Origin of the sequence: Bacillus sp. FSL M8-0071, from assembly GCF_037975455.1 — a bacterium.
In the GTDB taxonomy this organism is placed as follows: domain Bacteria; phylum Bacillota; class Bacilli; order Bacillales; family Bacillaceae; genus Bacillus; species Bacillus subtilis.
Genome location: NZ_CP150256.1, coordinates 2,204,013 through 2,318,963, shown reverse-complemented (window position 1 = coordinate 2,318,963; position 114,951 = coordinate 2,204,013). Strand labels below are relative to the sequence as shown.

Below are 114,951 nucleotides of genomic sequence, written 5' to 3'. Positions count from 1 at the left end.
TTGTTTCATACTGTCTGAAGCTTGATCAAGCGGTTTTTCAGTTAAGAGCCCTTTGGCAACAGGACCTCTGGCGACTACGCTGATTTGATGTTCCTCTAAAAGCGGGAGCCATTCCTCAGGGCGTCTGTCAAACAGGCTGAATTGCATCATAATGCTGACGATGTTTGATTTTTTCACATATTCTTTAATCACATTCGGGCGGATGGAAGAAATGCCGTAGTAGCGGATGACACCTTCTTGTTTTAATTCCTCAAACGCTTCGATCGTTTCATCAATGTTGTCCTCTATCGTGCCGCCGTGAAGCTGATAAAGGTCGATATAATCTGTTTTCAGCCGTGTAAGGCTCTTTTTTACAGCCTCTTTTATGTAAGCTTTTGAAGGGTCCCAATACCAGCCCTCGCTTCCGTCATCCCAACGGTTTCCCGCTTTTGTTGCCAGTATAATATCCTGGCGTCTGTTTTGGATCGCATCACCGACAATTTCTTCGTTGCGTCCCCGGTCATACAAATCCGCTGTGTCCAAATAGTTGATGCCAAGCTCGATCGCTTCATCCAAAATGGACAATGCTTTGTTTTTTTCAGTTCCAAGAGACATACAGCCGAGTCCGACTTCACTAATGTCTAAATCAGATGTACCCAATTTGCGCTTTCTCATGTGCACACTCCTTTTTTAGGCTTTGTATTGACCGTAATATAAAGGAGCTAAAGTTTCAACTTTTATGGCTTTGAGATCCAATCTTTCACATATTGAAATGTGCGTCCATACTCTTTTAACTTCGCCCGAATTTCCCATGCTTTTCCGACTAAGACAACACCTTTTGGCATGCGGTGCACTTTCACGAAGAAGCCCCCTTTTGCTCTAGTATGATAAAATGTATGGGGCATCATATAGAGACAGAACGGGAGATGAAGAAATGAAATCATTAGAAGAAAAAACAATTGCCAAAGAACAGATCTTTTCGGGTAAAGTCATTGATCTTTATGTCGAGGATGTAGAGCTGCCAAACGGCAAAGCCAGTAAACGTGAAATTGTGAAACACCCTGGAGCTGTAGCGGTACTAGCCGTCACAGATGAAGGGAAAATCATCATGGTCAAACAATTCCGTAAGCCGCTTGAGCGGACGATCGTTGAAATTCCGGCCGGTAAGCTTGAAAAAGGTGAGGAGCCGGAGTATACGGCACTTCGGGAACTTGAAGAGGAAACCGGTTATACAGCAAAAAAACTGACAAAAATAACTGCGTTTTATACATCACCCGGATTTGCAGATGAAATTGTTCACGTTTTTCTTGCTGAGGAGCTTTCTGTGCTTGAAGAAAAACGGGAGCTTGATGAGGACGAGTTTGTTGAAGTGATGGAGGTGACGCTTGAAGATGCGCTAAAGCTAATTGAATCGCGTGAAGTATACGATGCTAAAACAGCCTACGCCATTCAGTATCTTCAGCTGAAAGAAGCGCTCCAAGCACAAAAATGAAAAAGATTTACGCGGATTTGCACATTCATATCGGCCGGACCTTTACAGGAAGGGCTGTCAAAATAACAGGCGCCAAAACATTAACACTGGACAGAATTTTGGTTGAGGCCAGTGAACATAAAGGAATTGAACTCCTCGGCATTATCGACTGTCATTCTCCGGAAGTCATTCTAGAGCTTGAGGAAGGCATTTCATCTGGAAAATATCGCGAGCTTGACGGGGGAGGAATCCGTTATCGCAGCACGACTCTTTTATTGGGGAGCGAGCTGGAGATTTATGATGAAGCCTGCAGCGGACCGATCCATGTGCTCGTATTTATGCCGACGCTGGCTGCTATGAAACAGTTTTCAAACTGGCTGTCAGCCCGGCTGAAAAATATTCATTTAAGCTCGCAGCGGATTTATGAAACGGGCTTAAACCTGCAAAAAAAAGTGCAGGATATGGGCGGCCTGTTTATCCCCGCTCATATCTTTACGCCGCATAAAAGCTTATATGGAAAAGGGGTTAAATCAAGCTTAACTGAGGTTTTTGATCCATCTATGATAGACGCGGTGGAGCTTGGATTAAGCTGTGATACAGACATGGCATCACACGTATCGCAATTGAATCCGTATCCTTTTTTAACAAATTCTGATGCGCATTCGTTGGGGAAAATCGGCAGAGAATATAATGAACTATATGTGCAGTCAGCTGATTTTACTGAATTTGCTCTTGCATTAAAGGGACAAGATGACAGGAAAATTATCGCAAATTACGGCTTGGACCCGTTATTGGGGAAATATTATCAGACCGCTTGCGAAGCGTGCGGAGAGCCTGCTGTAAGCGGGGAAACAGCGTGCGCGAATTGCGGAAATGCCAGATTTACCAAAGGAGTCAGCGAAAGATTGCGTGAATTGAGTGATCAGCTTGAAGTTCGCGTCCCGCGTCCGCGATATGTACATCAGATCCCGCTGCAATTTGTTCCGGGTGTAGGCCCGAAAACGCTGGACAAACTAAAAAAAGCCTTCGGAACAGAAATGGCTGTTCTTCATGAGGCTGCAGAAGAAGATTTGGCTCGCGTTGTCCCGCCGAAAACCGCGGCGCTTATCGTAAAAGCGAGATCCGGAAAACTGGAATTGAAAGCCGGAGGAGGAGGAACCTACGGTAAAATTAAACCGTGAGCTAAAGATTAACTCAGTTCCTCCTGTACTTTTCTTTTTGTGCGTATAAAGGTAATCAGCTGGATGATTTCATCTTCACTCAGCGGCTGGCCATCAACAGAAATGGTAAAGTCAAGGCTGCTCCACGTGGCCAATTCTATGGCCTGAGGAGCAGTCTGCTTTTGTTTCTCGCGGCCTAAAAGTTCATCGCAGGTTGTGTCAAAGAGGTCAGCCAGCATGGCAAGCGCTTCAAGTGAAGGCCGTCGGTAGCCTGACTCGTAGCCGGCATATGTGCTTTTTGCGATACCGAGAAGGTCAGCTGTATATTGAAGCGACCAATTTTTCTTTTTTCTCAATTCAGTTAAACGATCTAGATTCATGAACTTCCGCTCCTTTTTCACCTTGAGCTGATTATATCATATAGGTATTAGGAAGTGTACGCGAATTGAATAATAATGTCTTGCGTATTTTATTTTCCGTGTCTATAATTGCATTAAAAGTATGCGAAAAGCGAATACCTTCTCGCAACCCATCTTTAGATACAGTGAAGAGGTGCATGGTATGAAAAAATTATTGATGTTGACAACTGGGGGAACGATTGCTTCAGTTGAAGGGGAAAATGGGCTGGCTCCCGGAGTCAAGGCTGATGAATTATTAAGTTACGTATCAAAACTTGATAACGATTACACAATGGAAACTCAGTCGCTTATGAATATAGACAGCACCAATATGCAGCCTGAATACTGGGTGGAAATAGCGGAAGCCGTTAAGGAAAATTATGATGCCTATGACGGGTTTGTTATTACTCACGGTACAGATACAATGGCCTATACATCTGCAGCACTATCGTATATGCTGCAGCATGCCAAAAAGCCGATTGTCATCACCGGCTCGCAGATTCCGATCACGTTCCAAAAAACCGATGCCAAAAAAAATATTACTGATGCCATTCGATTTGCCTGTGAAGGCGTGGGCGGCGTTTATGTTGTATTTGACGGCAGAGTCATTCAGGGAACGCGTGCGATCAAATTAAGAACGAAAAGCTACGACGCATTTGAAAGCATCAATTACCCATATATCGCTTTTATCAATGAAGACGGGATTGAATACAACAAACAAGTAACGGAACCTGAGAACGACACCTTCACAGTTGACACTTCACTATGCACAGATGTATGTCTGCTGAAGCTGCATCCAGGCTTAAAGCCCGAAATGTTTGATGCCCTGAAAAGCATGTACAAAGGAATTGTCATTGAGAGTTATGGCAGCGGAGGGGTGCCGTTTGAAGGCAGGGACATTTTGTCAAAAGTGAATGAGCTGATCGAAAGCGGCATTGTCGTCGTCATTACGACTCAATGTCTTGAAGAAGGCGAAGACATGAGCATTTACGAGGTTGGCCGCAGAGTCAACCAAGACTTAATTATCCGATCAAGAAATATGAACACAGAAGCAATTGTGCCAAAATTGATGTGGGCGCTAGGTCAGTCTTCGGATCTTCCTGTCGTCAAGAGAATTATGGAAACGCCGATAGCTGATGACGTTGTCCTGTAAAATGTAAAAACGATAACCAGCAAAGAGAAAGAAGGTTAAAGATTATGTTAAACGGCCAAAAAGAATATCGCGTGGAAAAAGACTTCCTTGGGGAAAAACAAATTGAGGCAGATGTTTATTACGGAATTCAGACGCTCCGTGCTTCTGAAAATTTCCCGATCACAGGATACAAAATCCATGAGGAAATGATTAACGCACTGGCGATTGTGAAAAAAGCTGCGGCTCTTGCCAACATGGACGTGAAACGGCTGTATGAAGGAATTGGCCAAGCTATCGTACAAGCCGCTGACGAGATTCTGGAAGGCAAGTGGCACGATCAGTTTATCGTCGATCCGATTCAGGGCGGTGCCGGAACTTCTATGAACATGAACGCGAATGAGGTTATCGGAAACCGGGCGCTTGAAATCATGGGACATAAAAAGGGAGATTATATCCATTTAAGTCCAAACACACATGTGAACATGTCACAGTCTACGAACGATGTGTTCCCGACTGCTATTCATATTTCCACATTGAAGCTCTTAGAAAAACTGCTGAAAACAATGGAAGATATGCATAGTGTGTTCAAGCAAAAAGCACAGGAGTTTGACTCTGTTATTAAAATGGGCCGGACACACCTTCAAGATGCGGTTCCGATCCGTCTTGGCCAGGAATTCGAAGCTTACAGCCGTGTTCTCGAGCGTGATATCAAACGAATCAAGCAATCGCGCCAGCACCTATATGAAGTCAACATGGGCGCAACTGCTGTTGGTACAGGGCTGAACGCTGATCCTGAATATATCAAACAGGTAGTAAAGCACCTTGCTGATATTAGCGGGCTTCCTCTTGTCGGCGCTGATCATCTTGTTGATGCGACACAAAATACAGATGCCTATACAGAGGTATCAGCTTCATTAAAAGTCTGCATGATGAACATGTCGAAGATCGCAAACGACCTGCGCTTAATGGCGTCGGGACCGCGCGCCGGACTTGCGGAAATTTCTCTGCCTGCACGTCAGCCGGGTTCATCTATTATGCCGGGGAAAGTCAATCCGGTTATGGCGGAGCTGATCAACCAAATTGCGTTCCAGGTTATCGGAAACGACAATACAATCTGCCTTGCTTCAGAAGCCGGCCAGCTTGAGTTGAACGTCATGGAGCCCGTGCTTGTCTTTAATTTGCTTCAATCCATCAGCATCATGAACAACGGCTTCCGTTCGTTCACTGATCATTGCTTAAAAGGCATCGAAGCCAACGAAAAGCGGTTGAAGCAATATGTAGAAAAAAGCGCTGGAGTGATTACTGCTGTCAATCCGCATCTTGGATATGAAGCGGCTGCCAGAATTGCCAGGGAAGCGATTATGACAGGCCAATCAGTCCGTGACCTTTGCCTGCAGCATGATGTGCTGACAGAAGAAGAATTGGATATTATTTTAAACCCATATGAGATGACCAAACCAGGTATCGCAGGGAAAGAACTATTAGAAAAATAAAATTTGTATAAAATACAGCTTATTCATCTCCGAATAGTCGGATGAATAAGCTGTTTACAACATAGGGATGAGGAAGTATAGTATACGTGTTGCACTATATATTGAAAGCGTTTTAGCTTTTACATGAAGGGGGACTTCTTTTGAAGGATGTAAGATTGCCAACACTATTTGAAATTATTATTGTACTAGGAGTATTTTTAGCACTTGTTCTATCGTTTACAGTCTTTCTCGACTTGCCGATACAGCTGGCGCTTTTTGTTTCATGGTTTATTGCAATGCTTTTAGGTATAAGACTCGGTTATTCTTATAAAGATTTACAAAATGCGATTGTACATGGGATATCAAATGGCCTTGAAGCCGTACTGATTCTCGTTTCAGTTGGGGCGCTCATCGGAACATGGATTGCCGGAGGCGTTGTGCCGACTTTGATTTATTACGGACTGGAATTTATTCACCCAAGTATCTTTTTACTGGCAACGTTAATTATTTGTTCCATTATGTCTGTGGCAACAGGAACGTCATGGGGAACAGTCGGAACTGCCGGCATTGCCATGATCGCAATTGGAGAGGGTTTAGGCATTCCGCTTCCTCTAGTAGCGGGAGCTATTCTTTCAGGTGCTTATTTTGGGGACAAGCTGTCTCCGCTGTCTGACAGTACAGTTCTAGCTTCTTCACTATCAAAAGTCGATGTATTGGCTCACGTGAGAGCAATGCTTTATTTATCAATACCTGCTTATGTCATTACAGCTATACTCTTTACAGTTGTTGGATTTATGTACGGCGGGAAAAATATTGATCTTGATAAAGTTGAATTCTTAAAATCATCTTTGCAAAACACGTTTGACATTCATATTTGGATGCTGATCCCGGCAGTTCTCGTCATAGTCTTATTGGCGATGAAAAAGCCATCTATGCCGGTTATCGTAATTGGCGCTTTACTCGGTGCAATCTGGGCTGTTGTTTTCCAAGGAATGGATATTCCCCATGCGATTGCAACTGCGTACAACGGCTTTTCTATTAAAACGGATGTTGAATTTTTGAACGGCTTGTTAAACCGCGGTGGAATTGTCGGTATGCTTGATTCTCTCGTCGTCATCATCTTTGGCCTTGGTTTTGGCGGTCTGCTTGAGAAACTCGGCGTGTTAAAAGTCATTGTTTCAACGTTTGAAAAGAAATTAACTTCAGCCGGCAATGTCACATTGTCTACACTGATCGTAGCGTTTTTAGCAAACATCTTCGGCTGTGCGATGTATGTATCTCTTATTTTGACTCCGAAAATTATGGAAGACAGCTATGATCGCTTACATCTGGACAGAAGAGTGTTATCACGTAACTCAGAGGTCGGGGGAACATTGACTTCGGGGATGGTTCCTTGGTCTGATAATGGGATTTACATGGCTGGTATTTTAGGTGTTTCTACCTTCTCTTATCTGCCGTTTATGTGGCTCAGTTTTGTAGCAATAGGTCTTGCAATTATCTATGGTTATACAGGAAAATTTATATGGTATACGAAAAACAATACAGTTAAAGCCGAAAAACTAGGCTAATAGGGGAGGATCACTGAATGATAGCGAAACACATGATTCGGACACTGATGATCGAAACGCCTTCGGTTCCCGGAAATCTTGGAAGGGTGGCTACGGCCATCGGCCTTCTGGGCGGGGATATTGGTGAAGTGGAGACGGTAAAAGTCGGACCCAATTACACAATGCGGAATATTACCGTTCAAGTGGAGAATGAAGAACAGCTTCAGGAAGTGATCGCGGCTGTACAGGCCCTCGGAGAAGGGATCAGGCTTCACACCGTATCTGATGAAGTCCTGTCCGCACATGAAGGCGGAAAAATCCAAATGAAAAGCAAAATGCCGATCCGTTCACTGGCAGAGCTGGGACGTGTCTACACACCAGGTGTTGCGGACGTGTGCCGACTGATCGAAAAAGAACCTGAAAAAGCTTCTATTTATACAACGATCAGCAATTCTGTTGCAATTGTAACGGATGGAACCGCAATTTTAGGCCTTGGGAATATCGGCTCTGTGGCTGGCATGCCTGTCATGGAAGGAAAGGCTGCTTTATTTGATCAGCTGGCGGGTATTAGCGGCATTCCGATACTGCTTGATACGAGTGATCCTGAAGAAATCATCAAAACAGTAAAACATATTTCTCCGGGCTTTAGCGGCATCCTTCTTGAGGATATCGGTTCGCCGCATTGTTTTGAAATCGAGGATCGCCTAAAAGAGGAGCTGAACATCCCTGTTATGCACGATGACCAGCATGGTACAGCTGTAGTGACGCTGGCAGCTGCCATTTCGGCATGCAGGAGTGCGGGAGTTGACCTGAAGGAAGCGAAAGTGGGGCAAATCGGCCTTGGCGCAGCAGGCGTGGCCATCTGCCGGATGTTCATGGCTTATGGTGTGAATGCTGTATACGGAACAGACAAATCAGAGTCAGCAATGAACCGTCTCGAACAATACGGCGGACAGGCAGTTTCCAGTATTGAGGAGCTCATGGAAACATGTGATATTGTCATTGCTACAACGGGGGTTCCGGGTTTAATAAAACCTGCATTTGTACGTTCTGGTCAAGTGATTTTGGCTTTATCGAATCCGAAGCCGGAAATTGAGCCGGAGGCCGCACTGCAGGCTGGCGCCGCATATGCAGCTGACGGGCGTTCTGTTAATAATGTACTCGGTTTTCCAGGGATTTTTAGAGGAGCGCTTAACGCAAAAAGCACGGAGATTAATCATGATATGCTTGTCGCAGCAGCAGAGGCCATCGCAGCTTGCACTAAACAAGGTGATGTTGTCCCTCAGCCGCTTGATTCAAAAGTCCATCATGCGGTAGCAGCAGCTGTCGAGCATGCAGCTCTTACAGCAGTGAAATAAATGTAGCTAAACAGCACCTGTCGTAGCAGGTGCTGTTTTTTTCTTATCATTGTTCAATTTTCTTATCATTGTTCAATTTTGTTATCATTACTATGAAAATAAAAAAGGGAGTGATCACATGGCAAAAAGCCAAGCGAAAAAGAAGCGGGGGCATCGATTGAGAAACGGCGGACGTGACGTCTTATTATCAAGAGGCAGCACACCATCTTTCAGCACACATGGAAGAATGACAAAAAGCAAAAAAGAGATTTTGAATAAACGGAAGCATAAGAATCCTTATGATCATACAGCAGTTGATGATAAGGATTTTTTTGTGCCCCAAAAAGCCGCCTAGCATTCGTCTCTATCGTTTCTTTTTGAAAAAGGGCATGTTTTTCTGTTTCTTTCATACAATCTATTAAATCAAATCACTAGAGCGGGCGGGAGGAAACGGTATGCGAAAAATCTCTTATAAGGACATGTTTCTCAGGCATGTTAAAGATCATCTCTCTCTTTATATATTTGTGTCAGTGCTGTTTTTCATGGGTGTCATCTTTGGCGCGATTATTGTCAACAGTATGACCATCAGCCAGAAAGAAGATTTATACTACTACTTAAGTCAATTTTTTGGACAGCTTTCGGATGGAAAACAGGCAAGTTCAGCTGATATGTTTGGGCAAAGTATCTTTCATAATGCAAAGTATTTAGGCCTGATGTGGATACTCGGAATTTCCGTCATTGGGATGCCGATTATTTTCATCATGATCTTTCTGAAAGGGATCGTCGTCGGCTTTACTGTCGGGTTCCTAGTCAATCAGATGGGAGTAAGCGGGTTTTTCCTATCATTTGTCTCCGTTTTGCCGCAAAATGTGCTGCTGATTCCGGCTTATCTCATTATGGGCACATGTGCAATTGCGTTTTCTTTAAAGTTAATCAGACAGCTGTTCGTGAAACGAAGCCTGCATGACGCGCCGATTCAATGGTTCGGGCGGTATGCCTTTGTGCTGCTGGTCATTCTGTTTTTAGCGCTGATCTCATCTCTGTTTGAAGCATACTTATCTCCTGTTTTAATGGAAAAGCTTACATCTAGACTTTTTTAAAATCATTATTAAAAGAAAACCATTTTATTTATCAGTTTATAATAATTATAGTTGGAACTCTGCGCGTATTTTGTTATAATGAGTCATGGAATGCGGCGTAGGAGGGAAAGACATGGAAAACCGTATTGATCGTATTAAGAAACAACTGCACTCATCCAGCTATAAACTTACGCCACAGCGTGAAGCGACAGTAAGAGTGCTGCTTGAAAACGAAGAAGACCATTTAAGCGCAGAAGATGTATACCTCCTCGTAAAAGAGAAATCTCCTGAGATCGGTCTCGCTACAGTATACCGTACGCTTGAATTATTAACTGAATTAAAAGTCGTAGATAAAATTAACTTTGGAGACGGTGTGTCCCGTTACGACCTTCGGAAAGAGGGAGCAGCTCACTTTCATCACCACTTGGTGTGCATGGAGTGCGGAGCCGTTGATGAAATTGAAGAAGATTTGCTTGAAGACGTGGAAGAAATCATTGAACGTGATTGGAAATTTAAGATTAAAGATCATAGATTGACGTTTCACGGCATTTGCCACCGCTGTAACGGAAAAGAAACTGAATAGACGGTGCCGAGCGCGAACCTTTTCTCATAGGGAAAGGGTTTTTTGCTGTTTCTATGTATAAAACCTTTCTGATTTGGCATATGGTTTATATAACTGGAACCATAGGGAAAGGATCGATTAGGACATGGGAAGATTCCTGAAAACAGCTGTCGATGCATTGAAAGTTTTCATCCTGTTTACCGGTTTTACCGCTTTGTTCTATTATGCTATGATATGGGTGAATCAAGAGTATGAAAACTATCATCGGTATGATAAACCGGAAGGCTCCGCTGTAAAAGTTGTTGAAATGGATCAGGATGAAAAAGGCGGATGGCTCGACCGGTTGATCTTTTTTTACCAAAACGGGGAGTAGATCAAGAGTGAAAGATCAAATAAAGGATTTCATCCACTACGTCATGGTAGAGAGAGGGCTCTCTCAAAATACGATCGTATCCTATGAACGTGACTTGAAAAGCTATTCTCTCTACTTAACAGAAACCCTTCATGTGACGGATTGGAATCACGTTACCCGCATACATATTATCCAATACTTAAAGCATTTGAAGGACTCGGGGAAATCCGGCAAGACATCGGCGCGGCATTTGGCATCCATTCGCTCTTTTCATCAATTTCTGCTCAGGGAAAAAGTAACGGATAAGGACCCTTCCGTTCATATCGAAACACAAAAGACGGAACGGGCGCTTCCGAAGGTGCTCGCACTCAATGAAGTCGAGCGGTTATTGGACACGCCTAAGCTGACGAGCCCATTCGGCTATCGGGATAAAGCAATGCTGGAGCTGCTTTATGCGACAGGCATACGAGTCAGTGAAATGATTGAGTTGAAAACGGCAGATGTTCATTTATCTATGGGGTTTATCCGATGCTTCGGCAAAGGAAGAAAAGAACGGATTGTGCCAATTGGTGAAGCCGCCGCTTCCGCCATTGAGGAATATATGACAAAAGCCAGGGGGAAACTGTTAAAGAACAATGTGTCTGACGCCCTATTTTTAAATCATCACGGCAAACAGATCAGCCGCCAGGGATTTTGGAAGAACCTGAAAAAAATCGCGTTGGAAGCCGGCATTAAGAAAGAGCTGACTCCGCATACGCTCAGGCATTCCTTTGCGACGCATCTGCTTGAGAACGGGGCAGATTTAAGAGCGGTGCAGGAAATGCTCGGGCATGCGGATATATCCACGACGCAAATTTATACGCATGTGACGAAAACAAGGCTGAAGGATGTGTACAAGCAGTTTCATCCGCGAGCATAGCCGCAGGTGGCTGCGGCTTTTTTGTTTAGAGCGACAGAAAATATTGAAGTTTCTCATTATTTCCAAATGCATTGTCAACGGGAATGAAAACGGTTTATACTTAAGTTGTCAGACCTCTTAGCGATACAATAGACGTATAGAAAAAAAGGAGGCTTTCAAGATGCCTGCATACAAATATAATCGTGTGTTTTTAATTGTGATGGACTCAGTCGGAATCGGCGAAGCGCCGGATGCCGCTGACTTTAATGACGAAGGCGCTAATACGCTCGGTCATATTGCCGAGCATATGAACGGATTACATATGCCGAATATGGCAAAGCTCGGCCTTGGTCTTATCGAAGATATCAAAGGTATAGAAAAAACAGAACATCCGCTTGCGTATTATGGAAAAATGCAAGAAGCGTCAAACGGCAAAGATACGATGACCGGCCATTGGGAGATTATGGGTTTATACATTGATAAACCATTTAAAGTGTTCCCGGAAGGCTTTCCTGATGAATTGCTTCAAGAGCTGGAAAAGAGATCTGGCCGCGAAATTATTGGAAACAAGCCGGCTTCCGGCACAGCGATTTTGGATGAGCTTGGTCAGGAGCACATGGAGACAGGGGCTTTAATTGTTTACACGTCTGCTGACTCTGTTCTGCAAATTGCCGCTCACGAAGAGGTTGTGCCGCTTGAGGAGCTGTATCGCATTTGCGAAACGGCGAGAGAGCTGACGCTTGATCCGAAATATATGGTTGGCCGCATTATTGCACGGCCGTTCGTCGGAGAGCCGGGTCAATTCAAACGGACGCCAAACCGCCATGATTATGCCCTTAAACCGTTTGATCGCACTGTCATGAATGAATTGAAAGACAGCGGCTTAGATGTGATTTCAATCGGTAAAATCTCTGATATTTACGACGGAGAAGGCATTACTTCTTCACGCAGAACGGTTTCCAATATGGACGGAATGGACAAGGTGATCGATACGCTGGGAGAAGACTTTACGGGTCTGAGCTTTGCGAACCTTGTTGATTTTGACGCGTTATTCGGACACCGCCGTGACCCTGAAGGCTACGGACGCGCGCTTGAAGAATTTGATGCGCGGCTTCCGGAAGTGTTTGAAAAAATGAGAGAAGACGATCTGTTAATTATTACAGCCGACCACGGCAATGATCCGATTCATCATGGGACTGACCATACACGCGAGTATGTGCCGATTCTCGCTTACAGCAAAAAACATAAGAAAGCGCAAATGCTGCCGCTTGCAGATACATTTGCTGATATTGGCGCAACGATCGCTGATAATTTCAAAACGAATAAACCGAAATACGGGAAAAGCTTTTTATCTTTATTACAATAGGGGGACTGTTTCTTGAAGGACAGAATTGAACGCGCAGCAGCTTTTATTAAACAAAACCTGCCGGAATCTCCGAAGATCGGCCTTATTTTAGGCTCAGGTCTTGGCATTTTGGCGGACGAAATCGAAAATCCGGTCAAGCTGAAATATGAAGACATACCTGAATTCCCGGTATCTACTGTTGAAGGGCATGCCGGACAGCTTGTGCTTGGCACTCTTGAAGGAGTTTCCGTCATTGCAATGCAGGGCCGCTTTCATTTTTATGAAGGCTATTCAATGGAGAAAGTCACATTCCCTGTACGCGTGATGAAAGCGCTCGGTGTGGAAGCGTTAATCGTGACAAATGCCGCAGGCGGTGTCAACACTGAATTCCGTGCGGGAGACTTAATGATTATTACCGATCATATCAACTTTATGGGAACAAACCCGTTAATCGGGCCAAACGAAGCTGATTTCGGCGCCAGATTTCCAGATATGTCTTCAGCCTATGATAAAGATCTGTCCAGCCTGGCTGAAAAGATTGCGAGAGACCTTAATATCCCAATTCAAAAAGGCGTGTACACTGCTGTGACAGGACCTTCTTACGAAACACCGGCAGAAGTCCGTTTCTTAAGAACGATGGGCTCTGATGCTGTCGGCATGTCTACTGTTCCGGAAGTCATTGTGGCGAATCATGCGGGAATGCGGGTTCTTGGCATTTCCTGCATCTCTAACGCGGCAGCCGGAATTCTGGATCAGCCTTTAAGTCACGATGAAGTTATGGAAGTGACCGAAAAAGTAAAAGCTGGATTCTTGAAGCTTGTTAAAGCGATCGTCGCTCAGTACGAATAAATATGAATCAATGCAGGACCAAAAGACAGCTGTGACTGATATCACACAGCTGTCTTTTTTTATGCCCAAAATTCGAAACATTTTCCATCAGTGGCGTATAAAACCATCCCGCTTGGAAAAAATAAAAAGGATTATGAAATGGAGGGCTTTTGAGATGAAACGTCTTTTATCCACTTTGTTGATTGGTATAATGCTGCTTACATTTGCACCGTCTGCATTTGCAAAACAAGACGGAAAACGTACATCGGAGCTTGCTCATGAAGCGAAGTCTGCGGTGCTGATAGAACGTGACACGGGAAAAGTGCTTTACAACAAGAACAGCAATGAGAGACTGGCGCCTGCAAGCATGACGAAAATTATGACGATGCTTTTGATTATGGAAGCTTTAGATAAAGGCAAAATCAAAATGAGTGATAAGGTCCGTACAAGCGAGCATGCGGCGTCAATGGGCGGCTCACAGATATTCCTTGAGCCCGGCGAAGAAATGACTGTCAAAGAAATGCTGAAAGGCATCGCAATCGCTTCGGGAAATGACGCTTCCGTCGCCATGGCTGAATTTATTTCCGGCTCGGAAGAAGAATTTGTTCAGAAAATGAACAAAAAAGCAAAAGAGCTGGGATTGAAAAATACATCCTTCAAAAACCCGACCGGATTGACCGAGGAAGGACATTACAGCTCTGCTTATGACATGGCAATCATGGCTAAGGAATTATTGAAATACGAATCAATTACGAAGTTTACCGGCACGTATGAAGATTATCTGCGTGAAAATACAGATAAAAAGTTTTGGCTTGTAAATACAAATCGCCTTATCAAATTTTATCCTGGTGTAGACGGCGTAAAAACAGGCTATACAGGCGAAGCGAAATATTGTCTGACTGCTTCGGCTAAAAAAGGAAACATGCGGGCCATAGCGGTTGTATTCGGAGCGAGCACGCCTAAAGAAAGAAACGCGCAAGTGACAAAAATGCTTGACTTCGCCTTTAGCCAATATGAAACGCATCCTTTATATAAACGAAATCAAACAGTAGCAAAAGTAAAGGTCAAAAAAGGGAAACAAAAATTTATCGAACTCACTACATCTGAGCCGATTTCAATATTGACGAAAAAAGGCGAGGATATGAACGATGTGAAAAAAGAAATCAAGATGAAGGACAATATTAGTGCTCCGATTCAAAAAGGCCAAGAGCTTGGCACTCTTGTTCTGAAAAAGGATGGAGAAGTACTCGCTGAAAGTCCTGTTGCTGCAAAAGAAGATATGAAGAAAGCCGGGTTTATCACATTCTTGAAGCGGACGATGGGAGACTGGACAAAATTTAAGTAATTATGCCGAATGACCACTAGTTTTGTCACGGTGAAGGAATTCATTCCGTCGAAATCGAAACACTCATTATCCGATCATATCAAGGAGGAATGAGCATGAGCCTTGGAATTGACATGCATGTCAAAGAATCTGTGCTTTGTATTCGATTAACAGGCGAACTCGATCACCATACGGCTGAAACCCTGAAGCAAAAAGTGACTCAATCATTGGAGAAGGATGATATTCACCATATCGTGCTGAACTTGGAGGACCTCTCCTTTATGGACAGCTCGGGGCTTGGCGTTATTTTAGGAAGATACAAGCAAATTAAGCAAATTGGCGGGGAAATGGTCGTTTGCGCTATCTCTCCTGCGGTGAAGCGATTGTTTGATATGTCGGGTCTGTTTAAAATTATCCGATTTGAACAATCTGAACAGCAGGCGCTCCTGACACTGGGGGTGGCATCATGAAAAATGAAATGCACATTGAGTTTTCTGCCCTCAGTCAGAATGAATCGTTCGCCCGTGTGACAGTTGCTTCATTTATAGCTCAGCTGGACCCGACAATGGATGAACTGACTGAAATCAAAACAGTCGTGTCAGAGGCTGTCACGAATGCGATTATCCATGGATATGAAGAGAACTGTGAAGGGAAAGTTTACATTTCAGTGACGCTGGAAGATCATGTCGTATATATGACCATTCGTGATGAAGGCTTAGGCATTACAGATCTTGAAGAAGCCCGTCAGCCTCTATTTACGACTAAGCCTGAGCTTGAGCGCTCTGGAATGGGCTTTACCATTATGGAAAATTTCATGGATGATGTCAGTATCGATTCATCGCCTGAAATGGGAACAACGATTCGCTTAACAAAGCACTTATCAAAAAGCAAAGCGCTTTGTAATTAAGGAGATTTGTTATGGATGTGGAGGTTAAGAAAAACGGCAAAAACGCTCAGCTGAAGGATCATGAAGTAAAGGAATTAATCAAACAAAGCCAAAATGGCGACCAGCAGGCAAGAGACCTCCTCATAGAAAAAAACATGCGTCTTGTTTGGTCTGTCGTACAGCGGTTTTTAAACAGAGGATATGAGCCTGACGATCTCTTCCAGATCGGCTGCATCGGGCTGTTAAAATCTGTTGACAAATTTGATTTAACCTATGATGTGCGTTTTTCAACGTATGCAGTGCCGATGATTATCGGAGAAATCCAACGATTTATCCGTGATGACGGAACCGTAAAGGTATCAAGGTCATTAAAAGAGCTTGGAAACAAAATCCGGCGCGCGAAGGATGAGCTTTCGAAAACACTGGGCAGAGTGCCGACGGTGCAGGAGATCGCTGACCATTTGGAGATTGAAGCTGAGGATGTTGTACTGGCCCAAGAGGCGGTAAGGGCTCCATCTTCGATTCACGAAACCGTTTATGAAAATGACGGAGATCCGATTACCCTGCTTGATCAAATCGCTGACAACTCAGAAGAAAAATGGTTTGACAAAATTGCGCTGAAAGAAGCGATCAGCGATTTGGAGGAAAGGGAAAAACTAATCGTCTATCTCAGATATTATAAAGACCAGACACAGTCCGAGGTGGCTGAGCGGCTCGGGATCTCTCAGGTGCAGGTTTCCAGGCTTGAAAAGAAAATATTAAAACAGATCAAGGTTCAAATGGATCATACGGATGGCTAGTCTGCAGTGCAGGCTAGCTTTTTTGTGTGCAAAAGCGTGGTAATTTATGGTCTTTTCGAGCGGATGAATGAGAACAAAATCGAACCACATACTACATATATAACCACCGAAAGATGGTGATCAATGATGGAACGACGAATATTTATCCGGCTTCGCCACCGAGTGCTGGCACATCCAGGGGATATTATTACCGTTGGAGATGCCGCGCAAATAGAAGGGCAGCTTCAGCTGAAAAAGAAACTTTCGGCTATGCCGCTTTATCAGGTGAGCGAAAAAGATAAAAATATCGTAATTCTGGATATCATACAAGTCCTCAGAGCCATTCATTTACAAGATCCGACAATTGATGTTCAAACCGTAGGCGGAGCAGAAACCATTGTTGAAATTCAGTATCGAAAGCGAAATTTATCAACGGTTCTATTTATCGGTGTCTGGCTGCTTCTGTTTATTGGATCGTGTCTTGCCATCATGAACTTTCATGAGGATGTAAGCATGAGAGATGTTCATATCGCACTATATGAAATCATAACCGGAGAGAGGAATGACTATCCATATTTGCTTCAAATCCCATACAGCATCGGTTTGGGACTGGGGATGATCGTGTTTTTTAACCACATATTTAAAAAGCGCCTAAATGAAGAGCCCAGCCCGCTGGAGGTTGAGATGTTTAACTATCAGCTTGATCTCGATCAATATGTGGCCATGCATGAGAATCAAGAAACCATAAAGGATCTGCATGATCGTTAGTGTATTGTTCATTATTTTTGTCGGGCTCGGCGGAGGCATAACGGTGGGGGCGGGTTTCGTTGCTTTTTTAACCGTAATGGGAATCATTCCGCGGCTGATGCAGCTCACCAAAACAATGAGATTTGTTCAGGCTTATGAAGCGGCTGTTATTCTTGGCGCGGTTTGCGGGGGATGGGAGACGCTTCATATGAATCATCTTTATCTAACAAAATGGATAGCTGTGCCGGTCGGGCTTCTGGCAGGTTTGTTCGTCGGGATGCTAGCTGCTGCTCTTACAGAGGTTTTAAATGTCCTGCCGATTTTGGCAAAACGAATCGGGCTCAGAAGTAAAATCATTATTTTATTAATGGCCATCGTGATTGGGAAAATCGCGGGATCTTTATTTCACTGGCTGTACTTTATTGACCATTCATAAGGAGGTTTCAAGATGACAAACATAAAAGAAAATTACAAATCAAAAGTGAAAACATATCAGCCTAAGCCGCCTTACGTCTGGAACTGTGTAAAAGCCTTTTTAGTGGGCGGACTGATTTGTGCAATCGGGCAAGGTCTGCAAAATTTTTATATCCATTTTTTTGATTTCAATGAAAAAACTGCGGGGAATCCAACAGCTGCAACGCTGATATTAATTTCTGCCCTGCTTACAGGGTTTGGAATCTATGACAGAATCGGACAATTCGCAGGCGCAGGTTCAGCCGTACCTGTCACAGGTTTTGCCAACAGTATGGCAAGCGCGGCTCTTGAATATAAAAGCGAAGGATTAGTGCTTGGAGTAGCGACAAATATGTTTAAACTGGCAGGAAATGTTATTGTTTTCGGAGTTGTAGCTGCATACATCGTTGGAATGATTCGGTTTGCTTTTGAGAAACTGATGTCATAGGAGGAGAAGAAAATGAAATTAACAGGAAAGCAAACCTGGGTATTTGAACATCCCATATTTGTCAACTCAGCGGGAACGGCAGCAGGACCAAAGGAAAAAGACGGACCGCTCGGCTCTTTATTTGATAAAACCTATGACGAAATGCATTGTAATCAAAAAAGCTGGGAAATGGCGGAACGGCAGCTGATGGAAGACGCTGTTAATGTTGCGCTTCAAAAAAACAATCTGACAAAAGATGATATTGACCTATTGCTGGCAGGCGACTTGCTGAACCAAAACGTGACGGCTAACTATGTGGCAAGACACTTAAAAATCCCATTTCTTTGTATGTTTGGCGCCTGTTCAACATCAATGGAAACAGTGGCTGTCGCATCAGCCTTAGTTGATGGCGGGTTTGCCAAAAGGGCACTGGCTGCCACAAGCAGTCACAATGCAACTGCGGAAAGACAGTTTCGCTATCCGACAGAATATGGAGGGCAAAAACCGGACACTGCTACCTCCACTGTAACCGGAAGCGGTGCAGTTGTCATCAGTCAGACACCGGGTGATATCCAAATCACAAGTGCGACTGTCGGAAAGGTTTCTGATTTAGGAATTACAGATCCTTTTGATATGGGATCGGCTATGGCTCCGGCTGCAGCTGATACGATTAAGCAGCACTTTAAAGATCTCAACCGGACAGCGGATGATTATGATCTAATCCTGACAGGTGACCTGTCAGGTGTCGGTTCTCCAATCGTAAAAGACATCTTAAAAGAAGATGGATATCCAGTCGGCACAAAGCATGATGATTGCGGGCTTCTGATTTACACTCCGGATCAGCAGGTCTTTGCCGGGGGGAGCGGCTGTGCTTGTTCAGCGGTTGTCACCTACTCTCATATTTTTAAGCAGCTGAGAGAAGGAAAATTAAACCGTGTATTTGTCGTGGCGACCGGGGCGCTGTTAAGCCCGACGATGATCCAGCAAAAAGAAACCATTCCGACTATCGCCCACGGGGTTGTATTTGAGCGTGCAGGAGGTGCATCTTAACATGGACTACCTTTTGGCTTTTGTATGCGGCGGGGCCATTTGTATCGTCGGCCAGCTGCTCTTGGATATTTTTAAATTGACGCCAGCTCATGTCATGACATCATTTGTTGTAATCGGTGCAATATTAGATGGTTTCGGCATTTACGATAAATTTATTGAATTTGCCGGAGGAGGCGCCACCGTTCCGATCGTCAGCTTCGGTCACAGTCTTCTGCACGGTGCTATGCATCAGGCGCATATACACGGATTTATAGGAATCGGCATGGGGATTTTTGAGCTGACCTCGGCCGGTATCTCAGCCGCTATTCTTTTCGCCTTTATCGTAGCTGTTATTTTCAAACCGAAAGGATAATGCCGACATGACGACAAAACGCAAGGTCATACTGGTAACAGACGGGGATGTTTATGCCGCTAAAACAATTGAATACGCCGCAAGCAAAGTGGGAGGTCGATGTATTTCACAATCAAAAGGGAATCCTTCCACCCGCAGCGGCGCCGAGCTTGTCAAGCTGATCGCCTCAGCACCGTATGATCCTGTATTTGTCATGTTTGACGACTCCGGCCTTCAAGGAGAGGGTCCGGGAGAAGCCGCTCTGACCTATGTCGCAACCCATCCGTCTATTGAAGTGCTCGGTGTGATTGCGGTCGCGTCAAAAACACATCAGGCTGAATGGACCAGGGTCGATGTAAGCATTGACCGCAATGGAGAAATAACTGAATACGGCGTCGATAAAGTCGGGGAAAGGGAATTTGATGACCACAGAATGAGTGGAGATACAGTCTACTGCCTTGATAAACTTGATCTCCCGCTTATTGTCGGTATCGGGGATATCGGCAAAATGGGCAGAAAAGACGATATCTCAAAAGGGTCGCCAATCACCATGAAAGCGGTCGAGTTTATTTTAGAAAGGAGCGGGTATCATGCCGGACCACAAGGAAGAGAAAATTCGGGTTTATCGGAATCCAGCTAAAAATGAAGAGTACTTCAAAAACCGTGTCGGGATGGGGACAAGCTATGATGTAGGTGTTCGCAAGCTCACGATTTTAGACAAAGAGATCCAGCTTTACTATCTAAATGGATTATGTGATACAGCCTATATTATTCATTTAATGAGAGAGCTTGTTGCCATTAACAATCGGAAAGAAGACCCTGATGAGCTGGTCGACATCGTCGAAAACAGGCTGCTTAACGCCCAGGTCGAAAAAGTAAAAACCTTGGATGAAACCACCGACCAAGTGCTGTCCGGGCTCGTCGCCGTCATTGTTGAAGGTGCAGGTTTCGCATTTATAATTGACGTCAGAAGCTATCCGGGCAGAAACCCGGAAGAACCTGATACGGAAAAGGTAGTCAGAGGAGCCAGAGACGGATTTGTTGAAAATATCGTCGTCAATACGGCCCTTCTCAGAAGGCGGATCAGAGACGAGCGCCTTCGAGTCAAGATGACGAAAGTTGGTGAGCGGTCAAAGACGGATTTAAGCATTTGTTATATAGAAGATATAGCTGATCCGGATCTGGTTGAGATCGTAGAAAAAGAAATTGCATCCATTGATGTCGATGGATTAACAATGGCAGACAAAACTGTCGAGGAATTCATTGTTAATCAAAGCTATAATCCTTTTCCGCTCGTGCGCTATACAGAAAGACCGGATGTGGCCGCAAATCATGTTCTAGAAGGCCATGTTATCATTATAGTGGACACATCGCCGAGTGTGATCATTACCCCGACGACTTTATTTCACCATGTGCAGCATGCTGAAGAATATAGGCAGGCGCCTTCAGTCGGGACCTTTTTAAGATGGGTAAGATTTTTCGGTATTCTTGCTTCTACTTTATTTCTTCCGATCTGGTTTCTCTTTGTGCTTCAGCCTGATCTGCTCCCGGACAACATGAAATTTATCGGTTTAAATAAAGATACGCATATTCCGATCATCCTGCAGATATTTTTAGCTGACTTAGGAATCGAGTTTCTCAGAATGGCTGCCATTCACACCCCGACGGCTTTATCGACAGCAATGGGTTTAATTGCCGCTGTTCTGATCGGGCAGATTGCGATTGAGGTCGGCCTTTTTTCTCCTGAGGTGATTCTGTACGTCTCACTTGCGGCGATTGGAACCTTTACGACGCCTAGTTATGAATTAAGCTTGGCAAACAAAATGAGCCGTCTTGTCCTCATGATACTCGTTGCCTTATTTCATATAAAAGGGCTCGTCATCGGATTTACAGTGCTAATTATTGCCATGTCAAGCATCAAATCCCTTCAGACACCGTACTTATGGCCGCTGATTCCCTTTAACGGAAAGGCGCTGTGGCAGGTTCTTGTCCGCACAGCGAAACCTGGCGCAAAAGTAAGACCCAGTATCGTTCACCCCAAAAATCGCTTAAGGCAGCCTACCAATTCATAATCGCATTGAAACTGACTGAAGAGTATGATAATGTATGTCTTAATTATGAAGGGACAGTCCATAAAACTGTCCTTTCATCCATAAGCGGAGAAAGAGGGAATGACATTGTTCTTACACGGCACAAGCAGACAAAATCAACATGGTCATTTAGAAATCGGAGGTGTGGATGCTCTCTATTTAGCGGAGAAATATGGTACACCTCTTTACGTATATGATGTGGCTTTAATACGTGAGCGTGCTAAAAGCTTTAAACAGGCGTTTATTTCTGCAGGGCTGAAAGCACAGGTGGCATATGCGAGCAAAGCATTCTCATCAGTCGCAATGATTCAGCTCGCTGAGGAAGAGGGACTTTCTTTAGATGTCGTATCCGGAGGAGAGCTATATACGGCTGTTGCGGCAGGCTTTCCGGCAGAACGCATCCACTTTCATGGAAACAATAAGAGCAGGGAAGAACTGCGCATGGCGCTTGAGCACCGCATCGGCTGTATTGTGGTGGATAATTTCTATGAAATTGCGCTTCTTGAAGACCTATGTAAAGAAACGGGTCACTCCATCGATGTTCTTCTTCGGATCACGCCCGGAGTAGAAGCGCATACGCATGACTACATTACAACGGGCCAGGAAGATTCAAAGTTTGGTTTCGATCTTCATAACGGACAAACTGAACGGGCCATTGAACAAGTATTACAATCGGAACACATTCAGCTGCTGGGTGTCCATTGCCATATCGGCTCGCAAATCTTTGATACGGCCGGTTTTGTGTTAGCAGCGGAAAAAATCTTCAAAAAACTAGACGAATGGAGAGATTCATATTCATTTGTATCCAAGGTGCTGAATCTTGGAGGAGGTTTCGGCATTCGTTATACGGAAGATGATGAACCGCTTCATGCCACTGAATACGTTGAAAAAATTATCGAAGCTGTGAAAGAAAATGCTTCCCGTTACGGTTTTGACATTCCGGAAATTTGGATCGAACCGGGCCGTTCTCTCGTGGGAGACGCAGGCACAACTCTTTATACGGTTGGCTCTCAAAAAGAAGTGCCGGGTGTCCGCCAATATGTGGCTGTAGACGGAGGCATGAACGACAATATTCGTCCTGCGCTTTACCAAGCTAAATATGAAGCTGCGGCAGCCAACAGGATCGGAGAAGCGCATGACAAAACGGTATCAATTGCCGGAAAGTGCTGTGAAAGCGGAGATATGCTGATTTGGGATATTGACCTGCCGGAAGTAAAAGAAGGCGATCTTCTTGCCGTTTTTTGTACAGGCGCTTATGGATACAGCATGGCCAACAATTATAACCGTATTCCGAGACCCGCCGTTGTATTTGTCGAAAACGGTGAGGCTCATTTAGTCGTGAAGCGAGAAACATACGAAGATATTGTAAAACTTGATCTGCCATTTAAAACAGGTGTAAAGCAATAAAAAAAGAAAGCGCCGATTTTTCGGCGCTTTTCCTATTTGAATATAGATACAATCGCATTCCAGATAGATACGAAGAAATCAATGACTTTCTGAATGAAGTTTTTGCCTTCATCTGATTCTATGAATTTCGTAATCTTATCTTTCGCTTTATCAAGCTGGTCACTGACCTGTCCCCAGTCAATGTCAGCGTTTTTCATCTTATTGAATAGGGAGACAAGCTGGTTCTTTTGGCTGTCAGTAAGTGTGACGTTTAAATCAGAAGCTGCGTCATCCACTTGTTTTTCGATGTCAGCTTTATTATCAGGCACCCCGTTTTTAGCAAACTCTTCTTTGATTTTTGCAATCAGGGCTGCCGCATTTTCGTTACCGATTTTGTCTCCAAGCTCTGATGTCGTGACAAGCTCTTGGTTGGCGACCTGCTTAACATCCTCCGAGATCGCTTCGTCTGAAGAAACTTCATACGCCTTAATCAATCCAGTTAAAGCCGCAGTCCCGGATACTTCAAACGGCGCTGTAACGTACACCTTCGCATCTTTAACACCGGCTGTCATTAGTGCATTCAGGTACATTTCATCCGTGATGCCGCTGATATTATGGGTCTCAACATTCAATCCGGAGCCTTTTTTGGCAATGGTGATTGACGATGAAGAAATCGCTCTCGATCCGATTTGCGCGTTCGATATATATTTTCCTAAATATTCATGTTCTTCCTTATTGGTCACGGTTACCGTTGTGGCATTATCAGGGACATTCATTTCATCAAGCACTTTTTGTTTGTCGGATTCTGACAAATCAGCACCCAGTGTTACAATGACATCTCCAACTGCGGCATCCGCGAGACTGACCTTCGGAACCGTCAGCAGCAAAACGGCCGCTGCCAGCATTCCAATCCAAATTTTCTTCAAAGCAGTTTGACCTCCTTCAATTTCACAAGCAGCTGGATAGTGCTGCTTTGTGAGGACCTGAATCATGAAAAATACAGTTCCGTTAGGTTAGACGGAGATAAAGAGATTCAGGTTTCATTTTTATTTTTTAGTAAAGCCCGGGAGATTCGTTTTCCCCCGAAAGGTGTGGTATAATAGCCGCGACAAGGAGAGACAGGCTATAACCTATCATACATAATCTCCTTTGAAAATTAAAATAAAGAAAGTAGGCATACAATTGAAAACAGGTTACTTTTTATTAGAAGACGGGAACAAAATTGAATTTGAACTTTATCCTGAAGCTGCACCTGGAACTGTTGCAAACTTTGAAAAGCTTGCGAACGAAGGCTTTTATGACGGGCTTACATTCCACCGAGTGATTCCTGGCTTCGTCAGCCAAGGCGGATGCCCGCACGGAACTGGTACTGGCGGTCCGGGATACACAATCAAATGTGAAACAGAAGGCAACCCGCATACACATGAGGCGGGCGCACTTTCTATGGCACATGCCGGAAAAGACACTGGCGGCAGCCAATTTTTCATCGTTCATGAGCCACAGCCTCATTTGAACGGTGTTCACACTGTATTCGGTAAAGTAACAAGCGGATTAGAATTCGCGAAAAACATGTCTAATGGCGACGTCATGAAAGAAGTTCGCGTAGAAGGCTAATTGGCAGGTAAAAGGCTTCCTCATATAGAGGGAGCTTTTTTATTGGGTAAAAATGTTCAATAAAAAACCGCCGAGTGCTGATGGCGGTTGGTAAACCGGGTTTTTAAGGAAGGAGATTTCTCAATCCCCAAATAAATACATTAAAAAGTTTTGGTGACGTTTTGATCAGTAAATTGATGATTAATCATTTTAGCTTTGCTTACAAAGTTATTTTCAAAGACAATTCCTGTGTTTAAACCTCCGGAGCCAAACACAGATTTGGACAAAGTTAAAGGCCTGATCATAAAAGCGCCGCCTACGTTAATTACACTGTTCCCGGAAACGTTGTTTATATTAATAGGATAATCAATCATACTATCAAGTCTCCTTTCATATCATTCTATTTTTTATATGTATTAGTGCTAGAGTTGATTAGCGTAAACTTATCGGCAAAAATATTTAGGAGATGCCTGTTTTTATTGATTTATAAAAATGCTCGAAAAAAGAGCCTCCTTTAAAGCTTCCGGAAGCCCAGATATCTGTCTATTCTTTTAACTACTCTGAATGCGGCAGCTGCTTTTCTGGCGAATGTAATAGGATCATCCTGTGCTGACTCAAAGTGCATATACATTGCTCACGGCTCACTAAATAACCAGTGGTTATGCAATGTAGAAATCGCCATACGCCGCTATCCTAGTTCGGTGAGCAAAGAATTTACCTCTTCATGTAAGAAACTAAGTGAAATACTTTACCATTTCGAACCTCAAACGGGAAAAATGGGGAATTGACAAGGGATGAGGTGGGCAAACAAACACCTGACTCGGTGGCAGAACGAACTGCCCAAAATTTTGGCAAACTCCCTGCGTATCTTTTGTTTCCTCCCATTTCATGCTATTGCTCCTCCTATGTCAAAAAAGAATGTATGAGAGAAGATCCCGCCATAGACAATGTTGTTGGACGACTGAAGATAAAATTGTGCTGATTATACAAAAAGTGGATTGGGAATGATAAAAGAACAAAAAAGTTTAAGGAGAATCCGTGCAAGTTTTGACGGGTTTGCTCGAACAGTACGGATATGCCGTCTTGTTTATTGTCTTGATGTTAGAGCTTCTAGCTTTACTTGGACCGGGAGAGTTTGCCGGTGTTCTCGTGTTTCAAGAAAAGTTAAACTGGGTGCTAAGCATGTTAGCGGCCGGATTGGGGAGCTGTGTGGGAGTGAGCATGTCGTATTGGATCGGGTATAGACTGGGCCCAGCTGCAATTCAGAAAGCTTTTGCGTCGAGAGGTGTTCTGTTAGCCGTTATTGTTCTAACTTTTCTTTGGATGGTATTCAAAGGGCAAGGTTGGAAAATCGAACTCTCTTTCTTATTTTTCCTAGTCATTGGTGGAGAGCTTTATGAAGAGGGAATCAGACGGCTCTTTCATTCCCTTCATCCTGTTCATGCTCCTTTGGAAAGTCATGTATTATATCCATTCCCAAGCGAACAGACGTTAACGGCATTTGTCATTTTTGGTTTTTGTGCTTATCTTTTTGTTCGTCATTCTCACAAGGCGTGTCTGCAAACTGTTGCGTTTTTTTGTTTATTATCGTTTTATTCCTCATCGGGCTGAGCCGTGTGTACGTTAATGAGCAGTATCCGAGTGATGTTGCTGCGGGTTACGCTTTCGGCGGTGTTTGGCTGGGTTTAAATGTTTTGGTCATGGAGCTTTTCCGTTTCTCCAGAAGATTTACCAAGCTGAAAAACGAATCCAATTAGTATGTAAAGAACGGGTGATCAAAATTAAGAAAACTTTAAAGTAGTACGGTTCATCGGGATTGGTATTTTGTGGTAAAATAAATCAAACAAACGTGATGTAATGAAAAGGAGAACGCGATATGGACAACAAAGGCTGTATAAAATGCGGCAGTACTGAAGCCGGACAAAAAGAAATAGCCACAACCGGCACGGGATTATCAAAGCTGTTTGACGTGCAGCATAACCGATTTCTAGTGGTTTACTGTAAGAACTGCGGATATTCAGAGTTTTATAATAAAGAGTCTTCAACTGCCGGGAATATATTGGATTTATTTTTTGGAGGCTGATCCATGTTTTCGAGCTTGAATGATTTTAAACATATTATGAAAGCAAAAAACGGGGTGCGGTATCACCTGTGAAATAGGTTGCCGCAAACATTCCAGTAACCTTCATGACGTTAATTGTTTTGTCAAGTGCCATGGGTATCATGGACTGGGAGATCAATGGAATGCAGTAAATGAACAAACTGCCCGTAACCTCATGCTTTATATACGATCTAAAGATTTTGCATATGAGAACTCTCTTTCTTCTGAGTCCATTGCTTCTGAATTATGCGATTCATTTCTTTCAATATTTTCAGGCCTAGTTATGGTCGACAAGAAAAAAATAGGCATGATGTGGGTAGAAGATGAAGATTAACAGTTTGTAAAATCACTTCAATGGTCCTAATGGGATTTTTTTTCGATTCGTGATAACATAAATTGAAGACCGTTGTTTATTGGAGGAAATCAGTTGAAATCAGAAAATGTTTCGAAGAAAAAATCAATATTAGAATGGGCAAAAGCAATTGTGATTGCTGTCGTTCTCGCTTTGCTCATCCGCAACTTTATTTTTGCGCCGTATGTCGTTGATGGTGACTCTATGTATCCTACACTTCACAACCGTGAAAGGGTCTTTGTCAATATGACAGTCAAATACATCGGCGAGTTTGATAGAGGAGACATCGTCGTGTTAAACGGAGATGATGTTCACTATGTCAAACGTATTATCGGCCTTCCCGGCGATACGGTTGAGATGAAAAATGACCAGCTCTATATCAACGGGAAAAAGGTGGACGAACCTTATTTGGCGGCTAATAAAAAGAGAGCGAAACAGGACGGTTTTGACCATTTGACCGATGATTTCGGCCCGGTTAAAGTGCCTGATAACAAGTATTTTGTGATGGGCGACAATCGTCGGAATTCAATGGACAGCCGTAACGGTCTTGGCCTCTTCACGAAAAAACAAATTGCGGGTACGTCAAAGTTTGTTTTCTACCCGTTTAACGAAATGCGCAAAACAAATTAGGATCAAGCAGTTTCCCATTGGGGCTGCTTTTTTTATATCTTTTTTACGGTCATCCCCTAAAAACAGAACATAAATTCGTATATCTATAGAAAAGAAATTTTTGCAGAAATGTGAAACATATTCCCGTTATGCATCGTTATATTAATAATTTACGAGAATTTACGGTTTTTTATTCATGAAAAAAAGGAATAACTCATATGAATGAATAGATTCATATTGGCTGGAGGTTTAGAAATGGGAAGAATAAAAACCAAGATTACCATTCTGTTAGTGCTTTTGCTTTTACTTGCAGGCGGTTATATGTACATAAATGATGTTGAGCTGAAGGATGTTCCGACAGCAATTGGACAAACCTTGTCCTCGGAAGAAGAGGAATACACCATCCAGGAATATAAAGTGACGAGAATTGAGGGCTCAGAGTATCATGGAGTAGCAGAAAACGGAACGAAAATCATCTTCAACGGAAAAAAATTAAATCAGGATTTATCTGATATAAAAGAAGGTGACAAGATTAAGGCATACTTCAGCAAATCAAAGCGGATCGACGGATTAATCAAGGTTGCAAAAGTGAATGATTAAAAAACATCACCTTTCGGATCGAAGGGTGATGTTTTGTTTTTCTCAAATTGTAAGTTTATTTCATTGCGTACTTTAAAAAGGATCGCTATAATAGCCAATAAGGACAAATGAATAAAGATTGTATCCTTCGGGGCAGGGTGGAAATCCCGACCGGCGGTAGTAAAGCACATTTGCTTTAGAGCCCGTGACCCGTGTGCATAAGCACGCGGTGGATTCAGTTTAAGCTGAAGCCGACAGTGAAAGTCTGGATGGGAGAAGGATGATGAACCGCTATGCAAATGGTTCAAAAATGCATAGTGTTATTTCCTATTGCGTAAAATACCTAAAGCCCCGAATTTTTTATAAATTCGGGGCTTTTTTGACGGTAAATAACAAAAGAGGGGAGGGAAACAAATGGAAGAGTATTATATGAAGCTGGCCTTAGATCTTGCGAAGCAGGGCGAAGGACAGACCGAATCCAATCCGCTCGTCGGCGCTGTTGTCGTAAAGGACGGACAAATTGTCGGAATGGGCGCCCATTTAAAATATGGTGAAGCTCATGCAGAAGTTCATGCCATCCATATGGCTGGAGCACATGCAGAGGGTGCCGACATTTACGTTACACTCGAACCGTGCAGCCATTACGGAAAAACACCGCCATGTGCAGAATTGATTATCAACTCTGGCATCAAAAGAGTGTTCGTGGCGATGAGAGATCCTAATCCGCTTGTGGCTGGAAGAGGGATCAGCATGATGAAAGAAGCCGGCATTGAGGTAAGGGAAGGCATCCTGGCAGACCAGGCGGAGAGGCTGAATGAAAAATTTCTGCACTTTATGAGGACAGGCCTTCCGTACGTCACGCTAAAAGCGGCTGCCAGCCTTGACGGCAAGATAGCTACCAGCACGGGTGACAGCAAATGGATCACGTCAGAGGCTGCAAGACTGGATGCTCAGCAATACAGGAAAACACACCAAAGCATTTTAGTCGGAGTTGGCACAGTGAAAGCCGACAATCCGAGCTTAACCTGCAGACTGCCGAATGTAACAAAACAGCCGGTTCGGGTCATACTTGATACCGTACTCTCGATTCCTGAGGACGCTAAAGTGATTTGCGATCAAATAGCGCCGACATGGATTTTTACGACGGCACGCGCAGAAGAGGAAAAGAAAAAACGGCTTTCAGCTTTCGGAGTGAACATATTTACACTTGAAACCGAGCGCATTCAAATTCCTGATGTTTTGAAGATCCTAGCGGAAGAAGGCATCATGTCGGTGTATGTGGAAGGCGGTTCAGCTGTTCACGGAAGCTTTGTCAAAGAAGGCTGTTTTCAAGAAATCATCTTCTATTTTGCCCCTAAACTAATCGGAGGAACGCATGCTCCCAGCTTAATCTCCGGTGAAGGTTTTCAATCAATGAAAGATGTCCCCTTATTACAATTCACTGATATAACCCAAATCGGCCGTGATATCAAACTGACGGCAAAACCGACAAAGGAATAGGATGGTGACCATGTTTACAGGAATTATCGAAGAAACAGGCACAATCGAATCCATGAAAAAAGCAGGGCATTCAATGGCCTTAACAATTAAATGCTCAAAGATTTTAGAGGATGTTCATCTTGGCGACAGCATTGCAGTGAACGGCATTTGTCTGACTGTCACTGATTTTACAAAAAATCAATTCACAGTGGATGTTATGCCTGAAACAGTCAAAGCTACGTCACTGAATGATTTAACAAAAGGAAGCAAAGTAAATCTGGAAAGAGCGATGGCGGCAAACGGCCGTTTCGGAGGCCATTTCGTCTCAGGCCATGTCGACGGAACTGCGGAAATCACACGAATTGAAGAGAAAAGCAACGCAGTTTACTATGATTTAAAAATGGACCCGTCATTAACAAAAACATTGGTTTTAAAGGGATCAATTACTGTGGATGGCGTGAGCTTAACCATATTCGGCCTGACAGAAGACACAGTGACGATCTCCTTAATACCGCATACGATCAGCGAAACGATTTTTTCAGAAAAAACGATCGGCTCTAAAGTGAATATCGAATGCGATATGATCGGAAAATATATGTATCGATTTTTGCATAAAGCCAATGAAAATAAGACCCAACAAACCATTACAAAAGCCTTCTTAAGCGAAAACGGCTTTTAGAGAGGAAGATTTGCATGTTTCATCCGATAGAAGAAGCACTGGACGCTTTAAAAAAAGGCGAAGTCATCATCGTTGTAGATGATGAAGACAGAGAAAATGAAGGAGACTTTGTGGCTCTTGCCGAGCATGCAACGCCGGAAGTCATTAACTTTATGGCGACTCATGGGAGAGGACTGATCTGCACGCCGCTCAGTGAGGAAATCGCAGACAGGCTTGATCTTCACCCTATGGTTGAGCATAATACAGATTCTCACCACACTGCATTTACCGTAAGCATAGACCATCGTGAAACGAAAACAGGTATCAGCGCTCAAGAAAGATCTTTTACCGTTCAAGCATTGCTGGACAGCAAATCCGTGCCATCTGATTTTCAGCGTCCGGGGCACATTTTTCCGCTGATTGCGAAAAAAGGAGGTGTCCTGAAAAGAGCGGGCCATACAGAAGCTGCTGTTGATCTTGCTGAAGCTTGCGGATCTCCAGGAGCCGGCGTCATTTGTGAAATTATGAATGAAGACGGAACGATGGCGAGAGTGCCTGAGCTCATTGAAATTGCGAAAAAGCATCAATTAAAAATGATCACCATTAAGGATTTGATTCAATACCGTTACAATCTGACAACACTTGTCGAGCGTGAAGTTGACATTACGCTGCCTACTGATTTTGGGACATTTAAGGTTTATGGATACACAAATGAGGTAGATGGAAAAGAGCATGTCGCATTTGTGATGGGAGAGGTGCCGTTCGGAGAAGAACCGGTATTGGTCCGGGTGCATTCAGAATGTCTCACAGGTGACGTGTTTGGGTCTCATCGCTGTGACTGCGGACCGCAGCTGCACGCGGCGCTGAACCAAATTGCCGCAGAAGGCCGTGGAGTGCTTCTGTACTTGCGCCAAGAAGGACGAGGCATCGGTTTAATCAATAAATTAAAAGCTTATAAGCTTCAGGAACAAGGTTATGACACCGTAGAAGCCAATGAGGCGCTTGGATTCTTGCCGGATCTTCGCAACTATGGCATCGGAGCACAAATTTTACGCGACCTCGGTGTCCGGAATATGAAGCTTTTGACGAATAATCCGCGAAAAATCGCAGGCCTTGAAGGCTACGGACTCAGTATTTCAGAAAGAGTGCCGCTTCAAATGGAGGCGAAAGAACACAATAAAAAATATTTGCAAACCAAAATGAACAAGCTAGGTCATTTACTTCATTTCTAATCACAAATATCACAAAAAAGGATGGGAATCATATGAATATCATACAAGGAAATTTAGTTGGTACAGGTCTTAAAATCGGAATCGTAGTAGGAAGATTTAATGATTTTATTACGAGCAAGCTGCTGAGCGGAGCAGAAGATGCGCTGCTCAGACATGGCGTAGACACAAATGACATTGATGTGGCTTGGGTTCCAGGCGCATTTGAAATACCGTTTGCTGCGAAAAAAATGGCGGAAACAAAAAAATATGATGCTATTATCACATTGGGCACTGTCATCAGAGGCGCAACGACACATTACGATTATGTCTGCAATGAAGCTGCAAAAGGCATCGCGCAAGCAGCAAACACTACTGGTGTACCTGTCATCTTTGGAATTGTAACAACTGAAAACATCGAACAGGCTATCGAGCGTGCCGGCACAAAAGCGGGCAACAAAGGTGTAGATTGTGCTGTTTCTGCCATTGAAATGGCAAATTTAAACCGCTCATTTGAATAATTTGCTGAAAACAGTTTAAAAATATGGCGAAAATGATATAATGTGAGAAAACGGATCACCTATTCGTATCCGTTAATAGCAGACTGGACATTTTGGATATAGAGGGGTTTTTATGTTAATTCGTTATAAAAAATCGTTTGAAAAGATTGCGATGGGGCTTCTTTCGTTTATGCCGAATGAAAAAGACCTTAAGCAGCTTCAGCAGACAATTAAGGACTACGAAACGGATACAGACCGCCAGCTCTTTCTTTGGAAAGAGGACGAGGATATCGTCGGAGCAATCGGAGTCGAAAAAAAGGATTCTGAGGTTGAGATCCGGCATATCAGTGTGAATCCTTCTCATCGCCATCAAGGAATCGGAAAACAGATGATGGATGCTTTAAAGCATTTATTCAAAACGCAAGTACTGGTTCCAAATGAATTAACGCAGAGCTTTTTCGAACGTTGTCAAGGTCAGCAGGATCAAGACATTTCATACAATAATTAAGCAGAGGCTGTCATCAGCCTCTGCTTTTTTTTCTGCGTTCTATTTCTCTTTCACGTTCACGGATGACGTCAGTCCGATCCCGCAAACGGTGTTTGTCGATCAGAAATATGTTCCTGAGTGCACTGGGCTGCCCCCATGTATACTTTTTTTTTCTGCATTCGATCCTGCATGCTTCCTCCAGTTTCTCATCTTTGATTGGCAGCATAATGCTTTTATAGGCAGAGCCGGTTTCGATTTGTTCGTAAACCGATTGCATAAGTTCGAGCAAACGGCCATGATCGAGCCCTAAGTCTTCGACTGCCCGGTGTTCTGCTTGAAGAATCCGGATGCTGTTCGCCATCAGTCTTTTTGCCCCGGCTGTATTCTGCCTTCTGTGATGATATAAAGCAACTGCAAGCTGAATAAAGCCGACCCAATAGCGTTTTCGTTTCTTTGGCGGATCTTCCTTCCAATATTCTTCTAATATTTCATGGCATTCAAAATAATCCCGTGTCGCGTGAAACTCAACGAGATAATCTATATAAGCTTTCGGATACAAGGTGCTTCCTCCTTTAATGTGCTTTTAGTGTACCATAGAAGGGATAAAAGGAAAAAAGAACGCTCGGCCTCTATTGCTTCTTAGAAAGGAAAACCAGAAGCTAAGGCTTTTTCTCCCGCTTCAGCGCTCCGAGCAAACACCTCTCGTGTTTTGAATATTCTGTACAAACTTGTTCAAAACAGGAAATGAAATAGTATTGGACGAGAGCTTTTTGGTGGCTTATACTATAGGGTAGCCAGTTTTTCCGGCAATGAGAGTGATACTTGAAAATGGTGAGATGATGGAAGAATATCAAGTGAAAATTGATACGTTTGAGGGCCCATTGGACCTGCTGCTTCATTTAATCAATCGTCTTGAAATTGACATATATGATATACCTGTGGCGAAGATCACTGAACAATATTTATTATATGTACATACGATGCGCGTGCTTGAGCTCGACATTGCCAGCGAGTATTTGGTTATGGCTGCCACGCTGCTCAGCATTAAAAGCAGAATGCTGCTCCCGAAGCAAGAGGAGGAGCTTTTTGAAGATGAATTACTTGAAGAAGAAGATCCGCGGGAGGAACTGATTGAAAAGCTGATTGAGTACCGAAAATATAAAGATGCGGCGAAGGATTTAAAAGAACGGGAAGAAGAAAGACAAAAATCGTTCACGAAACCGCCGAGTGATTTGAGTGAATATGCAAAAGAAGTAAAACAGTCTGAGCAAAAGCTCTCTGTCACGGTCTATGATATGATCGGAGCTTTTCAAAAAGTGCTGAAACGCAAAAAAATAAACAGGCCGATGGAAACAACAATTACAAGACAGGACATACCAATCGAAGCCAGAATGAACGAAATCGTGCACAGCTTGAAATCTAGAGGAACGAGAATTAACTTTATGGATCTGTTTCCATATGAGCAAAAAGAACATTTAGTAGTGACCTTTCTAGCTGTTCTTGAGCTGATGAAAAATCAGCTGGTCCTCATTGAACAGGAGCACAATTTTTCAGATATTTACATTACGGGGAGTGAATCCATTCATGGGGCTTGATATCGTGAATTGGAAAGCTATTGTGGAAGCCCTTCTTTATGCGGCAGGCGATGAAGGGCTTACAAAAAAGCAGCTGTTAACAGTGCTTGAAATCGAAGAGCCTGAACTGAACACTATCATGGCGGATGTGGCGGACGAATACCGCGGAGATACACGAGGGATTGAACTTATTGAGTATGCAGATACGTACATGCTCTCTACCAAAAAAGACTTTGCGCCTTACTTGAAAAAACTGATTGAAGTGCCGTCAAAGGGCCTTTCTCAAGCATCTTTAGAAGTACTGGCCATTGTTTCATACAAACAGCCAATTACGAGAGCAGAAATTGAAGAAATCAGAGGAGTAAAATCAGAGCGGATTTTACACAGTCTTGTCGCGAAGGCGCTATTGTGTGAGGTAGGGCGTGCCGATGGTCCGGGGCGGGCCATTTTATACGGTACTACGCCGACTTTTCTTGAACAATTCGGTCTGAAAACGCTGGACGAGCTTCCGCCGCTGCCTGAAAATGCGGAAGAAGACGTTCTTCAAGAAGAAGCAGATTTATTTTTTGAAAACTTTAACCAAACCTTCGAAGATATAAAATAGAAGTTTAATGAATCGCGCTTTTTCATCATCATAAGATATAAGGAAGAAGCTATCATGAAAGAAGCAAAATGTGAGAGACAAAGACATGAGGGGAAGATACCAAACGAAATGGGACATTCGATTGTGCGAGCGCAGACTCAAAAAACAGGCGAATTCTTATCAATGGTTGTCAATACCGTGAACGATTACCTAAATCAAACGACGCTTGAGTCCTTACAGGCTGAATTGCCTATTGAAAAAGGATACTGCTGTGATGTGCTGAGCACTCTGAGAAGAATGGCAGTATTTTGTGAAGGAGGCGCAGAAGCGTGCCGCCGTCTCCTGATGCAGGAGCCTTTTCAGGAAGCCAGAGCGGAAAAAACACTTTATAATGTGTATCACCAATGCATTGAAGAGTTCTTTATGCCGAAAAAAGACACGTGGTGTGAAAATAGCCGGGCGTCTTATACCGGGGTCAGCGCAATTGAGTTTTATCATGCTGTTCCTGCGTCGCTTGAGCAATTATTATTGCCGTTGAGCGCGGCCTTTCTGAAGATGAGGGAAGAGCTGGCTCATTACGAAGCGTCCGGATCAAGCATGGCGCCAATCAGATAACGTTTACTCTCCCTTTTTCAGGGAGAGTTTTTTTATGTTTGCTTCCAGAAATATAATTGTTATTCATAACTGATGGACATGCGCATAAACTTGTACAAACCACCACAAGGACGTGAGCAAACATGCGCATTTTCAAAAAAGCAGTATTCGTGATCATGATTTCTTTTCTTATTGCAACTGTAAATGTGAATACAGCACATGCTGCTATAGATGTCAGTGCAAAAAGCGCGATCATTATTGACGGTGCGTCAGGCAGAGTGTTATATGCCAAGGATGAGCATCAAAAAAGGCGGATCGCGAGCATCACAAAAATTATGACCGCCGTCCTCGCCATCGAATCCGGCAAAATGGATCAAACGGTGACGGTTTCGGCAAATGCTGTCAGAACAGAAGGCTCCGCCATTTATTTAACAGAAGGTCAAAAAGTAAAGCTGAAAGATCTTGTGTATGGCCTGATGCTAAGATCAGGAAACGACGCCGCTGTCGCGATTGCTGAGCATGTCGGTGGGAGCCTCGATGGGTTTGTTTATATGATGAATCAAAAAGCCGAGCAGCTTGGTATGAAGAACACCCGTTTTCAAAACCCGCACGGATTGGACGACCATGAAAATCATTATTCAACAGCCTATGACATGGCCATTTTAACTAAGTATGCTATGAAGCTGAAAGACTATCAAAAGATTTCAGGCACAAAAATATACAAAGCGGAAACGATGGAAAGCGTATGGAAAAACAAAAATAAACTGCTGACCATGCTTTATCCGTACAGCACAGGAGGAAAAACAGGCTATACAAAACTTGCAAAACGGACTCTGGTCTCTACGGCTTCAAAGGACGGCACTGATCTGATAGCCGTCACCATTAATGACCCTAATGATTGGGATGACCATATGAAGATGTTTAACTATGTGTTTGAGCATTATCAAACCTATTTAATTGCAAAAAAAGGAGATATTCCAAAGCTGAAAGGCACATTTTATGAATCGAAGGCTTTTATCAAACGTGATATCACCTATTTGCTGACCGAAGAGGAAAAAGAAGATGTGAAAATTAATACCACACTGCTCAAGCCGAAAAAAGCATGGGAAAAAGATGCCTCGAAAATCCCTGATATCGTAGGGCACATGGAGATCATGTTCAACGATGAAACCATCGCAAAAGTGCCGATCTATTATGAAAATGAGCGGCATCAAAAACCGAAGAAACAATTTTTTGAAACGTTTAAATCAATCTTTCTGAATGCGGCAGGCGGAGCAAAATGGTCAATATAATTTGGGTCAGTTTAACAGTGATCGGACTCGTTTTTGCGATGTGCAACGGAACACTGCAAGATGTAAATGAAGCCGTGTTTAAGGGTGCGAAAGAAGCGATTACGATCTCATTTGGATTGATGAGCGTGCTTGTTTTCTGGCTTGGTTTAATGAAAATCGCCGAGCAGTCAGGGCTTTTGGATATTTTCAGCCGGATGTGCAGGCCTTTTATATCTAAGCTGTTCCCTGATATACCGCCGGATCACCCGGCGATGGGCTATATTTTATCTAATCTTATGGCGAATTTCTTCGGCCTCGGAAATGCAGCAACTCCGCTTGGCATTAAAGCAATGGAACAAATGAAAAAGCTGAATGGAAACCGATCGGAAGCAAGCCGGTCGATGATTACTTTTTTAGCTGTTAATACGTCCTGCATCACACTCATCCCGACAACGGTGATCGCTGTCCGAATGGCTTATTCCTCCAAAACGCCGACAGATATCGTCGGGCCAAGCATTTTGGCAACGCTTATTTCCGGAATCGGTGCCATTATCATCGATCGGTATTTTTATTACCGCCGCAAAAAGAAGGGAAGGTGAGCGGATGGAAATCATCAACTGGCTGTCTTTAGCCATGATTCCAATCATTATTGCCGGAATTCTTCTTTATGGAACGATCAAAAAGGTTCCGACATATGAATCGTTTGTCGAAGGCGGAAAAGAGGGGATAGAAATCGCCTTTTCCATTATCCCCTATTTAGTCGGAATGCTTGTCGCTATAACTGTTTTCAGATCATCAGGCGCGCTTGATTTTATAATGGATCTTTTAAAACCGGCTTTCTCCGCTATCGGCATCCCTGCTGAAGTAGTGCCGCTTGCTCTGATCCGCCCGATCTCCGGTACGGCCGCTCTCGGAATGACGACCGATTTAATTGCAGTATACGGGCCCGATTCCTTTATCGGCAGGCTGGCTTCCGTCATGCAGGGATCTACAGATACAACGCTTTACGTACTGACTGTGTATTTCGGAGCAGTCGGCATTAAAAAAATGGGTGATGCATTAAAGGTGGGACTTCTTGCAGATTTAATCGGCGTAGTTGCATCTATCATCATCGTTACGTTATTATTTGGGAGCGCCTGAAAACGGCGTTTTTTTTAGATTTGGCATAGGAATTTGAAAAAGCTTGTTTGTTAAGGTTGAAAAAAGTAAGATAATACTTGAGGTGAAAGACATGGAAAGACTGCAAAAAGTGATTGCTCATGCCGGAGTTGCGTCGCGCAGAAAGGCAGAAGAGCTGATTAAAGAAGGAAAAGTAAAGGTGAATGGCAAAGTAGTAACAGAGCTAGGTGTTAAGGTCACCGGTTCTGATCAGATTGATGTAAACGGGTTAAAGGTTGAACGCGAAGAGCCGGTTTACTTTCTCTTATATAAACCAAGAGGCGTTATTTCCGCAGCGCAAGATGATAAAGGACGCAAAGTGGTGACGGACTTTTTTAAAAATATTCCGCAGCGCATTTATCCGATTGGGCGTCTGGACTATGATACGAGCGGTCTTTTGCTTTTAACCAATGACGGCGAATTCGCCAATAAGCTAATGCATCCTAAGTATGAAATAGACAAAACATACGTGGCGAAGGTGAAAGGAATCCCGCCTAAAGAGCTGCTCAGAAAGCTGGAGCGCGGAATTAGGCTGGAGGAAGGCAAAACAGCGCCTGCTAAAGCGAAGCTGCTGTCTTTGGATAAGAAAAAGCAGACAAGCATTATTCAGCTGACGATCCATGAGGGACGCAACAGACAGGTGCGCCGCATGTTTGAAGCGATCGGACATGAGGTAATCAAGCTGAAGCGTGAGGAATACGCGTTTTTAAACCTGCGAGGCCTGCACACGGGCGATGCCAGAGAGCTTACGCCTCACGAAGTAAAAAGGCTCAGAGCACTGGCGGATCACGGTAAAAACGCTTTCTAAATTTCACATAACCTTCAAAAAGTAAGAAATGTGAAATGAACGTGCAATGATATAATTGAATGGATCTGCAATAGGGGGAAGGGGGCAGTGGACAATGAAGAAAAAAAGGCGTTTATTCATTCGGACCGGCATCCTTCTCGTTTTAATCTGCGCACTCGGCTATACCATTTACAACGCTGTATTTGCCGGCAAAGAGAGTATATCCGAAGGGTCCGACGCACCGAATTTTGTCCTAGAGGATACGAATGGGAAACGTATCGAGCTCAGTGACTTAAAAGGGAAAGGTGTTTTTTTGAATTTCTGGGGTACATGGTGTGAACCGTGCAAAAAAGAGTTTCCTTATATGGCAAACCAATATAAGCATTTTAAAAGCCAAGGTGTTGAAATTGTCGCTGTAAATGTTGGGGAGTCAAAGATAGCAGTACATAATTTTATGAAATCCTACGGAGTCAATTTCCCGGTTGTTCTGGATACAGATCGCCAAGTGCTTGATGCCTATGACGTATCTCCGCTTCCGACAACCTTTTTGATCAATCCGGAAGGAAAAGTTGTCAAGGTGGTGACCGGCACTATGACAGAAAGCATGATACACGAATATATGAATCTCATAAAACCTGGAGAGACTTCGGGATGAAGCAAGTCAAATGTGAATGCGGACATATAAACCCGGTTGGAACCGTTTTATGCGAATCGTGCGGAAGAGCTCTTCAGGAAACTCAACCTCCGCTCGCTGATATGAGATATGACGGAAGCGCAAGACGTTCGCAAACCTATAACAAAACGATTATCGACAAAATTTGGAATTTCTTTTCCTCGGTTAAGGTGGGAATATGGCTTATCGTCATAACCCTTGCCGCATCAGCGTTCGGCACCATTTTTCCCCAGGAAGCCTATCTGCCTCCGGGCGCACAGGCTGATACTTATTACAAGGAGCAGTATGGCACGTTCGGCCAGCTTTATTATTTGCTCGGGTTTCATCATTTATATGGTTCTTGGTGGTATTTGCTGCTCATTGCCTCGATCGGCATTTCACTCGTGATTTGCAGCCTTGATCGGGTCATTCCGTTGTATAGAGCGTTAAAAAACCAAGGTGTCAGAAGGAGCCCGGCCTTTTTAAGAAGGCAGCGCTTGTTCAGTGAAACAGTTACTGTACTGAACGGGGAATCGAAAGAAAAGATAGTTTCTCTATTAAAGAAAAAACATTATAGAATCAGAGAAAAAGAGGGCAGCATTCTTGCTGAAAAAGGACGCTTTTCCCGCTGGGGCCCGTATGTCAACCATATTGGATTGATCATCTTTCTGATTGGTGCGATGCTGAGATTTGTGCCTGGCATGTACGTCGATGAGACGCTTTGGGTCAGAGAAGGCGAAACCGCAGCAATTCCGGGTACAGACGGAAAATATTATTTGAAAAACAATCAATTCAGCGTAGAGACCTATAACAGCAAAACGGAAAAAAAGGTATTTGCAGATGCCATTGACAGAGTCGGGGACGGTAGAGTGGCAAAGAACTTTCAAACCGATGCCGTACTCTACAAGAGAGAAGGAAAAATTGTTTATGGCGAGAAGCCGAAGCTGGAAAAAGTAACAGAAGAAGACATCCGTGTCAATCAGCCGCTGCGTTTTGATTCTTTTTCCGTTTACCAGGTGGATTACAAAGAGAATCAGCTTGACCAAATGGTGTTCCAGCTGATTGATAAAAAAACAAAAAAATCCTTTGGGAGCCTGAAGATCAACCTTCTGGATCCAGATTCAGTCTATGATCTTGGTAACGGTTACAAGGTGGAAATCGCCAGCTACCTGCCTGACTTCTATTTTAATCAGGACGGAGAGCCGAGCACAAAAACAAAGATCCCTAACAATCCGGCTTTTGTCTTTAATATCATAACGCCGGACAAACCGAAAGGCGAAAAGAGCTTTGTCGCCATCCAAGAAACCATCGAAGGATCAGGCAATAATAAATACAAGCTGAAATTTGACCATGTCGAAACGAAAAACATTACTGGACTTACAGTCAGAAAGGATCTGACACTCTGGGTGCTTGCTGTCGGCGGAGCCATTTTTATGATCGGTGTCATTCAAGGTATGTACTGGCAGCATCGAAGAATTTGGCTGCACTCACAGGACGGTGCAGTTATGGTAGCAGGGCATACCAATAAAAACTGGTTTGGCCTGAAGAAGGATTTAGCATTTATATTGGCTGATTCCGGACTGACTGAACCGGTGGACCAAAAAGAATTAATCAAAACACAGAAATAGGCGAAAAGGGAGTGATGTCATGGCAGAGCTGAGCGGAAATTTTCTTTATGCGGCCTTTCTTGTGTATTTAATCGCTGTCCCAATCTTCGGCGGAGCCATACGCGGGAATAAAGATAAAAAGGGCAGGCCAAACCGATGGGCCAACATTGGAATCACCCTTTCTATTGTCGGTTTTTTCTGCCACCTAGGATATTTCATCACAAGGTGGGCTGCCAGCGGCCATGCGCCTGTCAGCAATATGTTTGAATTCACCACCGCTTTTGGCATGATGCTTGTTTTGGCGTTTATCATTCTTTATTTTCTCTATAGATTGCCTTCATTAGGCCTGTTTACGCTGTCAATTGCTTTATTGCTGATTGCCTACGCCAGCATGTTTCCGACAGATATCTCGCCTTTAATTCCTTCGCTCCAAAGCAACTGGCTGTATATTCACGTAACAACGGCCGCGCTTGGGCAAGCTATACTTGCCATCAGCTTTGTCGCTGGTGTCATCTTTCTTTTGAAGCATGTAGACCAGACAAAGCCAAGCAAAAAGACCTTCTGGCTTGAAGCGATTATGTTTATCCTGGTCACAACCGTCGCCTTTATTGCAATCACATCAGCATTTCGTCTTGCAGGCTATGAAGCGGAGTTTAACTGGGTGGACAAAAGTAAAGAAAAAAGCGTGATGGTGTACGAAATGCCCGCGCTTGTCGGTCCGCATCAGGGAGAGCTTTTGACCGAAGGAAGAATGGAACCGCTTGTTGATCTTCCCGCGCTTTTCTCAGGCAGAAAAGTGAACACTGTCATTTGGTCATTTGGAGCAGGTCTTGTGTTGTATGGGGCTCTCCGTCTGATCATCAGAAAAAGAATCAGCGCTCTATTACATCCGCTGGTGAAAAACGTCAATCTTGATCTGGTGGATGAGGTTGGGTACAGGGCCGTATCAATCGGATTTCCGATCTTTACACTCGGCGCGCTGATCTTTGCAATGATTTGGGCTCAGCTCGCGTGGACCAGATTTTGGGGCTGGGACCCTAAGGAAGTATGGGCGCTGATCACGTTTTTGTTCTATGCCGCTTACTTGCACTTAAGACTGTCAAGAGGCTGGCACGGTGAGAAGTCAGCATGGCTGGCCGTAATCGGTTTTGCTATTATTATGTTTAATTTAATATTCGTAAATCTTGTGCTTGCCGGACTTCATTCTTATGCATAGTCCTTTGAAAGCGACACAGTTCTCAAACTTTCTCACGATTTGATAAAATGAAAGTAACAGAAGGAAAGCAGGGGGAAAACATGGACCAAACGAACGAAACAAAAATATTAGTAGTTGATGACGAAGCCAGAATTCGCCGCCTTTTAAGAATGTATCTTGAACGTGAAAATTATGCTATAGATGAAGCTGAAAATGGTGATGAAGCCATTGCCAAAGGGCTTGAAGCCAATTATGACTTAATTTTGCTTGATCTGATGATGCCGGGGACTGATGGAATTGAAGTGTGCCGGCAAATTCGTGAAAAAAAAGCGACACCCATTATTATGCTGACCGCAAAAGGAGAAGAAGCAAACCGGGTGCAGGGGTTTGAAGCGGGAACAGATGATTATATTGTTAAGCCGTTCAGCCCGAGAGAAGTCGTGCTGCGTGTAAAGGCCCTTTTGAGAAGAGCATCCCAAACCTCTTATTTCAATGCCAATACACCGACGAAAAATGTGCTCGTGTTTTCACATCTGTCAATAGACCATGATGCTCACCGCGTAACAGCTGATGGAACAGAAGTGAGCCTGACGCCAAAAGAGTATGAGCTTCTATATTTCTTAGCGAAAACGCCTGACAAGGTGTATGATCGGGAAAAGCTTCTGAAAGAAGTGTGGCAATATGAGTTTTTTGGTGATTTACGGACAGTGGACACTCACGTCAAACGCTTGAGAGAGAAGCTGAACAAGGTTTCTCCGGAGGCTGCGAAAAAAATTGTCACCGTATGGGGTGTAGGTTATAAATTTGAGGTCGGCGCTGAATGAAATTTTGGAAAAGCGTAGTAGGCAAGCTGTGGTTTACGATCCTTTCACTCGTCTTGATCGTATTGTTCATTTTAACGGTTCTTTTGCTGGAGTTTATTGAAAACTACCATGTGGAAGAAGCTGAGAATGATTTAACACAGCTTGCGAATAAAGTTGCTGTCATACTAGAAAATCACGAGGACCAGGCACTGGCAAGGTCAATCACTTGGGAACTCGCTGATAACTTAACAAGCATTGCCATCATCCAGGATGAGAAGAACCACTGGTATTCTCCGAATGATAAAAATCGCCTGTCGTCTATTACGGTTGAGCAAATACAGCATGACAAAGACTTAAATAAAGCTCTCAAAGACCATAAAAAAGTAAGCAAACGGACGGGACTGAGCGATACAGACACGGATAATGAACGCCTGATTGTAGGTGTCCCGTATGAAAAAGACGGAAAGAAAGGCATGGTCTTTTTATCCCAGTCTTTGCTTGCCGTTAAAGATACAACAAAACATACGACCCGCTATATTTTTCTTGCCGCTGGAATTGCGATTGTGCTGACCACATTTTTCGCATTCTTTTTATCAAGCAGGGTCACGTACCCTCTCCGAAAAATGAGAGAAGGCGCGCAGGATTTGGCGAAGGGCAAGTTCGATACAAAAATCCCGATTTTAACTCAGGATGAAATCGGTGAACTGGCGACCGCTTTTAATCAAATGGGCCGGCAGCTTAACTTTCATATCAATGCGCTCAATCAAGAAAAAGAGCAGCTTTCTAACATTTTGAGCAGTATGGCTGACGGGGTTATTACCATTAATATTGACGGTGCGATTCTTGTGACCAACCCGCCGGCTGAACGTTTTCTTCAGGCTTGGTATTATGAACAGAACATGAATATCAAAGAAGGCGACAACCTTCCGCCTGAAGCAAAAGAGCTGTTTCAAAACGCTGTCAGCACTGAAAAAGAACAAATGATTGAGATGACGCTGCAAGGCAGATCATGGGTGCTTTTGATGTCGCCGCTTTATGCGGAATCGCACGTCAGAGGAGCGGTTGCCGTACTGCGTGACATGACAGAAGAACGCCGCCTTGATAAGCTGAGGGAAGATTTTATCGCAAATGTCAGTCATGAGCTGAGAACACCGATCTCCATGCTTCAGGGATACAGTGAAGCAATTGTCGATGACATTGCAAGCTCTGAAGAAGACCGGAAAGAAATTGCCCAAATCATTTATGACGAATCGCTCCGAATGGGCCGTTTAGTTAATGATTTGCTTGATTTAGCCCGAATGGAATCAGGCCATACAGGCTTACATTATGAAAAAATCAATGTGAATGAGTTTTTAGAAAAGATCATTCGGAAGTTTTCCGGTGTTGCGAAAGAAAAAAATATTGCTTTACATCATGACATTTCCCTCACAGAAGAGGAATTTATGTTTGATGAAGACAAGATGGAGCAGGTATTTACCAATTTGATCGATAACGCGTTGCGGCATACTTCATCCGGCGGCAGTGTCTCCATTTCAGTCCATTCTGTGAAGGATGGATTGAAAATTGATATCAAAGACTCCGGGTCCGGCATACCGGAAGAAGATCTGCCATTTATCTTTGAGCGGTTTTATAAGGCAGATAAAGCGCGGACAAGGGGCAGAGCAGGAACCGGGTTAGGGCTGGCTATCGTTAAAAATATCGTGGAAGCCCACAACGGATCAATTACTGTGCACAGCCGAATAGATAAAGGAACAACATTTACTTTTTATATTCCGACAAAACGGTAAAATCGAGTCTGAATTTGCCGAAGAATCTTGTTCCATAAGAAACACCCGCTGACTTAGCGGGTGTTTTTTTAATAGCCAACATTAATAAAATTTAAGGATATGTTAATATAAATTCCCTTCCAAATTCCAGTTACTCGTAATATAGTTGTAATGTAACTTTTCAAGCTATTCATACGACAAAAAAGTGAACGGAGGGGTTTCAAATGGAAGAAACCTTTCAATTATTATATGATACATATCATCAAGATTTGTACCAATTTTTATTTTATATGGTAAAGGATAAAAACCAGACAGAAGACCTTCTTCAAGAGGTTTATATCCGGGTATTAAATTCTTATCATACGTTTGAAGGAAGAAGCAGTGAAAAAACATGGCTTTTGTCTATCGCACGCCATGTTGCGATAGACTGGTTCCGTAAACAGCAAACAATCAGACAGCGTATACTCGGTACATTTGACTGGGATACACAGGATGTCAGGGATCAGCAATTGCTGCCGGACGAACTTGCGGTTCAACATGAAAATGTCCGGGAAATTTATGCTGCGCTTGATCAATGTACAATCGATCAAAGAGCTGTGATTATCTTGCGGTTTATTCAGGGATATTCAATACAGGAAACAGCCAAGGCTCTGCGCTTCTCGGAAAGCAAAGTAAAAACGACCCAACACAGAGGGCTCAAAGTACTTCGGAAACATATGGAGCTTTTGAGGGAGGAGCTAATGGATGATGAAGTCAGAATGGAACGAAGAACAGATAAAGGAGTTGTTAAGTCAACTTCCGGCAGTTAAAGACCATCGTTCGCCTCAGGATATTTACAAGCGGCTGACGATGGCAAAGCGTAAAAATAAGCCCGCTGTCAGGTGGATTGGCCCCGCGTGTGCCGCTGCAATTGCGGTTTATATCGCCTTCATTATTACTCCTCATTTCTTTGATCAGGCACAGCCTCAACAAAAAGAAGCGTCCCAAGAGAACGCAGTAACGAAAACTGAGACAGAAGACAGCCCAAAAGCTGCATCATCCCTGGATCATACATCGTTTGTTGTACCTGAAAAGGAACAAGACAATTACATCACTGTAGCAGTTGCTGATGCCGATACATCTGCAATTATACCCGTCAGCATTCAAAAAACAAATGCATACCAAACGATCCAGGACATGCTGACTGTAAGTAGTGAATTGGATATCTTGGATCATGCCATTACAATTCCATCCTTCATAGATGAAGTAGAAATAAAAGAAAAACCAAAGCAGAAGGAATTAAGTATACGAGTCCATCAGCCAGCTACGGCATTTTCTGTAAAAGATGATACACTGTTAAAAAAATTGCTTAAAGAATCCTTAAAATGGAGTCCTTATGAAAAAGTCAAATTTTTATCGGATCAAAATGAGACTGGGGTTCGGATTGGCTCATATGGCACTTTTACGGAAATTTCGATTCCAAAACAGTCAAAAAGAGCTTACTACTTGTACAAAAATAAACAAGGGAACTTTCTCATTCCGTCAGAAAAAACATTTGATACGGTAAAAGAAGCGATTAATGAAATGGAATCGAGCAGTCAAAAAGATACAACACCGCTTATTCAAGCGGGTACTGTCCAATCTGTAACGAAGAAACAGAAGCACTTATATATCCGTTTCTCAAAGGACTCAGAAGTTGAGGATTCTATTGCCAATATTTTAATGATTGAGGGACTTCTTTTAACCGCAAAAGAGTTTGGCTTCACAGAAGTGACCTTTACCGAAACCAGAACAAACAAAATCGGCAAATATGACGTATCAGATGCAATTCCGGTACCGGCTGCTCCAAATCCGATTTTCTTAAACTAAAATGGGCCCTTTGAGGCTCTTTTTTAGTTGCTATTCATATAATAGAAATTTTCAAAAAAAAGTTGTACGTGTATAATAAAACAAGGTAACGATTGAAAGGATTTGAGATGAGTGAACGTGTTAACAATTAAAGGAGTTTCCATCGGGGAAGGAACGCCGAAAATCATCGTTCCGCTGATGGGAAAGACGGAAAAACAAATTCTGAATGAAGCAGAGGCAGTAAAATTACTGAATCCGGACATTGTTGAATGGAGAGTCGACGTATTTGAAAAAGCTAATGACAGAGAAGCGGTCACAAAGCTCATTTCTAAGCTTCGTAATTCTTTAGAAGACAAGCTATTTCTATTTACATTCAGAACCCACAAAGAGGGCGGGAGCATGGAGATGGACGAAAGCTCCTATCTTGCTTTGCTGGAATCGGCAATCCAAACAAAAGACATCGATCTGATAGATATCGAATTATTTTCAGGAGATGCAAATGTAAAGGCGTTAGTATCGCTGGCGGAAGAAAACAACGTCTATGTGGTGATGTCAAATCACGACTTTGAAAAAACACCTTCGAAAGATGAGATTCTTTCAAGACTTCGGAAAATGCAGGATTTAGGGGCACATATTCCCAAAATGGCTGTCATGCCGAATGATACTGGAGATCTCCTAACACTGCTTGATGCGACGTATACAATGAAAACAATATATGCAGACCGCCCCATTATTACAATGTCAATGGCTGCAACAGGGCTCATCAGCAGGCTGAGCGGTGAGGTTTTTGGATCGGCTTGTACTTTTGGAGCTGGAGAAGAGGCGTCCGCACCAGGCCAAATTCCTGTTTCTGAGCTAAGGAGTGTCTTAGATATTTTGCATAAAAACACACGGGGATAGAACAATAAAAAAACTCAAGCTATATAGCTTGAGTTTTTTTAATTATGGCAGATCAATGAGCTTCACAGACACAATATCAGGGACATTTGTTAGTTCTTTCACAATTTTATCTTCCAGATGTCTGTCAAAGGAAAGCATCATGATGGCTTCTCCGCCTTTTTCCTTACGGCCAACCTGCATAGTTGCAATGTTAATATCATTATCTCCGAGAATACGTCCTACTCGGCCGATGACACCTGTTGTATCTTGATGCTGGATATACACCAAGTGACCAGTCGGATAAAAATCAATATTAAATCCATTGATCTCGACAATTCGTTCTCCGAAATGAGGAATATACGTAGCCGTTACAGTAAAGGTGCTGCGGTCTCCTGTCACTTTTACGCTGATGCAGTTATCGTATCCAGATTCAGAAGAGGAAATTTTTTCACTGAAGCTAATGCCGCGTTCTTTTGCGACACCCCCGGCATTGACCTCGTTAACAGTAGAGTCAACGCGCGGTTTTAAAAAGCCTGACAGAAGGGCTTTTGTAATGAACGATGTTTCAAGTTTAGCAATTGTGCCTTCATATTGAATGGCAACATCCTGTACTGGTTCTTTCATGCACTGTGATACAAGGCTGCCAATTTTTCCTGCAATTTGATGGTAAGGCTTAATTTTAGCAAATTCATCTTTTGTCATGGCAGGCAGGTTGATAGCTGACATGACAGGCAGGCCTTTTGCGAACTGCAGAACTTCTTCTGACACTTGGGCGGCGACATTGAGCTGTGCTTCTTTCGTTGATGCTCCCAAGTGAGGAGTGGCAATGACTAATGGATGATCAACAAGTTTGTTGTCAACTGGCGGTTCGACTTCGAAAACGTCAAGCGCTGCTCCCGCAACATGCCCGTTTTCCAAAGCTTCGAGAAGTGCTGCTTCATCGATAATTCCGCCTCGCGCACAGTTAATTAAGCGAACGCCTTTTTTCGTTTTTGCAATCGTTTCTTTATTCAATAAGCCTTTTGTTTCTTTTGTTAAAGGCGTGTGAACGGTAATGATATCCGCACTTTCAAGCACTTCTTCAAATGTACGGCTGTTTACGCCGATTTTTTTCGCTCTTTCTTCCGTTAAGAAAGGATCAAAAACGTGCACAGTCATACCGAACGCTCTCGCACGCTGTGCAATTTCACTTCCGATTCGGCCTAATCCTACAATACCAAGCGTTTTTCCATAAAGCTCTGAACCGACATAAGCTGTGCGGTTCCACTCTCTGGATTTCACTGAGATATTAGCCTGCGGAATGTGTCTCATTAAAGAAGAGATCATTGCAAATGTATGCTCAGCTGTCGAAATGGTGTTGCCGTTCGGAGCATTGATCACGATTACCCCGTGTTTCGTAGCCTCATCAATATCGATATTATCGACACCGACACCGGCTCTTCCGACAATTTTTAAAGAAGTCATTTTGTTGAAAAGGTCTTCTGTTACTTTTGTCGCGCTTCGCACCAAAAGAGCATCAAAAGTATGTAATTCATCTTCTGCATCTGCTACGTTTTTTTGAACGATTTCAATAAAGTCTGATTCAATAAGTGGCTGTAAACCGTCGTTGCTCATTTTGTCTGAGACCAATACTCGAAACATCGTTAGATTTCCTCCTAAATTGACAAACTAAATATCTGATAATTTAACATATTCTCAAAAGAGTGTCAACGTGTATTGACGCAGTAAAGGATAAAAGTAAAGCCTAATAAATCAATGATCTGACAGCTTGCAGGTAATATATTTAATTTGAAGCAATTCTCTATACAGCCAACCAGTTATCGTTTATAATGTAATTAAATTTCATATGATCAATCTTCGGGGCAGGGTGAAATTCCCTACCGGCGGTGATGAGCCAATGGCTCTAAGCCCGCGAGCTGTCTTTACAGCAGGATTCGGTGAGATTCCGGAGCCGACAGTACAGTCTGGATGGGAGAAGATGGAGGTTCATAAGCGTTTTGAAATTGAATTTTTCAAACGTTTCTTTGCCTAGCCTAATTTTCGAAACCCCGCTTTTATATATGAAGCGGTTTTTTTATTGGCAGGAAAAGAACCTTTCCGTTTTCGAGTAAGATGTGATCGAAAAGGAGAGAATGAAGTGAAAGTAAAAAAATTAGTTGTGGTCAGCATGCTGAGCAGCATTGCATTTGTTTTGATGCTGTTAAATTTCCCGTTTCCGGGTCTTCCGGATTATTTAAAAATCGATTTTAGCGACGTTCCCGCTATTATTGCCATTCTGATTTACGGACCTTTGGCGGGTATTGCCGTAGAAGCGATAAAAAATGTTCTTCAGTATATCATTCAGGGAAGCATGGCCGGAGTTCCTGTAGGGCAAGTTGCGAATTTTATTGCAGGAACACTCTTTATATTACCGACTGCTTTCTTATTTAAAAAACTCAACTCAGCAAAGGGCTTGGCTGTCAGCCTGCTTTTGGGAACTGCAGCGATGACCATTTTAATGAGTATTTTAAATTATGTTCTGATTCTTCCGGCATACACGTGGTTTTTACATTCACCGGCATTATCCGACAGCGCGCTAAAAACAGCAGTCGTCGCAGGTATCCTGCCGTTTAACATGATAAAAGGTATTGTAATTACGGTTGTATTCTCACTAATTTTTATCAAGCTTAAGCCATGGATTGAGCAGCAGCGAAGTGCACATATCCATTAAATAAAAAAGCTCCCGTTCGGGAGCTTTTTTTAGTTACTTCTATTCAAATTTAAGCGGGTCGCCTTCAAATGGCTCATCCGCCACTTTGATGGAATCAGTAGGGCATCCTTCAAATGCGTCAATCATATCTTCTTCCAGTACCTCAGGAACTTCGACAACACCTTTGTTTTCATCAAGCGTTACGAACGCGATGCCTTCATCATCGTAATCGTAAATGTCTGGTGCAGCAGCTCCGCAAGCGCCGCATGCAATACATGTATCTTTGTCTACGATTGTGTACTTTGCCATGAATAAAACCTCCCAGATTGTTCTTGGTGGAACAAATGGATCAATCTTTATATTTAATCAATTTAACACCTATTCCTCTTACTTATTGTAATGATGTTGCTGCCACATTTCAACAGAAAAATGATTGAGAATGCTTATCACATAAGGGGTTATCTACATAACATCCCCCTTAATGATGACTTTAAACGTCGATTTCTGTTTGAAATCTGTTAAAATAAAAAGAGCAAATCAACGATTTTTGTCAGGAAGAATGTAGGTGGATAGGTTGTCATTAAATTACTTCGATATTATGGTTCTCGATTGTCTTTGCAAAATAAACGGGGAACGGTCGGGAAGCGCTGTTTTTCACCTATTCAAAGGCAAGAGATCGTCACAGACCATTCAAGATGCCGGCTTATTTCAGACTGCAAAATACTTTGGAATGGCGGCAAAATGTTCGAGAAGCGATATTTCTGCGTCGCTTGACAAGCTTGAAAAGCATTCATATCTCGCGCCAATGTCTGAATCAGATACATACAAAGTGACAGCCAGCGGCGCAGCAGTTTTGAGACATGCCCTTAGCGAGCGGCCTTGGCCCGTTCATTGTCACGGCGCTCATTATCAGCAGGCTGCCGGCGTGCTTTGGAAAAGGCTTTCGCTGCTTGTGCAGGTCCTATCCCATAAACAGCAAGGGAGCAGGCAGTATATCCCTGTCACAAAGGATCATAAGACACTTCACTGGGTAAAGAAATACCTGTCCCGGCATACGGATCATATAGAGATGGCAAAAAGCCTTTTTGCCATGCTTGAGGCGCATTTGAAAAAGATTGAAAACAAAGCAGCGCAAATTTTTGTCTACTCCTTAACCTCGCACCATCGGATCGGTTATACGAGCAGGCAGCTTGCTGATACGCTGAAAGAAGACGAATGGTATGTCTATATCATGTTTTGGGCTTCGGTACATTATTTTATTCATTCTCTTCCGGAGTGTGAAGATGCTTTGTTAAAGGATCTCCTTTCTGATGTGCACTTAGATAATGCCCTGACAGAGTCGACGAGGAAAACATGGCAGATGGTCAAACAAGGGTTTCCGATACAGCGAATTGCTGAAATCAGAAAGCTGAAAACAGCGACGATTGAAGACCACATTGTCGAGATTTCTCTCCATGAGCCTGCGTTTATGATTAATGACTATGTATCAGCAGAAGACCAGCTTCAAATCGCAGAGTTTGCCAAACGGATGCGGACGAATAAAATCAAACAAATTCGCGACGGGCTGGAACAGCGGTTCAGCTACTTTCAAATCAGACTGGCATTGACAAAGCAGGTGCAGCAATATGACTAAATTACAGCAAACGTTATATCAGTTTTTTGGTTTTACTTCCTTTAAAAAAGGGCAGCAGGACATTATTGAAAGCATACTCAGCGGGAAGGATACCATTGCAATGCTCCCGACTGGGGGAGGGAAATCGCTTTGCTACCAGCTGCCTGGTTATATGCTTGACGGCATGGTATTAATCGTTTCTCCACTGCTTTCTTTAATGGAGGATCAGGTGCAGCAGCTCAAAGCCCGGGGGGAAAAGCGTGCTGCAGCTTTGAACAGCATGCTTAACAGGCAGGAAAGACAATTTGTTTTAGAACATATTCATCGATATAAATTTTTGTACTTGTCTCCTGAAGCTTTACAGTCTCCATATGTATTGGAAAAATTGAAAAGCGTTCCGATTAGCCTATTTGTTATTGACGAAGCGCATTGTATTTCTGAATGGGGACACGACTTCAGGCCTGATTATTCAAAGCTCGGACAGCTGAGAAAAAAACTTGGTCACCCGCCCGTTCTGGCATTGACCGCCACGGCTACAAAGGAAACGCTGCAAGATGTCATGAACCTGCTGGAGCTGCAGCATGCTGTACGCCATCTCAACTCAGTCAACCGCCCAAACATCGCACTGAGGGTTGAAAATGCGGCGGATACTGCCGAAAAAATAGATAGGGTCATTCAGCTGGTTGAAAACCTGCAAGGTCCGGGAATTGTTTATTGTCCAACACGGAAATGGGCCGAGGAATTAGCGGGTGAAATTAAAAGCAAAACGAGCAGCAGAGCCGACTTTTACCATGGCGGTTTGGAGTCAGGGGACAGGATTTTAATTCAGCAGCAGTTTATTCATAACCAGCTTGATGTGATATGTTGTACGAATGCGTTTGGAATGGGTGTCGATAAACCCGATATCAGATATGTGATTCATTTTCATCTCCCGCAGACGGCAGAAGCTTTTATGCAGGAAATCGGCAGAGCGGGACGTGATGGAAAGCCGAGTGTCAGCATTTTGCTGCGGGCGCCAGGGGATTTTGAATTGCAGGAACAGATTATCCAGATGGAGAGTGTCACAGCTGAAGAAATCGCCGACGTGATCCGTGTGCTAGAGAAGACGGAGGAGCGGGATGAGAGAAGGCTGCGTGACGTATTACTTCAGTATGGCGTCGGAGAGACACAGGCCCGTATGATGATTCATCTCTTTATGCAGGGAAAAACATCAGTTGAACTGATGAAGAAAGAAATTTCATATCGCATGGAGCTGAAGCTGGAAAAAATGCACCGTGTATCATTTTTGCTTCAGCGTGACGGCTGTTTAAGGCAGGCACTGTTAACCTACTTTGATGAATCATACGAGCCTGATGACGGAAACCTCCCGTGCTGTTCACATTGCGGTTTTGATTTATCCTTGTATGAACAAAAAGGGGAACGGAGTAAAATGGCGCTATTAGACAGCTGGAGTTCGGAATTGCACCGGATATTCAGCTTGCAGACTGTAGGTGAGCTGAACTGAAACAGCAAAAAGATTATATTCAGCATATGACTGACCATGATATGCTGAAGCAGTTATATTTGACGCAGCTACTCATCATCTTTGCCGCTGCTGCAGCAGGACTGTTCTTTTTTGAGGATGTACGGGACGTATTAAAGCTCTGGGACATTCGCGATATGCGAATCATCTGGTATGGTGTTTCTATAGCTGTTATTGTTATTTTAGCCGATATGGCAGTAATGAAATGGTTTCCGTCTCATTTATATGATGACGGCGGAATCAATAAAAAAATATTCAGTAAGAGGTCAATCCCTCATATTATATTTTTAACGCTTCTGATTGCTTTCGCGGAAGAAATGTTATTCAGAGGAGTGCTGCAGACTCATATCGGTTTATGGACGGCCAGCCTTATATTTGCCGCTCTGCACTTTCGGTATTTGTCAAAATGGCTGTTATTTATTATGGTGACAGCAATCAGCTTTTTGCTCGGTCTGATGTATGAATGGACCGGCAACTTATTTGTTCCGATGACGGCGCATTTTATCATTGATGCCGTGTTTGCCTGTCAGATTCGTTTTGAACATGTGAGGAGGGATAAACATGACGAACATGTCGAGAGTAGAGAGAAGAAAAGCCCAGAATCTTTATGAAGATCAAAACGCCGCATTGGCGGACGATTATGTCGATGATGGAGAAAGCCTTCCGACAAGACAATCTGTAAAAAATCAAAGAGAACAGAAAAAAAAGCAAGGCAAAACAAAAACGCCATTATTCACAGTACTCGCAGTAATATTTGTATTTGTGCCGGTTATCGTTTTAGTCACCTTATTTTATCTAAAGAGCCACCCGGATAATCATGACGATTATGAAGATGTTTTTATTGACAGCAGCCAAAGCAAATATGAGGTTGTCCCGAAATCAGAGGATAAAAACGATACCGCAGACACTAAAGAAACCGCACTGCAGAAGGAGTCAAAAAAAGAGCCAGAAGATTCCAAGCCAAAAGAGCAAACAGCTGCTGATAAGAAACAGACTGCTGTAGCGGAAAAAGAAGACTCGGCAAATAAGGAGGAAGCAACCGCCGCGGCTGCTTCCTCTTCCCAATCAACAGTACAACAGCAAGAACAGCCAGCTGAGCCAGTTCAAAATGTGCCGAATCGCGTTGTCAAGCACACCGTCCAAAAGAAAGAAACGCTATACCGCATTTCCATGAAGTATTATAAAAGCCGGACAGGAGAAGAAAAAATTCGAGCGTATAATCATCTGAATGGAAATGATGTTTACACCGGACAAGTTTTGGACATCCCCTTAATGGATGAATAGGGTATTATTTTTATTTTACGTTCATATATTGTAGCAATGAAAATGGACAAGGTGTGAAGCGTATGGAATCCTTATGGAATCAGCTGGATCAGTTTACAGACGCGCCGACCAAACAGATGCTCCAAGCGCTTGTAAAACGAAAACAAAAATTCGAAAATTATGCAGCGCAATGCCGCAGATGGCGATGGGCTTCACTTATCTGCCTAGGCTTATTATGTGTTATGATCATGATCAAAAGCCCGGAGCCTCAGCTTATACTTCAAGAAATACTTAGCCATACCTTTTATTTATTTTGGATGCTGGCAACCGCTTTTGCCTACTGCACTTCATATTATTTCAAGAAAAAGGAAGAGAAATCCGAGACTGATTTCCATAAACTGAGATGTGAAATTATTCAGAAAAGCACTGATCTCTGGCCGCAGCCCGATAAATGGAAGGCGAGAGAGTCTGTTTTTCACATGATGAAGCACAAATATGACATTAATCTATATTTTGAAAGTAAATAAAATGGGGCGTTTTCTCAAACGATAGAAACGTCTTTTTTTATTGTCCGTCTTATTGATAAGTTCTAAAAAGAATGGAGAGTTTTTTATGAAGCTATCAGTGAAAATTGCCGGTGTACTAACTGTTGCGGCAGCGGCAATGACGGCAAAAATGTATGCAACAGCAAAAGGCAATCATTTGAAGACACATACGTTTCCTTTATCAAAGATGAAGGGCAAGCCGCCTCTGACAATCTTTTTTATTTCAGACATTCACAAACGTCTCATCGATCAAGACCTTTTAGAAAAAGCACGAAGCCATGCCCCCCACTTGGTTATAATCGGCGGTGATTTAGCTGAGGGCGGGGTGCCCAGTGCGAGAATCGAGGAAAACATCAAAAGGCTCGTACATTTCGGGGTCCCTATCGTGTTTGTGTGGGGGAATAATGATTATGAAGTCAGGCAGCATAAGCTGTATTCCATATTTAAAGCGCACGGCGTCATCACTCTGAGAAATGAGTCAGTCCCGTTTTCATACAATGGGCATACGATTGCGATTGCGGGGGTTGATGATATCAGGATGGAGATGGATCATTATGAGGAAGCCATCAAAGAACTTGATGAAAGCCAGCTGAATATTCTGGTTTGCCATAATCCGGAGATTCATGAACAAATCAATGAAGATGACGGTATTGATGTGATACTCAGCGGACATACCCATGGAGGCCAGATCAGGTTTGGAAAATTCGGTCCTTATGAACTGGGGAAAACAGGTATTGTTAAAAACGCGGCATATCTGATCAGCAACGGCTACGGCACGACAAAAGTGCCTCTTCGTTTAGGTGCTGAGCCTGAAACTCACATTGTGACTCTTTGCGGGCCAGAATAACTTCTAAAAAGCAAAAATCCGTATGGCAATAAAAACTGCATTGTGCTTGTCTTACTAGTGAACTCAGTGTAAACTGATAACAATTAAGAACCTATGACTCATCATCTCATATAATGTGTTATATGATTTGTGTGCAAGTAGAGGCAGGAGGGAACGTTATGCGGCTTGAGCGTCTGAATTATAATAAGATCAAAATCTTTTTAACCCTCGATGATTTGACAGACCGGGGATTGACAAAAGAAGACCTCTGGAAGGACTCATTTAAAGTCCACCAGTTATTTAAAGATATGATGAATGAAGCAAATACAGAGCTCGGCTTTGAAGCGAATGGACCGATTGCAGTGGAAGTGTATTCTCTCCAAGCACAAGGGATGGTCGTGATTGTAACAAAGAACCAAGACGCCGATTCAGAAGACGATGAGTATGATGATGATTACATCGAAATGCAAGTCAAGCTTGATGAAAGCGCGGACATCATATATCAATTCCATTCCTTTGAAGATATCATTCAGCTTTCAGAAAGCTTACAGCGAATCGGTATCACAGGGGGAACTGTCTACCACTATGACGGGCAGTACTTTTTAAGCCTTGAAGATCTAGGGTCACATACGGCTGAAGGGGTTGTGGCGGTTCTGGCTGAATACGGCAATCCGACAACTTTAACGATTTATCGCCTGCAAGAGTATGGTAAGCTCATTATGGACGGTAATGCCGTAGAAACGATACAAACTCATTTTTCATAAGAATGCAACGGAAAACTGCTGATTTCAGCAGTTTTTTTTCGTTAAAAAACATGGAAAAACATAACGTTTATTCTATGCACAGATCATATGAAGGTGTATACTATTCTCTGAAAGGGAGCATGTGAGAAACAGAAGATTCTAGGAGGTTAACTCAAATGGCAGCCGATCGAAACACCGGTCATACAGAAGAGGACAAACTTGATGTATTAAAATCAACCCAAACCGTAATACATAAGGCTCTGGAAAAATTGGGATATCCCGAAGAGGTATACGAATTGTTAAAAGAGCCGATGAGATTATTAACGGTAAAAATACCTGTTCGTATGGACGACGGTTCAGTAAAGATTTTCACAGGATATCGTGCGCAGCACAATGACTCTGTCGGTCCAACGAAAGGCGGGATACGTTTTCACCCGAACGTAACAGAAAAAGAGGTGAAGGCGCTTTCAATTTGGATGAGTTTAAAATGCGGCATAATTGATCTTCCATATGGCGGTGGTAAAGGCGGAATTGTTTGTGATCCAAGGGATATGTCGTTTAGAGAGCTGGAGCGTCTGAGCAGAGGGTATGTCAGAGCGATCAGCCAAATTGTCGGCCCGACAAAAGACGTGCCGGCACCGGATGTATTTACAAACTCACAAATCATGGCTTGGATGATGGATGAGTATTCAAGAATTGATGAATTTAATTCGCCTGGATTTATTACAGGCAAACCGCTTGTGCTTGGCGGATCTCACGGGAGAGAATCTGCGACAGCAAAAGGTGTTACCATCTGTATTAAAGAAGCGGCTAAGAAGAGAGGCATCGATATTAAAGGTGCGCGTGTCGTTGTCCAAGGCTTCGGAAACGCGGGAAGCTATTTGGCAAAATTTATGCATGATGCGGGGGCAAAAGTTGTCGGCATCTCAGATGCGTATGGCGGACTTTATGATCCGGAAGGCCTTGATATCGATTATTTACTCGACCGACGCGACAGCTTCGGTACCGTAACAAAGCTTTTCAACGATACCATTACCAACCAAGAGCTGCTGGAGCTGGATTGTGATATTCTCGTTCCTGCTGCGATTGAAAATCAAATTACAGAAGAAAATGCCCATAATATCCGGGCTAAAATTGTCGTTGAAGCAGCGAACGGACCAACAACGCTTGAAGGAACAAAAATTCTTTCAGACCGGGACATTCTGCTTGTACCAGACGTGCTGGCAAGTGCCGGTGGCGTAACAGTTTCTTATTTTGAATGGGTTCAGAATAACCAAGGCTTCTACTGGAGTGAAGAAGAGGTAGAAGAAAAATTAGAAAAAATGATGGTCAAATCATTTAACAATATTTACGAAATGGCTAACAACCGAAGAATTGACATGAGGCTCGCTGCATATATGGTCGGCGTTCGCAAAATGGCTGAAGCTTCGCGTTTTAGAGGCTGGATATAAGTTGATGATTTGCATAAAAATAAAAAATCTCCTATGATAAAATAGGAGATTTTTTTATTCGGAAATAGAAAATATGAAGTGAAATGCCAATCGCAGGAGTTGACAGAAATGATTCAAGAAAAAGCAATTATTATAGGCGGAGGACCTTGTGGACTATCTGCTGCCATTCACCTAAAACAAATTGGCATTGATGCCCTCGTCATCGAAAAAGGCAATGTCGTTAACAGTATTTACAATTACCCGACGCATCAAACCTTTTTCAGTTCAAGTGAAAAGCTCGAAATCGGAGATGTGGCATTTATTACAGAGAACAGGAAGCCTGTCAGAATTCAGGCTTTATCGTATTACCGGGAAGTCGTTAAACGGAAAAACATCCGTGTTAATGCGTTTGAAATGGTGCGTAAAGTGACGAAAACGCAAAATAACACATTCGTTATTGAGACGTCAAAAGAGACCTACACGACGCCATATTGTATCATCGCCACAGGCTATTATGATCATCCAAACTATATGGGCGTACCCGGTGAGGATTTGCCGAAAGTATTTCATTATTTTAAAGAAGGCCACCCGTATTTTGATAAAGATGTTGTTGTCATTGGCGGGAAAAATTCAAGCGTGGACGCCGCCCTTGAACTCGTGAAATCTGGGGCGCGTGTCACAGTTTTATATAGGGGCAATGAGTATTCTCCAAGCATTAAGCCGTGGATTCTGCCAGAATTTGAAGCCCTCGTCAGAAACGGTACAATCCGTATGGAATTTGGCGCTTGTGTCGAAAAAATCACCGAGGATGAAGTTGTGTTTCGCTCCGGAGAGAAAGAACTCATTACCATTAAAAATGATTTTGTATTTGCCATGACAGGCTATCATCCCGATCATCAATTTCTTGAAAAAATTGGTGTTGAAATTGATAAAGAAACAGGGCGTCCATATTTCAACGAAGAAACGATGGAAACGAACGTTGAAGGTGTCTTTATTGCCGGGGTTATTGCTGCGGGAAATAATGCAAATGAAATATTTATTGAAAACGGCAGGTTTCACGGGGGGCATATCGCAGCGGAAATCGCCAAAAGAGAAAACCATTAAAGATGAGGAGCATATGATGCATTCGTATGCTCTTTTTGTTTTTTTAAGTGCAGACAGATGTAAAATTTTAAACAACATGGTAGGATAGACGTAGGAATATAAAGGAAAGAGGTTGCCTGATGTTTGCAATCATCTCTGCAGGAATTGCCCCCGGCATCGCGTTATTAAGTTATTTTTATTTAAAAGATCAGTATGATAATGAACCTGTACATATGGTGCTACGGTCGTTTTTTCTCGGGGTTGTTCTTGTATTTCCCATCATGTTTATCCAGTATGTACTTGAAAAAGAGAATGTAGGAGGCGGAAGCTTTTTCGTTTCTTTTTTATCTTCGGGGTTTTTGGAGGAATCATTAAAATGGTTTATACTGATGATCAGTGTCTACCCGCACGCCCACTTTGATGAGCATTATGACGGGATTGTGTACGGTACAAGTGTATCACTCGGTTTTGCAACCCTCGAAAATATTCTTTATTTAATTGGCCACGGCGTGGAGCATGCGTTTGTCAGGGCGCTGCTGCCTGTTTCATGCCATGCCTTGATTGGCGTTATAATGGGATTTTACCTTGGAAAAGCCCGTTTTTCCGCTGATAAGGCGCGTGTAAAGTGGCTTACTCTTTCTTTAGTTGTCCCATCCCTTTTGCATGGATCATATGATTTTATCCTAACAGCGCTTAGCAATTGGATTTATTATATGCTTCCATTTATGGTATTTTTATGGTGGTTTGGTTTGCGTAAAGCGAAAAAAGCCCGTTCCGTTAATATGATGCAAGTATAGAAGCTGCACAGCAACCGTGCGGCTTTTTTGTGTGCAGTTTTTACAAAAGAGTTTTTATGTTCTGAGGGATAACAAGGAAAGAGTGTATAAAAATAACCTCGTTACAGAAAATACGATTACACTTAAAAATTTGCAGTAGGAGGCTTGAAAAGATGAAGTCCAAAGGATCGATTATGGCATGTCTCATCCTTTTTTCCTTTACAATAACGACGTTTATTAATACTGAAACGATCTCTGCCTTTTCGAATCAGGTCATTCAAAGAGGGGCAACAGGGGATGATGTGGTCGAACTTCAGGCGCGTCTTCAATACAACGGATATTATAACGGAAAAATTGACGGGGTTTATGGATGGGGGACGTACTGGGCAGTTCGAAATTTTCAGGATCAATTCGGGTTAAAAGAGGTTGACGGCCTTGTAGGAGCTAAAACAAAGCAAACCTTAATATGTAAATCAAAATACTATCGTGAATATGTCATGGAACAGCTCAATAAAGGGAATACATTCACGCATTACGGAAAAATTCCGCTAAAGTATCAGACGAAACCATCAAAAGCAGCAACACAAAAGGCAAGACAACAAGCAGAAGCACGGCAGAAACAGCCTGCGGAAAAAACAACGCAGCAGCCTAAAGCGAATGCGAATAAACAGCAAAACAATACACCAGCAAAAGCAAGAAAACAGGATGCGGTAGCAGCGAACATGCCTGGTGGATTTTCCAACAACGATATCAGGCTGCTTGCTCAAGCGGTTTATGGCGAAGCCCGGGGCGAGCCGTACGAGGGGCAGGTTGCTATTGCAGCAGTCATTTTAAACCGTTTGAACAGCCCGTTATTTCCAAATTCAGTAGCGGGGGTTATTTTTGAGCCGCTTGCCTTCACAGCAGTAGCCGACGGACAAATTTACATGCAGCCGAATGAAACGGCACGAGAAGCAGTGCTGGATGCCATCAATGGCTGGGACCCATCAGAGGAAGCACTTTACTACTTTAATCCGGATACGGCTACAAGTCCGTGGATTTGGGGGCGTCCGCAGATTAAAAGAATCGGTAAACACATTTTCTGTGAGTAGCAGATATGAGAAAGCATAAAAAGAGGTGTGATAAATGATCAGAGGAATTTTAATCGCCGTGCTTGGTATTGCAATAGTCGGTACAGGCTACTGGGGATACAAAGAACACCAGGAAAAAGACGCAGTTCTTCTTCATGCTGAAAATAACTATCAGCGGGCGTTTCATGAGCTTACCTATCAGGTGGATCAGCTTCATGATAAAATCGGAACAACACTTGCCATGAACAGCCAAAAATCACTGTCGCCTGCATTGATCGATGTGTGGAGGATTACATCAGAAGCTCATAACAGCGTCAGTCAGCTGCCGCTTACATTAATGCCGTTTAATAAAACTGAAGAGCTATTATCAAAGATCGGCGATTTCAGCTATAAAACGTCAGTCAGAGATTTGGACCAAAAGCCGCTTGATAAAAACGAGTATACATCACTAAATAAGCTATATCAGCAGTCCGAAGATATACAAAATGAATTGCGTCATGTTCAGCACCTTGTCATGAGCAAAAACCTTCGCTGGATGGACGTAGAAATGGCTCTGGCTTCTGACGAAAAACAAAGTGATAATACGATTATCAACAGCTTTAAAACAGTCGAAAAAAATGTTGGTGCATTCTCCACTGGCACTGATCTTGGCCCGAGTTTCACCAGTACGAAAAAAGAAGAGAAAGGCTTCAGCCATCTGAAGGGAAAACAAATTTCCGAACAGGAAGCAAAACAAATTGCTGAGCGCTTTGCCCCAGATGACAATTATTCAATTAAAGTGGTAAAGAGCGGAAAAAAAACAAATCGCGATGTATATAGCATCAGCATGAAAGACCCAGACCATAAAGCAGTGATTTATATGGATATTACGAAGAAGGGCGGGCATCCGGTATACTTGATCCAAAACAGAGAAGTGAAAGATCAGAAAATCAGTTTAAATGACGGATCGAACCGAGCGCTTGCATTTTTAAAGAAAAACGGATTTGAAACAGATGATTTGGAAATTGATGAAAGTGCCCAATATGATAAAATCGGTGTATTTTCATATGTTCCTGTTGAAAATAAAGTCCGGATGTACCCCGAGGCAATTCGTATGAAAGTGGCCTTGGATGACGGTGAGGTTGTCGGCTTTTCAGCAAGAGACTTCCTCACATCTCACAGAAAAAGAACCATACCTAAGCCTGCAATTACTGAAGCAGAGGCAAAGTCTAAATTAAATAAAAATGTACAAGTGAGAGAAACAAGGCTCGCTTTGATTACAAATGAACTAGGTCAAGAAGTGTTATGCTACGAAATGCTTGGGACAATTGAAAATGACACATTCAGAATGTATATCAATGCCAAAGACGGATCGGAAGAAAAGGTTGAAAAACTAAAAAATGCAGAACCTATATATAAAGACCTATAAAAAACAGGAGGAAAGGACTAAATGTCTTTTCCTTTTTTTCATTACGTGCTTTAATAAAAACGTGAGTATATTGAATGCGAAAGAGTGAAGTCAATGATAGAGATTGGAGAAACTGTACTCTTAGAATATATAGAAGAAAATGAATTGAAAAAGGCAAAAAGCAAGGCGGTCAGCATCGAAAACAATGAACTTTTGATCGCGTATCCTGTTGATGTAGTTACAGGGCGAACTGTGATTTTACATAACGATATGGAAGTAACGGTAGAGTTTGTGGGAAAAGACGAAGTTCCTTATCGCTTTATAAGCCGTATAAAAGGTAAAGTGAAGGACAAACTTCAAATGATCTGTCTTGAAATGCCTCCCCGTGAAAAAATGAAAAGAATCCAGCGCCGCCAATATGTAAGAACTGATGCGGTATTAGATGTGCAAATTCAGCCGGGAAATGAAGAAGAGATCCGCACACTATCCTATAACATCAGTGCAGGCGGCATCGCCGTGGTTTTAGCTGATGGCCTTTCTTTTCAATCGGGGGAATCATTGCGCCTGATCATCCGTCTTCCTGAAGAGGAGCACACACGTCAAATAGAAACAGAAGCAGTTGTCAGACGAATCTTTAATGACCCCAAGTCAGAAAAACGAAAAATGACTTTAGAGTATTCAGAAATTGCAGCAGGTGACCAGCAGGCTTTGCTTCAATACTGCATCAGGCGCCAGTTAAATAAGAGAAGAAAGGCCCGAATGGAATAAACATCGGCAAACACTTCCATACTATTTGTAATGGAGGTGCTCCAATGAAAACATTTGAACGGCTGCTGATCAAATTATTGTTCATTCAGGCCATCATTTTACTTGGTGTCCAATTTCTTTTTCACTATCAGCATATTGAACCATACGTATCAAAAGTGATTCAATATGAAGGGGTGGATAAAATGGAGGAAAACAATAGGATTGAAACCTTCAAACATTAATTATTCATCAATTTTTCACCCTTTTTCATAAAGTTCGTGATACAATCCTTAGAGGAGAAAAGAGCAAGGAGAGGAATTATGGAAAAGAAATTATCGATTGCAATCGACGGCCCGGCAGCTGCGGGGAAAAGCACCGTTGCCAAAATTGTGGCTGAGAAAAAATCGTACATATATATTGATACAGGAGCGATGTATCGGGCGATTACGTACGCGGCTTTACAGGAAAACGTTGATCTGACAGATGAAGAAAAACTGGCTGAGCTGCTAAAGCGGACAGACATTGAGCTGATTACAACAAAAGATGGACAAAAAGTGTTTGTAAACGGCACCGATGTAACTGAGGCGATCAGAACAGATGAAATCAGCAACCAAGTTTCAATTGCGGCCAAGCACAGAAGTGTCAGAGAAGAAATGGTGAAACGCCAGCAGCAGCTTGGGGAAAAAGGCGGCGTCGTCATGGATGGTCGTGACATCGGGACGCATGTGCTGCCAAATGCAGAAGTAAAAATCTTTCTTTTGGCATCTGTGGAAGAGAGAGCGAAACGCCGTTATGAAGAAAATGTGAAAAAAGGCTTTGATGTCAACTACGAAACATTAATTGAGGAAATTGCAAGAAGAGACAAGCTTGATTCAGAGCGCGAAGTATCTCCGCTGCGTAAAGCAGAAGACGCTCTTGAAATCGACACGACATCGCTTTCCATTCAAGAGGTAGCTGATAAAATCCTCGAGGCTGTGGAGCAAAAGTCCCGCTGAGGATGGCAAATGCCACTTTTTTTGAATTTTTCAACGAAGATAGAATGTTATTGCTTGACAAACCTGTCCTTTTATTAGAAGTTAATACTAATAAAACTTTTTATTGATCATTCAAAAAACTTTTTTGGATGATTCTTTAATACATATTCGGCTAAAAGCGGGCATGTTATATGTTCAGCTTTCAAACCGTTTTAATTAAGCTGTGTAGGTTTGGACCAAGGAGGTTATTCAAATGACAGAGGAAATGAATCAAATTGATGTTCAAGTGCCAGAGGTTGGAGATGTAGTTAAAGGGATTGTGACAAAGGTAGAAGACAAACATGTAGATGTAGAAATTATCAATGTCAAACAATCCGGTATTATTCCAATCAGTGAATTATCAAGTCTTCATGTAGAGAAAGCATCGGATGTTGTTAAAGTAGACGACGAGCTTGACCTGAAAGTAACAAAAGTGGAAGACGATGCTTTGATTTTATCTAAACGTGCTGTTGATGCAGACCGCGCTTGGGAAGACCTTGAGAAAAAATTTGAAACAAAAGAAGTGTTTGAAGCTGAAGTGAAAGATGTCGTGAAAGGCGGCCTTGTCGTTGATATCGGCGTTCGCGGTTTTATTCCGGCATCACTTGTTGAAGCACATTTCGTTGAAGACTTCACTGACTATAAAGGAAAAACACTGTCACTGCTCGTTGTAGAGCTTGACCGTGATAAAAACCGCGTGATCCTTTCACACCGTGCTGTTGTTGAAAGTGAACAAGCGAATAAAAAACAAGAACTTCTTCAGTCTCTTGAAGTTGGAAGTGTACTTGATGGCAAAGTACAGCGCCTGACTGACTTTGGCGCGTTTGTTGATATTGGCGGCATCGACGGACTTGTACACATTTCACAGCTTTCCCACTCTCATGTAGAGAAGCCGTCTGACGTTGTTGAAGAGGGACAAGAAGTAAAAGTGAAAGTGTTATCGGTTGACCGTGATAATGAACGTATTTCTTTATCGATCAAAGATACACTGCCTGGACCTTGGAGCCAAATCGGCGAAAAAGTGAAGCCTGGCGATGTGCTTGAAGGAACTGTACAGCGTCTTGTAAGCTTCGGTGCCTTTGTTGAAATCCTTCCAGGTGTTGAAGGTCTCGTTCATATTTCTCAAATTTCCAATAAACACATCGGCACGCCGCATGAAGTCCTTGAAGAAGGACAGACTGTAAAAGTGAAGGTTCTTGATGTGAATGAAAATGAGGAGCGCATTTCATTAAGCATGCGTGAACTTGAAGAAACGCCTAAAGCTGACCAGGAAGATTACCGTCAATATCAAGCGAAGGAAGAAACAAGCACTGGCTTCCAGCTTGGAGATCTGATCGGAGATAAGCTGAATAAACTAAAATAATTGGTGATAAACGTGACTCGAGCAGAACGAAAAAGACAACACATCAATCATGCCTTGTCCACCGGCCAGAAGCGGGAAACAGGTCTTGATGATATTACGTTTGTTCACGTCAGTCTGCCCGATCTTGCATTAGAACAAGTAGATATTTCCACAAAAATCGGCGAACTTTCAAGCAGTTCGCCGATTTTTATCAATGCAATGACTGGCGGCGGCGGAAAACTTACATATGAGATTAATAAATCGCTTGCGCGAGCGGCTTCTCAGGCTGGAATTCCCCTTGCTGTGGGATCGCAAATGTCAGCATTAAAAGATCCATCAGAGCGTCTTTCCTATGAAATTGTTCGAAAGGAAAACCCAAACGGGCTGATTTTTGCCAACCTGGGAAGCGAGGCAACGGCTACTCAGGCAAAGGAAGCCGTTGAGATGATTGGAGCAAACGCACTGCAGATCCACCTCAATGTGATTCAGGAAATTGTGATGCCTGAAGGGGACAGAAGCTTTAGCGGCGCATTGAAACGCATTGAACAAATTTGCAGCCGGGTCAGTGTACCGGTCATTGTGAAAGAAGTCGGCTTCGGTATGAGCAAAGCATCAGCAGGAAAGCTGTATGAAGCTGGTGCTGCAGCTGTTGACATTGGCGGTTACGGGGGAACAAATTTCTCGAAAATCGAAAATCTCCGAAGACAGCGGCAAATCTCCTTTTTTAATTCGTGGGGCATTTCGACAGCTGCAAGTTTGGCGGAAATCCGCTCTGAGTTTCCTGCAAGCACCATGATCGCCTCTGGCGGTCTGCAAGATGCGCTTGACGTGGCAAAGGCAATTGCGCTGGGGGCCTCTTGCACCGGAATGGCAGGGCATTTTTTAAAAGCGCTGACTGACAGCGGTGAGGAAGGACTGTTTGAGGAGATTCAGCTGATCCTTGAGGAATTAAAGTTGATTATGACCGTGCTGGGTGCCAGAACAATTGCCGATTTACAAAAGGCGCCCCTTGTGATCAAAGGTGAAACCCATCATTGGCTCACAGAGAGAGGGGTCAATACATCAAGCTATAGTGTGCGATAAATGATAAAAGCCCAAAACCATATGTGGTTTGGGCTTTTTGTATTATGATTTTCGCTTTTTGAATCTTCCGTTTTGTTCAAGGCTTGTCGCTCCGTCATAGTGAATGGACTGGTCGCGGTCTGATTCGACTCTGCCTGAAGCTTTGAGTTTTTTCTCTTGTCTGTCTTTTCCCATGATCATACTCCTTAATGTGAGATCGATTGTTTAAAAAATGTGCTTGAACTCCATACTGGGAATATGGAGGAAGTAAAATGGAACAATTTTATTACTATTGGTCAATGTGGTTTCTGTGGGTTCTGACAACATTTATTTTTGAAAAGACGAAAAGACGAATTGCCGTCTCTGTCTTTATTTTAACTAATATTATTCTAAGCATACATGACATCGCTTTATATTTTTCCCTGAATGCTGCATATTTGATGTTTTTCGTTTGCGGATGTGTCTATGCCGGGTATTTGGGAATGTATCGTTTTCGTTACATCATGGTCTATCTGACGCTTGTTGCCGCGTATGCGTTTGTTTATCTTTTTGCATTATATGACCCGGTTTGGTTCATCATAAAACCTGAGTGGGCTGCTGTTATATTAATAGTGCTTTTAACAGCTTCTGTTGAAAGGAATTTTGAGAAGCAGCTTGTCTTATTTGTCCTAGGGATGTGCCAAGGCGAACTGGTGTATTCATTTGTGATCCAGAAGTTGGCCGGGGCTATGGCTGTCGGCGGCTTTCAATGGCTGAATGCGTGTTCTGCGGGGATGATATTGCTGTTTGGCATATCTAAATACGAACACCTCGCAAGCCAGATTGGTCAGAAAAGCAAAAGATCAAACAAAGGAGCTACCAAAATGTCATGAGTGATTACATCTATCCGATTATTGCTGGGGTCATTGCCGGAATTGCGACAAGGCTTTATATGCTGAAAACGGATTACCGCCAGTATCCGACCTATGTTCATGGGAAAGTGATTCACATCGCACTGGGGTTGATAGCGGCTGGTTTAGGTGCAATTATTATGCCGGCGCTTTTGCAGGAGGAATTTACGGCCATCACATTTTTAACATTGGCAGCGACGCAATTTAGAGATGTCCGAAACATGGAGCGGAACACATTGACGCAAATGGATTCGTATGAACTTGTCTCAAGGGGAAGCACATATATTGAGGGGATTGCCATTGCGTTTGAAAGCAGAAATTATATTGTGATCTTTACAGCGCTTTTGACAACCTCTGCGTATGTGTTTTTATCCATCTGGGCTGCAGTCATAGCGGCTGTCGTTTGTTTTTTACTGGCCATGAAGTTTATGTCGGGCAGTGTGTTGAAGGATATTGTAGATATCGAGTACATAAAGCCGCGCTTTGACGGTCCGGGACTGTTTGTTGATAATATTTATATGATGAATATCGGGCTTCCAGAGAAACAGGAACTGATTTTAAAGCATGGCATGGGCTTTATTTTGACGCCGAAAAACTTTAATTCAGCAGCGACGATAGCAAATTTAGGGCAGCGTCAGGCCATTTTATTTGATGTTTCCAATGTGCTCGGGGTTTATCGGGATTCAGGAGAGCCATCTTTGACACCAATTGCAAAACGGGATTTAAATGATGGGAGAGTGGCAGTATTTGTTCTCCCGCAAATTCACCATCCCGAAACGGCTGTTCAAATTATTAGCAATGTTCCAACCCTGGAAAATGCGATTAGAATGCCGACTGAATTTATCAAGAATCAGGATAAGGTGATAGGATGAGTGAATCTCTTACGAAAGTGATTTTGTCTGTAATCACGACAAATCGAAATCGGGTTGCAGGGGGAGCACCTGTCTTTTTTTGCAATGACCAAAAGGAGATGGAGCTTTTCGCTAAAAATCTTGAGGCGATCCTTGATGGAATAGCTCACAGAATCGGAGATGACGTGTATTTGATCGTGAAACATTTTTAAGAATAGTTGTGATCCCAGTAAAAACTGATATAATAAATGAGTTAAGCCCTTCCTCTGAAGGGTTTCTTTTCATAAAAGTGAATGAAATGATTTTAATAACCGGTTGAAAATTTATGTAAAAATGAAAGCGGCTGGATTGAAAGGAAGGGTACTATGGGTAAACCTGTCGTAGCCATTGTCGGGAGACCAAATGTAGGAAAATCCACAATCTTTAACCGGATTGCGGGAGAAAGAATTTCAATAGTAGAAGATACCCCTGGCGTGACAAGGGATCGGATATACAGCTCGGCTGAATGGCTGAATTATGATTTTAATTTGATTGATACGGGCGGTATTGATATCGGTGATGAGCCGTTCTTAGCGCAGATTCGCCAGCAGGCTGAAATCGCCATGGATGAAGCGGACGTGATTATTTTTATGGTGAACGGCCGTGAAGGCGTGACAGCTGCTGATGAAGAAGTGGCGAAAATTTTGTACCGCACAAAAAAGCCTGTTGTTTTAGCGGTTAATAAACTGGATAACACAGAAATGAGAGCGAATATTTATGATTTTTATTCGCTAGGCTTTGGCGAGCCGTATCCAATTTCGGGAACACACGGACTCGGACTGGGTGATTTACTGGATGCCGTTGCAGAGCATTTTAAAAACATTCCAGAAACGAAATACAATGAGGAAGTTGTTCAATTCTGTCTGATCGGACGTCCGAATGTCGGAAAGTCCTCACTTGTGAATGCGATGCTCGGCGAAGAACGCGTTATTGTCAGCAACGTGGCTGGAACGACAAGAGATGCTGTTGATACGTCATTTACTTACAACCAGCAGGAGTTTGTCATTGTCGATACTGCAGGTATGCGAAAAAAAGGGAAAGTCTATGAAACGACTGAGAAGTATAGTGTACTGCGGGCGCTAAAAGCGATTGACCGCTCAGAAGTCGTGGCGGTTGTGCTGGATGGCGAAGAAGGCATTATTGAACAGGACAAGCGTATCGCCGGTTATGCACACGAAGCGGGCAAGGCCGTCGTCATCGTCGTAAACAAATGGGATGCTGTTGACAAAGATGAGAGCACGATGAAAGAATTTGAAGAAAATATTCGCGATCATTTTCAATTTCTGGATTATGCGCCAATCCTATTTATGTCTGCCTTAACGAAAAAACGGATTCATACGCTGATGCCTGCGATTATTAAAGCGAGTGAAAATCATTCACTTCGAGTTCAGACGAACGTCTTAAATGATGTCATCATGGATGCTGTGGCAATGAACCCGACACCGACTCATAACGGTTCTCGTTTGAAGATTTACTATGCGACTCAAGTGTCGGTAAAGCCGCCAAGCTTCGTTGTGTTTGTAAACGATCCGGAATTGATGCATTTTTCATACGAACGGTTTTTAGAAAACCGAATCAGAGACGCGTTCGGTTTTGAGGGGACACCAATCAAAATATTTGCAAGAGCTAGAAAATAAAAAGGTGTGAAGCAAATATGAAAAAAGTCACAATGCTCGGAGCGGGGAGCTGGGGAACAGCACTGGCTTTAGTGTTAGCTGATAATCATCACGGTGTAACCATGTGGGGGCACCGTGATGATCTGATCCATCAAATCAATGATCAGCATGAAAATAAAGATTATTTGCCGAACGTCAAGCTTCCAGAATCAATAGAGGCAACAACGGATATGAAGACAGCTGTTTCAGACGCGGATTTCATTATCGTTGCTGTTCCAACAAAAGCAATTCGGGAAGTGCTGAGACAGGCTGTCCCTTTTATAACGAAAAAGGCAGTCTTTGTTCATGTCAGCAAGGGTATCGAGCCAGATTCACTTCTGCGCATTTCTGAAATTATGGAAATTGAGCTCCCGAGTGATGTCAGAAAAGATATTGTTGTCCTTTCCGGCCCGAGTCATGCGGAAGAAGTAGGGCTGCGGCACCCCACAACTGTTACTGCATCTTCAAAGAGCATGAGGGCAGCAGAAGAGGTGCAGGATCTATTTATTAATCACAATTTTCGGGTATACACAAATCCTGACATTATCGGAGTTGAAATCGGAGGGGCTTTAAAAAATATTATTGCCCTTGCTGCAGGAATTACAGATGGTTTAGGGTACGGCGACAATGCCAAAGCTGCTTTGATTACACGCGGACTTGCTGAAATCGCGAGACTCGGAACGAAAATGGGCGGAAATCCCTTGACGTTCTCTGGATTGACAGGAGTAGGCGATCTGATTGTGACGTGCACAAGTGTTCATTCCAGAAACTGGCGCGCGGGCAATTTGCTCGGAAAAGGGTACAAGCTTGAAGATGTTCTTGAAGAGATGGGAATGGTAGTCGAAGGCGTTCGCACGACGAAAGCGGCTTATCAGCTTTCGAAGAAATATGATGTTAAAATGCCGATTACAGAAGCTCTCCATCAGGTTCTATTCAATGGACAAAAAGTGGAAACCGCTGTTGAATCTTTAATGGCGAGAGGGAAAACCCACGAGATGGAGGATTTGGTAAATACGTTTGAAAATCAGTGAAGTAAAAGTGTCAATCAAATGATGGATCGCATATCCTAATTGAACGAAAGCCCGAAAAACAGAAGAACACCCAAGTCTTGGGATCTCCTGAAACATTTTGCCGATTTAGGCAATAGAGGATGCATCTGTATGCCAAGTCGCATACTATAGCATCGAAGTCCAAGAGAGTGTTTCTTAAACGTGCAGGTGAATATAGTCAAGTTGACTGAAGCGAAGGTCCCCCTCTTTGCTTCAGTTTTTTTTGTTCTATCAAAGGATGGAAAATCTGGTTGATCTTTTCCGGCGCTGTATATTAAAATATAATATAACGCTTACATCATACATATCGGGGAGGCGCACGTCATTGAGTCTGGCATTGATGAAAATGTGGTTTGCTCTAGGGTCCATGGGTCTGATGTTTTTGGCTGTAGCTTCCATCTATTTAAGCCGCTTTAAGTGCCAAAACCGTTTTTTGAAGATTGCGATTTCATCATTCGCATACATGTGTATGCTCATATCTGGAATTATTGTGTTTGTCGTGGTTTTTAGCGGCCCTGTCAATGAATAAAGCTGTAAAAGGAAGTGCTGTATGGGTAAACTGAAGTGCGCAATTATTTTTGCGGCAGTCGTGTTTTTATCCGGATGTTTATATCCAAATGAACGGAAAAGCAGTGTGCATGCCATTCCTTATCAAGACCAGCTAAAGCAGGTTCAATCTGCTGTTGATGAATTTCAAAAGGCAAATGGAGGCCTGCTTCCCATTCAAACCAAAGATATGTCGACACCGCTATATCAAAAATATCCGATAGACTTTAATCGGTTAGCGCCAAGGTACATAGCTGAACCTCCAAGTACGGCATTTGAAAGCGGGGGAGACTATCAATACGTGCTTGTTGACGTAGAGAACGATCCGACTGTTAAATTAATTGATCTAAAGATGGCAGAAAAAATTCGCGATGTGAAATTGCGCATCCAAATGTACCGTCAGGAGCATCAATATCCGCCTTACAAGGATGTGCTATCTCGTGATTTATTTACACTCGATGAGAAGAAGCTTGGGGATGGCAGCTCTCTTACAGTGACAAGCCCAATCTCAGGGAATTCCTTGCCGCTTATGATTGACGGAGACGGAGAAATATATGCCGATTACCGGACTGAGCTGGCTTCTTGCCTCAAAAAAAGCAAAAAAACGTTTAAACCCGGGACTGAAATCCAGGATATGATTTGGCATGAAACCCCCTTTGTCCCCGCGTTTTCTGTAAAATATACGGTAAATGACAAACAGGAACCTGTTTTTTTAGAAAATGATATGAAAAAGGAATGAACCTTTCTCCCTTGCATACAAATAGGGAGAAAGGTTTTTTTATATTAATAGATTGAGGATGAGAAATTTTCTAAAGATGTCATATTCAAATAGGACAACGTCATACACATATAGTGTCCTGTGTTTGATTGAAAGAGCTTAATAAAATTGAAAAGGATAGGAAGTCCGGGAGGGGATCACTTGGAAAAGATCGATATTTTCAAGGATATCGCTGAACGAACAGGAGGCGATATATACTTAGGAGTCGTAGGTGCTGTCCGTACAGGAAAATCCACGTTCATTAAAAAATTTATGGAGCTTGTGGTGCTCCCGAATATCAGTAACGAAGCAGACCGGGCCCGAGCGCAGGATGAACTGCCGCAGAGCGCAGCCGGCAAAACCATTATGACTACAGAGCCTAAATTTGTTCCGAATCAGGCGATGTCTGTTCATGTGTCAGACGGACTCGATGTGAATATAAGATTAGTAGATTGTGTAGGTTACACAGTGCCCGGCGCTAAAGGATATGAAGATGAAAACGGGCCGCGGATGATCAATACGCCTTGGTACGAAGAACCGATCCCATTTCATGAGGCTGCTGAAATCGGCACACGAAAAGTCATTCAAGAACACTCGACCATCGGAGTTGTCATTACGACAGACGGCACCATTGGAGATATCGCCAGAAGTGACTATATAGAGGCTGAAGAAAGAGTCATTGAAGAGCTGAAAGAGGTTGGCAAACCTTTTATTATGGTCATCAACTCAGTCAGGCCGTATCACCCGGAAACGGAAGCCATGCGCCAGGATTTAAGCGAAAAATATGATATCCCGGTATTGGCAATGAGTGTAGAGAGCATGCGGGAATCAGATGTGCTGAGTGTGCTCAGAGAGGCCCTCTACGAGTTTCCGGTGCTAGAAGTGAATGTCAATCTCCCAAGCTGGGTAATGGTGCTGAAAGAAAACCATTGGTTGCGTGAAAGCTATCAGGAGTCCGTGAAGGAAACGGTTAAGGATATTAAACGGCTCCGGGACGTAGACAGGGTTGTCGGCCAATTCAGCGAGTTTGAATTCATTGAAAGTGCCGGATTAGCCGGAATTGAGCTGGGCCAAGGGGTGGCAGAAATTGATTTGTACGCGCCTGATCATCTATATGATCAAATCCTAAAAGAAGTTGTGGGCGTCGAAATCAGAGGAAGAGACCATCTGCTTGAGCTCATGCAAGACTTCGCCCATGCGAAAACAGAATATGATCAAGTGTCTGATGCCTTAAAAATGGTCAAACAGACGGGATACGGCATTGCAGCGCCTGCTTTAGCTGATATGAGTCTCGATGAGCCGGAAATTATAAGGCAGGGCTCGCGATTCGGTGTGAGGCTGAAAGCTGTCGCTCCGTCGATCCATATGATCAAAGTAGATGTCGAAAGCGAATTCGCCCCGATTATCGGAACGGAAAAACAAAGTGAAGAGCTTGTACGCTATTTAATGCAGGACTTTGAGGATGATCCGCTCTCCATCTGGAATTCCGATATCTTCGGAAGGTCGCTGAGCTCAATTGTGAGAGAAGGGATTCAGGCAAAGCTGTCATTGATGCCTGAAAACGCACGGTATAAATTAAAAGAAACATTAGAAAGAATCATAAACGAAGGCTCTGGCGGCTTAATCGCCATCATCCTGTAATACCGGTAGACCTCTTTATAGAATGGGAGGTCTTTTTTCTTTGCTCTTAATAATGGAAAAGGATCAAGGAATAGGATGAAAAAAGGAAAAAAAGGAATATTCGTTCGGTAAATCACCTTAAATCCTTGACGAGCAAGGGATTGACGCTTTAAAATGCTTGATATGGCTTTTTATATGTGTTACTCTACATACAGAAATTCTTCACTTTGTTGGACAAACATTCCTCAGAGTGCAGTTTTTCTTAAAAAGCCGTTTAATTGTCTTTCTCTTACTTGCTCTCATTTTTTTCTGAGACAGGTTTAGAATCAGACTGAACTGTGAAGAAATGATAATAAACGAACTGAATGTATCCTTTTGGGAGGAGGTGAAAGGCATGAACAAAACAGAACTTATCAATGCGGTTGCAGAAGCAAGCGAATTGTCTAAAAAAGACGCTACAAAAGCAGTTGACTCTGTTTTTGATACGATCTTAGATGCACTTAAAAACGGTGATAAAATCCAACTGATCGGTTTTGGTAACTTCGAGGTGCGTGAACGTTCTGCACGTAAAGGACGCAATCCTCAAACAGGTGAAGAAATCGAAATTCCAGCAAGCAAAGTACCTGCTTTCAAACCAGGTAAAGCGCTTAAAGACGCAGTTGCCGGAAAATAATTGTGAATATAGATCGTGTATGCATCTAGCTTACATACACTTTATTTCTTCACAGAAAAGCCCCTTTCTAAGGGGCTTTTCATATTTCAAGAGCATGGGCTTCCTGACAGGGCATTCACTTTGCTTTTAGCGGGGCATATGTGCTAGAATCGAAATTAAATGTATTCATTGGTGGAGGACATAGAACATGAAAGAAGTTAATAAAGAGCAAATCGAACAAGCTGTTCGTCAAATTTTAGAAGCGATCGGAGAAGACCCGAATAGAGAAGGGCTTCTTGATACTCCGAAAAGAGTCGCAAAGATGTATGCCGAAGTATTCTCCGGCTTGAATGAAGATCCAAAAGAACATTTCCATACTATCTTCGGTGAAAACCATGAGGAGCTTGTTCTTGTAAAAGATATCGCATTTCATTCTATGTGTGAGCATCACCTTGTTCCCTTTTATGGAAAAGCACATGTTGCATATATCCCGCGAGGCGGAAAGGTCACAGGGCTCAGCAAACTGGCACGTGCCGTTGAAGCCGTTGCAAAGCGCCCGCAGCTTCAGGAACGCATCACTTCTACAATTGCAGAAAGCATCGTAGAAACGCTTGATCCGCATGGCGTAATGGTAGTGGTTGAAGCGGAACACATGTGCATGACGATGCGCGGTGTAAGAAAACCGGGTGCGAAAACTGTGACTTCAGCAGTCAGAGGTGTTTTTAAAGATGATGCCGCTGCCCGTGCAGAAGTATTGGAACATATTAAACGCCAGGACTAATAAAGATAGAGGGTGCTATAAATGAACCAAAAGCATTCAAGTGATTTTGTCGTCATTAAAGCCGTTGAGGACGGAGTGAATGTGATCGGCCTGACAAGAGGAACAGACACAAAGTTTCACCATTCCGAAAAACTCGACAAGGGAGAAGTGATCATCGCTCAGTTTACAGAGCATACTTCTGCCATTAAAGTCAGAGGAGAGGCACTGATTCAAACCGCGTACGGAGAAATGAAAAGCGAAAAAAAATAAGCTGGCTGTCCCCGCTGTTAAAAGCAAATGCTCGCAAACAGCGGGAGGATACAGCCAATTTCTTTTTTTTATGCTATAATGATACCTGCGTAAGCGAATGAAAAGATAAAACTCATACATAGATTAAGAAATAAATGTGAATTTGGGGACAAGGGTGATATTTTTGCAAGACATCTACGGAACTTTAGCCAATCTGAACACGAAATTAAAACAAAAGCTGTCTCATCCTTATTTAGCGAAGCATATTTCTGCGCCGAAAATTGATGAGGATAAGCTTCTTCTTTTTCATGCTTTATTTGAAGAAGCCGACATAAAAAACAACGACAGAGAAAATTATATTGTAACAGCGATGCTTGTACAAAGCGCCCTTGATACCCATGATGAAGTGACGACAGCTAGAGTCATAAAACGAGACGAAAACAAAAACCGCCAATTGACTGTTCTCGCGGGCGATTATTTCAGCGGGCTGTACTACTCTTTACTATCTGAAATGAAGGATATCTACATGATTCGGACGCTTGCTACAGCCATTAAAGAAATCAACGAACATAAAATTCGTCTATATGACCGTTCTTTCAAGGACGAAAACGATTTTTTCGAAAGTGTCGGCATCGTTGAATCAGCTTTATTCCATCGTGTGGCGGAACACTTCAACCTTCCGCGCTGGAAAAAGCTGTCGAGTGATTTTTTTGTATTTAAGCGGCTTATGAACGGAAATGATGCATTTCTGGATGTGATCGGCAGTTTTATACAGCTGGGAAAAACAAAAGAAGAGATATTAGAAGATTGTTTTAAAAAAGCGAAAAACAGCATTGAGTCACTTCTGCCTCTAAATTCACCTATTCAGAACATTTTAATAAACCGTCTGAAGACAATCAGCCAAGATCAAACCTATCATCAGAAAGTGGAAGAAGGGTAAACCATTATGCAGGACTCAAAAGAACAGCGCGTACACGGAGTATTTGAAAAAATATATAAAAACTATGACCAAATGAACTCTGTCATCAGTTTTCAGCAGCATAAAAAATGGCGCGACAAAACGATGCGCATCATGAATGTAAAAGAAGGCGCAAAAGCACTTGATGTCTGCTGCGGAACGGCTGACTGGACGATCGCTCTTGCAAAAGCGGCCGGCAAAAGCGGCGAGATCAAGGGCTTGGATTTCAGTGAAAATATGCTGAGTGTCGGCGAGCAGAAAGTAAAAGACGGCGGATTCAGCCAAATTGAACTGCTGCACGGAAATGCGATGGAGCTTCCTTTTGATGATGATACATTTGATTATGTCACCATTGGCTTCGGACTCCGCAATGTCCCTGATTACTTGACTGTACTGAAAGAGATGAGACGTGTAGTGAAGCCGGGCGGGCAGGTGGTATGTCTGGAAACGTCCCAGCCGGAAATGTTCGGATTCAGACAGGCTTACTTTATGTACTTTAAGTATATTATGCCGTTTTTCGGGAAACTGTTTGCGAAGAGCTATAAAGAATATTCTTGGCTTCAAGAATCAGCCAGAGATTTCCCTGGAATGAAGGAACTGGCAGGCCTGTTTGAAGAGGCGGGCCTGAAAAATGTTAAATATCATTCGTTTACTGGCGGAGTCGCTGCCACGCATATCGGATGGAAATGAAAACACAGATGTTTGGGTGAATGATATGAAATTTAAAATGGCCTACTCTTTTTTAAATGACGATATTGATGTAATCGAAAGAGAACTTGAACAAACCGTACGTTCCGATTACCCGCTTTTAAGCGAGGCAGGTCTTCACCTGCTGCAGGCCGGAGGGAAACGTATTCGGCCTGTTTTCGTGCTGCTTTCTGGCATGTTTGGCGATTACGATATTAATAAGATTAAATATGTCGCCGTCACTCTGGAAATGATTCACATGGCATCTTTGGTTCATGATGATGTCATTGATGATGCAGAGCTTCGCCGAGGAAAACCGACAATCAAAGCAAAGTGGGACAATCGTATTGCGATGTACACAGGCGATTATATGCTTGCGGGATCTCTTGAAATGATGACGAGAATTAACGAACCGAAAGCCCATAGGATTTTGTCACAGACGATCGTTGAAGTTTGTCTAGGGGAAATTGAGCAGATCAAAGACAAATACAACATGGAACAAAATCTCAGAACGTATCTCCGCCGTATCAAAAGAAAAACAGCTCTCTTGATCGCGGTCAGCTGCCAGCTTGGTGCCATTGCGTCTGGAGCTGATGAGAAGATTCATAAGGCATTGTACTGGTTTGGGTATTACGTCGGCATGTCTTATCAGATTATTGATGATATTCTTGATTTTACTTCAACTGAGGAAGAGCTGGGTAAACCCGTAGGAGGAGATTTGCTTCAAGGAAACGTCACATTGCCAGTGCTGTATGCCCTGAAAAATCCTGCATTAAAAAACCAGCTTAAATTGATTAACAGTGAGACAACGCAGGAACAGCTTGAACCAATCATTGAAGAAATCAAAAAAACAGATGCAATTGAAGCATCTATGGCAGTAAGCGAAATGTATCTGCAGAAAGCTTTTCAGAAATTAAACACGCTTCCTCGAGGGCGCGCACGCTCGTCTCTTGCAGCCATCGCAAAATATATCGGTAAAAGAAAATTTTAATTTTTGTAGATATTAAGAAATTTCTCCGCCCCGGATTGATTAATTATCAGAAAGATGTTACGATTTCGGTGTGCAGTGTGAAAGCCTATACATACATAATGATGGGGTGGAGAATATGATGGAAAAGACTTTTATCATGGTGAAACCAGACGGTGTCCAACGTCAGCTCATTGGGGACATTTTATCTAGATTCGAACGTAAGGGCTTACAATTAGCTGGCGCCAAGTTAATGAGAGTGACTGAACAAATGGCTGAGAAACACTACGCCGAACATCAAGGAAAGCCTTTCTTCGGAGAGCTCGTTGAGTTTATTACTTCAGGACCTGTATTCGCAATGGTGTGGGAAGGCGAAAATGTCATTGAAGTGACGAGACAGCTGATCGGGAAAACAAACCCTAAAGAAGCTTTACCTGGTACGATTCGTGGGGATTATGGCATGTTTGTCGGAAAAAACATCATCCACGGCTCTGATTCTCTCGAAAGTGCAGAACGCGAGATTAACATTTTCTTTAAGAATGAAGAATTAGTATCATATCAGCAGCTTATGGCAGGCTGGATCTATTAATCATTGTGAAAATAAGTAACAGAGCCGGCATCATATAACGCCGCCGGTTTTTGATCTGTTTTGTAAAGGTTTACATTAAAGTGAATAAAGGGTTGAATGGCAGTGTGCATCAGACCTCTGCCTTTCCCAACGATCTAAAATCAGCTGAAAAGCTGATTTTTTTATTGAAACAATACAATTTCCTGATAAAACAAGCTATACTAGGACAAAAAGACAGCGAGACTGGGAGAGTAGAGATGGATACATACAGCGTATTTACAACGAAATGGAAACAATTAACCGGAGTCGATTTGACACTATATAAAGAAGCACAAATGAAGAGAAGGCTAACGTCACTTTATGAGAAAAAGGGTTTCCAAAGCTTTAAGGACTTTGCGGCGGCATTGGAAAAGGATCAAGCTCTCTTAAATGAAACATTGGACAGAATGACGATCAATGTTTCAGAATTTTATCGTAATTATAAAAGGTGGGAAGTTCTTGAGACTGCAATTCTGCCGTTAATCAAGACCTCTAGGCCTTTAAAGATTTGGAGTGCCGCCTGCTCAACGGGGGAGGAGCCATACACGCTTGCCATGCTTTTGGACCAGCAAAAAGGTCTTCCGGGCTATCAGATTTTGGCGACGGATATTGATGAAAAAGCATTGGAAAAAGCGAAAAAAGGCGTTTATCAGGAGCGGTCTTTACAGGAAGTGCCGCTATCTGTGAAAGATCGTTATTTTACGCAAAACGCAAATAGAAGTTATGAAGTAAAACCGGAAATCAAAAAGAATATTACATTCAAAAAGCACAATTTGCTGGCGGATCGTTATGAACAAGACTTTGACTTAATCGTGTGCCGCAATGTATTTATTTATTTTACAGAAAGCGCGAAGGAAGAGCTGTATTTAAAAATGGCACATAGCTTGAAGAAGAATGGAGTTCTTTTTGTCGGCAGCACCGAGCAAATCTTCAATCCCGAGAAATTTGGCCTAGTCCCAGCCGATACATTCTTTTATCAAAAAAGATAGACTGACTTTTTGCTGAAAAATATGTTATAGTAGTCTTACTTAAAAGCGTTAATGCGATGAAGGGAGAAGAAGTCATGAGATATTTAACAGCCGGAGAATCACACGGCCCCCAACTGACAACCATTATTGAGGGTGTACCTGCCGGGCTTTACATAACGGAGGAAGATATCAATTTTGAGCTTGCCAGACGCCAAAAAGGACACGGCCGCGGCCGCCGCATGCAGATCGAAAAAGACCAGGCCAAAATTATGAGCGGGGTGCGCCATGCACGTACACTCGGTTCACCAATTGCTCTCGTAGTTGAAAATAACGATTGGAAGCATTGGACAAAAATCATGGGCGCCGCTCCAATTACAGAAGATGAAGAAAAGGAAATGAAGCGCCAGATTTCCAGACCTAGACCTGGGCACGCTGACTTAAACGGTGCAATTAAATATAATCATCGTGATATGAGAAATGTGCTTGAGCGTTCTTCAGCAAGGGAAACAACTGTCAGAGTGGCGGCAGGGGCTGTAGCTAAAAAGATTCTTTCTGAGCTTGGCATTAAGGTGGCGGGCCACGTGTTGCAAATTGGCGCTGTTAAAGCTGAAAAAACAGAATATACGTCAATTGAAGACCTGCAGCGCGTAACGGAAGAGTCTCCTGTCAGATGCTACGATGAAGAGGCAGGCAAAAAAATGATGGCTGCCATTGATGAAGCAAAGGCAAACGGAGATTCCATCGGCGGAATAGTAGAAGTCATTGTCGAGGGAATGCCGGTAGGCGTGGGCAGCTATGTCCATTATGACCGCAAGCTGGATAGCAAGCTTGCTGCCGCTGTACTGTCAATTAACGCATTTAAAGGTGTGGAATTCGGCATCGGATTTGAGGCGGCAGGGCGAAATGGAAGCGAAGTCCATGACGAGATCATTTGGGACGAGGAAAAAGGATACACCCGTGCTACTAACAGACTTGGCGGACTGGAAGGCGGCATGACGACAGGGATGCCGATTGTTGTCCGCGGAGTCATGAAGCCGATTCCGACTTTGTATAAACCGCTGAAAAGTGTCGATATTGAAACGAAAGAACCGTTTTCTGCCAGCATTGAACGTTCAGACAGCTGTGCTGTTCCTGCGGCAAGTGTAGTCGCTGAAGCGGCTGTCGCTTGGGAAATTGCGAACGCAGTCGTTGAACAATTCGGATTAGATCAAATTGACCGCATTAGAGAAAATGTGGAGAATATGAGAAAACTGTCGAGGGAATTTTAATGAAGACACTGCATGTTCAAACTGCTTCCTCGTCATATCCTGTTTTTATCGGACAAGGTATCAGAAAAAAGGCTTGCGAACTATTAACCTCTTTAAACAGGCCTTTAACAAGGATTATGCTTGTCACGGATGAAGAAGTGGACCGCCTGTATGGTGATGAAATGCTCCATTTGCTGCAAGATAAATGGCCTGTGAAAAAAGTGACGGTACCGAGTGGAGAGCAGGCAAAATCCATGGACATGTACACAAAATTGCAGAGTGAAGCGATTCGTTTTCATTTGGATCGCTCCTCATGCATCATCGCATTCGGTGGCGGTGTTGTAGGGGATCTTGCCGGTTTTGTGGCTGCCACTTTTATGCGCGGCATTGATTTCATCCAAATGCCTACGACGCTCTTGGCGCATGACAGCGCAGTCGGAGGAAAAGTAGCCGTGAACCATCCGCTTGGAAAAAATCTAATCGGTGCGTTTTATCAGCCGAAAGCCGTGCTCTATGATACAGATTTCCTGCGTTCTCTGCCTGAAAAAGAGCTTAGGTCCGGAATGGCAGAAGTGATTAAACACGCTTTTATCTATGACAGAGCGTTTCTGGAGGAGCTGCTGAATATCCACTCACTGCGTGATATCACTAATGATCAGCTGAATGACATGATTTTTAAAGGCATTTCAATTAAAGCGTCTGTCGTTCAGCAGGATGAAAAAGAAGAGGGGATAAGAGCTTACTTAAACTTCGGGCATACGCTCGGTCATGCCGTTGAGGCGGAATATGGATACGGGCAGATCACTCACGGTGATGCCGTAGCCCTCGGAATGCAGTTTGCTTTATATATAAGCGAAAAGACTGTAGGCTGTGAAATGGACAGAAAACGTTTGGTCAGCTGGCTAAAAAGCCTGGGTTATCCAAGTCAAATCAGAAAAGAGACGGAAACTTCGGTTCTCTTGGACCGTATGAAGAATGATAAGAAAACCCGTGGCGGGAAGATTCAGTTTATTGTGCTCAACGAATTAGGGAAAGTTGCTGATCATACATTTTCCAGAAATGAACTTGAGAGCTGGCTGAACAAATGGCGATTGGAGGAGACATCATGATGATTCGCGGAATTCGCGGAGCAACTACAGTTGAACGGGATACTGAAGAAGAAATTTTACAAAAAACTAAACAGCTGTTAGAGAAAATCATAGAAGAAAATCATACAAAACCGGAAGATGTTGTTCAAATGCTTCTGTCGGCTACACCTGATTTGCACGCTGTTTTCCCGGCAAAAGCTGTTCGCGAGCTTTCAGGATGGCAGTATGTACCGGTAACATGTATGCAGGAAATGGACGTAACAGGCGGTCTGAAAAAGTGCATAAGAGTCATGATGACGGTCCAGACAGATGTCCCTCAGGATCAGATCAGACATGTATATTTAGAAAAAGCTGTCGTATTGAGGCCCGATTTATCATTGACAAAAAATACTGAATTGTAATACGATAAGAACAGCTTAGAAATACACAAGAGTGTGTATAAAGCAATTAGAATGAGTTGAGTTAGAGAATAGGGTAGCAGAGAATGAGTTTAGTTGAGCTGAGACATTATGTTTATTCTACCCAAAAGAAGTCTTTCTTTTGGGTTTATTTGTTATATAGTATTTTATCCTCTCATGCCATCTTCTCATTCTCCTTGCCATAAGGAGTGAGAGCAATGAATTTCCAATCAAACATTTCCGCATTTTTAGAGGACAGCTTGTCCCACCACACGATACCGATTGTGGAGACCTTCACAGTCGATACACTGACACCCATTCAAATGATAGAGAAGCTTGACAGGGAGATTACGTATCTTCTTGAAAGCAAGGAAGATACATCCACTTGGTCCAGATATTCATTTATCGGCCTGAATCCATTTCTCACAATTAAAGAAGAGCAGGGCCGTTTTTCGGCCGCTGATCAGGACAGCAAATCTCTTTACACAGCAAATGAACTAAAAGAAGTGCTGAACTGGATGAATACCACATACAAAATCAAAACACCTCAGCTTGGCATTCCTTTTGTCGGCGGAGCTGTCGGGTACTTAAGCTATGATATGATCCCGCTGATTGAGCCTTCTGTTCCTTCGCATACAAAAGAAACAGACATGGAAAAGTGCATGCTGTTTGTTTGCCGGACATTAATTGCGTATGATCATGAAACCAAAAACGTCCACTTTATCCAATATGCAAGGCTTAATGGAGAGGAAACAGAAAACGAAAAAATGGATGTATTCCATCAAAATCATCTGGAGCTCCAAAATCTCATCGAAAAAATGATGGACCAAAAAAACATAAAAGAGCTGTTTCTCTCTGCTGATTCATACAAGACACCCAGCTTTGAGACGGTATATTCTAATTATGAAAAATCGGCTTTTATGGCTGATGTAGAAAAAATCAAAAGCTATATAAAAGCAGGCGATATCTTCCAGGGTGTTTTATCACAAAAATTTGAGGTGCCGATAAAAGCAGATGCTTTTGAGTTATACCGAGTGCTTAGGATCGTCAATCCTTCGCCGTATATGTATTATATGAAACTGCTAGACAGAGAAATAGTCGGCAGCTCTCCGGAACGGTTAATACACGTTCAAGACGGGCACTTAGAAATCCATCCGATTGCCGGTACGAGAAAACGCGGTGCAGACAAAGCTGAAGATGAGAGACTGAAGGTTGAACTCATGAAGGATGAAAAAGAAAAAGCGGAGCATTACATGCTCGTTGATCTTGCCCGAAACGATATCGGCAGAGTAGCAGAGTATGGTTCTGTTTCTGTGCCGGAGTTCACAAAAATTGTTTCCTTTTCACATGTCATGCACATTATCTCGGTGGTTACAGGCCGATTGAAAAAAGGGGTTCATCCTGTCGATGCACTGATGTCTGCTTTCCCGGCGGGGACTTTAACAGGCGCACCCAAAATCCGTGCCATGCAGCTTTTGCAAGAGCTCGAGCCAACACCGAGAGAGACATACGGAGGATGTATTGCCTACATTGGGTTTGACGGGAATATCGACTCTTGTATTACGATTCGCACGATGAGTGTAAAGAACGGCGTTGCATCGATACAGGCAGGTGCTGGCATTGTTGCTGATTCTGTTCCGGAAGCCGAATACGAAGAAAGCTGTAATAAAGCCGGTGCGTTGCTGAAAACGATTCATATTGCAGAAGACATGTTTCATAGCAAGGAGGATAAAGCTGATGAACAGATTTCTACAATTGTGCGTTGATGGAAAAACCCTTACTGCCGGTGAGGCTGAAACGCTGATGAATATGATGATGGCAGCGGAAATGACTCCTTCTGAAATGGGTGGTATATTGTCTATTCTTGCTCATCGGGGGGAGACGCCAGATGAGCTTGCGGGTTTTGTGAAGGCAATGCGGGCACACGCTCTTACAGTCGATGGACTTCCTGATATTGTTGATACATGCGGAACAGGGGGAGACGGTATTTCCACTTTTAATATCTCAACGGCCTCGGCAATTGTTGCCTCGGCAGCTGGCGCGAAAATCGCTAAGCATGGCAATCGCTCTGTCTCTTCTAAAAGCGGAAGCGCTGATGTTTTAGAGGAGCTAGAGGTTTCTATTCAAACCACTCCCGAAAAGGTCAAAAGCAGCATTGAAACAAACAACATGGGATTTCTTTTTGCGCCGCTTTACCATTCGTCTATGAAACATGTAGCAGGTACTAGAAAAGAGCTAGGTTTCAGAACGGTATTTAATCTGCTTGGGCCGCTCAGCAATCCTTTACAGGCGAAGCGTCAGGTGATTGGGGTCTATTCTGTTGAAAAAGCTGGACTGATGGCAAGCGCAATGGAGACGTTTCAGCCGAAGCACGTCATGTTTGTATCAAGCCGTGACGGTTTAGATGAGCTTTCAATTACAGCACCGACCGACGTGATTGAATTAAAGGACGGAGAGCGCCGGGAATATACCGTTTCACCCGAAGATTTCGGTTTCACAAATGGCAGACTTGAAGATTTACAGGTGCAGTCACCGAAAGAGAGCGCCTATCTCATTCAGAATATTTTTGAAAATAAAAGCAGCAGTTCCGCTTTATCTATTACGGCTTTTAATGCGGGAGCTGCGATTTACACGGCGGGAATTACCGCCTCACTGAAGGAAGGAACGGAGCTGGCGTTAGAGACGATTACAAGCGGAGGCGCTGCCGCGCAGCTTGAACGACTAAAGCAGAAAGAGGAAGAGATCTATGCTTGAAAAAATCATCAAACAAAAGAAAGAAGAAGTGAAAACACTGGTTTTGCCGGTAGAGCAGCCTTTCGAGAAACGTTCATTTAAGGAGGCGCTGGCAAGCCCGAATCGGTTTATCGGGTTGATTGCCGAAGTGAAGAAAGCATCGCCGTCAAAAGGGCTTATTAAAGAGGATTTTGTGCCTGTTCAGATTGCAAAAGACTATGAAGCTGCGAAGGCAGATGCGATTTCCGTTTTAACAGACACCCCGTTTTTTCAAGGGGAAAACAGCTATTTATCAGACGTAAAGCGTGCTGTTTCGATTCCTGTACTTAGAAAAGATTTTATTATTGATTCTCTTCAAGTAGAGGAATCAAGAAGAATCGGAGCGGATGCCATATTGTTAATCGGCGAGGTGCTTGATCCCTTACACCTTCATGAATTATATCTTGAAGCAGGTGAAAAGGGGATGGACGTGTTAGTGGAGGTTCATGATGCATCAACGCTAGAACAAATATTGAAAGTGTTCACACCCGACATTCTCGGCGTAAATAATCGAAACCTAAAAACGTTTGAAACATCTGTAAAGCAGACAGAACAAATCGCATCTCTCGTTCCGAAAGAATCCTTGCTTGTCAGCGAAAGCGGAATTGGTTCTTTAGAACATTTAACATTTGTCAATGAACATGGGGCGCGAGCTGTACTTATCGGTGAATCATTGATGAGACAAACTTCTCAGCGTAAAGCAATCCATGCTTTGTTTGGGGAGTGAGGTTGTGAAGAAACCGGCATTAAAATATTGCGGTATTCGGTCACTAAAGGATTTGCAGCTTGCGGCGGAATCACAGGCTGATTACCTAGGATTTATTTTTGCTGAAAGCAAACGAAAAGTATCTCCGGAAGATGTGAAAAAATGGCTGAACCAAGCTCGTGTCGAAAAACAGGTTGCAGGTGTTTTTGTTAATGAATCAATAGAGACGATGTCACGTATTGCCAAGAGCTTGAAGCTCGACGTCATTCAGCTTCACGGTGATGAAAAACCGGCGGATGCTGCTGCTCTTCGCAAGCTGACAGGCTGTGAAATATGGAAGGCGCTTCACCATCAAGATAACACAACTCAAGAAATAGCCCGCTTTAAAGATAATGTTGACGGCTTTGTGATTGATTCATCTGTAAAAGGGTCTAGAGGCGGAACTGGTGTTGCATTTTCTTGGGAATGTGTGCCGGAATATCAGCAGGCGGCTATTGGTAAACGTTGCTTTATCGCTGGCGGCGTGAATCCGGATAGCATCACCAGCCTATTGAAATGGCAGCCAGAAGGAATTGACCTTGCCAGCGGAATTGAAAAAAACGGACAAAAAGATCAGAATCTGATGAGGCTTTTAGAAGAAAGGATGAACCGATATGTATCCATATCCGAATGAAATAGGCAGATACGGTGATTTTGGCGGAAAGTTTGTTCCGGAAACACTCATGCAGCCGTTAGATGAAATACAAACAGCATTTAAACAAATCAAGGATGATCCCGCTTTTCGTGAAGAGTATTATAAGCTGTTAAAGGACTATTCCGGACGCCCGACTGCATTAACATACGCTGATCGAGTCACTGAATACTTAGGCGGCGCGAAAATCTATTTGAAACGAGAAGATTTAAACCATACAGGTTCTCATAAAATCAATAATGCGCTAGGTCAAGCGCTGCTTGCTAAAAAAATGGGCAAAACGAAAATCATTGCTGAAACCGGTGCCGGCCAGCATGGTGTTGCCGCTGCGACAGTTGCAGCCAAATTCGGCTTTTCCTGTACTGTGTTTATGGGTGAAGAGGATGTTGCCCGCCAGTCTCTGAACGTTTTCCGCATGAAGCTTCTTGGAGCGGAGGTAGTGCCTGTAACAAGCGGAAACGGAACATTGAAGGATGCCACAAATGAGGCGATCCGGTACTGGGTTCAGCATTGTGAGGATCACTTTTATATGATTGGATCAGTTGTCGGCCCGCATCCTTATCCGCAAGTGGTCCGTGAATTTCAAAAAATGATCGGAGAGGAAGCGAAGGATCAGTTGAAACGTATTGAAGGCACTCTGCCTGATAAAGTAGTGGCATGTGTAGGCGGAGGAAGCAATGCGATGGGTATGTTTCAGGCATTTTTAAATGAAGATGTTGAACTGATCGGCGCTGAAGCAGCAGGAAAAGGAATTGATACGCCTCTTCATGCCGCCACTATTTCGAAAGGAACCGTAGGGGTTATTCACGGTTCATTGACTTATCTCATTCAGGATGAGTTCGGGCAAATTATTGAGCCCTACTCTATTTCAGCCGGTCTCGACTATCCTGGAATCGGTCCGGAGCATGCATACTTGCATAAGAGCGGCCGTGTCACTTATGACAGTATCACTGATGAAGAAGCGGTGGATGCATTAAAGCTTTTGTCAGAAAAAGAGGGGATTTTGCCGGCAATCGAATCTGCCCATGCGTTAGCGAAAGCATTCAAACTCGCCAAAGGAATGGATCGCGGTCAACTCATTCTCGTCTGTTTATCAGGACGGGGAGACAAGGATGTCAACACATTAATGAATGTATTGGAAGAAGAGGTGAAAGCCCATGTTTAAATTGGATCTTCAACCAACAGAAAAATTGTTTATCCCGTTTATTACGGCGGGCGATCCAGTTCCTGAGGTTTCGATTGAACTGGCGAAGTCACTCCAAAAAGCAGGCGCCACTGCATTGGAGCTTGGTGTTGCATACTCTGACCCGCTTGCAGACGGTCCGGTGATCCAGAGGGCTTCAAAGCGGGCACTTGATCAAGGAATGAATATCGTAAAGGCAATCGAATTAGGCGGAGAAATGAAAAAAAACGGAGTGAATATTCCGATTATCCTCTTTACGTATTATAATCCTGTGTTACAATTGAACAAAGAATACTTTTTCGCTTTACTGCGGGAAAATCATATTGACGGTCTGCTTGTTCCGGATCTGCCACTAGAAGAAAGCAACAGCCTTCAAGAGGAATGTAAAAGCCATGAGGTGACGTATATTTCTTTGGTTGCGCCGACAAGCGAAAGCCGTTTGAAAACCATTATTGAACAAGCCGAGGGCTTCGTCTACTGTGTGTCTTCTCTGGGTGTGACCGGTGTCCGCAATGAGTTCAATTCATCCGTGTACCCGTTCATTCGGACAGTGAAGAATCTCAGCACTGTTCCGGTCGCTGTAGGGTTCGGTATATCAAACCGTGAACAGGTCATAAAGATGAATGAAATTAGTGACGGTGTCGTAGTGGGAAGTGCGCTCGTCAGAAAAATAGAAGAATTAAAGGACCGGCTCATCAGCGCTGAAACGAGAAATCAGGCGCTGCAGGAGTTTGAGGATTATGCAATGGCGTTTAGCGGCTTGTACAGTTTAAAATGAGGTGACTGATTTGCGTATCAAAGAACATTTAAAACAGCTGAAGCCTTATCAGCCTGGAAAGCCGATTGAAGCAGTGAAATCAGAATATGGCTTGGATAAAGTGGTGAAGCTTGCTTCAAACGAGAATCCTTACGGCTGTTCAGAGGCTGCTAAAGAGGCGCTTCATCATGAGATTCAACAGCTTGCCCTTTACCCGGACGGGTATAGCGCCGCTTTGCGGACAAGGCTCAGTAAGCACCTCAATGTCAGCGAAACATCACTTATTTTCGGCAACGGTTCTGATGAAATCATACAGATCATCTGCCGGGCATTTTTAAACGATAAAACAAACACGGTTACTGCTGTTCCGACTTTTCCGCAATATAAACATAATGCGGTCATTGAAGGTGCTGAAGTACGTGAAATTGCACTTCGTCCCGACGGCTCACATGATTTAGACGCCATGTTAGAAGCCATCGACGAACAGACACAAGTCGTTTGGATATGCAGCCCGAATAATCCGACTGGCACTTATACATCTGAAGGAGAATTACTCGCATTTCTGGAGCGCGTTCCTTCACGTGTCCTTGTTGTTCTTGACGAAGCATATTATGAATATGTAACAGCAGAGGATTACCCGGAAACCGTGCCGCTCTTAAGCAAGTATTCCAATTTGATGATTTTGCGCACATTTTCAAAGGCATACGGTCTGGCAGCGCTCAGAGTCGGATACGGAATTGCTGACGAGAACCTGATTCGCCAGATTGAGCCGGCGAGAGAGCCGTTTAATACCAGCCGTCTGGGCCAGGCTGCGGCGATTGCAGCACTTGATGATCAAGCGTTTATTGCTTCCTGTGTCGAGCAAAATAATGCAGGCCTTCAGCAGTATTATGATTTTGCGAAAACTCATGGTTTAAAGTGCTACCCTTCACAGACAAATTTTGTGTTAATTGACTTTAAACGTCCTGCTGATGAACTGTTTCAGGCTCTGCTGGAAAAAGGCTATATCGTCCGGTCAGGAAACGCATTAGGTTTCCCGACATCACTCCGGATTACGATCGGAACAAAAGAGCAAAATGAAGAAATACTTGCCATTTTAGCTGAAATTTTATAAGAGGTGATCAAATATCACCTCTTTAGTCTATAAACCAGGTGATGACGTATGAATCAAATGAAAGATACAATATTGCTCGCCGGTCTCGGATTGATAGGCGGTTCGATTGCCCTAGCCATCAAAAAAAATCATCCCGGCAAACGGATTATCGGAATCGACATCTCTGATGAACAGGCGGTAGCGGCATTAAAATTAGGCGTGATAGACGATCGTGCTGATTCGTTTATTAGCGGTGTGAAAGAGGCAGCTACAGTAATCATTGCGACACCTGTTGAACAAACACTGGTTATGCTTGAAGAGCTGGCTCATTCAGGAATTGAACATGAGCTTTTGATTACGGATGTAGGAAGCACAAAGCAAAAAGTGGTTGATTACGCTGATCAAGTGCTGCCTAGCCGCTATCAATTTGTCGGAGGGCATCCGATGGCGGGTTCACATAAATCAGGAGTGGCCGCTGCGAAGGAGTTCCTGTTTGAAAATGCATTTTATATTTTAACGCCAGGCCAGAAAACGGACAAACAAGCTGTGGAACAGTTAAAAAACCTGCTGAAGGGGACGAATGCCCATTTTGTGGAAATGTCGCCCGAGGAGCATGATGGTGTTACAAGTGTAATCAGTCATTTTCCGCATATTGTAGCAGCCAGTCTTGTTCACCAAACCCATCATTCGGAAAACCTGTATCCGCTTGTTAAGCGTTTTGCTGCCGGCGGATTCAGAGATATTACAAGAATTGCATCAAGCAGCCCGGCAATGTGGCGGGATATTTTATTACATAATAAAGATAAAATCTTAGACCGTTTTGATGAGTGGAGTCGTGAAATTGACAAGATCCGTACATATGTAGAACAAGAAGATGCGGAAAATCTATTTCGTTATTTTAAAACAGCCAAGGATTATCGCGACGGGCTGCCGCTTCGGCAGAAGGGAGCGATACCTGCATTTTATGATTTATATGTGGATGTACCCGATCATCCGGGTGTAATATCCGAGATAACAGCGATCTTAGCTGCGGAGCGCATCAGTATCACGAATATCCGCATTATCGAAACACGAGAGGATATTAACGGGATTTTAAGGATCAGTTTTCAGTCTGATGACGACCGCAAAAGGGCAGAACAATGCATTGAAGCCCGGGCGGAATATGAAACTTTTTATGCTGATTGAGGTGGAAAAAATGAAACGAGAAAAGGTGCAGACCTTACATGGAGAAATACATATTCCCGGTGATAAATCCATTTCTCACCGCTCTGTTATGTTTGGCGCGCTAGCGGCAGGCACAACAACAGTTAAAAACTTTCTGCCGGGAGCAGATTGTCTGAGCACGATCGATTGCTTTAGAAAAATGGGTGTTCACATTGAGCAAAGCAGCAGCGATGTCGTGATTCACGGAAAAGGAATCGATGCCCTGAAAGAGCCAGAAAGCCTTTTAGATGTCGGAAATTCAGGTACAACCATTCGCCTGATGCTCGGAATATTGGCGGGCCGTCCTTTTTACAGCGCGGTAGCCGGAGATGAGAGCATTGCGAAGCGCCCAATGAAGCGTGTGACTGAGCCTTTGAAAAAAATGGGGGCTAAAATCGACGGCAGAGCCGGCGGAGAGTTTACACCGCTGTCAGTGAGCGGCGCTTCATTAAAAGGAATTGATTATGTATCACCTGTTGCAAGCGCGCAAATTAAATCTGCTGTTTTGCTGGCCGGATTACAGGCTGAGGGCACAACAACTGTAACAGAGCCCCATAAATCTCGGGACCACACTGAGCGGATGCTTTCTGCTTTTGGCGTTAAGCTTTCTGAAGATCAAACGAGTGTTTCCATTGCTGGTGGCCAGAAACTGACAGCTGCTGATATTTTTGTTCCTGGAGACATTTCTTCAGCCGCGTTTTTCCTTGCTGCTGGCGCGATGGTTCCAAACAGCAGAATTGTATTGAAAAACGTAGGTTTAAATCCGACTCGGACAGGTATTATTGATGTCCTTCAAAACATGGGGGCAAAACTTGAAATCAAACCATCTGCTGATAGCGGTGCAGAGCCTTATGGAGATTTGATTATAGAAACGTCATCTCTAAAGGCAGTTGAAATCGGAGGAGATATCATTCCGCGTTTAATTGATGAGATCCCTATCATCGCGCTTCTTGCGACTCAGGCGGAAGGAACCACCGTTATTAAGGACGCGGCAGAGCTAAAAGTGAAAGAAACAAACCGTATTGATACTGTTGTTTCTGAGCTTCGCAAGCTGGGTGCTGAAATTGAACCGACAGCAGATGGAATGAAGGTTTATGGCAAACAAACGTTGAAAGGCGGCGCTGCAGTGTCCAGCCACGGAGATCATCGAATCGGAATGATGCTTGGTATTGCTTCCTGTATAACGGAGGAGCCGATTGAAATCGAGCACACGGATGCCATTCACGTTTCTTATCCAACCTTCTTCGAGCATTTAAATAAGCTTTCGAAAAAATCCTGAAGTTTTACTTCAGGATTTTTTATGCAGATCATAATTCGAGGCGAAAAAACATAGCTTGTCTTATAGAACGGATAGAAAAACGAAAAGGGGGGATGTGCTTTACTTACAAGCCGGCAGGTCAAAGAGCTGCTTTACTGTACAGAGGGCGATCTTCCTTTTTTCATTTTCTATCTCAAGATCTTTTGGTAAACTAATAAGACTCAATAATTCCCTTCCGTACAGAAGCATCTTATTTGCCGGGGGCATTCGTCTGAATTATGATAAGATTAACCCGAACAAATAAAGCTTTTTTGTATGGTTGATGTTGTATAGGAAAAGAAAGGACCGGTCCGATTTGAATACATTGATTCAAGAAGCCATAAAATTAGTTGAAGCAGGTGAAACAGAAAAAGGCCTCAACACGCTCTTGAAGGCTGAAAAACAGCTGCATGATGAAGATAAAGCCATTGCAGCCCAGCTTTATTACGAGTGGGGCGATGTAGAAAAAGCCATTTCACTGATTAGTGATCTACATGATTTATATCCAAATGAAACAGAACTGACGAATTTCTACGCTGAACTTTTAATAGATATTGACGAAGAAGAAAAAGCCCTCGCTGTGCTGGAGACTATTCCGGAAACAGATCCATCATATCCGGAAAGTTTGCTGCTTATGGCGGATCTTTATCAGATGCAGGGGTTATTCGAAGTCAGTGAACAAAAGCTTTTCCAGGCAAAGTCCATTCTGGACAATGAACCTGTTATTGATTTTGCACTGGGAGAACTTTACTTTGCTCAGGGAGCCTATGCAAAAGCGGTTCAATATTTTAAAACAACGGCTGAGGAGCAGAGTGAGATCGGGGGCGTTAATGTCCATCAAAGACTGGCAGAATCGTTAAGTGCCTCAGGTGAATTTGAGGATGCCATTCCATGGTATGAGAAAGCTGTCGATGAGAATCCTGATCCTAATACGATTTTCGGCTATGGTTTTACAGCCTTACAGGCGGGGCTTGTGAAAACAGCTATTAAGCAGCTGTCTGATTTAAAGGAGCTTGATCCATCTTATACTTCACTTTATATGCCGCTCTCGAAAAGCTATGAAGCTGAAGGAATGTATGAAGAGGCATTAAAAACGGCAAAAGAGGGGATCAGATATGATGAATATAACAAAGAACTTTTCCTTTATGCCGCCAAAATGGCCTTGAAAATCGGGAAGTCAGAAGAGGGGAAGAAGCTGCTTCAGGAGGCGCTTGCGCTTGATCCGGGCTTTGTCGAGGCCCTTCATACACTTCTTGCCGTGTATCACAAAGAAGAGGATTATGATCAGATCATTGATCTTATTCAAGAGGTTCGAAGCTACGGTGAAGAAGATCCTAAATACAATTGGTATCTTGCAAGCGCATATACTGAATTAGAGCAATACGAGGAAGCAAAACAATCCTTTGAGGCTGCCTATCTTCATTACCGGGAGGATAGAGATTTCTTATATGAATACGCAAGCTTCCTATTAGAAGAAGGCCTTCAAAAAGAAGCGCTGCCGCTTTTGAAAAAGGTTCTTGAAATGGACGGAGCCAATGAAGAGCTTGAAGAAACGATTTTGCGAATCGAGGATGAATTTTCTAGATAAGCAGGAATATTAACCATTCATGTGGAACATATAAGTATATAGATTATACGAACGATAGAGGAGGGAATTACATGCAGACCCCTGTTTCTGTCAATGAGAAAAAAGATTTTATCCGTTGGTTTTTAAACCATTATCAGTTAAAGCGCCGAGAGTGCGTTTGGATCTTGAACTACTTAATGAGCCATGATTCTCTCATGGAGAAGGTTCATTTTGTGGAGCAGGCTGAATTTTGCCCGAGAGGCATTATAATGTCAACACATTGTGTTGAAGAAGTTCCGTTCCGGTTCTATAAAGAGAATGTCATGACTACCGACGCGGAAAAATCTTTTCATGATATTAGATTAAATAAACAGCAGGATTTGTTTATCCAGCTTAATTTCCGTTCGGCTTACAGCTCACCTGAATATGCGGCGGTGCTGGAGTCCAACCCGCATATTCCGAAAAACCTTTTTGAGAATAAAAAAGATCAGGGATTGGCGGAACAGATTTTAGAGCACGCTATTTCCACATTCCAAAGAGAAAAATTATTAAAAGACATTGACGACGCGTTAGATCGTCATGATAAAGAGGCATTTGAACAATTATCGCGCCAATTAAATCAGCTCACATAATATGACCAGCCTTGCAGTGAATTGCAAGGCTTGTTGCCGTAAAGGGGGAGAACGATGAGGTGGAGAATCACTGATGCCAAGGACTATTTACAAGCTAAGGATTACATTGATACCGCTGTCATACCATTAATTAACATAAGGGTTAATAACCATTTTAAAATGGCGGCGGAGAAAGGCGAGTTTACGCAGCTTCTCTCAGAAGAACTTGAAAGGCAGTTAAAGGGACGGGTATATTTACTTCCACCTTATACATATGTTGATAGAAATGAAATAACCGTTCAAGGGCTTAAGGATTTGCGGGAAGAGCTGATAACGGAATTTCCGCATGTTGTCCTGCTCACATCTGACGAAAGTTGGAGAGCTGAGGATGCGTTAGGCAAAATGATTGTTACACCGTCTGTTCCATTAGAGCATTTAAATGACTCTTTAAAAAGAAAAATATTGGATGAACGCACTGCTGAAATTTTGAACGTTTTGTTACAGTTATGGAGCACTTCATAAAAACACTTACATTTCCTTATAAACAATATTTTGGCTATATTGACCTTGCTGAGAGATTCATATATTATGAGGGTGTCTAGAGTTATTGCAATATTTTCTATTTTAGTCAGTTTGCAGGGGTGACCTAGAGGGGGGAGAAGAGATGGGCGGTAAACATGATATATCCAGACGTCAATTTTTGAATTACACGCTCACAGGCGTAGGAGGTTTTATGGCGGCTAGTATGCTCATGCCTATGGTTCGCTTCGCACTCGACCCGGTATTAAAATCGACAGGGAAGCAGGATATGGTTCAGGTTGTCAGCGTTGATGAGTTGACAAAAGAGCCGCAGCGCTTTGATTTTAAAATTAATCAAGTCGATGCCTGGTATGAGTCAGAAGAGTCAAGATCAGCCTGGGTCTTCAAAAACGGGGATGAAATTGTAGCACTTTCGCCAATTTGTAAGCATTTAGGGTGTACGGTGAACTGGAATAGTGATCCTAAAAACCCGAATAAATTCTTTTGTCCATGCCATTATGGACTCTATGAAAAGGACGGCACCAATGTCCCTGGCACGCCGCCGCTTGCGCCTCTTGATCATTATGAGCAAGAAGTAAAAGACGGCTTCCTGTATCTTGGAAAAGCAAAGCCTAAGGGGGAAGGGTGACATGCTGAACAAAATTTATGACTGGGTAGACGAGCGGCTTGATATTACACCGATGTGGAGGGATATTGCCGATCACGAAGTACCGGAACATGTGAATCCCGCCCATCATTTCTCTGCGTTTGTGTATTGCTTTGGGGGACTGACGTTTTTTGTAACCGTTATCCAAGTATTATCTGGAATGTTTTTAACGATGTATTATGTGCCTGATATCAAAAATGCCTGGGAATCGGTATATTATTTGCAAAATGAAGTGGCATTCGGCCAGATTGTCAGGGGGATGCACCACTGGGGTGCGAGCCTGGTCATTGTGATGATGTTTTTACATACGCTGAGGGTCTTTTTCCAAGGCGCGTATAAAAAACCGCGCGAGCTGAACTGGATTGTCGGTGTGCTGATCTTTTTTGTTATGCTCGGTCTTGGCTTTACAGGCTACTTGCTTCCTTGGGATATGAAGGCTCTGTTTGCAACAAAAGTCGGGCTGCAGATCGCCGAAGCTACGCCTTTGATCGGAACGCAAGTTAAAACGCTCCTTGCAGGGCATCCGGATATTGTAGGCGCCCAAACGCTGACTAGGTTTTTTGCGATCCATGTATTTTTTCTTCCTGCCGCATTGTTCGGGCTGATGGCTGCACATTTTATTATGATCCGGAAGCAGGGGATTTCAGGACCGCTTTAAACTCTTGATCTGCGAATAAAAGGGAGGGGATGACATGCACCGGGGCAAAGGGATGAAATTTGTAGGCGACTCAAGGATACCGGCTGAAAAAAAGCCGAATATACCGAAGGATTATTCGGAGTATCCGGGTAAAACAGAGGCTTTCTGGCCAAATTTCTTGTTAAAGGAATGGATGGTTGGAGCTGTCTTTCTCATCGGTTTTCTCGTTTTGACGATTGTGCATCAGCCGCCTTTAGAGCGGATGGCGGACCCGACTGATACTGGTTATATTCCGCTGCCGGATTGGTATTTTCTTTTCTTATACCAGCTGTTGAAGTATGAATACGCCGCCGGAAGCTTTACAGTGGTCGGCGCCATGATTATGCCAGGTCTCGCTTTTGGGGCCCTGCTTTTGGCTCCATTCCTAGACAGAGGGACAGAAAGAAGGCCGTGGAAGCGTCCGGTCGCTGTCGGTATGATGCTTCTTGCCATTTCCGCTGCTGTATTTTTGACGTGGCAGTCAGTTGCTACTCATGACTGGGCCAAGGCAGAAGAACAGGGGAAAATTACAAAAGAAGCCGACATTGACACCAATGCAGAAGGATATAAGGTTTTTAAGGAACAGGGCTGTATTTCTTGCCATGGGGATAACCTTCAGGGAGGAGCGGCTGGGCCTTCATTGGTTGACAGCGGGCTGAAACCGGAAGAAATCAAAAAAATCGCTGTAGAAGGGAAAGGCAAAATGCCGGCGGGTGTGTTCAAAGGAAATGATAAGCAGCTCGAAGAACTTGCAAAATTTATTTCTGAAACAACCGCAAAATAACGTATTGTGAATTGTCAAATGGAAGGATATACTTTTAATATCAAAAGCTGACCCGGCGTCAGCTTTTTTATATGGACATATTATTTTTACAGACTGAGAGTTGATTCGATGTGAAATGGTTTCAATATGTATTAGGGCAGCGGCCGATGCTTATTCTTGTCTTAGCCATTAATTTTCTGGGAACGGTTTACGGCTACTATTGGTACTTGCCGCAGCTTTTGGAGACACCGGCCCGTTTCCTGATTTTTGTTCCGGACAGTCCGACAGCAACGTTTTTCTTTCTGTTTGTGCTGCTTGCCTTTCTCATGAAACGGAATGCTCCGCTTTTAGAGGCGCTTGCGCTAGTTACCCTCGTAAAGTATGGCCTATGGGCGGTGGCTATGAATTTTCTTGTGCTTGCAGTAACTGGTGACTTGCCGTGGGAGGGCTACATGCTAATTGCTTCGCATTTTGCAATGGCAGTTCAAGGCGTATTATACAGTCCGTATTTTCGTTTTTCATTTTGGCATCTTGCAATTGCTGCAGTCTGGACACTGCATAACGATGTCATTGACTACTTGTTTGATATGATGCCGCAATACTCTATGCTTTCTGATTATATGACTGAAATAGGATACGGAACATTTTGGCTAAGCATCTTTTCAATCGCGCTTGCTTACTTTCTTGTGGTCTCAAAAAAACAAACGAAGCTTGAGCTGATGTAAAGACAATGTTGGTCTATCCTTGTCCCTTTCTTCATATTCTGTAAGGAGAGAGAGTGGGAGGGACCTGCATGAAACGAAAGCTGACGATCTGTTTGTTGATTGCACTTATTTTTTATAATGGAAATGCCAAGGCTGCAGAGCGGGGAAGCCTCGAGGAATTGAATGATTTATCCGATACAGTCTTTCAAATGACCCGACAGGCGAAATATGAAGAGGCGCTTCAAGTCTTGGAGTATTTTGAAAAAACATTAAAATCCGCTGAGAAAAAACAGCAAGACCCCATGCTAACGGGAGCCCAAATTCGTCAAATCACATTGGGCTATAATGATATGGTTCGGAGTTTAAAGCAAGCTGATACATCAGACACACAAAAACTCAGAGCAGCCGCGCAGTTCAGAATGCTGATGGATGCGGTTGACAATCGGTCTGACCCGCTTTGGGGCTCACTGGAAAAACCGATTATGGAAGCTTTTACTGAGCTGAAGCGAGATGTCCAGAAGAATGGAAGCACAAGCTTTCATGAAAAATGGAATGAATTTATCAGTTTATATGACTTGATTTACCCCAGTCTTACAATCGATGTATCAGAGGATCAGCTTGAAACAGTCGGAAAACATATAGATGTTATTGAGCAAGAGGAATTTCAGCAAATGACAGAGAGCACGAAGCTTGAACGGCTTTCCCTTCTTCAGCATGACCTGAAAAATGTGTTTGACAGGGTGGAGGAGGATGATGCCGATCCGTCTTTACTCTGGGTGATGATTACAACCGGCAGTATCATCATTACTGCTCTTACCTATGTCGGTTACAGAAAGTACAAGGCGGAAAAAAACAAGCTGAAAAAAAGGGACTACCCTAAATAAGGGTGAGGGGCGGCGGTCAGCCGCCTTTTTTCTATTACATGTCAGCGCGGAAGCGGATTTTTATTTTCATCAAGCGTAAATCCTTCTCCGAGCACATCGTGAACATCGCTTACCGCTACAAAGGCATGGGGATCAATGGAGTTAATCACGCTTTTCAGCATCACCAATTCGTTTTTCGGCACCACACAATAAAGTACATCTATATCCTCTTTTGTGTAGGAACCTTGTCCTTTCAAAATGGTGACGCCCCGTTCCATTTCTTCAAGAATCTTTTTCTGAATCAGGTCGTTTTTCGAAGAGATGATCGTAGCGCCTTTAGCAGCGTATCCGCCTTCCTGAATAAAATCAATTAATCTTGCCGCTACAAATACAGCTACCAGCGTATACATCGCTTCTTTATAGGAGAGATAAGTAAGCAAAGACAAAATGATGACGCAGGCATCGAAAGCAAACATCGTTCTGCCCATCGGAATCCCAAAATACTTATTCACTAAACGTGCGATGATATCAACACCGCCTGTCGTACCGCCGAACTTGAAAATAATACCCAGTCCGGCTCCGATGAATACGCCGGCAAATAAAGCGGCGAGCGCTAAGTCGTGCTGAAGGGGCATATGGATTTCATATCGCTGAAAGATGCTGAGGAACAAAGACAAGGCTACAGTGCCGACAAGGGTATAAACAAACATTGTCCTGCCGAGCAAACGCCAGCCAATAAAAAAAATCGGAATGTTCAACACCAGGTTCGAGATAGAGGGGCTGATGTGGAAAAGGGCATAAAGCAAAAGTGTAATACCTGTAAAACCGCCCTCAGCCAGATTGTTCTGCATATTGAAATGAACCAAGCCAAATGAAAAAATTGCCGCTCCGATTAAAATAAAAAATATGTTTCTTAATCTAATTTCTCCAAGCATCACACAAAACCCCTTTTCCTTCCATTAGATAGCGTTTATATTATAGTGGATGAAAAAGAAAACAGCAAACGTGCTTAAACATTTGTCAAACGTATCTGAATTAGCTAACATGTAAGAGGATGATAGGAGGTTTCGTTCAGTGAGTGATAAAACAATGAAAGACATACAGGCTGAAGTAGACCGTTACATCGGCCAATTTAAAGAAGGATATTTCAGCCCGCTGGCCATGATGGCGAGGCTGACTGAAGAACTGGGCGAGCTTGCCAGAGAAGTGAATCACCGTTATGGAGAAAAACCAAAAAAAGCGACTGAAGATGATAAAAGCATGGAAGAGGAAATGGGCGATGTGCTATTTGTATTGGTTTGTTTAGCCAACTCCCTTGATATCTCTTTAGAGGAAGCCCACGACCGAGTCATGCATAAATTTAATACAAGAGATAAAGATCGCTGGACCAGAAAAGAAGAAGGAAAGTAGAGGAGATCAAGATGTCAAACGAAACAATTAAAGTAGTCATTGCGGGACCGCGCGGAAGAATGGGGCAGGAAGCTGTTAAATTGGCAGAACGAACACCTCATTTTGACCTTGTCGGGGCCATAGACCATACATACGATCAGCAAAAATTATCTGATGTGATGCCTGTTGAGTCAGATGCTTTAATTTACACAGATATCCATGCCTGCTTTACAGAAACACAACCGGATGTCTTGATTGATTTAACAACGCCCGAAATCGGAAAAGTACATACAAAAATTGCATTAGAGCACGGAGTCCGTCCAGTTGTCGGAACAACCGGTTTCTCAGAAGCTGATTTAAAAGAGCTCACGTCTTTAACAGAAGAAAAAGGGATCGGAGCCATCATCGCGCCAAATTTTGCGCTCGGTGCGATACTGATGATGAAATTTTCAAAAATGGCTGCCAACTATTTTGAGGATGTTGAGATTATTGAGCTTCATCATGACCAGAAGCTTGACGCACCAAGCGGAACTGCGCTTAAAACAGCGGAAATGATTTCAGAAGTCCGTAAAGAAAAGCAGCAAGGACATCCGGATGAAAAAGAAATTCTCCCAGGAGCAAGAGGAGCGGAGCAAAACGGTATTCGCTTGCACAGCGTCCGTCTTCCGGGACTGATCGCGCATCAGGAGGTCATGTTCGGCATGGATGGCCAAACGCTTCAGATACGCCATGATTCTTATAACCGTGCTTCTTTCATGTCAGGCGTTAAACTGTCAGTCGAACAAGTCATGAAGATTGATCAGCTTGTGTACGGTTTAGAAAATATCATTGATTAGACGGGGGGATAAACAATGAAAATTGCTTTGATCGCGCATGACAAGAAAAAACAGGACATGGTTCAATTTACGACTGCCTATCGGGATATTTTAAAGAATCATGATTTATACGCAACCGGAACCACAGGGTTGAAAATTCAAGAGGCGACAGGTCTTCAAATTGAACGTTTTCAATCCGGCCCTTTAGGGGGAGACCAGCAAATCGGTGCATTGATCGCTGCCAATGCACTCGATCTTGTCATTTTTTTGCGCGACCCGCTGACCGCGCAGCCGCATGAACCGGATGTCTCGGCATTAATCCGGTTATGTGATGTGTATTCCATTCCGCTCGCCACAAATATGGGTACTGCGGAAATTCTTGTCCGCACACTTGATGAAGGTGTTTTCGAATTCCGTGACCTTCTTCGGGGAGAAGAGCCGAATGTATAATGCTGACGTTCTTGCTTTTGGCGCCCACAGTGATGATGTCGAGATCGGAATGGGCGGCACAATAGCGAAGTTTGTCAAACAGGGAAAAAAAGTAATGATATGCGACTTGACAGAAGCGGAACTCTCTTCTAACGGTACGGTCAGTTTACGTAAAGAAGAAGCAGCTGAAGCAGCCCGCATATTAGGCGCAGATAAAAGAATTCAGCTGACGCTTCCAGACCGCGGCCTAATAATGAGTGATCAGGCAATTCGGTCGATTGTCACTGTCATCAGAACCTGCCGCCCAAAAGCGGTTTTTATGCCGTATAAAAAGGATCGCCATCCGGATCACGGCAATGCGGCTGCACTGGTGGAAGAAGCGATCTTTTCCGCCGGAATCCATAAATATAAAGATGAAAAAAGCCTTCCGGCGCATAAAGTCAGCAAGGTTTACTATTATATGATAAATGGTTTTCATCAGCCGGATTTTGTTATTGATATCTCGGATACAATAGAGGCAAAGAAACAAAGCCTCAACGCCTACAAAAGCCAGTTTATCCCGTCAAAGGATTCAGTTTCTACTCCTCTGACGAATGGTTATATCGAGATCGTTGAAGCGAGAGAAAAGCTTTACGGTAAAGAAGCGGGCGTGGAGTATGCCGAAGGTTTCTTTTCCAAACGGATGCTGATGCTTGATCATGATGTGCTTGGGGGCGAACAATGAGAAAACTAAAAATAGGAATCACATGCTATCCGAGCGTTGGAGGCTCAGGTATCATTGCGACAGAACTGGGGAAGCAGCTTGCTGAAAAGGGACATGAAATCCATTTCATCACATCAAGCATTCCGTTTAGACTGAATACATATCATCCCAATATTCATTTTCATGAAGTTGAGGTTAATCAATATGCTGTTTTTAAATATCCTCCGTATGATTTGACATTGGCAAGCAAAATCGCTGAGGTGGCGGAACGGGAGAATTTAGACATTATCCATGCTCACTATGCTCTTCCGCATGCCGTTTGCGCCTATCTTGCAAAACAAATGCTGAAACGCAATATCGGCATTGTTACAACTTTGCATGGCACGGATATCACGGTGTTAGGTTATGATCCGTCTCTAAAAGATCTGATCCGTTTTGCTATTGAGTCATCAGACAGGGTGACGGCCGTCTCCTCAGCGCTTGCTGCTGAAACATACGATTTAATTAAACCGGAGAAAAAAATTGAAACGATTTATAACTTTATAGACGAGCGCGTGTATCTGAAGAAAAACACAGCAGCAATTAAAGAGAAACATGGAATTTTACCAGATGAAAAAGTCGTCATCCATGTGTCCAACTTCAGAAAAGTTAAACGCGTGCAGGATGTCATCCGTGTGTTCCGCAATATCGCTGGCAAAACGAAAGCGAAGCTGCTTTTAGTCGGAGACGGTCCGGAGAAATCGACAGCCTGTGAGCTTATCAGAAAATATGGCTTGGAAGACCAAGTCTTAATGCTTGGAAATCAAGACCGTGTTGAAGAGCTTTATTCTATTAGCGATTTGAAGCTGCTGCTATCTGAAAAAGAAAGCTTTGGCCTTGTCCTGCTTGAAGCGATGGCTTGCGGAGTGCCTTGTATCGGAACAAACATTGGCGGTATCCCTGAGGTTATTAAAAACAATGTGAGCGGATTTTTGGTGGACGTCGGTGATGTTGGGGCCGCAACAGCCCGCGCGATGAGCATTTTAGAAGATGAACAGCTAAGCAATCGTTTTACAAAGGCGGCAATAGAGATGCTTGAAAATGAATTTTCTTCCAAAAAAATTGTCAGCCAGTATGAACAGATTTATGCCGATTTAGCAGAACCGGAGTGATCACATGGAAAAAGTTTTTATCAAAGCACTTCCCGTGCTCCGCATCTTAATCGAAGCAGGCCATCAGGCTTATTTTGTCGGAGGCGCAGTTCGTGACAGCTATATGAAACGAACGATCGGAGATGTCGATATCGCGACAGATGCGGCACCTGATCAAGTAGAACGGCTGTTTCAGCGGACTGTTGATGTAGGCAAAGAGCACGGGACCATTATTGTGCTCTGGGAGGATGAAACCTATGAAGTCACGACATTCCGGACTGAATCTGATTATGTTGATTTCAGAAGACCGTCAGAAGTGCAATTTATCTCATCATTAGAAGAGGATCTAAAACGCAGAGATTTAACGATCAATGCGATGGCCATGACAGCGGACGGGAAGGTGCTTGATTATTTTGGCGGCAAGAAAGATATTGATCAGAAAGTGATTCGAACCGTTGGAAAGCCTGAGGATAGATTTCAAGAGGATGCGCTTCGTATGCTGAGAGCCGTACGCTTTATGAGCCAGCTTGGCTTTACGCTTTCACCGGAAACAGAAGAAGCCATTGCGAAAGAAAAATCACTCCTCTCCCATGTTTCAGTCGAACGAAAAACTATAGAGTTCGAGAAATTGCTGCAGGGAAGAGCTTCTCGCCAGGCGCTTCAAACACTCATTCAAACGAGATTGTATGAAGAGCTTCCTGGTTTTTATCATAAACGAGAAAACCTGATTTCAACGAGTGAGTTTCCATTCTTCTCTTTAACATCCCGTGAGGAGCTTTGGGCTGCTCTTTTAATTAACCTTGGCATAGTTTTGAAAGACGCGCCCCTTTTCCTGAAAGCATGGAAGCTCCCGGGAAAAGTGATCAAGGAAGCCATTCACATTGCCGATACGTTTGGCCAGAGCCTTGACGCAATGACAATGTACAGAGCTGGGGAAAAAGCACTGCTCTCAGCGGCCAAAATATCGCAGCTTCGGCAAAACGAAAAACTGGATGAAAAGAAACTGAAGGACATTCAGTACGCTTATCAAAACCTGCCGATCAAAAGCCTTAAGGATCTTGATATCACGGGTAAGGACTTGCTTGCGCTTCGAAACCGGCCGGCCGGAAAATGGGTATCAGAAGAATTACAGCGGATCGAGCAGGCTGTTGTGACAGGGAAGCTCTCCAATCAAAAGAAACACATAGAGGAGTGGCTGAAGACATGCGGTCAACATTAAGAAAAGACCTTATTGAATTATTTTCTCAGGCCGGCAATGAATTTATTTCCGGCCAAAAAATCAGTGATGCTCTCGGCTGTTCAAGAACTGCTGTGTGGAAGCATATTGAAGAGCTTCGGAAAGAGGGTTATGAAGTAGAAGCCGTTAGAAGAAAAGGATATCGGCTCATCAAAAAGCCCGGAAAACTCAGTGAAAGCGAAATCCGCTTTGGATTAAAAACGGAAGTGATGGGCCAGCATCTTATTTATCATGACGTTCTTTCAAGCACGCAAAAAACGGCTCATGAGCTTGCGAATAATAACGCACCGGAAGGCACCCTCGTGGTGGCTGACAAACAAACAGCCGGAAGGGGCCGAATGTCTAGGGTATGGCATTCTCAAGAAGGAAACGGCGTTTGGATGAGCCTGATTTTGCGGCCTGACATTCCGCTCCAAAAAACACCGCAGCTGACTCTGCTTGCTGCAGTAGCTGTTGTGCAGGGAATAGAAGAGGCAGCAGGCATCCAAACGGATATTAAATGGCCAAATGATATTTTGATTAACGGAAAAAAAACAGTCGGCATCCTAACGGAAATGCAGGCTGAAGAAGACCGCGTACGTTCAGTGATCATTGGGATCGGCATTAACGTTAACCAGCAGCCTAATGATTTTCCAGAAGAATTGAAGGACATCGCGACAAGCCTCAGCCAAGCTGCTGGGGAAAAAATTGATCGGGCCGGCGTCATCCAGCATATTTTACTATGCTTTGAGAAACGGTACCGGGATTATATGACGCACGGATTTACGCCGATTAAGCTTTTATGGGAAAGCTATGCGCTCGGTATTGGCACTAATATGAGAGCCAGAACGTTAAACGGAACCTTTTACGGTAAGGCGTTAGGTATAGATGATGAAGGCGTTCTGCTTTTAGAAACGAACGAAGGCATTAAAAAAATCTATTCTGCCGATATCGAATTGGGCTAATGTGTTGGTACAAGCCCGTTGATTTTGGTATACTTCCATTGGGCAGTATCGCCTGCGAACTGCACCTATTATTAAAATAGATAGACATTGCAGCAGTCTGCCTTGATCCAAAAAAGGACTGGGACAGAGGGATGAAACTCGCCGAACTTTAGAAAGTGAAGAATCCTTCTCGTTGTAACGGAAGGTTTTTTGGCTTGTAGAAGAAAACGGCAGATCATCTCCTCTAAACATGAGGAGGAGAAAACATGAAAACAAAACTGGATTTTCTAAAAATGAAGGAGTCTGAAGAACCGATTGTCATGCTGACCGCTTATGATTATCCGGCAGCTAAACTTGCTGAACAAGCGGGAGTTGACATGATTTTAGTCGGTGATTCACTCGGAATGGTCGTCCTCGGCCTTGATTCAACTGTCGGTGTGACAGTTGCGGACATGATCCATCATACAAAAGCCGTTAAAAGGGGGGCGCCGAATACCTTTATTGTGACAGATATGCCGTTTATGTCTTATCACCTGTCTAAGGAAGATACGCTGAAAAATGCAGCGGCTATCGTTCAAGAAAGCGGAGCTGACGCACTGAAGCTTGAGGGCGGAGAAGGCGTGTTTGAATCCATTCGCGCATTAACGCTTGGAGGCATTCCAGTAGTCAGTCACTTAGGTTTGACACCGCAGTCAGTCGGCGTATTGGGCGGCTATAAAGTACAGGGCAAAGACGAACAAAGCGCCAAAAAATTAATAGAAGACAGTATAAAATGCGAAGAAGCAGGAGCTATGATGCTTGTGCTGGAATGTGTGCCGGCAGAACTCACAGCCAAAATTGCCGAGACGCTAAGCATACCGGTCATTGGAATCGGGGCTGGTGTGAAAGCAGACGGACAAGTTCTCGTTTATCATGATATTATTGGTCACGGTGTTGAGAGAACACCTAAATTTGTAAAGCAATATACGCGCATTGATGAAACTATCGAAACAGCAATCAGCGGATATGTTCAGGATGTAAGACATCGTGCTTTCCCTGAACAAAAGCATTCCTTTCAAATGAACCAGACAGTGCTGGACGGCTTGTACGGGGGAAAATAAGATGAGACAGATTACTGATATTTCACAGCTGAAAGAAGCCATAAAACAATACCATTCAGAGGGCAAGTCAATCGGATTTGTTCCGACTATGGGGTTTCTGCATGAGGGGCATTTAACCTTAGCAGACAAAGCAAGACAAGAAAACGACGCCGTTATTATGAGTATTTTTGTGAATCCTGCACAATTCGGCCCTAATGAAGATTTTGAAGCATATCCGCGCGATATTGAGCGGGATGCAGCTCTTGCAGAAAACGCCGGAGTTGATATTCTTTTTACGCCAGATGCTCATGATATGTATCCCGGTGAAAAGAATGTCACGATTCATGTAGAAAGACGCACAGACGTGTTATGCGGGCGCTCAAGAGAAGGACATTTTGACGGGGTCGCGATCGTACTGACGAAGCTTTTCAATCTAGTCAAGCCGACTCGTGCCTATTTCGGTTTAAAAGATGCGCAGCAGGTAGCTGTTGTTGATGGGTTAATCAGTGACTTCTTCATGGATATTGAATTGGTTCCTGTCGATACGGTCAGAGAGGAAGACGGCTTAGCCAAAAGCTCTCGCAATGTATACTTAACAGCTGAGGAAAGAAAAGAAGCGCCTAAGCTGTATCGGGCCCTTCAAACAAGTGCGGAACTGATCCAAGCCGGTGAAAGAGATCCTGAAGCGGTGATAAAAGCTGCAAAAGAAATCATTGAAACGACTAGCGGAACCATAGACTATGTAGAGCTTTATTCCTATCCGGAACTCGAGCCTGTGAATGAAATTGCTGGAAAGATGATTCTCGCTGTTGCAGTTGCTTTTTCAAAAGCGCGTCTAATAGATAATATCATTATTGATATTCGAGAAATGGAGAGAATATAATATGTATCGAACAATGATGAGCGGCAAACTTCACAGGGCAACTGTTACGGAAGCAAACCTGAACTATGTGGGAAGCATTACAATTGATGAAGATCTCATTGATGCTGTGGGAATGCTTCCTAATGAAAAAGTACAAATTGTGAATAATAATAATGGAGCACGTCTTGAAACGTATATTATTCCTGGTAAACGGGGAAGCGGTGTCATATGCTTAAACGGTGCAGCCGCACGCCTTGTGCAGGAAGGAGATAAGGTCATTATTATTTCTTACAAAATGATGTCTGATCAAGAAGCGGCAAGCCACGAGCCGAAAGTGGCTGTTCTGAATGATCAAAACAAAATTGAACAAATGCTGGGAAACGAACCCGCCCGTACAATTTTGTAGAAGAAAAGCCCCCTTTATCGGGGGTTTTCTTTTAAGATTTTGAGAGTAAAACGGTTTTGCCGCTCCATTTCCGTACAAAACGTGTTACACTTTTGTCGTATGCAAGAATTGAGGTGTCCATTTTAATGAATAAGCAACGGTTCGTTGTTATAGATGTAGAGACAACAGGGAATTCGCCGAAGAAAGGCGATAAAATCATACAAATCGCAGCGGTTGTAATCGAAAATGGACAAATTACTGAGCGGTTTTCAAAATACATTAATCCAAATAAATCAATCCCTGCTTTTATTGAGCAGCTTACTGGAATCTCTAATCAAATGGTAGAAAATGAACAGCCATTTGAAGCAGTTGCTGAAGAAGTATTCCAATTGCTTGACGGCGCTTATTTTGTCGCCCACAATATCCATTTTGACCTTGGATTTGTCAAGTATGAGCTGCATAAGGCGGGCTTTCAGCTCCCAGATTGTGAAGTGCTTGATACTGTCGAGCTCTCACGCATTGTTTTTCCGGGATTTGAAGGGTATAAGCTGACGGAATTAAGCGAGGAGCTTCAGCTGCGGCATGATCAGCCGCACCGGGCTGACAGCGATGCTGAAGTGACAGGGCTTATTTTTTTGGAAATCCTTGAAAAGCTGCGGCAGCTTCCTTATCCGACATTAAAGCAGTTAAGAAGGCTTTCGCAGCATTTCATCAGTGATCTGACGCATTTGTTGGATATGTTCATTAATGAAAACAGACATACCGAGATACCGGGCTATACGCGCTTTTCTTCGTTTTCTGTCAGAGAACCTGAAGCTATCGCTGTTCGTATAAATGAGGACGAGAACTTCTCATTTGAGATCGAAAGCTGGGAAGCGGGAAATGAAAAAGCGCTGTCAGAGTTAATGCCTGGGTATGAAAAAAGAGACGGCCAAATGATGATGATGAGAGAGGTGGCTGATGCGTTTGCCAATCGTGAGCATGCGCTGATTGAAGCTCCTCCAGGCATCGGAAAAACGATTGGCTATCTGATTCCGGCTGCGCTTTTTGCCAAGAAATCAAAAAAGCCGGTCATAATCAGCACGTATTCGACGCTTTTACAGCAGCAGATTCTCACAAAGGATTTGCCGATTGTCCAAGATCTGTTTCCATTTCCGGTAACAGCGGCGATTTTAAAAGGGCAATCGCATTATTTATGCCTGTATAAATTTGAGCAGGTGCTTCATGAAGAAGATGATAATTATGATGCCGTACTGACAAAGGCACAGCTTCTTGTTTGGCTGACAGAGACAAATACAGGAGATGTAGCGGAACTCAATTTGCCTTCAGGCGGAAAATTGCTGTGGGACAGATTGGCTTATGACGATGACTCCTATAAAAGAAGTCGCAGTGAGCATGTGATCGGTTTTTACGAGCGGGCCAAACAGATTGCTATGCGCTCTGATTTGGTGATCACCAATCATTCCCTTTTGCTGACCGATGAAGGCAGCCAGAAAAAAAGGCTTCCCGAAAGCGGCACATTTATTATTGATGAAGCACACCATTTTGAACGTGCGGCAAGCGAACATTTAGGGAAAAGAGCCACGTACATAGAATTGCATACGAAATTGAGCAGAATCGGCACTCTGAAGGAGCAGGGACTTCTTAAAAAGATGAGACAGCTATTCCAGCGAAACAGCCTGCCGGTTGATTCATTTTTCGAATTGGAAGAGTGGCTTCAGCACGTTCAAGCAGAAAGTGATGCTTTCTTCAGCTCTGTACATTCTTTTGTCAAACGAAGAAAACCTAAAGAAGACTTAAACCGTCTAGTGTTTAAGGTGAACAAAGAAAGCCAGGATAAAAGCTGGTCGATCTTAACAGATGGTGCGGAGAGGCTTTGTTCCATGCTGACACATTTGCAGCAGCTTTTTGAGGCGCAGTCATCCCTGATGGAAAAACATTTGAAGGGTATGAAGAGCAAAACCGTCTTTTTAGCCGATGAATACCAAAGAAGCATGAAAGGCTTGCAGCATTACTGTCAGACGTTGCAGAAGCTCTTCTTTGGGTCTGATGACGATGAAGCGGTTTGGATTGAAATAGATGCAAAGGGTGCGAAAAATGCAGTGGCCATTTACGCACAGCCTCTTGAACCTGGTGAACTTCTGGCTGATCAGTTTTTCGCGCGCAAAAATAGTGTGGTGCTGACATCTGCAACCCTTACAGTCGAAGGTTCTTTTCAATTTATGATTGAACGACTGGGACTGAGTGACTTTTTCCCGCGGACAATGAGAATTGAGTCACCCTTTTCTTACGATGAGCGTATGCAGGTGATGATTCCAAAAGAAATGAAATCAATTCAGGATACAGGGCAACCTGAATTTATACAGGATACAGCCCATTATATCGAACTGATGGCAAAGGAAAAACAGCCTAAAATCCTTGTGCTGTTTACATCCCATGATATGCTGAAAAAGGTTCACCAGGAGCTTAAGCATAACATGAGTGCTTCCGGCATTCAGCTCTTGGCACAAGGGATTACAGGCGGAAGTCCCGGCAAACTGATGAAGACTTTTAAAACATCCAATCAGGCGATCCTGCTCGGAACAAATCATTTTTGGGAAGGCGTTGATTTCCCTGGTGATGAGCTGACGACAGTAATGATCGTGAGGCTCCCATTCCGGTCCCCTGATCACCCGCTTCATGCTGCAAAATGTGAGCTTGCCCGCAAAAAAGGAAAGAATCCGTTTCAAACAGTGTCATTACCGGAAGCTGTGCTGACCTTCAGGCAAGGAATCGGACGCTTGCTGCGTTCTGCGGGAGACAAGGGAACGATTATTATATTGGACAGACGGATTAAAACCGCTGGTTACGGCCGGCTGTTTCTTGATGCCTTGCCGACAACCTCAGTATCCGAAATGACTGACAGCGAGCTTGAAGCTTATGTTGCAGGGGAAAAAGAATAAAAGCCGCATAAAGCGGCTTTTGCGGTGTGGGAGTAGGATGGTGTTTTATTTAAAAGCGGATTTCCCGCTCTGTGATACTAGTATGGCGTGTCCTGAAATGGAGTATGACTAACAATATTTGTTCAAACTGGAGGATGAAAAAATGGAAAGTAAAATCGAAATTCTTTCAACAATTAATGTAGAGCATTCTGATGATCTGTATAAAATTGTGGACACATTGAATCGTACACTGAAAAGAGACAATCTGATGTTCGGCCTTGCGCTGGATGAAGAAAACAAAAACCAAGCCGTTTTTACCATTTATCGTACGTAGGTGAGAAGATGAGAAAAAAAGCATTAATATTTACCGTCATTTTTGGTATTATTTTTTTAGCAGTACTTCTTGTCTCGGCAAGCATTTATAAATCAGCCATGGCACAAAAGGAAGAGGGGCACGAAGCAGCAGCTGCTGAAGCTAAAAAAGAAACCGATCTCGCCCATGTTGATCAAGTCGAAACATTTGTCGGAAAAGAAAAATATTATGTTGTAAAGGGAACGGATAAAAAAGGCACTGCATTATATGTCTGGGTTCCTGCTGATAAAAAAGCAAAAATTCTCTCAAAAGAAGCGAAAGAGGGAATCTCTGAAGACAAAGCGGCGAAAATCATAAAGGATGAAGGGCTGGTTTCAAAGCAAAAAGAGGTTCATCTGGCAAGAGAAGGAAACGTCCTGCTTTGGGAAGTGACGTACTTAGACAAAGAAGGGCAATACAGTTTAAGTTATGTGGACTTTACAACTGGAAAGATTCTCAAAAATATCACGCCTTAAGACGAATTAGGGGGAGTTCAAGTTGAAACTGGCAAAAAGAGTATCCGCATTAACACCATCAACCACACTGGCAATCACAGCGAAAGCGAAAGAACTGAAAGCCGCAGGCCATGATGTCATCGGCTTAGGAGCAGGCGAGCCTGACTTCAATACACCGCAGCATATTATTGATGCCGCTGTGCGTTCGATGAACGAGGGCCATACGAAATACACGCCTTCCGGTGGTTTGGCTGAACTGAAAAACAGCATTGCAGAGAAATTTAAACGCGACCAGAATATTGAATACAAACCGTCTCAAATTATTGTCTGCACTGGTGCCAAACATGCTCTGTATACCCTTTTCCAAGTGATTTTGGATGAAGAAGATGAAGTTATTATTCCAACGCCTTACTGGGTAAGCTACCCGGAGCAGGTGAAACTCGCTGGCGGAAAGCCTGTTTATGTAGAAGGGCTTGAGGAAAATCACTTCAAAATTTCGCCTGAGCAGCTGAAAAATGCAATTACGGAAAAAACAAAAGCAATCGTTATTAACTCTCCAAGCAACCCGACTGGTGTCATGTATACGGAAGAAGAACTATCTGCGCTCGGTGAAGTGTGCCTTGAACATGATATCTTGATTGTGTCAGATGAAATTTATGAAAAACTTACATACGGCGGAAAGAAACATGTTTCCATTGCACAGCTGTCAGACAAACTGAAAGAGCAAACGGTCATTATAAACGGCGTATCGAAGTCCCACAGCATGACAGGCTGGAGAATCGGTTATGCGGCAGGCTCTGAAGACATTATTAAAGCGATGACGAACCTTGCAAGCCACAGCACGTCAAACCCGACATCAATCGCACAATACGGAGCGATTGCTGCTTATAACGGGCCTTCTGAGCCATTGGAAGAAATGAGAGAAGCATTTGAACATAGATTAAATACGATCTATGCAAAGCTCATAGAAATCCCAGGGTTCAGCTGTGTGAAGCCGGAAGGTGCTTTTTACTTGTTCCCGAATGCAAAAGAGGCAGCTCAATCTTGCGGTTTCAAAGATGTAGATGAATTTGTTAAAGCGCTTCTCGAGGAGGAAAAAGTTGCGATTGTTCCAGGATCCGGATTTGGCTCTCCTGAGAATGTCCGTCTTTCTTATGCAACATCGTTAGATCTTCTTGAAAAAGCCATTGAAAGAATCAAGCGTTTTGTAGAAAAACATAGCTAACAGATCAAAAAGCGGCTGACAGAAAAGCCGCTTTTTATCTGCATTGACCCGGTTAGTTAAGAGCGGGTATAATAAAGTGATGATAAAAGAGTTCGCGGGGCAATGAGCTTCCGAATGTCTTTCTTGTTTTGGAGGGAAATATGTTGAAAACAACAATCAACCAAGTGTACAAGCACGTAGGTGAGGAAGTAACGATCGGAGCTTGGGTCGCTAATAAGCGTTCAAGCGGGAAAATTGCGTTTTTACAGCTTCGGGACGGTACCGGTTTTATTCAGGGTGTCGTAGTAAAAGCGGAAGTGGAAGAAAGCATTTTCCAAACAGCTAAATCAGTGACGCAGGAAACGTCGCTCTATATAAAAGGGATTGTCAAAGAGGACGAGCGTTCTCCGCTTGGATATGAACTTGCTGTGACAGATATTGAAGTCATTCACGAAGCGACCGATTATCCAATTACACCAAAAGAACACGGAACGGAATTTTTGATGGATCACAGACATTTATGGCTGCGTTCAAAGCGCCAGCATGCGATCATGAAAATCCGTAATGAAATCATTCGCGCGACTTACGAATTCTTTAATAACGAAGGCTTCGTAAAAGTGGATCCGCCGATTTTGACTGGAAGCGCACCTGAAGGAACAACAGAACTCTTTGCGACAAAGTACTTTGATGAAGATGCATATCTGTCTCAAAGCGGACAGCTCTACATGGAAGCTGCGGCAATGGCTTTAGGAAAAGTATTCTCTTTCGGACCGACATTCAGAGCGGAAAAGTCTAAAACAAAGCGTCACTTAATCGAATTCTGGATGATCGAACCGGAAATGGCGTTTGTAGAATTTGAAGAAAATCTCCAAGTACAGGAAAATTACGTTTCTTTCATCGTGCAATCAGTTCTTAAAAATTGCAAAATTGAACTAAACACATTGGGAAGAGACACGTCAAAACTTGAGCAAATCAAAGCCCCGTTCCCAAGAATTACGTATGATGAAGCGATTGAATTTCTGAAAGAAAAAGGCTTTGACGATATCGAGTGGGGAGATGATTTCGGAGCGCCTCATGAAACAGCGATTGCTGAACATTATGACAAACCGGTATTCATCACTCGCTATCCGACGTCCTTAAAACCGTTCTATATGCAGCCGGCTTCTGACCGTGAGGACGTTGTGCTTTGCGCTGACTTGATTGCGCCGGAAGGCTATGGAGAAATCATCGGCGGGTCTGAACGAATTCACGATATGGAACTTTTGGAATCGCGTCTTAAAGAACATGGACTGGATTCTGACGCATATAAATGGTATGCTGAACTTAGAAAATATGGATCAGTTCCTCATTCCGGCTTCGGCCTTGGATTAGAGCGGACAGTAGCTTGGATCAGCGGAGCGCCTCACGTTCGTGAAACGATTCCGTTCCCAAGACTGTTAAACCGTCTGTATCCGTAATACATTCAAATGAAACAAAAAAGAGTCTCCTGCAAGGGAGACTTTTTACAGTAAAGGGGCAATCACAATCCTTTACAGTAAGAGGTGTGACGATGAAAAAACAGCAATTTATTGATATGCAGGAGCAGGGAACATCAACCATCCCCAATCTTCTGCTCACGCATTATAAACAGCTTGGGCTTAATGAAACAGAACTTATTCTGCTGTTAAAAATTAAAATGCATTTAGAAAAAGGATCATATTTTCCTACACCGAATCAGCTGCAGGAAGGTATGTCAATTTCTGTTGAAGAATGTACAAACAGATTGCGGATGTTTATTCAAAAAGGCTTTCTGTTTATTGAAGAATGCGAGGATCAAAACGGCATCAAATTTGAGAAATATTCTCTTCAGCCTTTATGGGGCAAGCTGTACGAGTATATTCAGCTTGCACAGAATCAAACACAGGAAAGAAAAGCAGAAGGGGAACAAAAAAGCCTTTATACCATTTTTGAGGAAGAGTTCGCAAGGCCGTTATCGCCTTTGGAGTGTGAAACGCTGGCGATCTGGCAGGACCAGGATCAGCATGACGCACAACTGATCAAACACGCGTTAAAAGAGGCTGTACTATCAGGAAAACTCAGTTTCCGCTACATTGACCGGATTTTGTTTGAATGGAAGAAAAACGGGCTTAAAACTGTGGAGCAGGCAAAAATACACAGCCAAAAATTCCGGCGTGTACAAGCAAAGCAGAATGAACCGCAAAAAGAGTATAAAAGGCAGGTTCCTTTTTACAATTGGCTTGAACAATAAAGTGAAAAGGTGACAATCGTGTTAAATCTAAAACAAATTGAATTCTGTTTAGACAAGATGGGTGACATGTTTCCTCATGCGGAGTGTGAACTGGTTCATTCCAATCCTTTTGAATTAGTGGTGGCTGTTGCTTTATCTGCGCAATGTACAGATGCACTTGTAAACAGAGTGACCAAAACATTATTCCAAAAATATAAACGGCCGGAAGACTATTTGGCTGTTCCGCTGGAAGAGCTTCAGCAGGATATTAAATCAATCGGTTTATATCGTAATAAAGCGAAAAATATTCAAAAGCTGAGTAAAATGATTATTGAAGATTACGGCGGAGAAGTGCCGAGAGACCGCGATGAGCTT

131 protein-coding genes, 2 pseudogenes and 2 riboswitches (2 of these 135 running past the window's edge) are annotated in these 114,951 nt (G+C 43.3%); of the genes and pseudogenes, 122 read left to right on the top strand and 11 right to left on the bottom strand.

The window, feature by feature from the left end; all coding sequences use genetic code 11:
• Window positions 1-654: the 5' portion of an aldo/keto reductase gene (locus MKX71_RS11745; RefSeq protein ID WP_339231135.1), read on the bottom strand. Its footprint begins 267 nt before the window's first position; only the first 654 of its 921 coding nucleotides appear in the window; it begins with the start codon at window positions 652-654; its stop codon lies off the left edge, out of view.
• 62 nt (window positions 655-716) lie between these two features.
• A complete protein-coding gene (mciZ, locus tag MKX71_RS11740) occupies window positions 717-839 on the bottom strand; it encodes a Z-ring formation inhibitor MciZ (RefSeq protein ID WP_003230420.1) in 123 nt (40 codons plus the stop codon).
• 74 nt (window positions 840-913) lie between these two features.
• Here mciZ and nudF point away from each other — a divergent pair, with 74 nt between their 5' ends.
• Both nudF and MKX71_RS11730 read left to right on the top strand, forming a co-directional pair.
• The gene (gene nudF, locus MKX71_RS11735; protein ID WP_017695934.1) at window positions 914-1,471 is read left to right on the top strand and encodes an ADP-ribose pyrophosphatase; all 558 of its coding nucleotides are present in this window, start codon (window positions 914-916) and stop codon (window positions 1,469-1,471) included.
• Window positions 1,468-2,631, top strand: a complete 1,164-nt coding sequence (locus tag MKX71_RS11730) for a TIGR00375 family protein (protein ID WP_213385679.1) — start codon at window positions 1,468-1,470, stop codon at window positions 2,629-2,631. Before nudF ends, MKX71_RS11730 begins: the two co-directional genes overlap by 4 nt.
• Before the next feature lie 8 nt (window positions 2,632-2,639).
• Here MKX71_RS11730 and ansR read toward each other — a convergent pair whose 3' ends face one another.
• The gene (gene ansR, locus MKX71_RS11725; RefSeq protein ID WP_004399024.1) at window positions 2,640-2,990 is read right to left on the bottom strand and encodes an HTH-type transcriptional regulator AnsR; all 351 of its coding nucleotides are present in this window, start codon (window positions 2,988-2,990) and stop codon (window positions 2,640-2,642) included.
• A gap of 181 nt (window positions 2,991-3,171) precedes the next feature.
• Between ansR and ansA the strand changes: the two genes are divergently transcribed.
• The 23 genes from ansA to lysA all read left to right on the top strand — a co-directional run bounded on the left by ansA (window position 3,172) and on the right by lysA (window position 23,054).
• The gene (gene ansA / locus MKX71_RS11720) at window positions 3,172-4,161 is read left to right on the top strand and encodes an asparaginase (RefSeq protein WP_004399032.1); all 990 of its coding nucleotides are present in this window, start codon (window positions 3,172-3,174) and stop codon (window positions 4,159-4,161) included.
• A 44-nt stretch (window positions 4,162-4,205) separates the two neighbouring features.
• Complete coding sequence (gene aspA / locus MKX71_RS11715; protein ID WP_014480179.1) at window positions 4,206-5,633, top strand: aspartate ammonia-lyase; 1,428 nt, start codon at window positions 4,206-4,208, stop codon at window positions 5,631-5,633.
• A 140-nt stretch (window positions 5,634-5,773) separates the two neighbouring features.
• Entirely contained in the window at window positions 5,774-7,180 is a 1,407-nt protein-coding gene (gene mleN, locus MKX71_RS11710) for a malate-H+/Na+-lactate antiporter MleN (protein WP_339231134.1), read from the top strand.
• A 17-nt stretch (window positions 7,181-7,197) separates the two neighbouring features.
• Complete coding sequence (locus MKX71_RS11705) at window positions 7,198-8,517, top strand: NAD-dependent malic enzyme (RefSeq protein ID WP_004398731.1); 1,320 nt, start codon at window positions 7,198-7,200, stop codon at window positions 8,515-8,517.
• Window positions 8,518-8,635: 118 nt separating this feature from the next.
• Window positions 8,636-8,851: a hypothetical protein gene (locus MKX71_RS11700; RefSeq protein ID WP_003246030.1), complete on the top strand. Its 216-nt coding sequence runs from the start codon at window positions 8,636-8,638 to the stop codon at window positions 8,849-8,851.
• A 100-nt stretch (window positions 8,852-8,951) separates the two neighbouring features.
• On the top strand, window positions 8,952-9,596 hold the full coding sequence (gene spoIIM, locus MKX71_RS11695) for a stage II sporulation protein M (protein ID WP_004398593.1): 645 nt from the start codon (window positions 8,952-8,954) through the stop codon (window positions 9,594-9,596).
• Window positions 9,597-9,708: 112 nt separating this feature from the next.
• Complete coding sequence (fur, locus tag MKX71_RS11690; protein WP_003223972.1) at window positions 9,709-10,158, top strand: ferric iron uptake transcriptional regulator; 450 nt, start codon at window positions 9,709-9,711, stop codon at window positions 10,156-10,158.
• Between the two features lie 124 nt (window positions 10,159-10,282).
• Entirely contained in the window at window positions 10,283-10,510 is a 228-nt protein-coding gene (locus MKX71_RS11685; RefSeq protein WP_014477240.1) for a YqzK family protein, read from the top strand.
• A 7-nt stretch (window positions 10,511-10,517) separates the two neighbouring features.
• Window positions 10,518-11,408: a site-specific tyrosine recombinase XerD gene (gene xerD, locus MKX71_RS11680; protein ID WP_004398985.1), complete on the top strand. Its 891-nt coding sequence runs from the start codon at window positions 10,518-10,520 to the stop codon at window positions 11,406-11,408.
• A 160-nt stretch (window positions 11,409-11,568) separates the two neighbouring features.
• Entirely contained in the window at window positions 11,569-12,753 is a 1,185-nt protein-coding gene (gene deoB, locus MKX71_RS11675) for a phosphopentomutase (protein ID WP_339231133.1), read from the top strand.
• A gap of 12 nt (window positions 12,754-12,765) precedes the next feature.
• Window positions 12,766-13,581 (top strand): purine nucleoside phosphorylase I, inosine and guanosine-specific, encoded by an 816-nt coding sequence (locus MKX71_RS11670; protein WP_015714207.1) that lies wholly within the window; start codon window positions 12,766-12,768, stop codon window positions 13,579-13,581.
• Between the two features lie 154 nt (window positions 13,582-13,735).
• A complete protein-coding gene (dacF, locus tag MKX71_RS11665; RefSeq protein ID WP_015714206.1) occupies window positions 13,736-14,905 on the top strand; it encodes a D-alanyl-D-alanine carboxypeptidase DacF in 1,170 nt (389 codons plus the stop codon).
• Between the two features lie 95 nt (window positions 14,906-15,000).
• Window positions 15,001-15,354, top strand: a complete 354-nt coding sequence (spoIIAA, locus tag MKX71_RS11660; RefSeq protein WP_181217163.1) for an anti-sigma F factor antagonist — start codon at window positions 15,001-15,003, stop codon at window positions 15,352-15,354.
• A complete protein-coding gene (gene spoIIAB / locus MKX71_RS11655) occupies window positions 15,351-15,791 on the top strand; it encodes an anti-sigma F factor (RefSeq protein WP_014477237.1) in 441 nt (146 codons plus the stop codon). The genes spoIIAA and spoIIAB overlap by 4 nt, the downstream gene beginning before the upstream one ends.
• A gap of 11 nt (window positions 15,792-15,802) precedes the next feature.
• Window positions 15,803-16,570 (top strand): RNA polymerase sporulation sigma factor SigF, encoded by a 768-nt coding sequence (gene sigF / locus MKX71_RS11650; RefSeq protein WP_003230458.1) that lies wholly within the window; start codon window positions 15,803-15,805, stop codon window positions 16,568-16,570.
• A 126-nt stretch (window positions 16,571-16,696) separates the two neighbouring features.
• Window positions 16,697-17,317: a stage V sporulation protein SpoVAA gene (gene spoVAA / locus MKX71_RS11645; protein ID WP_003246053.1), complete on the top strand. Its 621-nt coding sequence runs from the start codon at window positions 16,697-16,699 to the stop codon at window positions 17,315-17,317.
• Window positions 17,307-17,732: a stage V sporulation protein SpoVAB gene (gene spoVAB, locus MKX71_RS11640; protein ID WP_003230463.1), complete on the top strand. Its 426-nt coding sequence runs from the start codon at window positions 17,307-17,309 to the stop codon at window positions 17,730-17,732. The genes spoVAA and spoVAB overlap by 11 nt, the downstream gene beginning before the upstream one ends.
• 12 nt (window positions 17,733-17,744) lie before the next feature.
• The gene (spoVAC, locus tag MKX71_RS11635; protein ID WP_003223947.1) at window positions 17,745-18,197 is read left to right on the top strand and encodes a stage V sporulation protein AC; all 453 of its coding nucleotides are present in this window, start codon (window positions 17,745-17,747) and stop codon (window positions 18,195-18,197) included.
• A 12-nt stretch (window positions 18,198-18,209) separates the two neighbouring features.
• Window positions 18,210-19,226 carry a stage V sporulation protein AD gene (spoVAD, locus tag MKX71_RS11630; RefSeq protein WP_003230465.1) on the top strand — a complete coding sequence of 339 codons (1,017 nt, stop codon included), beginning with the start codon at window positions 18,210-18,212 and terminating at the stop codon, window positions 19,224-19,226.
• Between the two features lies 1 nt (window position 19,227).
• Complete coding sequence (gene spoVAE, locus MKX71_RS11625) at window positions 19,228-19,578, top strand: stage V sporulation protein AE (protein WP_003230467.1); 351 nt, start codon at window positions 19,228-19,230, stop codon at window positions 19,576-19,578.
• Window positions 19,579-19,585: 7 nt separating this feature from the next.
• The gene (gene spoVAEA / locus MKX71_RS11620; protein WP_003230469.1) at window positions 19,586-20,197 is read left to right on the top strand and encodes a stage V sporulation protein SpoVABEA; all 612 of its coding nucleotides are present in this window, start codon (window positions 19,586-19,588) and stop codon (window positions 20,195-20,197) included.
• Entirely contained in the window at window positions 20,148-21,629 is a 1,482-nt protein-coding gene (gene spoVAF, locus MKX71_RS11615; RefSeq protein ID WP_134156413.1) for a spore germination protein SpoVAF, read from the top strand. The genes spoVAEA and spoVAF overlap by 50 nt, the downstream gene beginning before the upstream one ends.
• 105 nt (window positions 21,630-21,734) lie before the next feature.
• The gene (lysA, locus tag MKX71_RS11610) at window positions 21,735-23,054 is read left to right on the top strand and encodes a diaminopimelate decarboxylase (protein WP_004398851.1); all 1,320 of its coding nucleotides are present in this window, start codon (window positions 21,735-21,737) and stop codon (window positions 23,052-23,054) included.
• Window positions 23,055-23,086: 32 nt separating this feature from the next.
• On the opposite strand, the gene MKX71_RS11605 is transcribed toward lysA, so the two are convergent.
• Window positions 23,087-23,959 (bottom strand): DUF1002 domain-containing protein, encoded by an 873-nt coding sequence (locus tag MKX71_RS11605; RefSeq protein ID WP_014480169.1) that lies wholly within the window; start codon window positions 23,957-23,959, stop codon window positions 23,087-23,089.
• A gap of 256 nt (window positions 23,960-24,215) precedes the next feature.
• Here MKX71_RS11605 and MKX71_RS11600 point away from each other — a divergent pair, with 256 nt between their 5' ends.
• Window positions 24,216-24,647 (top strand): peptidylprolyl isomerase, encoded by a 432-nt coding sequence (locus MKX71_RS11600; RefSeq protein WP_003223931.1) that lies wholly within the window; start codon window positions 24,216-24,218, stop codon window positions 24,645-24,647.
• Window positions 24,648-24,787: 140 nt separating this feature from the next.
• Here the strand turns inward: MKX71_RS11600 and MKX71_RS11595 are convergent, their stop codons facing one another.
• Complete coding sequence (locus MKX71_RS11595) at window positions 24,788-25,000, bottom strand: spore germination protein (protein WP_003230479.1); 213 nt, start codon at window positions 24,998-25,000, stop codon at window positions 24,788-24,790.
• A 664-nt stretch (window positions 25,001-25,664) separates the two neighbouring features.
• Between MKX71_RS11595 and MKX71_RS11590 the strand changes: the two are divergent.
• The 3 genes and pseudogenes from MKX71_RS11590 to MKX71_RS11580 all read left to right on the top strand — a co-directional run bounded on the left by MKX71_RS11590 (window position 25,665) and on the right by MKX71_RS11580 (window position 26,709).
• Window positions 25,665-25,870 (top strand): annotated as a pseudogene (locus MKX71_RS11590) (hypothetical protein).
• 309 nt (window positions 25,871-26,179) lie between these two features.
• Window positions 26,180-26,383 carry a phosphatase PAP2 family protein gene (locus MKX71_RS11585; protein WP_247470530.1) on the top strand — a complete coding sequence of 68 codons (204 nt, stop codon included), beginning with the start codon at window positions 26,180-26,182 and terminating at the stop codon, window positions 26,381-26,383.
• Window positions 26,384-26,502: 119 nt separating this feature from the next.
• On the top strand, window positions 26,503-26,709 hold the full coding sequence (locus MKX71_RS11580; protein WP_003230483.1) for a zinc ribbon domain-containing protein: 207 nt from the start codon (window positions 26,503-26,505) through the stop codon (window positions 26,707-26,709).
• On the opposite strand, the pseudogene MKX71_RS11575 reads toward MKX71_RS11580, so the two are convergent.
• A pseudogene (locus MKX71_RS11575) lies at window positions 26,652-26,887 on the bottom strand (hypothetical protein). The gene MKX71_RS11580 and the pseudogene MKX71_RS11575 sit on opposite strands and share 58 nt — an antisense overlap.
• Before the next feature lie 267 nt (window positions 26,888-27,154).
• On the opposite strand from MKX71_RS11575, the gene lepB reads away from it, so the two are divergent.
• The 7 genes from lepB to ribT all read left to right on the top strand — a co-directional run bounded on the left by lepB (window position 27,155) and on the right by ribT (window position 32,620).
• The gene (lepB, locus tag MKX71_RS11570; protein ID WP_003246166.1) at window positions 27,155-27,709 is read left to right on the top strand and encodes a signal peptidase I; all 555 of its coding nucleotides are present in this window, start codon (window positions 27,155-27,157) and stop codon (window positions 27,707-27,709) included.
• 234 nt (window positions 27,710-27,943) lie between these two features.
• A complete protein-coding gene (locus tag MKX71_RS11565) occupies window positions 27,944-28,288 on the top strand; it encodes a hypothetical protein (RefSeq protein ID WP_032722053.1) in 345 nt (114 codons plus the stop codon).
• Window positions 28,289-28,407: 119 nt separating this feature from the next.
• A riboswitch (FMN riboswitch) is annotated at window positions 28,408-28,552 on the top strand.
• A 129-nt stretch (window positions 28,553-28,681) separates the two neighbouring features.
• A complete protein-coding gene (gene ribD / locus MKX71_RS11560) occupies window positions 28,682-29,767 on the top strand; it encodes a bifunctional diaminohydroxyphosphoribosylaminopyrimidine deaminase/5-amino-6-(5-phosphoribosylamino)uracil reductase RibD (RefSeq protein ID WP_339231124.1) in 1,086 nt (361 codons plus the stop codon).
• A 10-nt stretch (window positions 29,768-29,777) separates the two neighbouring features.
• On the top strand, window positions 29,778-30,425 hold the full coding sequence (ribE, locus tag MKX71_RS11555; protein ID WP_014480161.1) for a riboflavin synthase subunit alpha: 648 nt from the start codon (window positions 29,778-29,780) through the stop codon (window positions 30,423-30,425).
• A 14-nt stretch (window positions 30,426-30,439) separates the two neighbouring features.
• Window positions 30,440-31,636, top strand: coding sequence for a bifunctional 3,4-dihydroxy-2-butanone-4-phosphate synthase/GTP cyclohydrolase II (locus MKX71_RS11550; protein ID WP_003230496.1), 1,197 nt, complete (start codon window positions 30,440-30,442; stop codon window positions 31,634-31,636).
• A 32-nt stretch (window positions 31,637-31,668) separates the two neighbouring features.
• Window positions 31,669-32,133: a 6,7-dimethyl-8-ribityllumazine synthase gene (gene ribH / locus MKX71_RS11545; protein WP_003223915.1), complete on the top strand. Its 465-nt coding sequence runs from the start codon at window positions 31,669-31,671 to the stop codon at window positions 32,131-32,133.
• Window positions 32,134-32,245: 112 nt separating this feature from the next.
• The gene (gene ribT / locus MKX71_RS11540; protein WP_003223910.1) at window positions 32,246-32,620 is read left to right on the top strand and encodes a GNAT family N-acetyltransferase RibT; all 375 of its coding nucleotides are present in this window, start codon (window positions 32,246-32,248) and stop codon (window positions 32,618-32,620) included.
• 13 nt (window positions 32,621-32,633) lie between these two features.
• Here ribT and MKX71_RS11535 read toward each other — a convergent pair whose 3' ends face one another.
• The gene (locus tag MKX71_RS11535) at window positions 32,634-33,158 is read right to left on the bottom strand and encodes a DUF309 domain-containing protein (RefSeq protein WP_032722049.1); all 525 of its coding nucleotides are present in this window, start codon (window positions 33,156-33,158) and stop codon (window positions 32,634-32,636) included.
• Between the two features lie 280 nt (window positions 33,159-33,438).
• Here MKX71_RS11535 and scpA point away from each other — a divergent pair, with 280 nt between their 5' ends.
• The 15 genes from scpA (at window position 33,439) to aroD (ending at window position 47,316) form a co-directional block, all read left to right on the top strand.
• Complete coding sequence (gene scpA, locus MKX71_RS11530) at window positions 33,439-34,194, top strand: segregation/condensation protein A (protein WP_003246108.1); 756 nt, start codon at window positions 33,439-33,441, stop codon at window positions 34,192-34,194.
• Window positions 34,184-34,777, top strand: a complete 594-nt coding sequence (gene scpB / locus MKX71_RS11525; protein WP_003223904.1) for an SMC-Scp complex subunit ScpB — start codon at window positions 34,184-34,186, stop codon at window positions 34,775-34,777. The genes scpA and scpB overlap by 11 nt, the downstream gene beginning before the upstream one ends.
• A 54-nt stretch (window positions 34,778-34,831) precedes the next feature.
• Window positions 34,832-35,371 carry a YpuI family protein gene (locus tag MKX71_RS11520; RefSeq protein WP_014477219.1) on the top strand — a complete coding sequence of 180 codons (540 nt, stop codon included), beginning with the start codon at window positions 34,832-34,834 and terminating at the stop codon, window positions 35,369-35,371.
• A 122-nt stretch (window positions 35,372-35,493) separates the two neighbouring features.
• Window positions 35,494-36,642, top strand: coding sequence for a D-alanyl-D-alanine carboxypeptidase DacB (gene dacB, locus MKX71_RS11515; RefSeq protein WP_069703888.1), 1,149 nt, complete (start codon window positions 35,494-35,496; stop codon window positions 36,640-36,642).
• Window positions 36,630-37,220, top strand: coding sequence for a spore maturation protein SpmA (gene spmA, locus MKX71_RS11510; protein WP_004398980.1), 591 nt, complete (start codon window positions 36,630-36,632; stop codon window positions 37,218-37,220). The genes dacB and spmA overlap by 13 nt, the downstream gene beginning before the upstream one ends.
• 4 nt (window positions 37,221-37,224) lie before the next feature.
• The gene (gene spmB, locus MKX71_RS11505) at window positions 37,225-37,761 is read left to right on the top strand and encodes a spore maturation protein SpmB (RefSeq protein WP_003230509.1); all 537 of its coding nucleotides are present in this window, start codon (window positions 37,225-37,227) and stop codon (window positions 37,759-37,761) included.
• Window positions 37,762-37,852: 91 nt separating this feature from the next.
• The gene (gene rluB / locus MKX71_RS11500; RefSeq protein WP_339231121.1) at window positions 37,853-38,587 is read left to right on the top strand and encodes a 23S rRNA pseudouridine(2605) synthase RluB; all 735 of its coding nucleotides are present in this window, start codon (window positions 37,853-37,855) and stop codon (window positions 38,585-38,587) included.
• Window positions 38,588-38,681: 94 nt separating this feature from the next.
• Window positions 38,682-39,221 carry a thiol-disulfide oxidoreductase ResA gene (gene resA, locus MKX71_RS11495; RefSeq protein ID WP_014480156.1) on the top strand — a complete coding sequence of 180 codons (540 nt, stop codon included), beginning with the start codon at window positions 38,682-38,684 and terminating at the stop codon, window positions 39,219-39,221.
• Window positions 39,218-40,846 (top strand): cytochrome c biogenesis protein ResB, encoded by a 1,629-nt coding sequence (gene resB, locus MKX71_RS11490; RefSeq protein WP_116316577.1) that lies wholly within the window; start codon window positions 39,218-39,220, stop codon window positions 40,844-40,846. Before resA ends, resB begins: the two co-directional genes overlap by 4 nt.
• A gap of 19 nt (window positions 40,847-40,865) precedes the next feature.
• A complete protein-coding gene (gene resC / locus MKX71_RS11485; protein WP_004398799.1) occupies window positions 40,866-42,041 on the top strand; it encodes a cytochrome c biogenesis protein ResC in 1,176 nt (391 codons plus the stop codon).
• A gap of 80 nt (window positions 42,042-42,121) precedes the next feature.
• On the top strand, window positions 42,122-42,844 hold the full coding sequence (gene resD / locus MKX71_RS11480) for a DNA-binding response regulator ResD (RefSeq protein ID WP_003246107.1): 723 nt from the start codon (window positions 42,122-42,124) through the stop codon (window positions 42,842-42,844).
• Window positions 42,841-44,610: a sensor histidine kinase ResE gene (gene resE, locus MKX71_RS11475; RefSeq protein WP_017695908.1), complete on the top strand. Its 1,770-nt coding sequence runs from the start codon at window positions 42,841-42,843 to the stop codon at window positions 44,608-44,610. Before resD ends, resE begins: the two co-directional genes overlap by 4 nt.
• Before the next feature lie 203 nt (window positions 44,611-44,813).
• Entirely contained in the window at window positions 44,814-45,398 is a 585-nt protein-coding gene (gene sigX, locus MKX71_RS11470) for an RNA polymerase sigma factor SigX (protein WP_003230521.1), read from the top strand.
• Window positions 45,334-46,437 carry a sigma-X negative effector gene (locus tag MKX71_RS11465; RefSeq protein WP_326237200.1) on the top strand — a complete coding sequence of 368 codons (1,104 nt, stop codon included), beginning with the start codon at window positions 45,334-45,336 and terminating at the stop codon, window positions 46,435-46,437. The genes sigX and MKX71_RS11465 overlap by 65 nt, the downstream gene beginning before the upstream one ends.
• A 111-nt stretch (window positions 46,438-46,548) precedes the next feature.
• Entirely contained in the window at window positions 46,549-47,316 is a 768-nt protein-coding gene (aroD, locus tag MKX71_RS11460; RefSeq protein ID WP_339231115.1) for a type I 3-dehydroquinate dehydratase, read from the top strand.
• Between the two features lie 42 nt (window positions 47,317-47,358).
• Here aroD and serA read toward each other — a convergent pair whose 3' ends face one another.
• Window positions 47,359-48,936 (bottom strand): phosphoglycerate dehydrogenase, encoded by a 1,578-nt coding sequence (serA, locus tag MKX71_RS11455; protein ID WP_004398713.1) that lies wholly within the window; start codon window positions 48,934-48,936, stop codon window positions 47,359-47,361.
• Between the two features lie 208 nt (window positions 48,937-49,144).
• Window positions 49,145-49,279, top strand: a riboswitch (FMN riboswitch).
• 153 nt (window positions 49,280-49,432) lie between these two features.
• Here serA and fmnP point away from each other — a divergent pair.
• Window positions 49,433-50,005, top strand: a complete 573-nt coding sequence (fmnP, locus tag MKX71_RS11450; protein ID WP_004399159.1) for a riboflavin transporter FmnP — start codon at window positions 49,433-49,435, stop codon at window positions 50,003-50,005.
• Window positions 50,006-50,044: 39 nt separating this feature from the next.
• Here the strand turns inward: fmnP and MKX71_RS11445 are convergent, their stop codons facing one another.
• On the bottom strand, window positions 50,045-50,293 hold the full coding sequence (locus MKX71_RS11445) for a ferredoxin (protein ID WP_003225461.1): 249 nt from the start codon (window positions 50,291-50,293) through the stop codon (window positions 50,045-50,047).
• A 265-nt stretch (window positions 50,294-50,558) separates the two neighbouring features.
• On the opposite strand from MKX71_RS11445, the gene MKX71_RS11440 reads away from it, so the two are divergent.
• The 17 genes from MKX71_RS11440 (at window position 50,559) to fni (ending at window position 66,426) form a co-directional block, all read left to right on the top strand.
• Window positions 50,559-51,617, top strand: coding sequence for a helix-turn-helix domain-containing protein (locus MKX71_RS11440; RefSeq protein WP_004398594.1), 1,059 nt, complete (start codon window positions 50,559-50,561; stop codon window positions 51,615-51,617).
• Window positions 51,610-53,100, top strand: coding sequence for an ATP-dependent DNA helicase RecQ (locus MKX71_RS11435; RefSeq protein ID WP_339231113.1), 1,491 nt, complete (start codon window positions 51,610-51,612; stop codon window positions 53,098-53,100). The genes MKX71_RS11440 and MKX71_RS11435 overlap by 8 nt, the downstream gene beginning before the upstream one ends.
• A 26-nt stretch (window positions 53,101-53,126) precedes the next feature.
• Window positions 53,127-53,729 carry a CPBP family intramembrane glutamic endopeptidase gene (locus MKX71_RS11430; RefSeq protein ID WP_003230529.1) on the top strand — a complete coding sequence of 201 codons (603 nt, stop codon included), beginning with the start codon at window positions 53,127-53,129 and terminating at the stop codon, window positions 53,727-53,729.
• The gene (locus MKX71_RS11425) at window positions 53,680-54,402 is read left to right on the top strand and encodes a LysM peptidoglycan-binding domain-containing protein (protein WP_264099018.1); all 723 of its coding nucleotides are present in this window, start codon (window positions 53,680-53,682) and stop codon (window positions 54,400-54,402) included. Before MKX71_RS11430 ends, MKX71_RS11425 begins: the two co-directional genes overlap by 50 nt.
• 62 nt (window positions 54,403-54,464) lie before the next feature.
• A complete protein-coding gene (locus MKX71_RS11420) occupies window positions 54,465-54,908 on the top strand; it encodes a YpbF family protein (protein ID WP_003230531.1) in 444 nt (147 codons plus the stop codon).
• 85 nt (window positions 54,909-54,993) lie between these two features.
• On the top strand, window positions 54,994-55,773 hold the full coding sequence (locus MKX71_RS11415) for a metallophosphoesterase (RefSeq protein ID WP_003230532.1): 780 nt from the start codon (window positions 54,994-54,996) through the stop codon (window positions 55,771-55,773).
• Window positions 55,774-55,931: 158 nt separating this feature from the next.
• Window positions 55,932-56,516 (top strand): genetic competence negative regulator, encoded by a 585-nt coding sequence (locus tag MKX71_RS11410; protein ID WP_003230533.1) that lies wholly within the window; start codon window positions 55,932-55,934, stop codon window positions 56,514-56,516.
• A 155-nt stretch (window positions 56,517-56,671) separates the two neighbouring features.
• Entirely contained in the window at window positions 56,672-57,946 is a 1,275-nt protein-coding gene (gudB, locus tag MKX71_RS11405) for an NAD-specific glutamate dehydrogenase (protein ID WP_003230536.1), read from the top strand.
• Between the two features lie 108 nt (window positions 57,947-58,054).
• Window positions 58,055-59,029 (top strand): YpdA family putative bacillithiol disulfide reductase, encoded by a 975-nt coding sequence (locus tag MKX71_RS11400; protein ID WP_015714182.1) that lies wholly within the window; start codon window positions 58,055-58,057, stop codon window positions 59,027-59,029.
• Between the two features lie 119 nt (window positions 59,030-59,148).
• Window positions 59,149-59,805, top strand: coding sequence for a glutamic-type intramembrane protease PrsW (prsW, locus tag MKX71_RS11395; protein WP_014480144.1), 657 nt, complete (start codon window positions 59,149-59,151; stop codon window positions 59,803-59,805).
• Between the two features lie 152 nt (window positions 59,806-59,957).
• Window positions 59,958-60,875, top strand: coding sequence for a spore cortex-lytic enzyme (sleB, locus tag MKX71_RS11390; protein ID WP_015714181.1), 918 nt, complete (start codon window positions 59,958-59,960; stop codon window positions 60,873-60,875).
• A gap of 34 nt (window positions 60,876-60,909) precedes the next feature.
• The gene (gene ypeB / locus MKX71_RS11385; RefSeq protein WP_003230547.1) at window positions 60,910-62,262 is read left to right on the top strand and encodes a germination protein YpeB; all 1,353 of its coding nucleotides are present in this window, start codon (window positions 60,910-60,912) and stop codon (window positions 62,260-62,262) included.
• A gap of 93 nt (window positions 62,263-62,355) precedes the next feature.
• On the top strand, window positions 62,356-63,009 hold the full coding sequence (dgrA, locus tag MKX71_RS11380; protein ID WP_339231110.1) for a cyclic di-GMP receptor DgrA: 654 nt from the start codon (window positions 62,356-62,358) through the stop codon (window positions 63,007-63,009).
• A gap of 44 nt (window positions 63,010-63,053) precedes the next feature.
• Entirely contained in the window at window positions 63,054-63,230 is a 177-nt protein-coding gene (locus MKX71_RS11375) for a YpfB family protein (RefSeq protein WP_003230553.1), read from the top strand.
• A gap of 78 nt (window positions 63,231-63,308) precedes the next feature.
• Entirely contained in the window at window positions 63,309-63,983 is a 675-nt protein-coding gene (cmk, locus tag MKX71_RS11370) for a (d)CMP kinase (RefSeq protein ID WP_003230555.1), read from the top strand.
• 232 nt (window positions 63,984-64,215) lie between these two features.
• Window positions 64,216-65,364, top strand: a complete 1,149-nt coding sequence (rpsA, locus tag MKX71_RS11365; protein ID WP_014477197.1) for a 30S ribosomal protein S1 — start codon at window positions 64,216-64,218, stop codon at window positions 65,362-65,364.
• A 12-nt stretch (window positions 65,365-65,376) separates the two neighbouring features.
• Window positions 65,377-66,426, top strand: a complete 1,050-nt coding sequence (fni, locus tag MKX71_RS11360; protein ID WP_339231107.1) for a type 2 isopentenyl-diphosphate Delta-isomerase — start codon at window positions 65,377-65,379, stop codon at window positions 66,424-66,426.
• 42 nt (window positions 66,427-66,468) lie between these two features.
• Here fni and MKX71_RS11355 read toward each other — a convergent pair whose 3' ends face one another.
• A complete protein-coding gene (locus tag MKX71_RS11355) occupies window positions 66,469-66,600 on the bottom strand; it encodes a YpzI family protein (protein WP_003225499.1) in 132 nt (43 codons plus the stop codon).
• A 77-nt stretch (window positions 66,601-66,677) separates the two neighbouring features.
• Here MKX71_RS11355 and MKX71_RS11350 point away from each other — a divergent pair, with 77 nt between their 5' ends.
• The 36 genes from MKX71_RS11350 (at window position 66,678) to ypjB (ending at window position 98,486) form a co-directional block, all read left to right on the top strand.
• Complete coding sequence (locus MKX71_RS11350; RefSeq protein WP_003230560.1) at window positions 66,678-67,277, top strand: hypothetical protein; 600 nt, start codon at window positions 66,678-66,680, stop codon at window positions 67,275-67,277.
• Entirely contained in the window at window positions 67,274-68,167 is an 894-nt protein-coding gene (locus tag MKX71_RS11345; protein ID WP_003230562.1) for a YIEGIA family protein, read from the top strand. Before MKX71_RS11350 ends, MKX71_RS11345 begins: the two co-directional genes overlap by 4 nt.
• Window positions 68,164-68,358 carry a hypothetical protein gene (locus tag MKX71_RS11340; RefSeq protein WP_003230563.1) on the top strand — a complete coding sequence of 65 codons (195 nt, stop codon included), beginning with the start codon at window positions 68,164-68,166 and terminating at the stop codon, window positions 68,356-68,358. Before MKX71_RS11345 ends, MKX71_RS11340 begins: the two co-directional genes overlap by 4 nt.
• Before the next feature lie 153 nt (window positions 68,359-68,511).
• Complete coding sequence (gene engA, locus MKX71_RS11335) at window positions 68,512-69,822, top strand: ribosome-associated GTPase EngA (RefSeq protein ID WP_014480134.1); 1,311 nt, start codon at window positions 68,512-68,514, stop codon at window positions 69,820-69,822.
• Between the two features lie 17 nt (window positions 69,823-69,839).
• Window positions 69,840-70,871, top strand: a complete 1,032-nt coding sequence (locus MKX71_RS11330; protein ID WP_029317981.1) for an NAD(P)H-dependent glycerol-3-phosphate dehydrogenase — start codon at window positions 69,840-69,842, stop codon at window positions 70,869-70,871.
• Between the two features lie 343 nt (window positions 70,872-71,214).
• Complete coding sequence (locus tag MKX71_RS11325) at window positions 71,215-71,418, top strand: DUF2768 domain-containing protein (RefSeq protein WP_029317982.1); 204 nt, start codon at window positions 71,215-71,217, stop codon at window positions 71,416-71,418.
• A 21-nt stretch (window positions 71,419-71,439) separates the two neighbouring features.
• Window positions 71,440-72,174, top strand: coding sequence for a hypothetical protein (locus tag MKX71_RS11320; protein ID WP_003230571.1), 735 nt, complete (start codon window positions 71,440-71,442; stop codon window positions 72,172-72,174).
• Between the two features lie 180 nt (window positions 72,175-72,354).
• Window positions 72,355-73,833 carry a stage IV sporulation protein A gene (gene spoIVA, locus MKX71_RS11315; protein WP_339231102.1) on the top strand — a complete coding sequence of 493 codons (1,479 nt, stop codon included), beginning with the start codon at window positions 72,355-72,357 and terminating at the stop codon, window positions 73,831-73,833.
• 373 nt (window positions 73,834-74,206) lie between these two features.
• Window positions 74,207-74,485 carry a non-specific DNA-binding protein Hbs gene (hbs, locus tag MKX71_RS11310; protein WP_003153447.1) on the top strand — a complete coding sequence of 93 codons (279 nt, stop codon included), beginning with the start codon at window positions 74,207-74,209 and terminating at the stop codon, window positions 74,483-74,485.
• Window positions 74,486-74,672: 187 nt separating this feature from the next.
• Entirely contained in the window at window positions 74,673-75,245 is a 573-nt protein-coding gene (folE, locus tag MKX71_RS11305; protein ID WP_339231099.1) for a GTP cyclohydrolase I FolE, read from the top strand.
• A gap of 21 nt (window positions 75,246-75,266) precedes the next feature.
• Entirely contained in the window at window positions 75,267-75,494 is a 228-nt protein-coding gene (mtrB, locus tag MKX71_RS11300; protein WP_003230576.1) for a trp RNA-binding attenuation protein MtrB, read from the top strand.
• A 163-nt stretch (window positions 75,495-75,657) separates the two neighbouring features.
• Complete coding sequence (hepS, locus tag MKX71_RS11295; RefSeq protein ID WP_004398550.1) at window positions 75,658-76,413, top strand: heptaprenyl diphosphate synthase component 1; 756 nt, start codon at window positions 75,658-75,660, stop codon at window positions 76,411-76,413.
• A gap of 6 nt (window positions 76,414-76,419) precedes the next feature.
• Window positions 76,420-77,121, top strand: a complete 702-nt coding sequence (gene menG, locus MKX71_RS11290; protein ID WP_003230580.1) for a demethylmenaquinone methyltransferase — start codon at window positions 76,420-76,422, stop codon at window positions 77,119-77,121.
• Window positions 77,122-77,146: 25 nt separating this feature from the next.
• Entirely contained in the window at window positions 77,147-78,109 is a 963-nt protein-coding gene (gene hepT / locus MKX71_RS11285; RefSeq protein ID WP_003246013.1) for a heptaprenyl diphosphate synthase component II, read from the top strand.
• Window positions 78,110-78,224: 115 nt separating this feature from the next.
• Entirely contained in the window at window positions 78,225-78,674 is a 450-nt protein-coding gene (ndk, locus tag MKX71_RS11280; RefSeq protein ID WP_010886554.1) for a nucleoside-diphosphate kinase, read from the top strand.
• Window positions 78,675-78,910: 236 nt separating this feature from the next.
• The gene (gene cheR, locus MKX71_RS11275; protein WP_014477188.1) at window positions 78,911-79,681 is read left to right on the top strand and encodes a protein-glutamate O-methyltransferase CheR; all 771 of its coding nucleotides are present in this window, start codon (window positions 78,911-78,913) and stop codon (window positions 79,679-79,681) included.
• Between the two features lie 74 nt (window positions 79,682-79,755).
• Entirely contained in the window at window positions 79,756-80,928 is a 1,173-nt protein-coding gene (gene aroC, locus MKX71_RS11270) for a chorismate synthase (RefSeq protein ID WP_004398727.1), read from the top strand.
• Window positions 80,928-82,016 carry a 3-dehydroquinate synthase gene (aroB, locus tag MKX71_RS11265; protein ID WP_220396717.1) on the top strand — a complete coding sequence of 363 codons (1,089 nt, stop codon included), beginning with the start codon at window positions 80,928-80,930 and terminating at the stop codon, window positions 82,014-82,016. The genes aroC and aroB overlap by 1 nt, the downstream gene beginning before the upstream one ends.
• Window positions 82,013-82,396, top strand: a complete 384-nt coding sequence (gene aroH / locus MKX71_RS11260) for a chorismate mutase (protein WP_004398675.1) — start codon at window positions 82,013-82,015, stop codon at window positions 82,394-82,396. Before aroB ends, aroH begins: the two co-directional genes overlap by 4 nt.
• Window positions 82,397-82,611: 215 nt before the next feature.
• On the top strand, window positions 82,612-84,159 hold the full coding sequence (gene trpE / locus MKX71_RS11255) for an anthranilate synthase component I (protein WP_339231095.1): 1,548 nt from the start codon (window positions 82,612-82,614) through the stop codon (window positions 84,157-84,159).
• The gene (trpD, locus tag MKX71_RS11250; RefSeq protein WP_339231092.1) at window positions 84,131-85,147 is read left to right on the top strand and encodes an anthranilate phosphoribosyltransferase; all 1,017 of its coding nucleotides are present in this window, start codon (window positions 84,131-84,133) and stop codon (window positions 85,145-85,147) included. The genes trpE and trpD overlap by 29 nt, the downstream gene beginning before the upstream one ends.
• A complete protein-coding gene (gene trpC / locus MKX71_RS11245) occupies window positions 85,140-85,892 on the top strand; it encodes an indole-3-glycerol phosphate synthase TrpC (protein ID WP_015714170.1) in 753 nt (250 codons plus the stop codon). The genes trpD and trpC overlap by 8 nt, the downstream gene beginning before the upstream one ends.
• Window positions 85,893-85,896: 4 nt before the next feature.
• Window positions 85,897-86,544, top strand: a complete 648-nt coding sequence (locus tag MKX71_RS11240) for a phosphoribosylanthranilate isomerase (RefSeq protein WP_029317984.1) — start codon at window positions 85,897-85,899, stop codon at window positions 86,542-86,544.
• Window positions 86,525-87,727, top strand: coding sequence for a tryptophan synthase subunit beta (gene trpB / locus MKX71_RS11235; RefSeq protein WP_029317985.1), 1,203 nt, complete (start codon window positions 86,525-86,527; stop codon window positions 87,725-87,727). Before MKX71_RS11240 ends, trpB begins: the two co-directional genes overlap by 20 nt.
• A complete protein-coding gene (gene trpA / locus MKX71_RS11230; protein ID WP_029317986.1) occupies window positions 87,720-88,523 on the top strand; it encodes a tryptophan synthase subunit alpha in 804 nt (267 codons plus the stop codon). The genes trpB and trpA overlap by 8 nt, the downstream gene beginning before the upstream one ends.
• A gap of 10 nt (window positions 88,524-88,533) precedes the next feature.
• A complete protein-coding gene (gene hisC, locus MKX71_RS11225; protein ID WP_338382638.1) occupies window positions 88,534-89,616 on the top strand; it encodes a histidinol-phosphate transaminase in 1,083 nt (360 codons plus the stop codon).
• Between the two features lie 48 nt (window positions 89,617-89,664).
• A complete protein-coding gene (locus MKX71_RS11220; protein ID WP_339231085.1) occupies window positions 89,665-90,780 on the top strand; it encodes a prephenate dehydrogenase in 1,116 nt (371 codons plus the stop codon).
• A gap of 10 nt (window positions 90,781-90,790) precedes the next feature.
• Window positions 90,791-92,077, top strand: coding sequence for a 3-phosphoshikimate 1-carboxyvinyltransferase (gene aroA / locus MKX71_RS11215; protein WP_031315588.1), 1,287 nt, complete (start codon window positions 90,791-90,793; stop codon window positions 92,075-92,077).
• 334 nt (window positions 92,078-92,411) lie between these two features.
• Window positions 92,412-93,683, top strand: coding sequence for a tetratricopeptide repeat protein (locus MKX71_RS11210; protein WP_339231082.1), 1,272 nt, complete (start codon window positions 92,412-92,414; stop codon window positions 93,681-93,683).
• Window positions 93,684-93,754: 71 nt separating this feature from the next.
• Window positions 93,755-94,294: a ReoY family proteolytic degradation factor gene (locus MKX71_RS11205; protein WP_004399171.1), complete on the top strand. Its 540-nt coding sequence runs from the start codon at window positions 93,755-93,757 to the stop codon at window positions 94,292-94,294.
• 54 nt (window positions 94,295-94,348) lie between these two features.
• The gene (locus MKX71_RS11200; RefSeq protein WP_014480115.1) at window positions 94,349-94,795 is read left to right on the top strand and encodes a YpiF family protein; all 447 of its coding nucleotides are present in this window, start codon (window positions 94,349-94,351) and stop codon (window positions 94,793-94,795) included.
• Window positions 94,796-94,937: 142 nt separating this feature from the next.
• Window positions 94,938-95,441 carry a ubiquinol-cytochrome c reductase iron-sulfur subunit gene (locus MKX71_RS11195; RefSeq protein WP_003230627.1) on the top strand — a complete coding sequence of 168 codons (504 nt, stop codon included), beginning with the start codon at window positions 94,938-94,940 and terminating at the stop codon, window positions 95,439-95,441.
• Between the two features lies 1 nt (window position 95,442).
• Complete coding sequence (qcrB, locus tag MKX71_RS11190) at window positions 95,443-96,117, top strand: menaquinol-cytochrome c reductase cytochrome b subunit (RefSeq protein ID WP_003225560.1); 675 nt, start codon at window positions 95,443-95,445, stop codon at window positions 96,115-96,117.
• Window positions 96,118-96,151: 34 nt separating this feature from the next.
• Window positions 96,152-96,919: a menaquinol-cytochrome c reductase cytochrome b/c subunit gene (locus tag MKX71_RS11185; protein ID WP_004398051.1), complete on the top strand. Its 768-nt coding sequence runs from the start codon at window positions 96,152-96,154 to the stop codon at window positions 96,917-96,919.
• A gap of 110 nt (window positions 96,920-97,029) precedes the next feature.
• Complete coding sequence (locus MKX71_RS11180; RefSeq protein WP_004398789.1) at window positions 97,030-97,623, top strand: DUF1405 domain-containing protein; 594 nt, start codon at window positions 97,030-97,032, stop codon at window positions 97,621-97,623.
• A gap of 68 nt (window positions 97,624-97,691) precedes the next feature.
• A complete protein-coding gene (ypjB, locus tag MKX71_RS11175; protein ID WP_015251822.1) occupies window positions 97,692-98,486 on the top strand; it encodes a sporulation protein YpjB in 795 nt (264 codons plus the stop codon).
• A gap of 41 nt (window positions 98,487-98,527) precedes the next feature.
• Here the strand turns inward: ypjB and MKX71_RS11170 are convergent, their stop codons facing one another.
• Window positions 98,528-99,400 (bottom strand): YitT family protein, encoded by an 873-nt coding sequence (locus MKX71_RS11170; protein WP_128993059.1) that lies wholly within the window; start codon window positions 99,398-99,400, stop codon window positions 98,528-98,530.
• A gap of 139 nt (window positions 99,401-99,539) precedes the next feature.
• Between MKX71_RS11170 and MKX71_RS11165 the strand changes: the two genes are divergently transcribed.
• The 17 genes from MKX71_RS11165 to nth all read left to right on the top strand — a co-directional run.
• Complete coding sequence (locus MKX71_RS11165; RefSeq protein ID WP_004398044.1) at window positions 99,540-99,875, top strand: nucleotide pyrophosphohydrolase; 336 nt, start codon at window positions 99,540-99,542, stop codon at window positions 99,873-99,875.
• A gap of 11 nt (window positions 99,876-99,886) precedes the next feature.
• Window positions 99,887-100,690: a 4-hydroxy-tetrahydrodipicolinate reductase gene (dapB, locus tag MKX71_RS11160; protein ID WP_024573475.1), complete on the top strand. Its 804-nt coding sequence runs from the start codon at window positions 99,887-99,889 to the stop codon at window positions 100,688-100,690.
• A gap of 15 nt (window positions 100,691-100,705) precedes the next feature.
• Window positions 100,706-101,119 (top strand): methylglyoxal synthase, encoded by a 414-nt coding sequence (gene mgsA, locus MKX71_RS11155; RefSeq protein ID WP_014477171.1) that lies wholly within the window; start codon window positions 100,706-100,708, stop codon window positions 101,117-101,119.
• A complete protein-coding gene (gene bshB1, locus MKX71_RS11150; protein ID WP_014480112.1) occupies window positions 101,112-101,822 on the top strand; it encodes a bacillithiol biosynthesis deacetylase BshB1 in 711 nt (236 codons plus the stop codon). Before mgsA ends, bshB1 begins: the two co-directional genes overlap by 8 nt.
• Window positions 101,819-102,952: an N-acetyl-alpha-D-glucosaminyl L-malate synthase BshA gene (gene bshA, locus MKX71_RS11145; protein ID WP_033884169.1), complete on the top strand. Its 1,134-nt coding sequence runs from the start codon at window positions 101,819-101,821 to the stop codon at window positions 102,950-102,952. Before bshB1 ends, bshA begins: the two co-directional genes overlap by 4 nt.
• Before the next feature lie 4 nt (window positions 102,953-102,956).
• Window positions 102,957-104,150: a CCA tRNA nucleotidyltransferase gene (locus MKX71_RS11140; RefSeq protein ID WP_100506345.1), complete on the top strand. Its 1,194-nt coding sequence runs from the start codon at window positions 102,957-102,959 to the stop codon at window positions 104,148-104,150.
• A complete protein-coding gene (locus tag MKX71_RS11135; RefSeq protein ID WP_015714159.1) occupies window positions 104,135-105,112 on the top strand; it encodes a bifunctional biotin--[acetyl-CoA-carboxylase] synthetase/biotin operon repressor in 978 nt (325 codons plus the stop codon). The genes MKX71_RS11140 and MKX71_RS11135 overlap by 16 nt, the downstream gene beginning before the upstream one ends.
• 245 nt (window positions 105,113-105,357) lie before the next feature.
• Entirely contained in the window at window positions 105,358-106,191 is an 834-nt protein-coding gene (panB, locus tag MKX71_RS11130; protein WP_003230652.1) for a 3-methyl-2-oxobutanoate hydroxymethyltransferase, read from the top strand.
• A gap of 1 nt (window position 106,192) precedes the next feature.
• Window positions 106,193-107,053, top strand: coding sequence for a pantoate--beta-alanine ligase (gene panC / locus MKX71_RS11125; protein WP_024571841.1), 861 nt, complete (start codon window positions 106,193-106,195; stop codon window positions 107,051-107,053).
• Window position 107,054: 1 nt separating this feature from the next.
• Complete coding sequence (gene panD, locus MKX71_RS11120; protein ID WP_003225586.1) at window positions 107,055-107,438, top strand: aspartate 1-decarboxylase; 384 nt, start codon at window positions 107,055-107,057, stop codon at window positions 107,436-107,438.
• A 125-nt stretch (window positions 107,439-107,563) separates the two neighbouring features.
• On the top strand, window positions 107,564-110,359 hold the full coding sequence (dinG, locus tag MKX71_RS11115; RefSeq protein WP_339231074.1) for an ATP-dependent DNA helicase DinG: 2,796 nt from the start codon (window positions 107,564-107,566) through the stop codon (window positions 110,357-110,359).
• A gap of 142 nt (window positions 110,360-110,501) precedes the next feature.
• Complete coding sequence (locus tag MKX71_RS11110; RefSeq protein WP_003225588.1) at window positions 110,502-110,672, top strand: YpmA family protein; 171 nt, start codon at window positions 110,502-110,504, stop codon at window positions 110,670-110,672.
• A gap of 8 nt (window positions 110,673-110,680) precedes the next feature.
• The gene (gene tseB / locus MKX71_RS11105; RefSeq protein WP_003230665.1) at window positions 110,681-111,166 is read left to right on the top strand and encodes a cell wall elongation/penicillin-binding protein regulator TseB; all 486 of its coding nucleotides are present in this window, start codon (window positions 110,681-110,683) and stop codon (window positions 111,164-111,166) included.
• 22 nt (window positions 111,167-111,188) lie between these two features.
• Complete coding sequence (gene aspB / locus MKX71_RS11100; protein WP_339231071.1) at window positions 111,189-112,370, top strand: aspartate transaminase AspB; 1,182 nt, start codon at window positions 111,189-111,191, stop codon at window positions 112,368-112,370.
• A gap of 143 nt (window positions 112,371-112,513) precedes the next feature.
• Window positions 112,514-113,806: an asparagine--tRNA ligase gene (gene asnS, locus MKX71_RS11095; RefSeq protein WP_004398777.1), complete on the top strand. Its 1,293-nt coding sequence runs from the start codon at window positions 112,514-112,516 to the stop codon at window positions 113,804-113,806.
• Between the two features lie 92 nt (window positions 113,807-113,898).
• Entirely contained in the window at window positions 113,899-114,597 is a 699-nt protein-coding gene (dnaD, locus tag MKX71_RS11090; RefSeq protein WP_004398499.1) for a DNA replication protein DnaD, read from the top strand.
• 18 nt (window positions 114,598-114,615) lie between these two features.
• Window positions 114,616-114,951, top strand: the 5' portion of a protein-coding gene (gene nth, locus MKX71_RS11085; protein WP_339231068.1) for an endonuclease III. It continues 324 nt past the right edge of the window; 336 of the gene's 660 nt are visible here — the first part of the coding sequence; the start codon lies at window positions 114,616-114,618; its stop codon lies beyond the right edge, outside the window.

Coding starts and splice junctions, on each gene's coding strand:
- MKX71_RS11435 (WP_339231113.1), top strand. CDS start 51,610: ATGACTAAATTACAGCAAACGTTATATCAGTTTTTTGGTTTTACTTCC.
- MKX71_RS11355 (WP_003225499.1), bottom strand. CDS start 66,600: ATGGGAAAAGACAGACAAGAGAAAAAACTCAAAGCTTCAGGCAGAGTC.
- spoVAF (WP_134156413.1), top strand. CDS start 20,148: ATGCCGGACCACAAGGAAGAGAAAATTCGGGTTTATCGGAATCCAGCT.
- spoIIM (WP_004398593.1), top strand. CDS start 8,952: ATGCGAAAAATCTCTTATAAGGACATGTTTCTCAGGCATGTTAAAGAT.
- spoVAEA (WP_003230469.1), top strand. CDS start 19,586: ATGACGACAAAACGCAAGGTCATACTGGTAACAGACGGGGATGTTTAT.
- trpA (WP_029317986.1), top strand. CDS start 87,720: ATGTTTAAATTGGATCTTCAACCAACAGAAAAATTGTTTATCCCGTTT.
- MKX71_RS11135 (WP_015714159.1), top strand. CDS start 104,135: ATGCGGTCAACATTAAGAAAAGACCTTATTGAATTATTTTCTCAGGCC.
- dnaD (WP_004398499.1), top strand. CDS start 113,899: ATGAAAAAACAGCAATTTATTGATATGCAGGAGCAGGGAACATCAACC.
- MKX71_RS11420 (WP_003230531.1), top strand. CDS start 54,465: ATGGAATCCTTATGGAATCAGCTGGATCAGTTTACAGACGCGCCGACC.
- ansR (WP_004399024.1), bottom strand. CDS start 2,990: ATGAATCTAGATCGTTTAACTGAATTGAGAAAAAAGAAAAATTGGTCG.
- trpB (WP_029317985.1), top strand. CDS start 86,525: ATGTATCCATATCCGAATGAAATAGGCAGATACGGTGATTTTGGCGGA.
- ribT (WP_003223910.1), top strand. CDS start 32,246: ATGTTAATTCGTTATAAAAAATCGTTTGAAAAGATTGCGATGGGGCTT.
- MKX71_RS11730 (WP_213385679.1), top strand. CDS start 1,468: ATGAAAAAGATTTACGCGGATTTGCACATTCATATCGGCCGGACCTTT.
- aroC (WP_004398727.1), top strand. CDS start 79,756: ATGAGATATTTAACAGCCGGAGAATCACACGGCCCCCAACTGACAACC.
- dapB (WP_024573475.1), top strand. CDS start 99,887: ATGTCAAACGAAACAATTAAAGTAGTCATTGCGGGACCGCGCGGAAGA.
- ndk (WP_010886554.1), top strand. CDS start 78,225: ATGATGGAAAAGACTTTTATCATGGTGAAACCAGACGGTGTCCAACGT.
- MKX71_RS11185 (WP_004398051.1), top strand. CDS start 96,152: ATGCACCGGGGCAAAGGGATGAAATTTGTAGGCGACTCAAGGATACCG.
- MKX71_RS11345 (WP_003230562.1), top strand. CDS start 67,274: ATGAGTGATTACATCTATCCGATTATTGCTGGGGTCATTGCCGGAATT.
- MKX71_RS11700 (WP_003246030.1), top strand. CDS start 8,636: ATGGCAAAAAGCCAAGCGAAAAAGAAGCGGGGGCATCGATTGAGAAAC.
- MKX71_RS11415 (WP_003230532.1), top strand. CDS start 54,994: ATGAAGCTATCAGTGAAAATTGCCGGTGTACTAACTGTTGCGGCAGCG.
- MKX71_RS11425 (WP_264099018.1), top strand. CDS start 53,680: ATGACGAACATGTCGAGAGTAGAGAGAAGAAAAGCCCAGAATCTTTAT.
- hbs (WP_003153447.1), top strand. CDS start 74,207: ATGAACAAAACAGAACTTATCAATGCGGTTGCAGAAGCAAGCGAATTG.
- rpsA (WP_014477197.1), top strand. CDS start 64,216: ATGACAGAGGAAATGAATCAAATTGATGTTCAAGTGCCAGAGGTTGGA.
- MKX71_RS11685 (WP_014477240.1), top strand. CDS start 10,283: ATGGGAAGATTCCTGAAAACAGCTGTCGATGCATTGAAAGTTTTCATC.
- resD (WP_003246107.1), top strand. CDS start 42,122: ATGGACCAAACGAACGAAACAAAAATATTAGTAGTTGATGACGAAGCC.
- MKX71_RS11565 (WP_032722053.1), top strand. CDS start 27,944: ATGGGAAGAATAAAAACCAAGATTACCATTCTGTTAGTGCTTTTGCTT.
- MKX71_RS11205 (WP_004399171.1), top strand. CDS start 93,755: ATGCAGACCCCTGTTTCTGTCAATGAGAAAAAAGATTTTATCCGTTGG.
- menG (WP_003230580.1), top strand. CDS start 76,420: ATGCAGGACTCAAAAGAACAGCGCGTACACGGAGTATTTGAAAAAATA.
- panB (WP_003230652.1), top strand. CDS start 105,358: ATGAAAACAAAACTGGATTTTCTAAAAATGAAGGAGTCTGAAGAACCG.
- trpC (WP_015714170.1), top strand. CDS start 85,140: ATGCTTGAAAAAATCATCAAACAAAAGAAAGAAGAAGTGAAAACACTG.
- tseB (WP_003230665.1), top strand. CDS start 110,681: ATGAGAAAAAAAGCATTAATATTTACCGTCATTTTTGGTATTATTTTT.
- mgsA (WP_014477171.1), top strand. CDS start 100,706: ATGAAAATTGCTTTGATCGCGCATGACAAGAAAAAACAGGACATGGTT.
- ypeB (WP_003230547.1), top strand. CDS start 60,910: ATGATCAGAGGAATTTTAATCGCCGTGCTTGGTATTGCAATAGTCGGT.
- ypjB (WP_015251822.1), top strand. CDS start 97,692: ATGAAACGAAAGCTGACGATCTGTTTGTTGATTGCACTTATTTTTTAT.
- MKX71_RS11200 (WP_014480115.1), top strand. CDS start 94,349: ATGAGGTGGAGAATCACTGATGCCAAGGACTATTTACAAGCTAAGGAT.
- spmA (WP_004398980.1), top strand. CDS start 36,630: ATGGTCAATATAATTTGGGTCAGTTTAACAGTGATCGGACTCGTTTTT.
- dgrA (WP_339231110.1), top strand. CDS start 62,356: ATGATAGAGATTGGAGAAACTGTACTCTTAGAATATATAGAAGAAAAT.
- ribH (WP_003223915.1), top strand. CDS start 31,669: ATGAATATCATACAAGGAAATTTAGTTGGTACAGGTCTTAAAATCGGA.
- prsW (WP_014480144.1), top strand. CDS start 59,149: ATGTTTGCAATCATCTCTGCAGGAATTGCCCCCGGCATCGCGTTATTA.
- gudB (WP_003230536.1), top strand. CDS start 56,672: ATGGCAGCCGATCGAAACACCGGTCATACAGAAGAGGACAAACTTGAT.
- MKX71_RS11705 (WP_004398731.1), top strand. CDS start 7,198: ATGATAGCGAAACACATGATTCGGACACTGATGATCGAAACGCCTTCG.
- trpD (WP_339231092.1), top strand. CDS start 84,131: ATGAACAGATTTCTACAATTGTGCGTTGATGGAAAAACCCTTACTGCC.
- ribE (WP_014480161.1), top strand. CDS start 29,778: ATGTTTACAGGAATTATCGAAGAAACAGGCACAATCGAATCCATGAAA.
- resC (WP_004398799.1), top strand. CDS start 40,866: ATGGCAGAGCTGAGCGGAAATTTTCTTTATGCGGCCTTTCTTGTGTAT.
- spoVAA (WP_003246053.1), top strand. CDS start 16,697: ATGGAACGACGAATATTTATCCGGCTTCGCCACCGAGTGCTGGCACAT.
- sleB (WP_015714181.1), top strand. CDS start 59,958: ATGAAGTCCAAAGGATCGATTATGGCATGTCTCATCCTTTTTTCCTTT.
- trpE (WP_339231095.1), top strand. CDS start 82,612: ATGAATTTCCAATCAAACATTTCCGCATTTTTAGAGGACAGCTTGTCC.
- resE (WP_017695908.1), top strand. CDS start 42,841: ATGAAATTTTGGAAAAGCGTAGTAGGCAAGCTGTGGTTTACGATCCTT.
- MKX71_RS11170 (WP_128993059.1), bottom strand. CDS start 99,400: ATGCTTGGAGAAATTAGATTAAGAAACATATTTTTTATTTTAATCGGA.
- spoVAE (WP_003230467.1), top strand. CDS start 19,228: ATGGACTACCTTTTGGCTTTTGTATGCGGCGGGGCCATTTGTATCGTC.
- spmB (WP_003230509.1), top strand. CDS start 37,225: ATGGAAATCATCAACTGGCTGTCTTTAGCCATGATTCCAATCATTATT.
- aroH (WP_004398675.1), top strand. CDS start 82,013: ATGATGATTCGCGGAATTCGCGGAGCAACTACAGTTGAACGGGATACT.
- sigX (WP_003230521.1), top strand. CDS start 44,814: ATGGAAGAAACCTTTCAATTATTATATGATACATATCATCAAGATTTG.
- dacB (WP_069703888.1), top strand. CDS start 35,494: ATGCGCATTTTCAAAAAAGCAGTATTCGTGATCATGATTTCTTTTCTT.
- scpB (WP_003223904.1), top strand. CDS start 34,184: ATGGGGCTTGATATCGTGAATTGGAAAGCTATTGTGGAAGCCCTTCTT.
- MKX71_RS11400 (WP_015714182.1), top strand. CDS start 58,055: ATGATTCAAGAAAAAGCAATTATTATAGGCGGAGGACCTTGTGGACTA.
- MKX71_RS11320 (WP_003230571.1), top strand. CDS start 71,440: ATGGGTAAACTGAAGTGCGCAATTATTTTTGCGGCAGTCGTGTTTTTA.
- MKX71_RS11550 (WP_003230496.1), top strand. CDS start 30,440: ATGTTTCATCCGATAGAAGAAGCACTGGACGCTTTAAAAAAAGGCGAA.
- deoB (WP_339231133.1), top strand. CDS start 11,569: ATGCCTGCATACAAATATAATCGTGTGTTTTTAATTGTGATGGACTCA.
- aroA (WP_031315588.1), top strand. CDS start 90,791: ATGAAACGAGAAAAGGTGCAGACCTTACATGGAGAAATACATATTCCC.
- MKX71_RS11410 (WP_003230533.1), top strand. CDS start 55,932: ATGCGGCTTGAGCGTCTGAATTATAATAAGATCAAAATCTTTTTAACC.
- bshA (WP_033884169.1), top strand. CDS start 101,819: ATGAGAAAACTAAAAATAGGAATCACATGCTATCCGAGCGTTGGAGGC.
- cmk (WP_003230555.1), top strand. CDS start 63,309: ATGGAAAAGAAATTATCGATTGCAATCGACGGCCCGGCAGCTGCGGGG.
- aspA (WP_014480179.1), top strand. CDS start 4,206: ATGTTAAACGGCCAAAAAGAATATCGCGTGGAAAAAGACTTCCTTGGG.
- resB (WP_116316577.1), top strand. CDS start 39,218: ATGAAGCAAGTCAAATGTGAATGCGGACATATAAACCCGGTTGGAACC.
- MKX71_RS11580 (WP_003230483.1), top strand. CDS start 26,503: ATGGACAACAAAGGCTGTATAAAATGCGGCAGTACTGAAGCCGGACAA.
- ribD (WP_339231124.1), top strand. CDS start 28,682: ATGGAAGAGTATTATATGAAGCTGGCCTTAGATCTTGCGAAGCAGGGC.
- MKX71_RS11330 (WP_029317981.1), top strand. CDS start 69,840: ATGAAAAAAGTCACAATGCTCGGAGCGGGGAGCTGGGGAACAGCACTG.
- MKX71_RS11340 (WP_003230563.1), top strand. CDS start 68,164: ATGAGTGAATCTCTTACGAAAGTGATTTTGTCTGTAATCACGACAAAT.
- fur (WP_003223972.1), top strand. CDS start 9,709: ATGGAAAACCGTATTGATCGTATTAAGAAACAACTGCACTCATCCAGC.
- MKX71_RS11595 (WP_003230479.1), bottom strand. CDS start 25,000: ATGATTGATTATCCTATTAATATAAACAACGTTTCCGGGAACAGTGTA.
- MKX71_RS11465 (WP_326237200.1), top strand. CDS start 45,334: ATGATGAAGTCAGAATGGAACGAAGAACAGATAAAGGAGTTGTTAAGT.
- MKX71_RS11445 (WP_003225461.1), bottom strand. CDS start 50,293: ATGGCAAAGTACACAATCGTAGACAAAGATACATGTATTGCATGCGGC.
- hepT (WP_003246013.1), top strand. CDS start 77,147: ATGAAATTTAAAATGGCCTACTCTTTTTTAAATGACGATATTGATGTA.
- spoVAC (WP_003223947.1), top strand. CDS start 17,745: ATGACAAACATAAAAGAAAATTACAAATCAAAAGTGAAAACATATCAG.
- cheR (WP_014477188.1), top strand. CDS start 78,911: ATGGATACATACAGCGTATTTACAACGAAATGGAAACAATTAACCGGA.
- ansA (WP_004399032.1), top strand. CDS start 3,172: ATGAAAAAATTATTGATGTTGACAACTGGGGGAACGATTGCTTCAGTT.
- spoVAB (WP_003230463.1), top strand. CDS start 17,307: ATGATCGTTAGTGTATTGTTCATTATTTTTGTCGGGCTCGGCGGAGGC.
- qcrB (WP_003225560.1), top strand. CDS start 95,443: ATGCTGAACAAAATTTATGACTGGGTAGACGAGCGGCTTGATATTACA.
- dinG (WP_339231074.1), top strand. CDS start 107,564: ATGAATAAGCAACGGTTCGTTGTTATAGATGTAGAGACAACAGGGAAT.
- panD (WP_003225586.1), top strand. CDS start 107,055: ATGTATCGAACAATGATGAGCGGCAAACTTCACAGGGCAACTGTTACG.
- MKX71_RS11220 (WP_339231085.1), top strand. CDS start 89,665: ATGAATCAAATGAAAGATACAATATTGCTCGCCGGTCTCGGATTGATA.
- scpA (WP_003246108.1), top strand. CDS start 33,439: ATGGAAGAATATCAAGTGAAAATTGATACGTTTGAGGGCCCATTGGAC.
- MKX71_RS11350 (WP_003230560.1), top strand. CDS start 66,678: ATGGAACAATTTTATTACTATTGGTCAATGTGGTTTCTGTGGGTTCTG.
- bshB1 (WP_014480112.1), top strand. CDS start 101,112: ATGTATAATGCTGACGTTCTTGCTTTTGGCGCCCACAGTGATGATGTC.
- folE (WP_339231099.1), top strand. CDS start 74,673: ATGAAAGAAGTTAATAAAGAGCAAATCGAACAAGCTGTTCGTCAAATT.
- rluB (WP_339231121.1), top strand. CDS start 37,853: ATGGAAAGACTGCAAAAAGTGATTGCTCATGCCGGAGTTGCGTCGCGC.
- spoIIAB (WP_014477237.1), top strand. CDS start 15,351: ATGAAAAATGAAATGCACATTGAGTTTTCTGCCCTCAGTCAGAATGAA.
- panC (WP_024571841.1), top strand. CDS start 106,193: ATGAGACAGATTACTGATATTTCACAGCTGAAAGAAGCCATAAAACAA.
- MKX71_RS11140 (WP_100506345.1), top strand. CDS start 102,957: ATGGAAAAAGTTTTTATCAAAGCACTTCCCGTGCTCCGCATCTTAATC.
- nudF (WP_017695934.1), top strand. CDS start 914: ATGAAATCATTAGAAGAAAAAACAATTGCCAAAGAACAGATCTTTTCG.
- sigF (WP_003230458.1), top strand. CDS start 15,803: ATGGATGTGGAGGTTAAGAAAAACGGCAAAAACGCTCAGCTGAAGGAT.
- mtrB (WP_003230576.1), top strand. CDS start 75,267: ATGAACCAAAAGCATTCAAGTGATTTTGTCGTCATTAAAGCCGTTGAG.
- resA (WP_014480156.1), top strand. CDS start 38,682: ATGAAGAAAAAAAGGCGTTTATTCATTCGGACCGGCATCCTTCTCGTT.
- aroB (WP_220396717.1), top strand. CDS start 80,928: ATGAAGACACTGCATGTTCAAACTGCTTCCTCGTCATATCCTGTTTTT.
- spoVAD (WP_003230465.1), top strand. CDS start 18,210: ATGAAATTAACAGGAAAGCAAACCTGGGTATTTGAACATCCCATATTT.
- dacF (WP_015714206.1), top strand. CDS start 13,736: ATGAAACGTCTTTTATCCACTTTGTTGATTGGTATAATGCTGCTTACA.
- MKX71_RS11375 (WP_003230553.1), top strand. CDS start 63,054: ATGAAAACATTTGAACGGCTGCTGATCAAATTATTGTTCATTCAGGCC.
- serA (WP_004398713.1), bottom strand. CDS start 48,936: ATGTTTCGAGTATTGGTCTCAGACAAAATGAGCAACGACGGTTTACAG.
- MKX71_RS11520 (WP_014477219.1), top strand. CDS start 34,832: ATGAAAGAAGCAAAATGTGAGAGACAAAGACATGAGGGGAAGATACCA.
- MKX71_RS11195 (WP_003230627.1), top strand. CDS start 94,938: ATGGGCGGTAAACATGATATATCCAGACGTCAATTTTTGAATTACACG.
- MKX71_RS11430 (WP_003230529.1), top strand. CDS start 53,127: ATGACTGACCATGATATGCTGAAGCAGTTATATTTGACGCAGCTACTC.
- spoIIAA (WP_181217163.1), top strand. CDS start 15,001: ATGAGCCTTGGAATTGACATGCATGTCAAAGAATCTGTGCTTTGTATT.
- MKX71_RS11110 (WP_003225588.1), top strand. CDS start 110,502: ATGGAAAGTAAAATCGAAATTCTTTCAACAATTAATGTAGAGCATTCT.
- engA (WP_014480134.1), top strand. CDS start 68,512: ATGGGTAAACCTGTCGTAGCCATTGTCGGGAGACCAAATGTAGGAAAA.